At 63.6% G+C, this 112476-nt stretch carries 108 protein-coding genes; 59 read left to right on the top strand and 49 right to left on the bottom strand.

All coding sequences use genetic code 11. The features are described 5' to 3' along the window. Positions 1 to 99: 99 nt before the first annotated feature. Together LBW87_RS20510 and LBW87_RS20505 are read right to left on the bottom strand one after the other, a co-directional pair. Positions 100 to 750, bottom strand: a complete 651-nt coding sequence (locus tag LBW87_RS20510; RefSeq protein WP_225203323.1) for a 3-oxoacid CoA-transferase subunit B — start codon at positions 748 to 750, stop codon at positions 100 to 102. Positions 751 to 761: 11 nt separating this feature from the next. Further along, the gene (locus LBW87_RS20505) at positions 762 to 1463 is read right to left on the bottom strand and encodes a CoA transferase subunit A (RefSeq protein WP_225203322.1); all 702 of its coding nucleotides are present in this window, start codon (positions 1461 to 1463) and stop codon (positions 762 to 764) included. 210 nt (positions 1464 to 1673) lie between these two features. Between LBW87_RS20505 and LBW87_RS20500 the strand changes: the two genes are divergently transcribed. Next, positions 1674 to 2234 (top strand): LuxR C-terminal-related transcriptional regulator, encoded by a 561-nt coding sequence (locus LBW87_RS20500; protein WP_225203321.1) that lies wholly within the window; start codon positions 1674 to 1676, stop codon positions 2232 to 2234. Between the two features lie 7 nt (positions 2235 to 2241). Here the strand turns inward: LBW87_RS20500 and LBW87_RS20495 are convergent, their stop codons facing one another. Both LBW87_RS20495 and LBW87_RS20490 read right to left on the bottom strand, forming a co-directional pair. After that, the gene (locus LBW87_RS20495) at positions 2242 to 3141 is read right to left on the bottom strand and encodes a LysR family transcriptional regulator (protein ID WP_225203320.1); all 900 of its coding nucleotides are present in this window, start codon (positions 3139 to 3141) and stop codon (positions 2242 to 2244) included. A 57-nt stretch (positions 3142 to 3198) separates the two neighbouring features. Further along, on the bottom strand, positions 3199 to 4437 hold the full coding sequence (locus tag LBW87_RS20490; RefSeq protein WP_225203319.1) for an MFS transporter: 1239 nt from the start codon (positions 4435 to 4437) through the stop codon (positions 3199 to 3201). A gap of 112 nt (positions 4438 to 4549) precedes the next feature. Between LBW87_RS20490 and LBW87_RS20485 the strand changes: the two genes are divergently transcribed. From LBW87_RS20485 to LBW87_RS20475, 3 genes are all read left to right on the top strand, one after another. After that, complete coding sequence (locus LBW87_RS20485) at positions 4550 to 5521, top strand: GlxA family transcriptional regulator (protein ID WP_225203318.1); 972 nt, start codon at positions 4550 to 4552, stop codon at positions 5519 to 5521. Positions 5522 to 5669: 148 nt separating this feature from the next. After that, the gene (locus tag LBW87_RS20480) at positions 5670 to 6281 is read left to right on the top strand and encodes an NAD(P)-dependent oxidoreductase (RefSeq protein ID WP_225203317.1); all 612 of its coding nucleotides are present in this window, start codon (positions 5670 to 5672) and stop codon (positions 6279 to 6281) included. After that, entirely contained in the window at positions 6281 to 6931 is a 651-nt protein-coding gene (locus tag LBW87_RS20475; RefSeq protein WP_225203316.1) for a DsbA family protein, read from the top strand. Before LBW87_RS20480 ends, LBW87_RS20475 begins: the two co-directional genes overlap by 1 nt. Before the next feature lie 32 nt (positions 6932 to 6963). Here the strand turns inward: LBW87_RS20475 and LBW87_RS20470 are convergent, their stop codons facing one another. Continuing rightward, positions 6964 to 7608, bottom strand: coding sequence for an HAD family hydrolase (locus LBW87_RS20470; protein WP_225203315.1), 645 nt, complete (start codon positions 7606 to 7608; stop codon positions 6964 to 6966). 40 nt (positions 7609 to 7648) lie between these two features. Further along, entirely contained in the window at positions 7649 to 9067 is a 1419-nt protein-coding gene (locus LBW87_RS20465) for a PLP-dependent aminotransferase family protein (protein ID WP_225203314.1), read from the bottom strand. A gap of 252 nt (positions 9068 to 9319) precedes the next feature. Between LBW87_RS20465 and LBW87_RS20460 the strand changes: the two genes are divergently transcribed. The 9 genes from LBW87_RS20460 to LBW87_RS20420 all read left to right on the top strand — a co-directional run bounded on the left by LBW87_RS20460 (position 9320) and on the right by LBW87_RS20420 (position 19403). Continuing rightward, a complete protein-coding gene (locus LBW87_RS20460; RefSeq protein WP_225203313.1) occupies positions 9320 to 10642 on the top strand; it encodes an aspartate aminotransferase family protein in 1323 nt (440 codons plus the stop codon). A gap of 498 nt (positions 10643 to 11140) precedes the next feature. Then, positions 11141 to 12334, top strand: a complete 1194-nt coding sequence (locus tag LBW87_RS20455; protein ID WP_225203312.1) for an ABC transporter substrate-binding protein — start codon at positions 11141 to 11143, stop codon at positions 12332 to 12334. 65 nt (positions 12335 to 12399) lie between these two features. Continuing rightward, the gene (locus tag LBW87_RS20450; RefSeq protein ID WP_225203311.1) at positions 12400 to 13266 is read left to right on the top strand and encodes a branched-chain amino acid ABC transporter permease; all 867 of its coding nucleotides are present in this window, start codon (positions 12400 to 12402) and stop codon (positions 13264 to 13266) included. Positions 13267 to 13275: 9 nt separating this feature from the next. Then, positions 13276 to 14247, top strand: a complete 972-nt coding sequence (locus LBW87_RS20445; RefSeq protein ID WP_225203310.1) for a branched-chain amino acid ABC transporter permease — start codon at positions 13276 to 13278, stop codon at positions 14245 to 14247. Continuing rightward, positions 14244 to 15011, top strand: a complete 768-nt coding sequence (locus LBW87_RS20440; RefSeq protein ID WP_225203309.1) for an ABC transporter ATP-binding protein — start codon at positions 14244 to 14246, stop codon at positions 15009 to 15011. The genes LBW87_RS20445 and LBW87_RS20440 overlap by 4 nt, the downstream gene beginning before the upstream one ends. Then, positions 15008 to 15712 (top strand): ABC transporter ATP-binding protein, encoded by a 705-nt coding sequence (locus LBW87_RS20435; RefSeq protein WP_225203308.1) that lies wholly within the window; start codon positions 15008 to 15010, stop codon positions 15710 to 15712. Before LBW87_RS20440 ends, LBW87_RS20435 begins: the two co-directional genes overlap by 4 nt. Before the next feature lie 22 nt (positions 15713 to 15734). Continuing rightward, a complete protein-coding gene (locus LBW87_RS20430; protein ID WP_225203307.1) occupies positions 15735 to 17009 on the top strand; it encodes a Zn-dependent hydrolase in 1275 nt (424 codons plus the stop codon). Then, on the top strand, positions 17006 to 18493 hold the full coding sequence (locus LBW87_RS20425) for a M81 family metallopeptidase (RefSeq protein WP_225203306.1): 1488 nt from the start codon (positions 17006 to 17008) through the stop codon (positions 18491 to 18493). Before LBW87_RS20430 ends, LBW87_RS20425 begins: the two co-directional genes overlap by 4 nt. A gap of 10 nt (positions 18494 to 18503) precedes the next feature. Next, positions 18504 to 19403: a DMT family transporter gene (locus tag LBW87_RS20420; RefSeq protein ID WP_225203305.1), complete on the top strand. Its 900-nt coding sequence runs from the start codon at positions 18504 to 18506 to the stop codon at positions 19401 to 19403. 65 nt (positions 19404 to 19468) lie between these two features. Here LBW87_RS20420 and LBW87_RS20415 read toward each other — a convergent pair whose 3' ends face one another. The 5 genes from LBW87_RS20415 to LBW87_RS20395 all read right to left on the bottom strand — a co-directional run bounded on the left by LBW87_RS20415 (position 19469) and on the right by LBW87_RS20395 (position 23145). Further along, positions 19469 to 19993: a TlpA family protein disulfide reductase gene (locus LBW87_RS20415; RefSeq protein ID WP_225203304.1), complete on the bottom strand. Its 525-nt coding sequence runs from the start codon at positions 19991 to 19993 to the stop codon at positions 19469 to 19471. Positions 19994 to 20140: 147 nt separating this feature from the next. Continuing rightward, complete coding sequence (locus tag LBW87_RS20410) at positions 20141 to 20800, bottom strand: BON domain-containing protein (RefSeq protein WP_225203303.1); 660 nt, start codon at positions 20798 to 20800, stop codon at positions 20141 to 20143. Further along, positions 20793 to 21389 (bottom strand): phosphoheptose isomerase, encoded by a 597-nt coding sequence (locus LBW87_RS20405; protein WP_225203349.1) that lies wholly within the window; start codon positions 21387 to 21389, stop codon positions 20793 to 20795. The genes LBW87_RS20410 and LBW87_RS20405 overlap by 8 nt, the downstream gene beginning before the upstream one ends. Positions 21390 to 21489: 100 nt before the next feature. Then, positions 21490 to 21873: a YraN family protein gene (locus LBW87_RS20400; protein WP_225203302.1), complete on the bottom strand. Its 384-nt coding sequence runs from the start codon at positions 21871 to 21873 to the stop codon at positions 21490 to 21492. 3 nt (positions 21874 to 21876) lie between these two features. Then, positions 21877 to 23145 (bottom strand): penicillin-binding protein activator, encoded by a 1269-nt coding sequence (locus tag LBW87_RS20395; protein ID WP_225203301.1) that lies wholly within the window; start codon positions 23143 to 23145, stop codon positions 21877 to 21879. Between the two features lie 13 nt (positions 23146 to 23158). On the opposite strand from LBW87_RS20395, the gene rsmI reads away from it, so the two are divergent. Next, entirely contained in the window at positions 23159 to 24061 is a 903-nt protein-coding gene (gene rsmI, locus LBW87_RS20390; protein WP_225203300.1) for a 16S rRNA (cytidine(1402)-2'-O)-methyltransferase, read from the top strand. Here rsmI and LBW87_RS20385 read toward each other — a convergent pair. The 6 genes from LBW87_RS20385 to mreC all read right to left on the bottom strand — a co-directional run bounded on the left by LBW87_RS20385 (position 24058) and on the right by mreC (position 30415). Continuing rightward, entirely contained in the window at positions 24058 to 24387 is a 330-nt protein-coding gene (locus LBW87_RS20385) for an SMR family transporter (protein ID WP_225203299.1), read from the bottom strand. The genes rsmI and LBW87_RS20385 overlap by 4 nt on opposite strands. Before the next feature lie 10 nt (positions 24388 to 24397). Continuing rightward, entirely contained in the window at positions 24398 to 25549 is a 1152-nt protein-coding gene (locus LBW87_RS20380) for a septal ring lytic transglycosylase RlpA family protein (RefSeq protein WP_225203298.1), read from the bottom strand. Positions 25550 to 25670: 121 nt separating this feature from the next. Continuing rightward, a complete protein-coding gene (gene rodA / locus LBW87_RS20375; protein ID WP_225203297.1) occupies positions 25671 to 26780 on the bottom strand; it encodes a rod shape-determining protein RodA in 1110 nt (369 codons plus the stop codon). Positions 26781 to 26840: 60 nt separating this feature from the next. Then, complete coding sequence (gene mrdA / locus LBW87_RS20370; RefSeq protein WP_225203296.1) at positions 26841 to 28805, bottom strand: penicillin-binding protein 2; 1965 nt, start codon at positions 28803 to 28805, stop codon at positions 26841 to 26843. Positions 28806 to 28826: 21 nt separating this feature from the next. Then, positions 28827 to 29339, bottom strand: coding sequence for a rod shape-determining protein MreD (gene mreD, locus LBW87_RS20365; RefSeq protein WP_225203295.1), 513 nt, complete (start codon positions 29337 to 29339; stop codon positions 28827 to 28829). Beyond that, entirely contained in the window at positions 29336 to 30415 is a 1080-nt protein-coding gene (gene mreC, locus LBW87_RS20360) for a rod shape-determining protein MreC (RefSeq protein WP_225203294.1), read from the bottom strand. The genes mreD and mreC overlap by 4 nt, the downstream gene beginning before the upstream one ends. A 210-nt stretch (positions 30416 to 30625) precedes the next feature. On the opposite strand from mreC, the gene LBW87_RS20355 reads away from it, so the two are divergent. Then, the gene (locus LBW87_RS20355; RefSeq protein ID WP_225203293.1) at positions 30626 to 30979 is read left to right on the top strand and encodes a hypothetical protein; all 354 of its coding nucleotides are present in this window, start codon (positions 30626 to 30628) and stop codon (positions 30977 to 30979) included. 54 nt (positions 30980 to 31033) lie between these two features. On the opposite strand, the gene LBW87_RS20350 is transcribed toward LBW87_RS20355, so the two are convergent. Beyond that, a complete protein-coding gene (locus LBW87_RS20350; protein ID WP_008111709.1) occupies positions 31034 to 32077 on the bottom strand; it encodes a rod shape-determining protein in 1044 nt (347 codons plus the stop codon). 365 nt (positions 32078 to 32442) lie between these two features. Between LBW87_RS20350 and gatC the strand changes: the two genes are divergently transcribed. From gatC to LBW87_RS20325, 5 genes are all read left to right on the top strand, one after another. Then, positions 32443 to 32745, top strand: coding sequence for an Asp-tRNA(Asn)/Glu-tRNA(Gln) amidotransferase subunit GatC (gene gatC, locus LBW87_RS20345; protein WP_225203292.1), 303 nt, complete (start codon positions 32443 to 32445; stop codon positions 32743 to 32745). A 66-nt stretch (positions 32746 to 32811) separates the two neighbouring features. Then, positions 32812 to 34278, top strand: a complete 1467-nt coding sequence (gatA, locus tag LBW87_RS20340; protein ID WP_225203291.1) for an Asp-tRNA(Asn)/Glu-tRNA(Gln) amidotransferase subunit GatA — start codon at positions 32812 to 32814, stop codon at positions 34276 to 34278. Between the two features lie 46 nt (positions 34279 to 34324). Then, positions 34325 to 35785, top strand: coding sequence for an Asp-tRNA(Asn)/Glu-tRNA(Gln) amidotransferase subunit GatB (gene gatB, locus LBW87_RS20335; protein WP_225203290.1), 1461 nt, complete (start codon positions 34325 to 34327; stop codon positions 35783 to 35785). A 244-nt stretch (positions 35786 to 36029) separates the two neighbouring features. After that, positions 36030 to 36926, top strand: a complete 897-nt coding sequence (locus tag LBW87_RS20330) for a TauD/TfdA dioxygenase family protein (protein WP_225203289.1) — start codon at positions 36030 to 36032, stop codon at positions 36924 to 36926. A gap of 103 nt (positions 36927 to 37029) precedes the next feature. Then, the gene (locus LBW87_RS20325; protein ID WP_225203288.1) at positions 37030 to 37527 is read left to right on the top strand and encodes a LapA family protein; all 498 of its coding nucleotides are present in this window, start codon (positions 37030 to 37032) and stop codon (positions 37525 to 37527) included. 104 nt (positions 37528 to 37631) lie between these two features. Here LBW87_RS20325 and pyrE read toward each other — a convergent pair whose 3' ends face one another. Beyond that, positions 37632 to 38291, bottom strand: coding sequence for an orotate phosphoribosyltransferase (gene pyrE, locus LBW87_RS20320; protein ID WP_225203287.1), 660 nt, complete (start codon positions 38289 to 38291; stop codon positions 37632 to 37634). Between the two features lie 145 nt (positions 38292 to 38436). Between pyrE and LBW87_RS20315 the strand changes: the two genes are divergently transcribed. Beyond that, entirely contained in the window at positions 38437 to 39210 is a 774-nt protein-coding gene (locus LBW87_RS20315) for an exodeoxyribonuclease III (RefSeq protein ID WP_225203286.1), read from the top strand. Between the two features lie 177 nt (positions 39211 to 39387). On the opposite strand, the gene LBW87_RS20310 is transcribed toward LBW87_RS20315, so the two are convergent. The 3 genes from LBW87_RS20310 to dprA all read right to left on the bottom strand — a co-directional run bounded on the left by LBW87_RS20310 (position 39388) and on the right by dprA (position 44102). After that, positions 39388 to 42078 carry a DNA topoisomerase III gene (locus tag LBW87_RS20310; RefSeq protein WP_225203285.1) on the bottom strand — a complete coding sequence of 897 codons (2691 nt, stop codon included), beginning with the start codon at positions 42076 to 42078 and terminating at the stop codon, positions 39388 to 39390. A 302-nt stretch (positions 42079 to 42380) separates the two neighbouring features. Further along, positions 42381 to 42857 carry a DUF494 family protein gene (locus LBW87_RS20305; RefSeq protein ID WP_008119943.1) on the bottom strand — a complete coding sequence of 159 codons (477 nt, stop codon included), beginning with the start codon at positions 42855 to 42857 and terminating at the stop codon, positions 42381 to 42383. 87 nt (positions 42858 to 42944) lie between these two features. Continuing rightward, complete coding sequence (gene dprA / locus LBW87_RS20300) at positions 42945 to 44102, bottom strand: DNA-processing protein DprA (protein ID WP_225203284.1); 1158 nt, start codon at positions 44100 to 44102, stop codon at positions 42945 to 42947. Positions 44103 to 44349: 247 nt separating this feature from the next. On the opposite strand from dprA, the gene def reads away from it, so the two are divergent. Continuing rightward, a complete protein-coding gene (gene def, locus LBW87_RS20295; RefSeq protein WP_225203283.1) occupies positions 44350 to 44868 on the top strand; it encodes a peptide deformylase in 519 nt (172 codons plus the stop codon). Positions 44869 to 44930: 62 nt separating this feature from the next. Here the strand turns inward: def and LBW87_RS20290 are convergent, their stop codons facing one another. Then, entirely contained in the window at positions 44931 to 45995 is a 1065-nt protein-coding gene (locus tag LBW87_RS20290; protein ID WP_225203282.1) for an MBL fold metallo-hydrolase, read from the bottom strand. Between the two features lie 142 nt (positions 45996 to 46137). Between LBW87_RS20290 and LBW87_RS20285 the strand changes: the two genes are divergently transcribed. From LBW87_RS20285 to LBW87_RS20245, 9 genes are all read left to right on the top strand, one after another. Further along, complete coding sequence (locus LBW87_RS20285; RefSeq protein ID WP_225203281.1) at positions 46138 to 46536, top strand: MerR family transcriptional regulator; 399 nt, start codon at positions 46138 to 46140, stop codon at positions 46534 to 46536. Positions 46537 to 46603: 67 nt separating this feature from the next. Beyond that, positions 46604 to 47788, top strand: a complete 1185-nt coding sequence (locus tag LBW87_RS20280) for an isovaleryl-CoA dehydrogenase (protein WP_265113020.1) — start codon at positions 46604 to 46606, stop codon at positions 47786 to 47788. A gap of 32 nt (positions 47789 to 47820) precedes the next feature. Then, a complete protein-coding gene (locus tag LBW87_RS20275) occupies positions 47821 to 48423 on the top strand; it encodes a 2-hydroxychromene-2-carboxylate isomerase (RefSeq protein WP_225203280.1) in 603 nt (200 codons plus the stop codon). Further along, the gene (locus LBW87_RS20270; RefSeq protein ID WP_225203279.1) at positions 48423 to 48833 is read left to right on the top strand and encodes a YchJ family protein; all 411 of its coding nucleotides are present in this window, start codon (positions 48423 to 48425) and stop codon (positions 48831 to 48833) included. The genes LBW87_RS20275 and LBW87_RS20270 overlap by 1 nt, the downstream gene beginning before the upstream one ends. 22 nt (positions 48834 to 48855) lie before the next feature. Then, entirely contained in the window at positions 48856 to 50490 is a 1635-nt protein-coding gene (locus tag LBW87_RS20265) for a carboxyl transferase domain-containing protein (protein ID WP_225203278.1), read from the top strand. A gap of 45 nt (positions 50491 to 50535) precedes the next feature. Further along, complete coding sequence (locus LBW87_RS20260; protein WP_225203277.1) at positions 50536 to 52548, top strand: acetyl/propionyl/methylcrotonyl-CoA carboxylase subunit alpha; 2013 nt, start codon at positions 50536 to 50538, stop codon at positions 52546 to 52548. 9 nt (positions 52549 to 52557) lie between these two features. Continuing rightward, positions 52558 to 53487: an MBL fold metallo-hydrolase gene (locus tag LBW87_RS20255; protein ID WP_225203276.1), complete on the top strand. Its 930-nt coding sequence runs from the start codon at positions 52558 to 52560 to the stop codon at positions 53485 to 53487. Between the two features lie 54 nt (positions 53488 to 53541). Next, on the top strand, positions 53542 to 54039 hold the full coding sequence (locus tag LBW87_RS20250) for a YbaK/EbsC family protein (RefSeq protein ID WP_225203275.1): 498 nt from the start codon (positions 53542 to 53544) through the stop codon (positions 54037 to 54039). Between the two features lie 56 nt (positions 54040 to 54095). Continuing rightward, on the top strand, positions 54096 to 55004 hold the full coding sequence (locus tag LBW87_RS20245) for a hydroxymethylglutaryl-CoA lyase (RefSeq protein WP_225203274.1): 909 nt from the start codon (positions 54096 to 54098) through the stop codon (positions 55002 to 55004). Positions 55005 to 55015: 11 nt separating this feature from the next. Here the strand turns inward: LBW87_RS20245 and LBW87_RS20240 are convergent, their stop codons facing one another. After that, a complete protein-coding gene (locus LBW87_RS20240) occupies positions 55016 to 55168 on the bottom strand; it encodes a hypothetical protein (protein ID WP_225203273.1) in 153 nt (50 codons plus the stop codon). Between the two features lie 247 nt (positions 55169 to 55415). Between LBW87_RS20240 and LBW87_RS20235 the strand changes: the two genes are divergently transcribed. Together LBW87_RS20235 and LBW87_RS20230 are read left to right on the top strand one after the other, a co-directional pair. Further along, on the top strand, positions 55416 to 56384 hold the full coding sequence (locus tag LBW87_RS20235; RefSeq protein WP_225203272.1) for an NAD(P)H-dependent flavin oxidoreductase: 969 nt from the start codon (positions 55416 to 55418) through the stop codon (positions 56382 to 56384). A 287-nt stretch (positions 56385 to 56671) separates the two neighbouring features. Further along, entirely contained in the window at positions 56672 to 56944 is a 273-nt protein-coding gene (locus tag LBW87_RS20230) for a hypothetical protein (protein ID WP_225203271.1), read from the top strand. 128 nt (positions 56945 to 57072) lie between these two features. Here the strand turns inward: LBW87_RS20230 and LBW87_RS20225 are convergent, their stop codons facing one another. Together LBW87_RS20225 and LBW87_RS20220 are read right to left on the bottom strand one after the other, a co-directional pair. Beyond that, positions 57073 to 57768 carry an alpha/beta fold hydrolase gene (locus LBW87_RS20225; protein ID WP_225203270.1) on the bottom strand — a complete coding sequence of 232 codons (696 nt, stop codon included), beginning with the start codon at positions 57766 to 57768 and terminating at the stop codon, positions 57073 to 57075. Positions 57769 to 57851: 83 nt separating this feature from the next. Beyond that, a complete protein-coding gene (locus tag LBW87_RS20220; RefSeq protein WP_225203269.1) occupies positions 57852 to 59030 on the bottom strand; it encodes an MFS transporter in 1179 nt (392 codons plus the stop codon). Between the two features lie 117 nt (positions 59031 to 59147). Here LBW87_RS20220 and LBW87_RS20215 point away from each other — a divergent pair, with 117 nt between their 5' ends. From LBW87_RS20215 to LBW87_RS20205, 3 genes are all read left to right on the top strand, one after another. Further along, the gene (locus tag LBW87_RS20215) at positions 59148 to 59759 is read left to right on the top strand and encodes an HD-GYP domain-containing protein (RefSeq protein WP_225203268.1); all 612 of its coding nucleotides are present in this window, start codon (positions 59148 to 59150) and stop codon (positions 59757 to 59759) included. Between the two features lie 70 nt (positions 59760 to 59829). Then, positions 59830 to 61062, top strand: a complete 1233-nt coding sequence (locus tag LBW87_RS20210; RefSeq protein ID WP_225203267.1) for a YbfB/YjiJ family MFS transporter — start codon at positions 59830 to 59832, stop codon at positions 61060 to 61062. 72 nt (positions 61063 to 61134) lie between these two features. Further along, entirely contained in the window at positions 61135 to 61635 is a 501-nt protein-coding gene (locus tag LBW87_RS20205; RefSeq protein WP_225203266.1) for a cupin domain-containing protein, read from the top strand. Between the two features lie 33 nt (positions 61636 to 61668). Here LBW87_RS20205 and LBW87_RS20200 read toward each other — a convergent pair whose 3' ends face one another. Beyond that, on the bottom strand, positions 61669 to 63453 hold the full coding sequence (locus tag LBW87_RS20200; protein ID WP_225203265.1) for a methyl-accepting chemotaxis protein: 1785 nt from the start codon (positions 63451 to 63453) through the stop codon (positions 61669 to 61671). 246 nt (positions 63454 to 63699) lie between these two features. On the opposite strand from LBW87_RS20200, the gene LBW87_RS20195 reads away from it, so the two are divergent. Further along, positions 63700 to 64194, top strand: coding sequence for a hypothetical protein (locus LBW87_RS20195; protein ID WP_225203264.1), 495 nt, complete (start codon positions 63700 to 63702; stop codon positions 64192 to 64194). Positions 64195 to 64224: 30 nt separating this feature from the next. On the opposite strand, the gene LBW87_RS20190 is transcribed toward LBW87_RS20195, so the two are convergent. Continuing rightward, complete coding sequence (locus tag LBW87_RS20190; RefSeq protein WP_225203263.1) at positions 64225 to 64941, bottom strand: GntR family transcriptional regulator; 717 nt, start codon at positions 64939 to 64941, stop codon at positions 64225 to 64227. 217 nt (positions 64942 to 65158) lie between these two features. Between LBW87_RS20190 and LBW87_RS20185 the strand changes: the two genes are divergently transcribed. The 3 genes from LBW87_RS20185 to LBW87_RS24025 all read left to right on the top strand — a co-directional run bounded on the left by LBW87_RS20185 (position 65159) and on the right by LBW87_RS24025 (position 69448). After that, a complete protein-coding gene (locus tag LBW87_RS20185) occupies positions 65159 to 66484 on the top strand; it encodes an MFS transporter (RefSeq protein WP_225203262.1) in 1326 nt (441 codons plus the stop codon). 40 nt (positions 66485 to 66524) lie between these two features. Next, a complete protein-coding gene (locus LBW87_RS20180; protein ID WP_225203261.1) occupies positions 66525 to 67799 on the top strand; it encodes a glucarate dehydratase family protein in 1275 nt (424 codons plus the stop codon). A 65-nt stretch (positions 67800 to 67864) separates the two neighbouring features. Continuing rightward, a complete protein-coding gene (locus tag LBW87_RS24025; RefSeq protein ID WP_320442745.1) occupies positions 67865 to 69448 on the top strand; it encodes a methyl-accepting chemotaxis protein in 1584 nt (527 codons plus the stop codon). 25 nt (positions 69449 to 69473) lie between these two features. On the opposite strand, the gene hisC is transcribed toward LBW87_RS24025, so the two are convergent. The 16 genes from hisC to LBW87_RS20090 form a co-directional block, all read right to left on the bottom strand. Beyond that, positions 69474 to 70550, bottom strand: a complete 1077-nt coding sequence (hisC, locus tag LBW87_RS20165; protein WP_225203260.1) for a histidinol-phosphate transaminase — start codon at positions 70548 to 70550, stop codon at positions 69474 to 69476. A gap of 70 nt (positions 70551 to 70620) precedes the next feature. Next, a complete protein-coding gene (locus tag LBW87_RS20160) occupies positions 70621 to 71214 on the bottom strand; it encodes a molybdopterin-dependent oxidoreductase (protein WP_225203259.1) in 594 nt (197 codons plus the stop codon). Between the two features lie 45 nt (positions 71215 to 71259). After that, on the bottom strand, positions 71260 to 72459 hold the full coding sequence (locus tag LBW87_RS20155; protein ID WP_225203258.1) for a branched-chain amino acid ABC transporter substrate-binding protein: 1200 nt from the start codon (positions 72457 to 72459) through the stop codon (positions 71260 to 71262). Between the two features lie 260 nt (positions 72460 to 72719). Then, the gene (gene panS / locus LBW87_RS20150; protein WP_225203257.1) at positions 72720 to 73634 is read right to left on the bottom strand and encodes a ketopantoate/pantoate/pantothenate transporter PanS; all 915 of its coding nucleotides are present in this window, start codon (positions 73632 to 73634) and stop codon (positions 72720 to 72722) included. A 224-nt stretch (positions 73635 to 73858) separates the two neighbouring features. Continuing rightward, the gene (locus LBW87_RS20145; RefSeq protein WP_225203256.1) at positions 73859 to 74146 is read right to left on the bottom strand and encodes a hypothetical protein; all 288 of its coding nucleotides are present in this window, start codon (positions 74144 to 74146) and stop codon (positions 73859 to 73861) included. Positions 74147 to 74302: 156 nt separating this feature from the next. Then, complete coding sequence (gene ettA, locus LBW87_RS20140; protein WP_225203255.1) at positions 74303 to 75970, bottom strand: energy-dependent translational throttle protein EttA; 1668 nt, start codon at positions 75968 to 75970, stop codon at positions 74303 to 74305. A 45-nt stretch (positions 75971 to 76015) separates the two neighbouring features. Continuing rightward, on the bottom strand, positions 76016 to 76900 hold the full coding sequence (gene rarD / locus LBW87_RS20135) for an EamA family transporter RarD (protein WP_225203254.1): 885 nt from the start codon (positions 76898 to 76900) through the stop codon (positions 76016 to 76018). A 124-nt stretch (positions 76901 to 77024) separates the two neighbouring features. Further along, entirely contained in the window at positions 77025 to 77549 is a 525-nt protein-coding gene (locus LBW87_RS20130) for an ureidoglycolate lyase (RefSeq protein ID WP_225203253.1), read from the bottom strand. Then, positions 77536 to 78717: an amidase gene (locus tag LBW87_RS20125; protein ID WP_225203252.1), complete on the bottom strand. Its 1182-nt coding sequence runs from the start codon at positions 78715 to 78717 to the stop codon at positions 77536 to 77538. The genes LBW87_RS20130 and LBW87_RS20125 overlap by 14 nt, the downstream gene beginning before the upstream one ends. A 22-nt stretch (positions 78718 to 78739) precedes the next feature. After that, complete coding sequence (locus tag LBW87_RS20120) at positions 78740 to 79729, bottom strand: ABC transporter ATP-binding protein (protein WP_225203251.1); 990 nt, start codon at positions 79727 to 79729, stop codon at positions 78740 to 78742. Next, positions 79722 to 80819, bottom strand: coding sequence for an ABC transporter ATP-binding protein (locus tag LBW87_RS20115; RefSeq protein WP_225203250.1), 1098 nt, complete (start codon positions 80817 to 80819; stop codon positions 79722 to 79724). Before LBW87_RS20115 ends, LBW87_RS20120 begins: the two co-directional genes overlap by 8 nt. Next, positions 80816 to 81703, bottom strand: coding sequence for an ABC transporter permease (locus LBW87_RS20110; RefSeq protein WP_225203249.1), 888 nt, complete (start codon positions 81701 to 81703; stop codon positions 80816 to 80818). Before LBW87_RS20110 ends, LBW87_RS20115 begins: the two co-directional genes overlap by 4 nt. A gap of 1 nt (position 81704) precedes the next feature. After that, complete coding sequence (locus LBW87_RS20105; RefSeq protein WP_225203248.1) at positions 81705 to 82658, bottom strand: ABC transporter permease; 954 nt, start codon at positions 82656 to 82658, stop codon at positions 81705 to 81707. A gap of 70 nt (positions 82659 to 82728) precedes the next feature. Then, positions 82729 to 84381, bottom strand: a complete 1653-nt coding sequence (locus tag LBW87_RS20100) for an ABC transporter substrate-binding protein (RefSeq protein WP_225203247.1) — start codon at positions 84379 to 84381, stop codon at positions 82729 to 82731. Between the two features lie 66 nt (positions 84382 to 84447). After that, positions 84448 to 85140: a FadR/GntR family transcriptional regulator gene (locus tag LBW87_RS20095; RefSeq protein WP_413927667.1), complete on the bottom strand. Its 693-nt coding sequence runs from the start codon at positions 85138 to 85140 to the stop codon at positions 84448 to 84450. Between the two features lie 378 nt (positions 85141 to 85518). Next, positions 85519 to 86739 carry a Bcr/CflA family multidrug efflux MFS transporter gene (locus LBW87_RS20090; RefSeq protein WP_225203245.1) on the bottom strand — a complete coding sequence of 407 codons (1221 nt, stop codon included), beginning with the start codon at positions 86737 to 86739 and terminating at the stop codon, positions 85519 to 85521. Positions 86740 to 87070: 331 nt separating this feature from the next. On the opposite strand from LBW87_RS20090, the gene LBW87_RS20085 reads away from it, so the two are divergent. The 16 genes from LBW87_RS20085 to LBW87_RS20010 all read left to right on the top strand — a co-directional run bounded on the left by LBW87_RS20085 (position 87071) and on the right by LBW87_RS20010 (position 103185). Next, positions 87071 to 88444 carry an ABC transporter substrate-binding protein gene (locus LBW87_RS20085; protein ID WP_225203244.1) on the top strand — a complete coding sequence of 458 codons (1374 nt, stop codon included), beginning with the start codon at positions 87071 to 87073 and terminating at the stop codon, positions 88442 to 88444. Between the two features lie 36 nt (positions 88445 to 88480). After that, positions 88481 to 90199, top strand: a complete 1719-nt coding sequence (locus tag LBW87_RS20080; RefSeq protein WP_225203243.1) for a diguanylate cyclase — start codon at positions 88481 to 88483, stop codon at positions 90197 to 90199. A gap of 122 nt (positions 90200 to 90321) precedes the next feature. Then, positions 90322 to 91167 carry a ferritin-like domain-containing protein gene (locus LBW87_RS20075; protein WP_413927666.1) on the top strand — a complete coding sequence of 282 codons (846 nt, stop codon included), beginning with the start codon at positions 90322 to 90324 and terminating at the stop codon, positions 91165 to 91167. A gap of 384 nt (positions 91168 to 91551) precedes the next feature. Next, positions 91552 to 92805 (top strand): urea ABC transporter substrate-binding protein, encoded by a 1254-nt coding sequence (urtA, locus tag LBW87_RS20070; protein ID WP_008120030.1) that lies wholly within the window; start codon positions 91552 to 91554, stop codon positions 92803 to 92805. A gap of 166 nt (positions 92806 to 92971) precedes the next feature. Beyond that, entirely contained in the window at positions 92972 to 94588 is a 1617-nt protein-coding gene (gene urtB / locus LBW87_RS20065) for an urea ABC transporter permease subunit UrtB (protein WP_225203242.1), read from the top strand. Further along, positions 94585 to 95694 (top strand): urea ABC transporter permease subunit UrtC, encoded by a 1110-nt coding sequence (gene urtC, locus LBW87_RS20060; protein ID WP_225203241.1) that lies wholly within the window; start codon positions 94585 to 94587, stop codon positions 95692 to 95694. Before urtB ends, urtC begins: the two co-directional genes overlap by 4 nt. Next, positions 95691 to 96548, top strand: a complete 858-nt coding sequence (gene urtD, locus LBW87_RS20055) for an urea ABC transporter ATP-binding protein UrtD (RefSeq protein ID WP_225203240.1) — start codon at positions 95691 to 95693, stop codon at positions 96546 to 96548. The genes urtC and urtD overlap by 4 nt, the downstream gene beginning before the upstream one ends. 3 nt (positions 96549 to 96551) lie before the next feature. Then, positions 96552 to 97250, top strand: a complete 699-nt coding sequence (gene urtE, locus LBW87_RS20050) for an urea ABC transporter ATP-binding subunit UrtE (protein ID WP_225203239.1) — start codon at positions 96552 to 96554, stop codon at positions 97248 to 97250. 65 nt (positions 97251 to 97315) lie between these two features. Continuing rightward, a complete protein-coding gene (locus LBW87_RS20045; protein ID WP_225203238.1) occupies positions 97316 to 98200 on the top strand; it encodes an urease accessory protein UreD in 885 nt (294 codons plus the stop codon). A gap of 51 nt (positions 98201 to 98251) precedes the next feature. After that, positions 98252 to 98554: an urease subunit gamma gene (locus LBW87_RS20040; RefSeq protein WP_008120043.1), complete on the top strand. Its 303-nt coding sequence runs from the start codon at positions 98252 to 98254 to the stop codon at positions 98552 to 98554. A 15-nt stretch (positions 98555 to 98569) separates the two neighbouring features. Next, positions 98570 to 98899, top strand: coding sequence for an urease subunit beta (locus LBW87_RS20035; protein WP_225203237.1), 330 nt, complete (start codon positions 98570 to 98572; stop codon positions 98897 to 98899). A gap of 1 nt (position 98900) precedes the next feature. Then, entirely contained in the window at positions 98901 to 100601 is a 1701-nt protein-coding gene (gene ureC, locus LBW87_RS20030) for an urease subunit alpha (RefSeq protein WP_225203236.1), read from the top strand. 18 nt (positions 100602 to 100619) lie between these two features. Further along, positions 100620 to 101150, top strand: coding sequence for an urease accessory protein UreE (ureE, locus tag LBW87_RS20025; protein ID WP_225203235.1), 531 nt, complete (start codon positions 100620 to 100622; stop codon positions 101148 to 101150). A gap of 16 nt (positions 101151 to 101166) precedes the next feature. Continuing rightward, on the top strand, positions 101167 to 101847 hold the full coding sequence (locus LBW87_RS20020) for an urease accessory protein UreF (protein WP_225203234.1): 681 nt from the start codon (positions 101167 to 101169) through the stop codon (positions 101845 to 101847). Positions 101848 to 101883: 36 nt separating this feature from the next. After that, positions 101884 to 102516, top strand: coding sequence for an urease accessory protein UreG (gene ureG / locus LBW87_RS20015; protein ID WP_225203233.1), 633 nt, complete (start codon positions 101884 to 101886; stop codon positions 102514 to 102516). A 45-nt stretch (positions 102517 to 102561) separates the two neighbouring features. Beyond that, positions 102562 to 103185 (top strand): HupE/UreJ family protein, encoded by a 624-nt coding sequence (locus LBW87_RS20010; RefSeq protein WP_225203232.1) that lies wholly within the window; start codon positions 102562 to 102564, stop codon positions 103183 to 103185. A gap of 27 nt (positions 103186 to 103212) precedes the next feature. Here LBW87_RS20010 and glpD read toward each other — a convergent pair whose 3' ends face one another. The 5 genes from glpD to phnD form a co-directional block, all read right to left on the bottom strand. After that, entirely contained in the window at positions 103213 to 104748 is a 1536-nt protein-coding gene (glpD, locus tag LBW87_RS20005; RefSeq protein WP_225203231.1) for a glycerol-3-phosphate dehydrogenase, read from the bottom strand. Positions 104749 to 104791: 43 nt separating this feature from the next. After that, complete coding sequence (gene phnE / locus LBW87_RS20000) at positions 104792 to 105625, bottom strand: phosphonate ABC transporter, permease protein PhnE (RefSeq protein ID WP_225203230.1); 834 nt, start codon at positions 105623 to 105625, stop codon at positions 104792 to 104794. Further along, the gene (gene phnE, locus LBW87_RS19995; protein WP_225203229.1) at positions 105618 to 106421 is read right to left on the bottom strand and encodes a phosphonate ABC transporter, permease protein PhnE; all 804 of its coding nucleotides are present in this window, start codon (positions 106419 to 106421) and stop codon (positions 105618 to 105620) included. Before phnE (LBW87_RS19995) ends, phnE (LBW87_RS20000) begins: the two co-directional genes overlap by 8 nt. Next, positions 106418 to 107188: a phosphonate ABC transporter ATP-binding protein gene (gene phnC / locus LBW87_RS19990; protein ID WP_225203228.1), complete on the bottom strand. Its 771-nt coding sequence runs from the start codon at positions 107186 to 107188 to the stop codon at positions 106418 to 106420. Before phnC ends, phnE (LBW87_RS19995) begins: the two co-directional genes overlap by 4 nt. A 129-nt stretch (positions 107189 to 107317) precedes the next feature. Further along, positions 107318 to 108307 carry a phosphate/phosphite/phosphonate ABC transporter substrate-binding protein gene (gene phnD / locus LBW87_RS19985; RefSeq protein ID WP_225203227.1) on the bottom strand — a complete coding sequence of 330 codons (990 nt, stop codon included), beginning with the start codon at positions 108305 to 108307 and terminating at the stop codon, positions 107318 to 107320. 257 nt (positions 108308 to 108564) lie between these two features. Between phnD and LBW87_RS19980 the strand changes: the two genes are divergently transcribed. From LBW87_RS19980 to LBW87_RS19970, 3 genes are read left to right on the top strand one after another with little or no spacing between them, the layout of a single operon-like run. After that, a complete protein-coding gene (locus LBW87_RS19980) occupies positions 108565 to 109248 on the top strand; it encodes a response regulator transcription factor (protein WP_225203226.1) in 684 nt (227 codons plus the stop codon). 3 nt (positions 109249 to 109251) lie between these two features. Next, positions 109252 to 110670, top strand: a complete 1419-nt coding sequence (locus LBW87_RS19975; RefSeq protein WP_225203225.1) for a sensor histidine kinase — start codon at positions 109252 to 109254, stop codon at positions 110668 to 110670. A gap of 34 nt (positions 110671 to 110704) precedes the next feature. After that, positions 110705 to 111904: a J domain-containing protein gene (locus LBW87_RS19970; RefSeq protein WP_225203224.1), complete on the top strand. Its 1200-nt coding sequence runs from the start codon at positions 110705 to 110707 to the stop codon at positions 111902 to 111904. Positions 111905 to 112476 lie beyond the last annotated feature (572 nt).

Here is a 112476-nt window from a genome sequence, read left to right as displayed (position 1 = left end):
GCCAGGCGACAACAACGGGACGGCATCGGCGGCGCAAATGCAAAAAGGGCGTCGGTTTCCCGACGCCCTTTCGGCGGATTTCCTGCTACCGGCTAGTGCCTAGACCGCGCTGACATCCAGTGCCGCTTCGGTCTTCTCGATCACTTCTTCCTTGCTCACGCCGGTGGCCAGTTCGATCAGCTTCAAGCCGTTCGGCGTGACGTCGATTACGCCCAGGTCGGTGATGATGCGATTGACCACGCCAACGCCGGTCAGTGGCAGATTGCATTCCTTGAGGATTTTCCTGGATGTGCTGCCGTCCTTGGCCTTGGCCACGTGCTCCATCAGGACCACCACCCGGCCGACGCCGGCCACCAGGTCCATCGCACCGCCCATGCCCTTGACCATCTTGCCCGGAATCATCCAGTTGGCCAGGTCGCCGTTGCCCGATACCTGCATCGCGCCCAGGATCGCGATATTGATCTTGCCGCCGCGAATCATGCCGAACGAATCGGCCGAGCTGAAGAAGGACGAGCCCGGGATGGTGGTCACGGTCTGCTTGCCGGCGTTGATCAGGTCGGGATCGACCTGATCTTCGGTCGGAAACGGGCCGATACCCAGCAAGCCGTTCTCGGACTGCAACCACACCTCGATGTCGTTCGGTACGTGGTTCGCCACCAGGGTGGGCAAGCCGATACCGAGGTTGACGTAGAAGCCGTCCTGCAGTTCCTTGGCCGCGCGCGCGGCCATTTCATCTCTGGTCCATGCCATGTTCTTCTCCCTTATTTGGCCGCGCTGATGGTGCGTTGTTCGATGCGCTTCTCGGGCGTGGCATTGACCACGATGCGATGCACGAAGATGCCTGCGGTATGGATCTGGTCCGGATCGAGCTGACCCACTTCGACCAGCTCTTCCACCTCGACCACCGTGATCTTGCCGGCCATCGCCACGTTGGGATTGAAGTTGCGCGCCGTCTTGTTGAACACCAGGTTGCCGGCACGGTCGGCCTTCTGGGCCTTGACCAGCGAGACGTCGGCCACCAGCGCACGTTCCATCACATAGGTGGCGCCATCGAAGTCGCGCACTTCCTTGCCTTCGGCCACCAGCGTGCCCACGCCGGTCTTGGTGAAGAAGGCCGGGATGCCGGCGCCGCCGGCGCGCAGTTTCTCGGCCAGGGTGCCTTGCGGGGTAAATTCGAGTTCCAGTTCGCCGGCCAGGTATTGCCGTTCGAATTCCTTGTTCTCGCCCACGTAGGAGGCGATCATCTTCTTGATCTGGCGCGTATTGAGCAACTGGCCCAGGCCAAAGCCGTCGACGCCGGCGTTGTTGGAAATGGCGGTCAGGTTCTGCACCCCCGAATCGCGCAGGGCCGCGATCAGTGCTTCGGGAATGCCACACAGGCCAAAGCCGCCGACGGCGATGGTCTGACCGTCCTTGACGATGTCTTTCAACGCGGTGGCCGCGTCGGGATAAACTTTGTTCACGAGTCTCCTTTCGGCTCTTGCGACGCACCCCGCCGCTACAGCGGTCGACGATCGACCGTGCCGACGAAGCGTTCTCCGAGCATCATCACTAAAAAGCGCCAATCATCATAGGTCAGCGAAATAGGCCATACAATACGGTAAAACTACCTGGCGCACTGCAGCATATCGCGCCCGCCAGGCTCGAGGGACCCCAGCATCTTGCCGCCTACCATGACCACGTTACCTGCCATCGATTTCGAACAGGTCTTCATGCACGCCCCGATCGGGATGTGCATCTCCCACAATCGCATCATCCAGCAGGGTAACCTGGCGATGGCGGCGATGTTCGGCTATCCGGTCGAGTCGCTGCGCAAGAAATCCTTCCTCGAGATCTATCCGACGCCGGACGAGTTCGAACGCACCGGCCAACGCCTGGTGCCGATACTGAACGAAAAGGGCTTCTATTCGGACGAGCGCATCATGAAGCGCTCCACCGACGAGATGTTCTGGTGCCACGTCACCGGCCATTCGCTGGTGCAGGGCGACCCGCATGCGGCCGGCATCTGGACCTTCGAGGATGTCAGCGCCAAGCGCCCGATCACGCCGGGCCTGACGCCCCGCGAGCGCGAGATCGCGGCATTGCTGGTCGAAGGCAAGACCAGTAAGCTGATCGCGCGCCAGGTCGAACTGAGCCCGCGCACGGTCGAGATGCACCGGGCCCGGCTGATGCGCAAATTTGCCGCCGCCACGTCCTCGGAACTGGTGCACAAGCTGCTCAGCATCACGCCCTGATCGCCTTTCAGAAAGGCTGCTCCCGAAAACGCTCGGCCAGGAAATCCACCATCGTGCGCAGCGTCGCCGGCATGTGCTTGCGCGACGCATAGACCGCATACATCCCCAGCTGGGTCGGCTCATGCTCCGGCAGCAACGCCACCAGCTCGCCCGATGCCAATAACGGCGCCACCGAATAGGCCGGCATATGGCCCACCCCGACCCCGGCCAGCACCGCCTGCAACAACACCGTCACCTCATTGGCGCTGATGCTGCCGCCGACCGCCACCGAGCTTGCGCGCCCGCCGGCGCCACGCGGTTCGAACTGCCACAGGCTGCGGCCGACATACGAATGCGTGAGGCAATTGTGCAGCGCCAGGTCTTCCACCTGGGTCGGCGTGCCGTGCCGCGCCAGGTATTGCGGTGTGGCGCAGATGACCGAGTGGCATACCGTCAGCTTCCTGGCGATCAGGTTGGGTTCGAGCCGGGTGGTCATGCGGATGGCCAGGTCGATCCGCTCCTCGACCAGGTTCACGGTGCGGTCCAGCGCCACCAGGTCGACCGCCACCTCGGGATAGCGCCGACCGTAGTCGACCACCGCCTGCACCAGCTGGGTCTGGGTAAAGGAGGTGCTGGAGGTGATGCGCAGCAGGCCACGCGGCGTCTCGTCGGGGGTATCGACGGCATGCCGCATGTCGTCCGACAGCACCAGCATCTGCCGGCAGCGCGCCAGGATCTCGTTGCCGGCCGGCGTCAGCGACAGCCGCCGCGTGGTCCGGTGCAACAAGCGCGCGCCCACCCACTCTTCCAGTTCGGCCACGTAGCGCGACACCACCGGGCGCGACAGGTCGAGCTGCTGGGCCGCTGCCGACAGGCTGCCGCTATCGACCACGGTGACGAATACCTGCATGGCGATCAGGCGGTCCATGGCATGTCGGGGCAAATGATCATGGGAGAGCATTGTAGTCAAAAGCCAGGGCGAACGTCAGCGCCGCACCGGTGGGGGAAACAACGGCCACACGGCCAACGCCACCACGGCCAGCGACAGCCAGACCACGGTCCACCCGCAACGCTGCAACACCAGCGGCAAGGCTTGCGCCGTCAGGAAGAACACCAGGAATACACAACTGTTGCCCAGCCCGAGCGCGGTGCCGACCTGGGCCGGCCCCGCCTGCACCGCCAGTTCGGTATAGGCCACGCCGTGCCAGGCCGACACAGCCGTGCCGGCGATGGCCATGGCGATGGCCAGCGGCAGCAGCAAGGCAGGGCGGTCGCTCCACACGCTGAGCAGCGCCAACACGGCAAACAGGGCCGCACTGAGCAGGGCGCTACCGCGTAGATAGGCATGCCGGTTGCCGCGACGATCGGTCCAGCGTCCGCTGGCGATGCGGCAACCCGCCGCGCCCACCTGCAACGCCGTCATCACAGCGCTGATCAAGACTACGCCGGCATTCGACGCGTCATGCAGGAAGATGCCGCCGAAGCTGATCACCGCCACCTGCGGCGCGCACAGCAGGCCGGTGCCCAGCGCCAGCCGCCACACCAGCGGATTGCGCAACGTGGACCTGGCCGATACGGGCATCTGCGTGGCAGTAGGCGCGGCTACCTGCAGCGGCGGTTCACGCAACCATCGCAAGGTCAGTGCCACGCTGGCCAGGCAGCCGGCGATCAGTACCCCATAGACGGCGCCAAAACCTGCATGCGCGGCCAGCGACGGCAACAGCAAGGCGCCGATGCCGCCACCCAACGGCACGGCGGTCTGGCGGATGCTCATGGCCAGGCCGCGTTCGCCGTCCCTGAACCAGGCCATCACCGCACGGCCGCTGGCGCCGTTGACACTGCCGCCCAGCAGGCCGGCCAGCATCAGCCCGGCACATAGCCAGAAATAAACGGCACCACCCTGCCCCGGCAAGGCCATCACGATCAACAGCCAGAGCGCGGCCACCGTGCCGAGCAGACCGGTGAGCAATACCTTGCGATCGCCGAATCGATCGGTCAGCATGCCCCACGGCAGTTCGCCCAGCGCCACGCCCAGGCTCAGCAGGCCGAGCGCCAGTCCCAGTTGCGCATTGCTGAGCTGGTACTGGGCGCGTAACACCACCGAGGTGACGGGGATGCCGGAAAAGATTGCCGAAAAACTGGCGTTGGCGGCCACGCCGGCAGCCAGCACTTTCCAGCGGTGGCGCGCCGGGACGGAAGAAACAGGGAGGGCGACGCATTGCATGGCAGGTCCTGAGAGATGGAGTGATGCGCAGTGTGGCCTGCACGTCAACGGCTTGAATGACATAATTCCTGCACTTCAAGACATCCCTATCTTTTCCCTTGCCAGGTGCGCCATGCCCGTTCGCCCCATCGCCTTCCTGATCTTCGCCGACTGCAGCATGCTCGATTTCACCGGACCGCTGTCGACCTTCGACGCGGCCAATCGGGTCTCCGGCAAGACGCTGTATCAACTCACGCTGCTGTCGGAGCCGGGCGGCCTGATCCGCAGTTCGGCCGGCGCCTGCACGCAGACCGAAGCCATCGGCAATGCCATCTTCGACACGCTCATCGTCGCCGGTGGCGGTGCGCCGCGCGAGGGGCTGGTGTCGGACGCGCTGCGGCGCTACATCCTGTACATGCAGCAACATGCGCGCCGGATTGCCGGCGTCTGCACCGGGGCCTTCGTGCTGGCCGCGGCCGGTATTCTCGACGGCAGGCACGCGACTACCCATTGGCGCATGGCGGCCAAGTTGCAGAAGATGCATCCCAAGGTGCTGGTCGACAGCGACCGGATCTATTCGCGCGATGGCGCGGTGTGGACCTCCGCCGGTATTTCGGCCGGCATCGACCTCGCCCTGGCGCTGATCGAAGACGACCACGGCGCCGAGCTGGCCCGTGCGGTGGCGCGCGAGCTGGTGGTATTCCATCGCCGCCCGGGCGGGCAATCGCAATTTTCGGCATTGCAGGAAATGGACGGCGGCAGCGATCGCATCCGTACTGCCCTCACCTTCGCGCGCGAGCATCTGCAGCAGGAATTGACGGTGGATATCCTGGCCGAAGTCGCCTGCCTGAGTCGCCGCCAGTTCGACCGCACCTTTGCCGCGGAAACCGGCCAGACGCCGGCCAAGGCGATCGAACAGATGCGCGCCGAGGCGGCACGCATCCGGATCGAAGCATCATCGGACTCACTGGACGCCATCGCCCGTGCCAGTGGCTTCGGCGATCCGGATCGCATGCGACGCGCTTTCATGCGCCTGTTCGGGCAGCCGCCGGCAAGCTTGCGCCGCCTGGCGCGGCAACGCCAGGTCGATGTGATGCCGGGTTGAGGTTCTATCTGAACGTTTATAGAAACAAACTATATTGCATTACGTTGTTTTTCCGAACGAAAGAAGTGGCTAATCTGGAGTCCAGCAACAACCGAGCGTCGTCGTTCGAAGACACGGCGCCGTTTTCATCTCACAAAAGGACATCAGCATGAACATCGCCATCATCGGCGCCACCGGCAACGTCGGTAGCCGCATCCTCGAAGAAGCCCTGCGCCGCGGCCACAAGGTCATCGCCATCGCCCGCGACGCCAGCAAGATCAAGCCGCAAGAGCAGGTCACCGCCCGCAGCGCCGACGTGCTCGACAGCGCCGCACTGGCAACCGCATTGGCTGGCGCCGATGTGGCAGTGTCCAGCGGTCGCTTCGTCAACTTCAAGGCCGCCGACCTGCTGCCGGCGGTGAAGCAGGCTGGCGTTAAGCGCCTGGCCGTGGTGGGCGGCGCCGGCAGCCTGGAAATCGCACCTGGCAAGGCCTTGATCGACCTCCCCGAGTTTCCCGCTGAATACAAGGCAGAAGCCTCGGCCGGTCGTGACTTCCTGGGCGACTTGCGCGCCGAGCAAGAACTGGACTGGACCTTCCTGTCGCCGTCGGCGCTGTTCATCGCCGGCGAGCGGTCCGGCAAGTTCCGCCTCGGCGCCAATGAACTGCTGACCGCCGCCGATGGCCGTAGCTGGATCTCGTATGAAGACTACGCCATCGCCCTGCTCGACGAACTCGAGCAGCCCAAGCATGTACGCACACGCTTTACCGTAGGTTACTGATGGGTACTCCGGCCGCATCGCTGCATTACATCCACGACCCGCTGTGCGGCTGGTGCTACGGCGCGTCGCCGCTGGTGACGGCGGCACGCGCCGTATTACCGGTGACAGCGCACGGCGGCGGCATGATGGCCGGGCGCAACCGGCGCCAGGTGACCGCCGATCTGCGCAACTACGTGATGCCGCACGATCACCGCATTGCGCAGTTGAGTGGGCAGGTATTCGGTGAACGCTATTTCAATGGCCTGCTCACCGACACCACCGCCGTCTTCGACTCGGGCCCGCCGATTGCCGCCGTGCTGGCGATGCAATCGCTCAAGGGCAATGACGCCGGGCTGGACCTGCTGGCGGCAATCCAGCGCGCGCATTATCAGGATGGACGCCGCATTTCGGACGAATCGGTGCTGGTTGCGCTGGCCGAACAGTTGGGCGCCGATGGCCAGGCCTTTGCCGCAGCCATGCAGCAACAACCGCTCGAAGCGCATTTCCAGGCGACGCGCGATTTGCTCGACCAGGTGGGCGGCCGTGGCTTCCCCACCTTCGTGCTGCAACGGGGTGAGGCGATGGAAGTAATCGAGGTGGGTCCGTGGCTGGGCCGGCCGGTCGAATGGGCTGTTTATCTTCGGGAAGCGATTGAAGACGCTGGGTCCTGACATTCGTCAGGACCCAGCATTGGCCCCGATCCTCAGACCACAATGCCCAGCGCATTCAGCTCGGCCCGAGTGTGCGCGGCATCGACATGCAGGATGCCATGCCAGCCCAGCGCTTGCGCAGCGTCCACATTGATCTTCAGGTCGTCGATGAACACCAGTTCATCCGGCTTCAGGTCAGGCAGGTGCGCGCCATAGCGCGCCAATGCGATTTCATAGATACGCGGATCGGGCTTGATGCACTTCTCGTCACCTGACACCACGATGTCCTGGAACACGTCCAGGAAATCATAGTTATCGCGCGCATACGGAAACGTCTCAGCGGACCAGTTGGTCAGGCCGAACAACGGCATGCGGCTTGCATGCAGGTCCTTCAGCAGCGTCACGCCATCGTCCAGCGGGCCGCGCAACATCTCCGTCCAGCGATCATAGAAAGCGCGAATCAATGACGCGTGCTGCGGATGCTCGGCCACCAGCAACTCGGTGCCTTCGGCGAGCGTGCGACCGGCATCCTGTTGCACATTCCACAGCGGCGAGCAGACGTCGCGCAAGAACCGGCGCCGCTCTTCGTCGTCGGCGATCAGCTGTTGATAGACATGCAGCGGGCTCCAGTCGAACAGCACGCCGCCAAAATCGAAGACGACGGCGCGAATGCCGGGGGTAGTAAGCGTCGGGTTCATGCTTGGCAATCCATGAAGAAAGGGTTGACCATTCTACTGCTCACAACGTGCGGAAGAACTCGAACAATTCCGGCACATCGGCAAAACCGACGTTGAACCGAAAACTGGCCTGCTCCGGTGTATTGAGCCGGAAGAAATCGCCCGGCGCCAGCCAGATGCCCTTCTGCCGCGCACGGTCGGCGATCTCGCGCGCCGACAGCTTGCTGTCGGCCAGCGTGGCCCAGGTGAACATGCCGCCGCGTGGCGCGGTAAAGGGAATCAGGCCGACCTCGGCCAGCCGTGCATTGAGCGTGGACTGGGCATTGAGCAGCGTCGCGTTGAGCGTTTGCACATGGCGCCGGTGATGCCCTTCGGTGAGCACGTTGTGGACCAGGCGTTCGTTGATCTCGGAATTGGTCAGCGTCAGGATCATCTTGGTGTGCACGATCTGGCGCGCCAGCTCCGGCTGGCAGGCGACGAATCCGACCCGCAGCGAGGGTGCGATGGTCTTGGAGAAACTGCCCACGTAGATCACCCGCTGCAACCCATCGAGCGCGGCCAGCATGGGGTCGGTGGGCTGGCCCAGTTCGCGGAAGATATCGTCCTCCACCACCCAGAAACCATGCCGCTCGGCCGCCTGCAACACGCGCATGGCGCAGGCCGGCGTGTAGGAAGTGCCGGTCGGATTCTGCAACACGCTGGTGGTGAAGAACAGCTTGGGACGATGCTGGCGCGCCAGCACGTCGAGCGCTTCGGCGTCGACCCCGCCCGGAATGCGCGGCACCCCGATCACGTTCAGGCCGGCCAGGCGCAGCATGGCGATCAGGTTGCAGTATCCGGGGTCGTCGATCATGACCGTGTCGCCCGGCTGCGTCATGGTGCGCACCACCAGGTCCAGCGCCTGGGTCGCACCGTGGGTGGTGAGCACCTGGTCGATCGACAGCTCCAGCGCCCAGTGGCCCAAAAACTGGGCAATCTGCTGGCGCAACGGCGCGTACCCGAAGGGATGACCATAGGCCACCTGCTGCAGGCCGGGAGAACGGATGATGCGCCGCTCGGCCTGGTGCAGGCCTTCATCGTTGAGCCACTTGCCCGGCAGCCAGCCGGCGCCGGCCTTGATCGGCACCCGGTCATCGGCAAACATCTGCGACAGCAGCCAGGCCGAGTCGATGGCCGGCTCATGGGGCGTAAAGACCGCTCGCGCACCGGCCTGGGTGGCGCGCGCGGCGACAAAGAAGCCGGCCCCGCGGCGAGCCTGCAACAGGCCGCGCGCCACCAGTTGTTCGTAGGCCTCGACCACGGTCGAGGCGCCGATGTCGTGGCTCTGCGCCAATTGCCGAACCGACGGCAGGCGTTCGCCGGAACGCAACTGGCCAGCCTCGATCAGGCGCGCCAGTTCGGCCGCCACCTGCTCGACCAGGCGGGTCGCGGTATTCCTGTGCAATTGCAGGTGCAGCTCTTCGCGCACTGACTTGGCCATGCATTCTCCGATACAGATCCGTAAAGTGTATTGCTCACCGCGACCACGCATGCCACCCGGAAAAGGCCTATAGACGGGATCCGGCCTGAAAATCCGGGATGCATGGACAGCGTCTTTCCCATCCTGCGAGTCAATACAGTTCACTGAACTTTGCAATACAGTTTCGTATGATTTTCAAAAGTGTGTCTAACAATACTGCCAGTGTCTGGCAATAATCAAGCTGTTCTCAACTTCCGCCCGCTGGTGCGCCCCATGTCTACTTCCGAACAGAAACCCGGCCTGTCTGCCTACTGGATGCCGTACACCGCCAACCGCAACTTCAAGGCCAGCCCGCGCATGCTGGTGTCGGCCGAAGGCATGCATTATCGCGACGACGCGGGCAACGCCATCCTCGACGGCACCGCCGGCCTGTGGTGCGTGCCGCTGGGTCATGGCAACCAGCGCATCGTATCGGCCGTGCAGCAGTCGGTGGCTACCCTCGACTACGCGCCGTCGTTCCAGCTGGGCCACCCGTCGGCCTTCGAATTGGCCGAGCGCCTGAAGGCCTATACCGGCAATCGCTTCGGCCATGTGTTCTATACCGGCTCGGGCTCGGAGTCGGTCGATACCGCGCTCAAGATCGCGCTGGCCTATCACCGCGTGCGCGGCAACGCCACCCGCACCCGCCTGATCGGTCGCGAACGCGGCTATCACGGCGTCGGTTTCGGCGGCATGTCGGTGGGCGGCATCGGTGGCAACCGCAAGACCTTCAGCACGGCATTGATCGCCGGCGTGGATCACCTGCCGCATACCCACAACCTTGAAAAGAATGCCTTCACCAAGGGCGAACCTGAAGTCGGCGCCAACCTGGCCGACGAACTGGAACGCCTGGTCGCGCTGCACGACGCCTCCAACATCGCCGCCGTGATCGTCGAACCGGTAGCCGGATCGACCGGTGTGCTGGTACCGCCCAAGGGTTACTTGAAGCGCCTGCGCGAGCTGTGCACCAAGCATGGCATCCTGCTGATCTTCGACGAAGTCATCACCGGTTTCGGCCGCCTGACGACACCGTTCGCGTTCGACTATTTCGACGTCGAACCCGACATCGTCACCACCGCCAAGGGTCTCACCAACGGCGTGGTGCCGATGGGCGCGGTGTTCGTCAAGAAGGAAATCCACGATGCCTTCATGGAGGGGCCGGCCGGCATCGAACTGTTCCACGGCTACACCTATTCGGGCCATCCGCTGGCCTGTGCTGCGGGCCTGGCGTCGCTCGACAGCTTCGAACAGGACGGCGTGCTCGACAATGCCAAGGCCGTGGCCGACTACTTCCAGGAAGCGGCCCATTCGCTGCGCGGCCTGCCGCACGTGATCGACATCCGCACCATCGGCTTGATCGCCGGCATCGAACTGTCGTCCATCGAAGGCAAGATCGGCGCGCGCGCCTATGATGCTTTCGTGCGCGCTTTCAACGATGGCATCCTGATTCGCGTCACCGGCGACATCATCGCGCTGTCGCCACCGCTGATCATCAACCGCCAGCAGATTGATGAACTGTTCGGCAAGCTGGGCGCGATCCTCAAGACGCTGGCCTGATGACATCGAAAACGGCATGAGTGACTCATGCCGTTTTCGTTAGTGCAGGATGTTGGTGCAGGGACCGTAGCAGTTGGTGCAATGCCGCTGTCGATCGAGATGAAAATGCACCTTGATATCGACGCAAATTTTTCAGCCCGCCAGGAGATGATAAGACCCACACTCGGGTACAGAAAATAGTTAGAAAAAACCTGCCTGCAGACTGGTGGATACACACCGGCGCACGATCAACAGGTCAGAAAATAATAGTGGAGACAAGCCCATTTGAGCATGCCCTTCCCGCACGCCTTCCTGCGCCCTGCGCAGCACGCGTCGCGTCCTCGTTGCAGCCATTTTTTCCGCGCTTTCCTGCGGAGGATTGCAGGCGTCCGTATACTCCGTTCACCTCGTATTTTGCGTCGATTTCCATGGCTGTTAGGCATGGAACTTGCGTTGATTTGCCGTTGATGTTTTCGTAGATGACACCTTTCGATTCTTAATTTTTCTGGAGATGTGAACATGACCAGCCGTCGCGATTTTCTGAAGCTTTCTGCACTGGCCGCACCGGGCGCACTGTCCTTCACCGATGTGTTCGCGCAGGCCGACGCCATTTCGTTCGGTTGCCCGGTGCCGATGTCGGGCCCCTTCGCCGCCAACGGAAAATTCGCCGACATGGGCATGAAGCTGGCGCTGCAGAAATACGGCAAGGTGCTGGGCAAGAGCACCAGCTACGTGACGCTGGATACCGAAGGCAAACCTGCCACGGCGGTACGCAAGATGCAGGAGAGCATCGAGAAGGGCACCCGCTTCTTCGCCGGCGGCATCCTCTCGGGCGAGGCGCTGGCCATGGGCAAGGAAGCCGACAAGGCAGGCGGCATCTTCATCACCACCGCCGGCGCCGACGAGATCACCGGCACCGATTGCAATCGCTCCACCTTCCGCTGGTCGGTGCCGACCTTCGGTGCGGTCGAGCAGACCGTGCGCCCGCTGCTCGAAAAGCTGCCTAACGCCAAGCGCTGGTACACCATCACGCCGCAATACGTGTTTGGCGAAGGCCTGCTGTCGGCGGCCAAGGCGATCTTCAAGGAAAAGGGCATCGAGCACGTCGGCAACAGCTATCACTCGCTGACCGAAAAGGAATTCTCGGGCTACCTGACCAACGCCATGGCGGCCAAGCCCGATGTGCTGCTGTTGCTCAACTTCGGTTCGCAATCGTCGGACACGCTGCGCCAGGCGGTCAGCTTCGGCATGAAGAACAACTGTACGATCCTGATGGCCTGGGCCTCGGGCCTGGAACAGTTCGAGACGCTGGGCGCCGACATCTGCGACGGCGTGTACTTCGGCGCGCAGTACTGGCACGCCATCGATTCGCCCTTCAACAAGGAATTCACCAAGCTGGTCAATGACACGCTGAAGATCGAACCGAACTACAGCCTGGCGGGTTCCTACATCTGTACCAAGATCATGCTCGACGCCATCATCAAGGCCAACAGCACCGATCCCAAGGCGGTCATCGCGGCCATGGAAGGCATGAAGTACGAAGGCCTGACCGGCACCGAAGAGATCCGCAAGAGCGATCACCAGGTCATCAAGAACTACTACCTGCTCAAGGGCAAGGCGAAGTCGAAGATGACCAACAAGAACGACTATGCCGACATCATCTCGTTCGGCAAATCGTTCCTGGCGCCCGAAAAGACGCAGTGCAAGCTCTAAAGGCCTGGCGGCGGCGACCCTCGGTCGTCGCCGGTGTCGCCCATTGATTTCCGTCACGAGGTTTCATGAATATCTATCTGCTGCAGATCGCCAATGGCATCGGTATCGGCATGCTTTACTTCCTGCTGGCGGTCGGCCTGTCGATCGTGTTCGGGCTGCTGCGCTTCGTCAATTTCTCGCACGGGGCATTCTTCCTGCTGGGGGCTTACCTGTGCTTCCAGATGAGCGACTGGGGCCTCGATTTCTGGTGGTCGCTGCTGGTGGCGCCACTGGTGGTGGGCGCCTTCGCCTATGTGGTCGAGCGCTTCGTGCTGCGCCATGTGTATGCGCTGCCGCACCACTTCCATATTCTCTTCACCGTCGGCCTGGCGCTGGTGCTGCAGGAGGCAGTGATCTCGATCTGGGGCCCGCTGGGCAACAATGTGTCGCCGCCCGACCTGCTGCAGGGCGTGGTGATGGCGGGCGGATTCGTCTATCCCAAGTACCGCTTGTTCGTGATCGGCTTCACCGCCGTGCTGGCGGTGGTGCTGTGGTGGGTGCTGGAAGGCACGCGGCTGGGCGCCATCGTGCGCGCCGGTAGCGAGTCGACCGAGATGGTGTCGCTGCTGGGCCTGAACATCAACCGCATCTTCAGCCTGGTGTTTGCGCTGGGCGCGGCCACCGCCGGCCTGGCCGGGGCACTGGCCGCGCCGATCCGCGGCGCCGATCCGTTCATGGGCGTGGAAGCGCTGGGGATTGCGTTCGTGGTGGTGGTCATCGGCGGGCTCGGCAGTTTTTCGGGAGCGCTGATCGGCGGCATCCTGGTGGGTATCGTGCAAAGCGTGATGAGCACCGTCTGGTCCGAGGGCGCGCACCTGATGATCTACATCGCCATGGCGGCGGTCATGCTGTTGCGGCCCAATGGCTTGCTCGGCCGGCCCGGCGCGGCGTAAGGGGATCCCATGAAACATTTCGTTCATTTTCGTTATACCTTGCTGGCCGCGGCGGTGGCGCTGCTGCTGCCGCTGACGGTCGGCTCCGGCACCCTGGCCACCGAAGTGCTGGTGTTTGCGCTGGCCGCGCTGGGCTGCAACCTGCTGTTGGGCTACACCGGCCTGATGTCGTTCGGCCAGGGCATCTTCTTCGGCGTGGGCAGTTATACCGCCGGGGTCGTGCTGCTCAAGCTGAAGGCGCCGTTGCTGGTGACACTGGCGCTGTCGGCCGGTGGCGGTGCGGTGGTGGCGTTGCTGGTGGGCTGGTTCTCGATTCGCCAGCGCGGCACTTACTTCGTGATGCTGACACTGGCCTTCGCGCAGATGTTCTACTTCCTGGCCTATACGATGAAGGATGTCACCGGCGGCGACAACGGCCTGCTCGACATCGCGCGCCCGCCGCTGACGCTGTTCGGCCAGACGCTGCTGCCGACCACGTCCTCGTGGCAGTACTACACGGTGGTGGCCATCATCTTCGTGCTGGTGTTCTGGCTGTTGCAGCGGATCGTCGATTCGGTGCTGGGCCGTACCCTGCTGGCGGTGCGCGACAACGAGGCGCGCGCCTCGGCGGTGGGCTATGACGTGCGGCTGCTGAAGCTGGCCGCGTTCATCATCTCGGGCGCCGTCACCGGCCTGGCCGGTGGCCTGCATGCCATGATGACCGGCGTGGCGCCGCTGTCGAACATCGAATATCACACCAGCGAATCGATCCTGGTGATGACCGTCATCGGCGGCACCGGCAACCTGTTCGCGTCAGTGCTGGGGGCAGCATTCTACGTGCTGGCCGGCAACTGGCTGTCGAGCCTGTGGCCGCGCTGGCTGATGCTGCTGGGCTTCCTGCTGATCGCGGTAAGCCTGTACATGCACAAGGGCTTGTTCGGGCTGGCCGTGAAGTTGATCAACATGGTTCGTCCCGCGCGCACCGAGGAGAAACATTCATGAGTACCCCCATCCTCCAGGCGCACAAGGTCACCAAGCGCTACGGCAAATTCACGGCGGTCAACGGCGTCACGCTCGACATCATGCCCGGCACCGTGCATTCGGTGATCGGCCCCAACGGCGCCGGCAAGACCACCTTGTTCCATACCCTCACCGGCACCACTCCGATCACCGAGGGCAGCATCAAGGTCGAAGGCGAGGAAGTATCGCACCTGCCGGGGCATCGCCGGGTACGCCGTGGCCTGGCGCGCTCGTTCCAGGTCACCAGCCTCTTTCCCAACCTGAGCGTGTGGGAAAACCTGCGACTGGCGGCGCAGGGATGCCGTCCCTTCGCCGCGCTGAATCCGTGGAAGCGCGCCGAGCAGATGCACGCCGCCTGCGAGCTGGCCGATCGCCTGGTCGAGCGGCTGTCGCTGCAGGCGGTGGCGCAACGGCTGTCGTCGGAGCTGTCGCATGGCCAGCAGCGTCGCCTTGAAGTCGGCATGGCGATGGCCGGACAACCCAAGGTAATCTTCCTGGACGAGCCGACCTCGGGCATGGGGATCGACGACATCGGCGACATGAAGCGCCTGATCCACGGGCTGCGCGACGACTATACGGTGGTGCTGATCGAACACAACATGGATATCGTGATGGACATCTCCGACCGCATCACCGTGATGCAACTGGGCCAGATACTGGCGCAGGGCAAACCCGACGAGATCCGCAGCGACGAGCGGGTGCGCCGGGCCTACCTGGGCAGCATGATCACCGGAGGCCGCGCATGATCCTGCAAGTCGAGGAAGTCCATGGCTACTACGGCAAGAGCCACATCCTGCAGGGCGTGTCGCTGCAGGTCGATGCGGGCGAGGTGATTACCCTGCTGGGCCGCAATGGCGCCGGCAAGACCACCACCCTCAAGAGCATCGTGGGCGTGGTGCCGCCGGCCCCCGGACGGGTCGTGTTCGACGGCCAGGAGGTGGGCAGCCTGCCGCCGCACAAGATCGCCGCGCGCGGCGTGTGCCTGGTGCCGGAGCATCGCGGCATCTTCAAGCTGCTCACGGTGGAAGAAAACCTGACCATGGCAGCCCGCCGCGAATCGGCCTGGGGCCTGGAAGACGTGTACAAGATCTTTCCCCGCCTGAGGGAGCGCCGCAAGAATGGCGGTGGCCAGTTGTCAGGTGGCGAGCAGCAGATGCTGGCCATCGCCCGCGCGCTGATGACCAATCCGCGCCTGTTGATGCTCGACGAACCGGTGGAAGGACTGGCGCCGGTGATCGTCGACGAGATCGTGGCGCAGATCAAGCTGATCAAGGCGACCGGCATCCCGATCATCCTGGTCGAGCAGAACCTGGAAGTCTGTACCCAACTGGCCGACCGGCATTACATCATCGAGCAGGGCCGCGTGGTCTACACCGGCACCAATACTGAATTCCTGGCCGACGACGGCGTCAAGGACCGCTACCTGGGCGTGAACCTGGCCGCGTAGACCATCATTTAATGGAGTCATCATGAACACAACTAGCACCCCGACCCAAGCCGCCTTGCGCATCGATGGCAAGCGCCTCTGGGATTCGCTGATGGAACTGGGCCAGATCGGCGGCACCGCCAAGGGCGGCGTCTGCCGGCTGGCGCTGACCGACCTCGATCGCCAGGGCCGCGACCTGGTGACGTCATGGGCCCGCGCCGAGGGCATGAGCGTGGTGGTCGACCAGATCGGCAACATCTTCATGCGACGTGACGGGCGCAACAATGCGCTGCCGCCGGTGATGACCGGCTCCCACATCGACACCCAGCCTACCGGCGGCAAGTTCGATGGCAACTATGGCGTGCTGGCCGGCATCGAGGTGATCCGTACGCTCAACCAGCACAACATCCAGACCGAGGCGCCCATCGAGGTGGCGGTGTGGACCAACGAAGAAGGTTCGCGCTTCGTGCCGGTGATGATGGGCTCGGGCGTGTTCTGCGGCGCCTTCACGCTGGAGCACGCCTACAACGCCACCGATGTCGACGGCAAGAAGGTGCGCGACGAACTGGAACGCATCGGTTACATCGGCGAACAGACATGCGGCGACCATCCCATCGGCGCCTACTACGAGGCGCATATCGAGCAGGGTCCGGTGCTGGAAAACGCCGACACCGTCATCGGCGTGGTGCCGGCGGTGCTGGGCCTGTCGTGGTACGACTGCACGGTGACCGGTTTCGAGTCGCATGCAGGCCCGACGCCGATGGAAATCCGCAAGGACGCGCTGCAGGTCTCCACTTACATCATGCAGGAGGTGGTGGCCATCGCCAATCGCTATCCGCCCTACGGTCGCGGCACGGTCGGCCAGGTGCAGGTGATGCCCAACAGCCGCAACGTGATTCCGGGCCAGGTGAAGTTCTCGGTCGATCTGCGCAACGTCAATGACGAAACGCTCAACCGCATGCACGAAGACCTGCTCGCCACTATCGAGGCGACACGCCAGAAGACGGGCCTGAAGATCGAACTGGAACGGGTGTCGTACTTCCCGCCCTGCCCGTTCCACCCGGACTGCGTGGACAACGTGCGCGACGCCGCCGAGGCGCTCGGCTACAAGACCATGGACGTGGTCTCGGGCGCCGGCCACGATGCGATCTATGCCGCGCGCCTGGCGCCGGCCGGCATGATCTTCGTGCCCTGCAAGGATGGCGTGAGCCATAACGAAATCGAAGATGCCCAGCCCGACCATCTGGAAGCCGGCTGCAACGTGCTGCTGCAGGCGATGCTGGCCAGCGCCGGCGTGGTCGATGGAGGCCGCGCATGAAGATCGTCATCGCCCGCATGAACCACGAAACCAATACCTTCTCGCCGATTCCGACGCCGCTGGCGGCGTTCGACCCGCAATGGGACGAAGCCGCCCGCAGCAACCAGAAAGGCGCACTGACTGCGATGGGCGCCTTCCTCGATATCGCCGAGGGGATCGCCGCCGAGATCGTCACGCCGCTGGCGGCCTGGGCCAATCCCAGTGCGGCGGTGGCGGCTGACGCCTATACGTTGATGTGCGACGCCATCGTGCGCGCAGTCGGCCAGGGCTGCGACGCCATCATGCTCGACCTGCACGGCGCGATGGTGGCCGAGAATGCCGACGACGGCGAAGGCGCGCTGCTGGAGCGCATCCGCCAGGTGGCGCCCGATACGCCGATGACGGTGGCGCTGGACCTGCACGGCAACGTCACGCAGAAGATGGTCGCGCACGCCGACATCATCGTCAGCTTCAAGACCTACCCGCACATCGACATGTACGAGACCGGCGAACATGCCGGCCGTCTGTTGCTGGATCTGCTGGCGCGGCGCGCACATCCGGTGATCGGCTGGCGGCAAATACCGCTGCTGTCGGCCACGCTCACCAGCAACACCTCGGCCTCGGCCATGCAGCGCGCGGTGCAGGCGGCGCAACAGGCCGAGCAGGAACCGGGCATATTGGCAGTGTCGGTGCTGGCCGGTTTTCCGCTGTCCGATTTTCGCGATGCCGGCATGTCGGTGGTGGTGGTCGCCGATGGCGACGCCGCGCTGGCCGATACGGTCGCCGAGCGCATTGCGCGCCGCATGTGGGAAGAGCGCGTCGACTTCGTCTACGACAGCCTGCCGCTGGCGCAATCGCTGGCCCAGGCGCGCGAACGCAGCCGGGGACCAGGCACCGGTCCGGTGCTGCTGCTGGACCATAGCGACAATGTGATGTCGGGCGGCACCTGCAACACCATGGACGTGCTGGAGGCCGCACTGGCGGCCGGCCTGGAAGGCATTGCCGTGGGCCCCATCAGCGACCCCGAAGCGGTGGCGCAGATGATCGCCGCGGGGCTCGATGCCCAGGTGACGCTGGCAGTGGGCAACAAGGTGCCGCTGACGCAGCAAGGCATCACCAAGGTGCCGCCGGTGCTGACCGGGCGCGTGGCCGCCATCAGCGATGGCCGCTTTACCGTGACCGGCCCGATCTATACCGGTTCGACCATACAGATGGGCCGCAGCGTGCTGTTCGATATCGGCGCGGCCCGCATCGTGGTGACCGAGGAGCGGGTCGAGCCCTATGACACCGGCGTATTCACCAGCCTGGGGCTGGACCCGGCGCAGCAGTCGTTTCTGATCCTGAAGTCGCGCATGTATTGCCGGCCGGTGTTCGTGCCGATCAGTCGCGGCCTGGTCGAATGCGATTCCGACAGTGGCGGCCCCACCAGCGCCAACCTGAAGCTGTTCCCGATTGCCAAGGTGCGACGTCCGATCTATCCGCTCGATGCGGACATGGATTGGTAAGGATGCGACCATGAGCGCCAGGCCCGCTGCGGCCAGGGTGATGCTGGTATTGCTGGGCCTGCTGTGGGGCCTGAACTGGCCGGCGGTCAAGATCTCGCTGTCGGGCGTATCGCCCTGGGCCTTGCGCAGCACCGGGCTGGGCGTGGCCGCCTGCACGGTGTTCGCGCTTGGCCTGCTGCGGCGACGACCGATGAGACTGCCGCGTGGTCGCGAGCGACTACACGTGGTGGTCGCCGGTCTGCTCAACGTGGCCCTGTTCAATATCCTGCTGACGTTTGCGCAGTTGGGCGCGGCCACCTCGCGGGTGGCCATCATTACCTATTCGATGCCCCTGTGGGCCACGCTGGCGGCGCGCCTGGTGCTGGGCGAACGACTCGACGCGATGCGCGTCGGCGGCCTGACGCTGGGGGCGGTGGGCCTGGCGGTGCTGTTGTGGCCGCTGATGGCCAGCGGTCTGCCACCCGGCATCCTGCTGGCCTTGGGCGCGGCCATCTCGTGGGCCGCCGGCACGGTCTACATGAAATGGGCCAGGCTGAGTGCCGAACCGCTGGCGCTGGCGGGTTGGCAACTGCTGATTGGGGCGGTGGTAGCGTTGACGGGACTGTTGTCGTTCGAGCACGGCCGGCATTTTCCGCCCTGGAGCGAGATCGATGCCCGGCTGCTGCTGGCGCTGGGCTATCACATCCTGTTCGGCATGGCCGCAGCGCACGTGCTGTGGTTCTCGATCGTGGCGCGCATGCCTGCCGGCGTGGCCGCACTGGGCACGCTGCTGGTGCCGGTGGTGGGCGTGACGGGGGCGGTGCTGCTGCTGGGCGAGCGCCCGGCGCTCACCGACCTGGCGGGATTTGCGTTGATCTTCTGCGCCGCGCTTTGCGTGTTGTTGCCGGGGCGGCGGCGCATGCCCCGATAAATCAAAAAGCCGTTCGGTCGCAGGACTGAACGGCTTTTTCTTTGCACCATGCGATACCTGGAAGATCAGGCCGCTGCCAGCGCTTTCTCCAGCAACTGGTGCAATTCGGCAAACTGCGGCGCGCCGACATAGCGCTTGATGATGTTGCCGTTCTTGTCGATCACGAAGGTGGTCGGGGTCAGCTTGACGTCGCCGAAGGCGTTGGACAGCTTGTCCTGGGTGTCCAGCGCTACCTGGAACGGCAACTTGCGGGTCTCGGTGTAATTCAGCACGTAGTTCGGCGGATCGTAGCTCATGGCGATGGCGACGAAGTCGAGCCCGCTTTCCTTGTACTTGTTATAAGTCTCGATCATCTGCGGCATCTCACCCACGCAGGTGGTGCAGCTGGTGGCCCAGAAGTTGACCATCACGACCTTGCCGCGCAGGTCCTTCAAGGCCACTTGCTTGCCATCGAGACGGGTAAAGGTGACGTCCGGCGCGGCGTGGCCGGTATTGATCTTGAAATAGGCGAAGGCGGCGGCGGCCGCGATCACCGCCACGGCGACCAGCTTGATCCAGAGACCGCGTGACGAAGTTGCCTGTGCTTGCATGTTGTTGCTCCCATGGCGCAGATGCGCGAGTAGCGCCATTATAGTCGCGCGCACCGATTCGTGCGGAGCACCCCACAGACGTGCAAACCGCCGGACAGGCCGGCGGTTTGATCTGCATCATGCAAACGATTCAGTCACGCAACAACGTCAGCTGGTCGACTTATTTTCGCTGGCAGGCTTGCGCTGGTAGTTCTGCAGTTCGTCTTCAGAGATGTACTCGAACAGCGTGATGACCTTTTGCACGCTCGATACGCCGCTGGCGATCTGGGCGGCGCGCTGGCCTTCACGTTGTGTCACGCGTCCCATCATGTAGACGATGCCGCGTTCGGTAGTGATCTTGAAGGCGCTGGAATACAGCGTCTTGTCGTCCACCAGGCTGGCCAGCACCTTGCTGGTGATGAGCGCATCGCTGGAGCGATCCGAGAAACCAGACGACGGGCCCACTGCCAATTCGTTGAATACGCCTTCGACATTGCCCAGGGCGCGTGCTTCGCGTTCGGCAGCCGCCTTGGAGTTTTCGTCCGGCACTTCGCCCGACAGCAACACCTTGCGATTGAACGCGGTGACGTTGACATGCGAACCGGCAGCCACCACCTCGGGGATACGGGTTTCACCCTTGACCACGATTGACTTGTCTTCGGTCTGCGCGCCCAGCGTGCGACGGTCGGTCGCCGCGAAAGTGGTCGCCAGGGCGCCGCCGGCAAATACCGCGAAGCATCCCTGCAGGCTCAGGGCCAGCATGCCGCCCAATGCCACCGCCGCCAGCGGGCGACGGGTCTTGACCCAAAACGATCGTGCTTCATTCATGCGCATCATCTCCAAATAGCGCGACGTCGATACCGTCGCAAATGCAGTGCAAGGTCACCAGATGCACTTCCTGAATGCGCGCGGTACGTTCATGCGGCACGCAGATGTGTACATCGGCATCAGTCAAGATCTTGCCGATGGCGCCGCCCGTCTTGCCGGTCAGGGCCACCACGCGCATGTCGCGCTCGTGTGCCACTTCGATCGCCGCCAGGACGTTGCCCGAATTGCCCGAGGTGGAAAACGCCAGCAAGACGTCACCCGCCTGGCCAAAGGCCTGGACCTGTTTCGAGAAGATTTCCCGGTAGCTGTAATCGTTGCCGACTGCGGTGAGGATGGAGGTGTCGGTAGTGAGGGCAATCGCAGGCAGTGGCAACCGCTCGCGTTCGAACCGTCCCACCAGTTCGGCCGCGAAGTGCTGGCTGTCTGCAGCCGAACCACCGTTGCCGCAAGCAAGAATCTTGTTGCCATTCGACAGCGCCGTGAACATAAGTTCAATCGCCTGTTCGATCGGTTGCGCCAGTACCTGGGCAGCCTTCAGCTTCAGGTCGGCGCTTTCCTGAAAGTGGGCGATGATGCGAGGATTTGTCATAGTGCGTGGATTATAGTTGAGTCGACCGGCTTCGATCCGCTCGAATCGTAAAGAATGGATGGCGGGCGAGCGCCCATGATACTCCTGAGCGCGCCGGGATTCACGCTTCGATGGCGTGCCGCAGCCATTCCAGGCGGCCTGCTTCGATGGCAATGACGTCGAAGCGACAGGCCGGGATCTGGCCGTAGCGCTGCAGGAAATGCTGGGCCGCAACAATCAGCCGCCGCTGCTTGGCCGGCGTAATGCTGGCCAGCGCGCCGCCGTGTGAAACGCCGGCCCGGGCGCGTACCTCGACGAACACCAGCGAGTCACCGTCCTGCATGACCAGGTCGATCTCGCCTCCCTTGCAGCGAAAATTGCGTTCCAGCAGGCGCAGGCCATGCTGTTGCAGATGCGCCAGCGCCTGGTCTTCGGCATGGTCGCCGATGCGCTGGCGGGCAGTACGGCGGTCGAGCGCATCACGCCAGCGCTGCAGCAGCGCCACCGATCAGTACTGGTCGGCGGTGGGAACCGGCCAGCCATCCCGATAGACGGCCTGGGTTTCCTGGCGCTGGAAGTAGGTCGTGCCGCCCCCCACCAGGTTGACATTGAGCCGGCCGGTGACGCCATCGAGGTCGAAGCCGGAACGCTGCAGGGAAATCTCATAGGCAATGCGGTAGGCATCGATGCCCAGCGCATATAGCCGCGCCAGGTCGGCATTGGGACGCTCGCCGTCGGCCATGGCCGGACGCGGGTAGCGCGCCACCGCACTCTGGTCGGGTTGCAATTGCCAGGGGATGTCGATCAGGCGCACGCCGTCCAGTTCGGGCATCTTGTCATTCGGGTTGTCGCGATTGAGCGTATACGGGTTGATCTGCGAGGTGCCGTAGATCGGCAGTTCGGTGCCGATGGCGCTGCGCAGCTGCAACGTCTGTGCGGCATCCAGCGCGGCGAAGATCAGCGCCGGCTTCTCTTGCTCGATACGACGTGCCAGCTGGGCCAGACCGGGTGCGCTCAAGACGTTGCCGGGGGTGCTCAGCTCCAGCACCTCGGCTTGCATGCCGAGCTGGCGGGCGGTGACCTGGAAGGCCCGCACCGCGCGCTTTTGCCACGCCACCGAAGTGGATACGGCAAAGATCTTGCCGGGGGTCTTTTCCTTTTCGACCCAGTTGGCGACCTGGCGCGCCTCGTCGTCGATTGACAAGCCGATGGTCAGCATCAGCGGCGGCAGGCGTTGCTCGCTGTCGGGTGGCAGATCGGGCTGGGCCAGCGCCACGGTAGGCTTGCTGACACGACCGCTCTGGATGATCGAGGTGACCGCGCTGCGCGACAGCGGCCCGACCAGGATATCGAACTTGGCCGAGGCGTCGTCATAGGCGCGCTGCATGTCGGCGGCACTGTCGCCGGTCTCGATGATGGAGAGCTGGATGTTTTCCTTCTGGCGCGAATAGGCGGTCAGGAAACCGGTGCGCACGGCATCGGCGGCAGCGCCGAACATGCCGCCCCGGTTGGGCAGCAGCAGCGCCATGCGGGTCGGTGTGATCGCCGACAGGGTCGGCGCGACTGGCGCGGCGACGCCGGAGGGGGCCGGGCTCGACACGTTCGGCGCCGCCACCGCTGGTCCGGCCTGGGCCAGCAGGGGTACACTGTGGGCTGTATCGCCTGCGGCCAGCGCCGGAGCCGCCTGCATTGCCAGAACCAGCAAGGTCGCCAGCGCCGCCGTTCTCGCCGTTGCACGCGCCGCTGCGCACGCCGCCATTTTCAATCCAGTGAACATCACGCCTCTCCCAATGAACCAGAATTCGAGCGCAGCCGCTTCCCTCCTGCCAGATCCCGCACAGCAAACCTATCCGGTGTCGGCATTATATGTGCTGGCCACGCCCATCGGAAATGTCTGCGACATCACGCTGCGCGCGTTGCACCTGCTGTCGATGGCCGACGCCGTGGCCTGCGAGGATACGCGCAATACCAGCCAGCTGCTGCAGCGCTACGGCATGAACCGACCGCTGCTCGCCGCGCACCAGCATAACGAACGCGAAGTGGCCGCCAAGATCGTCGAGCGGTTGCAGGCCGGACAACGCATTGCGCTGGTGTCGGATGCCGGCACGCCCGCCGTATCGGACCCCGGCGCGCGCATCGTCGACGCGGTACGCGCCGCCGGTTTGCGGGTGATCCCGCTGCCGGGTCCGTCGGCGGCGGTGACGGCCTTGTCGGCTTCGGGCTTGCTGGACGAGCAGTTCCAGTTCGTCGGCTTCCTGCCATCCAAGGCGCGCCAGCGCGAAAGCGCACTGCAGGCGCTGGTGAGTGTCCAGGCAACCCTGGTGTTCTACGAAGCGCCGCACCGCATCGTCGAGACCACCGACGCCATGCTGCAAGTATTCGGACCGCAACGTCGGGTAGTGCTGGCGCGCGAACTGACCAAGCTGTTCGAAGACATCCATCGCTGCGAACTGGGCCAGGCGCCGGCCTGGCTGCAGGAAGACGCCAACCGCCAGCGCGGTGAATTCGTGGTGCTGTTAGAAGGTGCGCCGGCGGGCGATAGCGACCTCGAGCAGGTCGAGGCCGAACGGGTGCTGCGCATCCTGCTGGAAGAGTTGCCGCTGAAACAGGCCGCCTCGCTGGCCGCGCAGATCACCGGCCAGAAGAAGAACGCGCTCTACGACCGCGCATTGCAACTCAAGGATGAAGCCTAGTGCACCGAGCTTTTTGACAGGTTCAGCACCAGCACGCCGGCAATGATCAGGCCCATGCCGATGATGGCGGTCAGGTCCAGCTTCTGGCCGAACAGTACCCACGCCACCGCCGAGATCAGCACGATGCCCAGGCCCGACCAGATCGCATAGGTGATCCCCACGGGAATGGTACGCAGCGTGACCGACAAAAAGTAAAACGCCAGGCCATAACCCACCACCACCGCCACCGATGGCCACAGGCGTGAGAAACCGTCCGAGGCGCGCAAGGCCGAGGTGGCGATGACTTCGGAAACAATGGCGATACCGAGTGCCAGATAGGGATGCATCAGCTGGGTCCTAGCGTTCGACGATGAAGGGCGTGCCGGCGCTGCGCTGACGCACCAGCATGGCCGCATTCTGTGCTTCCGGGCGGGTCGGGTATGGGCCCGCATACAGACGATAGAGGCCGTTGACCTGCACCGCCTGCAGGCTGTCGATCACGCCCGACAGACCCGGCAACAACTTGTCGCGGGCCACCAGCGCGTTGGCTTCTTGCGAATAGGCGCCGAACTGCAGGTAATAGCCGGCCGACAGAGGCACCGCCTGTGGCATCGCAGGCGATGGCGCCGAGCCGCTGGCCACCGCATTGATGATGCCGCCGCCACCGGTCAGTCCGGCGCCGTTGGCGCTGCTGCTGGTGGTCGCATTGATGGGCTGCACGGCTGCAACGGTGGGCTGCGGGGCCATGTTCTGGGCCGTGACCGAATTAATGCTGACCGGTTCGGTGCTGACGCCGGCGACGCTGGTGACGCTGCCGTTGCGACGCGCCTCCGACATGCGCTGCGCCTCTTCAGGCAAGATCCGTTCGACTTCCAGTTCACTGCTGCCGGTACCGAGATAACCCAGCTTCAGCGCCGCCGTATACGACAGGTCGATGATGCGGCTGGAATGGAAGGGGCCGCGGTCGTTCACCCGCACGATCACCTGCTTGCCGGTCTTGAGATTGGTCACTCGGGCATACGAGGGAATCGGCAGTGTCGGGTGGGCGGCGGTCATCTTGTACATGTCGTACAGCTCGCCCGAGGACGTCTTCTGGCCATGGAATTTCTTGCCGTACCAGCTGCCGATGCCACGCTGGATGAAAGGCTGGGTATCGGTGATGGGCACATAGGTCTTGCCAAAGACGGCATAGGGCCGGCTGGCCGCGCGCGAGACCGGCTCGACCTGCGGCTCGGCGTCGGCCACATCGAGCAAGCCGTCCGGCACATGGTCGCCCGGACCATCATCCTTGTAATAACCACCACGCCCGGAACCTGCCGCCGGCAAGGCCGGCGCATTGGAAGGCCGGCTGGCGCCAGCGGTCTTGGCCGGTGTCGGTGTGGCCACCGGCGCCGCCTGCTGGGGCGGGGCGCTGCTGCAGGCCACCAGCAACACCGGCACGGCCAACGCCAGCAGGCGCAGCAAGGCTTGGCCGCTGGTCGAATATTGTCCGATTGATATTGATCGCATTGCTATCCTTGTGCGGGCAGGCCAATGTGTCCGGCCAGAATTTTTTTCGCCACGATACCAGAACGCGTTACCCAACGGCTGACAACTCGTCAGTAGCCAAGTTCAAGCCGCCCGGTAGTCCTCAGGTCTGGACTAACTTGCGGTGCCGTTGAATGCTCATCAATATGCCCGCCCCCAGCCCCAGCGTCACCAGGGCCGTGCCGCCATAGCTCATGAACGGCAGCGGCACGCCCACCACCGGCAGGATGCCGCTGACCATGCCCATGTTCACAAAGGCGTAGGTGAAGAACATCATCGTGATGGCGCCCGCCAGCAGCCGCGTAAACAGCGTTGGCGCGTTGGCCGCGATCATCAGGCCGCGCCCGATCAGCAGCAGGTACAGCAACAGCAGCACCAGGTTGCCGATCAGGCCGAATTCTTCCGAGTAGACCGAGAAGATGAAGTCGGTGGTGCGTTCGGGGATGAATTCGAGGTGGGTCTGGGTGCCCATCAGCCAGCCCTTGCCGGCCACCCCGCCGGAACCGATGGCGATGGTCGACTGGATGATGTGGAAGCCCTTGCCCAGCGGGTCCGAGGTGGGGTCGATCAGCATCATCACGCGCTGGCGCTGGTAGTCGTGCAGGAATGACCACACCACCGGCAGGCTGGCCGCGCCGGCCACGAACAGCGCCACCAGGATCTTCCAGGACAGGCCTGCAAAGAAGATCACATAGAACCCGGCGGCCAGCACCAGCAGGCCGGTACCGAGGTCAGGCTGGCGAATGATCAGGAAGGCCGGCACCAGCAGCAGCAACGCCGCCACCACAAAGGCGTGCCAGCGCAACATGCCTTCGCGCTTCTGGAAATACCAGGCCAGCATCAGCGGCATGGCGATCTTCATGATCTCGGACGGCTGCACCACCATGCCGACGTTGAGCCAGCGGCGCGAGCCCTTCTTGATGATGCCAAACAGCGCCACCGCGATAAGCAGGGTCACGCCCACCGTATAGACCGGCACCGCCAGCCGCAACAGCAGCTGCGGCGAGACGTTGGCGGCGACCCACATGACGATGAAGGCGATCAGGATGTTGCGCAGCTGGTCCTCGACCCGGCCCGGGAAGTTCATGCCGGCCGAGTAGAGCGTCACGATGCCCACCGACAGGATCAGGAACACGATCAGCGACAGCGCACCGTCAAACACGATCAGGTGCGGCTTGATGACTTGCCACAGCGGGGGTCGTTGCAGGCTCATGCCGGCTCCCTTGCTTGGTCCGCAGCGCACAGCGCCAGGCGGTAATGGTGTTGATGCATGTCAGTCCTGCGGTACGTCCGGCGGGACTGTCGGGGTGATGCTGCTGTCTTCGGCGGCCTCGGTGGGGGCTTCGGTCACCGGCTCGGCGGGCGCCACCGACTTGATCGGTTCATTGGGGCGCTTGCCCAGCATGAAGTAATCCATCGCCTTGCGCACCAGCGGCGCGGCCACGCCAGCGCCCCATCCACCGTTCTCGACCACGGCTGCGATCGCGATGCGCGGCGCATCGGCGGGTGCGAAGCCGATGTACAGGCCATTGTCGTGATAGATGCGCGAGAGCTTCTTGGAATCGTACTTCTGGTTCTTGGCGATGTTGACCACCTGCGCGGTGCCGGTCTTGCCGCCCGAGTCATAGGGCGCCCCACGGAAGGCGTTCACGCCGGTGCCTTCCTTAACCACGCCGACCATCGCCCGCTTGATGAAGTCGATGTTCTCCTGCTTGAGCGGAATGCGGTAGCTTTCCTTGGGCACGGTCTCGGTGCGCTCATGGGTGACGCCATCCTCGATGATCTTGACCAGGTGCGGCTTCATCACCACGCCATTATTGGCCAGGATCGACATCGCCTGCGCCAGCTGCAGCGGGGTAAAGCTGTTATAGCCCTGGCCAATGCCCAGCGACACCGTGTCGCCGGCGACCCAACGCTTCTGCTCGGGCTTCTTGTAGGCGTTGCGTTTCCATTCAGTGGACGGCAGGATGCCGCGCCGTTCATGCTCCAGGTCGATGCCGGTGATCTGGCCGAAGCCGAACGGCTTCATGAAGTCATGGATGGCGTTGACCCCCATGTCGTTAGCCAGCATGTAGTAATAGGTGTCGCACGAGATGGCGATGGAGCGGTACATGTCGACCACGCCGTGGCCGCCTTCCTTGTCGTCCCGGAAGCGGTGGTTGCCCAGCACGAAGAAGCCCGGATCGCGGATCGCATCCTGCGGGCGACGCTTGCCCAGTTCCAGCGCCGCCAGCGCCATGAAGGGCTTGTAGGTCGAGCCCGGCGCATAGACGCCCGACAGCGGACGGTTCAGCAGCGGGCGGTCGATTGACTTGTTGAGCTCGTCCCAGCTTTGCTGGTCGATGCCTTCGACGAACAGGTTGGGGTCGTAGGACGGTTGCGAGACGTAGGCCAGGATGTCGCCGGTGGCCGGATTGATCGCCACCAGGGCGCCCTTCTGGTCGCCGAAGGCTTCTTCCACCACCTTCTGCAGTTCGATGTCGATCGACAGGATCAGGTTCTTGCCGGGCGTGGCGGGCGTGCGCGATAGCGAACGCACGGCACGGCCGCTGGCCGAGATCTCGACTTCTTCGTAGCCGGTGGTGCCGTGCAGGTGGGCTTCGTAGCTCTTCTCCACCCCTTCCTTGCCGATGTAGTCGGTGCCGTTGTAGTTGGCCTCGTCGTCCGAGTCGGCGATCCGCTCGGCGTCACGCTGGCTGATGCGGCCGATATAGCCGATCACGTGCGCGGCGGTCTTGCCATAGGGATACTGGCGGAACAGGCGGGCCTGCACCTCGACCCCGGGGAAACGATAGCGTTGCGCCGTGAACTTGGCCACCTCTTCGTCGGTGAGGCGGGTGCGGATCGGGATGCTCTCGAAGTTCTTGGACTCGTCCTGCAGGCGCCGAAAGCGGCGCCGGTCGCGCGGCTGGATCTCGACCAGGGTGCCCAGTTCGTCGATCAGCTCATCCAGGTTGGCCTTGATCTTGGAGGGCGTGATCTCGAGCGTATAGGCCGAATAGTTGCGCGCCAGCACCACGCCGTTGCGGTCCAGGATCAAGCCGCGATTGGGCACGATCGGCACCACCGAGATGCGGTTCTCTTCGGCCTGGGCGGCGTAGGCGTCGTGCCGCACCACCTGCAGCCACAGGAAACGGGCTACTAGCAGGCTGAAGCAAAACAGCACCAGCATGCTCACCGCGAGCAGGCGCAGCCTGAACAGCTTGAGCTCGTGTGCGGTGTTCTTGAATTCGGTCATGCGAAGCCGCTGGTTATCTGCTTAGATGGGACGATTCTCGTCACGATTGATGGCGCGCCGCTGGGGGGCCAGCAACAGCCAGCTCACCACCGGCCAGAGCAGCGCCGACACGAAGCTTTCGCTGAAATAGAACCAGTGCGGAAACTTGCCGGTCACCAGCAACTGCACCACCAGTTGCACCGCCTGCGCCAGCAGCAGCAGCGGCAGCACATGCATCGCCTGGGTGCGCAGCGGGAACCACGCCACACGGCGATGGATCATGATGGCGAAGTACGACAGCAAGGTGTAGGCCAGGGCGTTTTCGCCCAGCAGCGTGGCTTCGTTGACATCCATCAGCAAGCCCATCATGAAGGCGATGCTGATGCCGACCTTGCGCGGCTGGTGGATGTTCCAGAACACCAGCACCAGCGCCACGAAATCGGGCACGCCGACCATCTGCCCCCAGGGCATCAGGTTGAGCAGGAAAGCCACCACCAGCGTGAACCCGATGAACAACGGGTTGGCCGGCAACAGGATGTAGTGCGGATCGTTCATCGGGTACTTTCCTTGACGGCCGGCTTGGCGGTGCTGGCTGGGGCCGGAGCCGGCGTCGCAGCGGCAGGGGCTGCAGGCGCGGCGGCAGCGGCGGGATTGGCCACGCCCTTGCGCTCCTGGCTTACGTTGTCCTTCGGTGTCGCGTTGGCGTCGTCGGCGCTGGAGTCGCGCGTGCTGTCGCGCAGGCGCCGCTTGAACAGCTTGGCGCTCTTGGCGTCGACCGTTTCAGGCTCGGGCCGTGGCGCCGACTCTTGCCCGACCAGCAGGATCAGCAATTGGCGGTGACGGTCGATGCCCGCCAGCGGCTGGCAGACGATGCGGGCGAAGGAATCGGCGGAACGGGTCTCGACCAGCGCCACGGTGGCCACCCGCAGTCCGGGCGGATAGATGCCGTCGATGCCGGAGGTGACCAGCATGTCGCCCTTCTGGATATCGGCATTGGCCGGCATGAAGCGCAAATCGAGCACGCCGGTCTGGCCGCGCCCGTAGGCGACGCTGCGCAAGCCGTTGCGCACCACCTGAACCGGAATCGCCTGGTCCTTGTCGGTCAGCAGGGTGACTTCGGAGGTGAACGGAAAGACCCGGGTCACCTGGCCGACGATGCCGATGTCGTCGATCACGGGCTGCCCTGCGACCACGCCCTGCTGCGAACCACGATTGAGAATGACCTTGCGGGTGAACGGGTCGCGCGCGTCATACAGGATCTCGCCCACCACCGACTGCACCGGCACCCGCTGCTGCATGTCGAGCAGCTTGCGCAACTGGACATTTTCGGCCGCCAGCAGCCGCTCGTGCTGCATCAGCTGGGCATTGACGATCTGTTGCTGGCGCAGGGACTGGTTTTCCTGCTGCAGCATGGTCAGTGAAGTGAAGTAGTCAGCGGCCTTGCCTGCCGCGTCGCGCGGGACCATGGCCACCGTCTGGAAAGGATAGAGTACAGCGCCGACGGCCTGGCGCACCCGGCCCAGCACCTGCATGCGGGCGTCGACGACCAGCATGATCACCGATAACAGCGCGAAGACCAGCACGCGGGCCCGGGCGGAAGCGCCCTGCTTGAAAAGTGGAGGGATTTCCATATGCGTCAGGCCGGCCCCGTCCATCCTGCTACTGAGGATTGACGCGGGACATCCGAACCCTTCATTTCCGTTGCCTCAAACAAATTCTACCCACAAGCGAAATATTCGCGAAAGTGGCCGCTTGCAGGAACAATCGACCTGTCCTTCCTCCTAACCGCTGCGCCAAAACAACTTAATTTGGCACATTTTGACAACATTTAGGAGAAGTTCTTGAAAAAAGCAGCAATTCTTTTGGTCATCGGACTGACCATAATCACCACCCTGGGCGCATGCTCCTATTACGAGGGCTACACCACGATGAAGGATGGCGACAAACTGCATGCGCGACTGGGTGACACGCCCAGCAAAAGCCATACGCTGACCAAGATGGGGGCACCCGAAACACGTGTGCAGCTGCCCGACCAGGGTGAATGCCTTCAATACCAGGTAACGCTGGGCCAGCAACAGCCCTTCGCACTTGGCTTCGACAAGAACGGAAACTTCCTGGAAATGGATGCCGATACCTGCGCTGGCGCCATCAGCCGTAACGTCTTTTCCAAAGCCGCCGCCAAAGCCGGCAAATAAATCCATGCATGACCTGGCTGCCGGTGGCAATGCCACCGGCAGCCAACCCGTGTCTTACTCAGCCGAGAAGATCGAGCCCAGCTTGTCCATGCGATCCAGCGCCATGCCCGAGCCACGCACCACGCAGGTCAGCGGATCTTCGGCCACGATCACCGGCAGGCCGGTTTCTTCCATCAGCAGACGGTCCAGGTCGCGCAGCAGCGCGCCGCCGCCAGTCAGCATCATGCCCTTTTCGGCGATATCTGCGCCCAGCTCCGGAGGCGTCTGCTCGAGCGCGTTCTTGACTGCCGACACGATGTTGTTCAGCGGATCGGTCAGCGCTTCCAGGATTTCATTGCTGGAGATGGTGAACGAGCGCGGGATGCCTTCGGACAGGTTGCGGCCCTTGACTTCCATTTCCTTGACTTCGGAGCCTGGGAAGGCGGAACCGATCTGCTTCTTGATCGCTTCGGCCGTCTGCTCGCCGATCAGCATGCCGTAGTTGCGGCGGATGTAGTTGACGATGGCTTCGTCGAACTTGTCGCCGCCCACCCGCACCGAACCCTTGTAGACCATGCCGCCCAGCGAGATGATGCCCACTTCGGTCGTGCCGCCGCCGATGTCGACCACCATCGAGCCGGTAGCGTCAGACACCGGCAGGCCGGAACCGATGGCCGCGGCCATTGGTTCTTCGATCAGGTAGACCTGCGATGCGCCGGCGCCCAGGGCGGATTCGCGAATGGCGCGGCGCTCGACCTGGGTCGAACCGCACGGCACGCAGATGATGATGCGTGGCGAAGGACGGAACAGCTTGGAGTCGTGCACCATGCGGATGAACTGCTTCAGCATCTGCTCGGTGACGGTGAAGTCGGCAATCACGCCATCCTTCATCGGGCGAATCGCCTCGATGTTGCCCGGCACCTTGCCCAGCATCTGCTTGGCTTCCTTGCCGACGGCCTGGATGGTTTTCTTGCCGTTGGGACCGCCCTGCTGACGAATCGCCACCACCGAAGGCTCGTCCAGCACGATGCCCTGGCCACGCACATAGATCAGCGTGTTGGCCGTACCCAGGTCGATCGCCAGATCGTTAGAAAAATAACTACGCAAAAATCCAAACATGAATTGTCCTGATGCGCCCACACAGGGCGCCTAGCTTTTTAATAGGGGGGGATGTTCTTTCATGACTGCGGCGACACGAAAAACCGGCGCCCGCAAGGCATTAACCCAACATTCTACCTTATAATCTCGAGGATACCAGCAGCCGGAACTGCCAAAAATCGCCGCCTTTCGAGGCCATCTGGCGCGGCTTTGCAGTCTTTTCGACTGTAAAGTCGCAGGACCTGGAAGATATGGTCGAATTCCCTGAATCCAGATCCTTCGGAACCCGCCCGGCCATGCCGCTGGAGCGCCACTGTACAGGCGGCTCCGGGCCTGCGGCGGCGCCCCTCTCAACACCCTGCAGCGCCCAAGAGCGCCATTTGATCATGTCACTAGCCCTTTCCGACGTTAAACGCATTGCCAACCTGGCCCGTCTCGAATTGACCGAAGCCGAGGCTGGCCAGACACTGGACAAGCTCAACGGCATCTTTTCGCTGGTGGAACAGTTGAAGGCTGTCGACACCACCGGTGTCGAGCCGCTGTCGCATCCGATTGCCGCCATTGAACCGGCACTGGCCCTGCGCCTGCGCGAAGACAAGGTGACCGAGCCGAATCGCCGCGACGACTACCAGCAACCGGCGCCGGCCACCCAGGACGGCCTGTACCTGGTGCCCAAGGTGATCGAATAATCGACTGGCCGGCGCCCACCGGGGCGCCGCCACCGCTCTCCTCTTACGCAGCGATACTTTCATTCCATGCACAAGCTCACCCTCAAAGAATTGTCCGCGCAACTGCAGGCGCGCAAGATTTCGGCCACCGAGTTGGCCACGCTGTTCCTGGACCGCATCGGCCAGAGCGACCTGAATGCCTTCCTGCACGTCGACCGCGACCTGACGCTGGCGCAGGCACGCGCCGCCGACGCCCGACTGGCGGGCAATGACGCCGGCCCCCTTACCGGCATCCCGATTGCCCACAAGGACATCTTCGTGACCCGCAACTGGCGCACCACCGCCGGCTCGAAGATGCTCGAAAACTACGTGAGCCCGTTCGATGCGACCGTCGTGGATCAGTTCAACGCGGCCGGCACGGTCACGCTGGGCAAGTTGAACTGCGACGAGTTCGCCATGGGCTCGGGTAACGAGAACTCCTACTTCGGTCCGGTCAAGAATCCGTGGGACAAGCTGGCCGTGCCCGGCGGCTCTTCGGGCGGCTCGGCCGCCGCAGTCGCCGCACGCCTGGCGCCGGCGGCCACCGCCACCGACACCGGCGGTTCGATTCGCCAGCCGGCGTCCCTGTGCGGCGTCACCGGCATCAAGCCGACCTACGGCAGCGTGTCGCGCTTCGGCATGATCGCCTTCGCCTCGTCGCTCGACCAGGGCGGCCCGATCGCCAAGACGGCCGAAGACTGCGGCCTGCTGCTCAACGCCATGACCGGCTTCGACCAGCGCGACTCGACCAGCCTTGAACGCCCGAAGGAAGACTTCACCCGCTCCCTCAACGACGACCTGAAGGGCCTGCGCATCGGCGTGCCGCGCGAATTCTTCGGCGCCGGCCTGGCCGCCGACGTCGAGCAGGCGGTGCGGGCGGCACTGGCCGAGTACGAAAAGCTGGGCGCGACCCTGGTCGATATCTCGCTGCCCAAGACCGAGCTGTCGATCCCGGTCTATTACGTGATCGCCCCGGCCGAGGCTTCGTCGAACCTGTCGCGTTTCGACGGCGTGCGCTATGGCCACCGCGCCGCCAGCTATGGCGACCTGGCCGACATGTACAAGAAATCGCGCGCCGAAGGTTTCGGCGACGAGGTCAAGCGCCGCATCCTGGTCGGCGCCTATGTGCTGTCGCACGGCTATTACGACGCCTACTACCTGCAGGCGCAAAAGATCCGCCGCCTGATCGCGCAAGACTTCCAGGATGCGCTGGCCGGTCCCAACCGCCAGTGCGACGTCATCATGGGCCCGGTCTCGCCCACGGTGGCCTGGGACCTGGGCGACAAGGCCGACGATCCGGTGGCCAACTACCTGGCCGACATCTTCACGCTGTCGACCAGCCTGGCCGGCTTGCCCGGCATGTCGATCCCCTGCGGCTTCGGCCAGGGCGACAAGAACGGGCGCCGTCCGGTCGGGTTGCAGATCATCGGCAATTACTTCGACGAGGCGCGCCTGCTCAATGTGGCGCACCGCTTCCAGCAGGCGACCGACTGGCACCTGAAGGAACCGGTCTAATCCCGCTCGCCCATCGGACTAACAGATTATTCGCAAGGACAACATCATGCAGTGGGAAGTCGTCATCGGCCTCGAAACGCACACGCAGCTTTCGACCCAATCCAAGATCTTCAGCGGCGCCTCGACCCAGTTCGGCGCCGAACCCAACACCCAGGCCAGCCCGGTCGACCTGGCCCTGCCGGGCGTGTTGCCGGTACTGAACCGGGGCGCGGTCGAACGCGCCATCGAGTTCGGCCTGGCCATCGGCGCGACCATCTCGCCGCGCTCGGTGTTCGCGCGCAAGAATTACTTTTATCCTGACCTGCCCAAGGGCTACCAGATCAGCCAGTTCGAGATTCCGGTGGTCCAGGGCGGCACGCTCACCTTCGCCGTCGAGAAGGATGGCAAGACCGAATTCAAGACCATCAACCTGACCCGCGCCCACCTCGAGGAAGACGCAGGCAAGTCGCTGCACGAGGACTACCAGGGCATGACCGGCATCGACCTGAACCGCGCCGGCACGCCGCTGCTGGAGATCGTCACCGAGCCCGAGATGCGCAGCGCCGCCGAAGCGGTCGGCTACGCCAAGGCCTTGCACTCGCTGGTGGTCTGGCTGGGCATCTGCGACGGCAACATGCAGGAAGGCTCGTTCCGTTGCGACGCCAACGTCTCGGTGCGCCCGGTGGGCCAGGCCGAGTTCGGCACCCGCTGCGAAATCAAGAACCTCAACTCGTTCCGCTTCATGGAAGAGGCGATCAACTTCGAAGTGCGACGCCAGATCGAGCTGATCGAGGACGGTGGCACGGTGGTGCAGGAGACCCGCCTGTACGATCCGGACCGCAAGGAAACCCGCTCGATGCGCAGCAAGGAAGACGCGCAGGACTACCGCTACTTCCCCGATCCCGACCTGCCGCCGCTGGTGATCGCCCAGGACTGGATTGACCGCGTCAAGGCCACCTTGCCCGAGTTGCCGGCGGCCATGCGCGAGCGCTTCGCGCAAGACTATGCGCTGCCCGAATACGATGCCATGGTGCTGACGCAGTCCAAGGGCGTGTCCGCCTATTTCGAGGCAGTGGTGAGCGCAGCCGGTCGCGAACAGGCCAAGCCTGCCGCGAACTGGCTGATGGGCGACTTTGCCTCGACCCTCAACCGCGAAGACACCGACATCGCCGATGCCCCGGTGTCGGCCACCCAGTTTGCGCTGCTGTTGAAGCGCATCGCCGATGGCACGATCTCCAACAAGATCGCCAAGGAAGTCTTCGCCGGCATGTGGGAAGCGAAGTCCGACAAGGAATCGCTGGCCGATGACATCATCGAAGCCAAGGGCCTGAAGCAGATTTCCGACAGCGGCGCCCTGGAAGCGATTGTCGACCAGGTATTGGCGGCCAACGAAAAGTCGGTGGCCGAGTTCCGCGCCGGCAAGGAGCAAGCCATCAATGCCCTGATCGGCCAGGCCATGAAGGCCAGCCGCGGCAAGGCCAACCCGGCCCAGCTGACCGAGTTGCTGCGCAAGAAACTGGCGGGTTGAACGAGGCCCGTCCGGCATGACAGAAACCGCTTCTCCGGAAGCGGTTTTTTTATGCGTGTTGTCCTGCATCAAGGCGCGCCACCCGGGGTTGCCGGATGATCATGATCCGTGCCCGACCAACAACACTGCGTGCATAAGAATATGCGTTCTTGTTCGTTGTCCCGCCGATGGCCCGGGTGTGTAATAAGTGTTTTTAGCTGCCGGGCACATGCCGACAGCTCAGCCTTTGCACACAGGAGCACGCATGTCGGTCGATACACTGGAACGCACCCGGGCGCCGGGTTCACGCCAATCCTTCGAAATCCGTCCATTGGGGGGCCCGTTGGGCGCCGAAGTGATCGGCCTCGACCTGGATCTGCCGGTGGCCGACGACCAGCTGGCCGACCTGCGCGCGGCGCTGGTGGCGCATGGCGTGGTGGTGTTTCGCGACCAGCGCATCACGCCGCAGCAGCATGTGGACTTCAGCCGCCGCTTCGGCCCGCTGCAGGTGCACGTGCTGAATCGCTTCCACCTCCAGAATTATCCCGAGATCCTGATCGTGTCCAACGTGGTCGAGAACGGCAAGCCGATCGGCCTGGTCGACGCCGGTGCCGACTGGCATTCGGACCTGTCGTACATGCCCAAGCCCAGCCTGGGCGCGCTGCTGCATTCGCAGGAGCTGCCCACCGAGCGCGGCGACACGCTGTACGCCAATACGGCCAATGCCTACGACACGCTGCCGCTCGAGATCAAGAAATTACTGGAAGGCAAAACTGCCGTCCACTCTTACGTGTATCGCTATGAGCGCCTGCGCAAGCTGTCGCCGTGGCGGCCCGAGTTGACGCAGAAACAGATCGACGAAGTGCCGCCGGTGGAGCATCCGGTGATCACCACCCACCCCGAGAGCGGCCGCAAGATCCTGTTCGTCAGCGAGGGCTTCACCTCGCATATCGTCGGCATTGCGCGCGATGAAAGCGACGAACTGCTCAAGCAGCTGCATGCCCACATCACTCGCCCCGAGAACGTCTATACCCATAAGTGGCAGGCGCACGACATGGTGTTCTGGGATAACCGCAGCACCCAGCACTACGCCGCCATCACGCCGCAACACCTGCGCCGCACCCTCTATCGCACCACCGTCGAAGGCGATGTGCCACGCTGATATCAACCTGATAATTTAGTTGTCAGAGTGACTATCAGGAACATCGTCTCTCGGCGGCAGTCCAATCGGTTCATGCACATAAACCGAACAAGAGAGGCTGCAAATGCGATTTCGAACCATTTTCCTGGTGGTGCTGCTGGCACTGGTGGCCATTTTCGCGGCGGTCAACTGGACCGCCTTCATCGCCCCGACCACGCTGTCGCTGATCTATACCGACTTCCAGGCGCCTTTGGGCGTGGTGATGCTGGGGGTGATCGTGGTGCTGACGGCGTTCTTTTTGCTCTACATCCTGGCGTTGCAGACCAGCGTGCTACTCGAAAGCCGACGCCTGACCAAGCAATTGCAAACCCAGCGCGACCTGGCCGACCAGGCCGAGCAGTCGCGCTTTACCGACCTGCGCGGCTATCTCAAGAGTGAGATGGAGCAACTCAACCGGCGCCAGGTCGAGCAGCAGACGCTGATCGCGCAACGACTCGATGCGCTGCAGAAGGACATCAGCCTGCGCGTCGAGCAGACCGAGAATGCGGTGGCGGCCCAGGTGGGCGAACTCGATGACCGCCTGCAACGACGCGACACCGAAGGAGTGATCCGGCCGCTGTAACCGTAACCATCGGCAACGACGGGTCTCGGTATCCAGCTTCAGGCATCGAAAAAAAATGGCTGCATCGTCAGGATGCAGCCATTTTTCATGTGTCGACGTTCTGCTCAAACGCCGTAACGGGTGCGGTAAGCGGCTACCGCATCCTTGTGCTGCAGGATCTGGGCGTCGGCGCCGGTCGAGATGTAATCGAACAGGTCGTTGAGGTTGCCGATCGAGATCACGGGCATACCGTACTCGCGCGCGACTTCCTGCACGGCCGACAGCTCGGAGAGCGCGCCGTCCTTGCCGGAGCGTTCCATGCGATCCAGCGCGATCAGGACCGCGCAGGGCGTGGCGCCGGCGGCACGGATCATGTCCACCGATTCGCGCACCGAGGTGCCGGCCGAGATCACGTCGTCGATGATGACGACCTTGCCCTGCAGCTTGGCGCCGACGATGGTGCCGCCTTCGCCATGGTCCTTGGCTTCCTTGCGGTTGAAGGCGAATGGCACGTTGCGGCCCATGCCGGCCAACGCCACGGCGGTGGCCGAGGCCAGGGTGATGCCCTTGTAGGCGGGGCCGAACAGCATGTCGTAGTCGACGCCGGCCTCGGCCAGCGTCTGCGCATAGAAGCGCGCCACCTGGGCCAGGGTCGCGCCCTCGCTGAACAGGCCGGCATTGAAGAAGTAAGGCGAGGTACGACCGGCCTTGGTGACGAACTCACCAAAGCGCAGCACGCCCGCCGACACGGCGAATTCGATGAATTCCTGTCTCAAGTTGCTCAAAATGCATTCCCGGGGAAAAGTGAAATCGACAAGCCGTCGCGCGATGGCTTGCCTTGCAGCAAAACCGGCGCGACGTGATCAGGGCGATATTTTAAATGAATCGCCCTATCGGTTATGCTACCGGCCTCACTTTGCAGGATAGAACATGCCAAAAATTGTTTCCGCCAATCTCAACGGCATCCGCTCCGCCGCCAAAAAAGGTTTCTTCGAATGGCTGCAGAAAGAGTCGCCCGACTTCGTCTGCGTGCAGGAACTCAAGGCGCAAGCGGCCGACATGACCGAGCAGTTCCTCACGCCCGAGGGCTACGTCGGTCACTTCCACTATGCCGAAAAGAAGGGCTATTCGGGCGTGGGCGTGTACAGCAAGCGCGAACCGGATGCCATCCGCATCGGTTTCGGCAACACCGAATTCGACGCCGAGGGCCGCTATGTCGAATGCGACTTCGGCGACCTCACGGTGATCTCGCTGTACGCCCCGTCGGGCTCATCGAGCGACGAGCGCCAGCTGGCCAAGTTCCGTTTCATGGAAGTGTTCCTGCCGCACCTGATGGAACTGAAGCAAAGCGGGCGCGAGATCGTCATCTGCGGCGACTGGAACATCGCCCACAAGGAAATCGATCTGAAGAACTGGAAGAGCAACCAGAAGAACTCCGGCTTCCTGCCCGAAGAACGCGCCTGGATGACGCACATCTTCGAGAAGCTGGGACTAGTTGACGTCTATCGCCTGTTGCACCCCGAGACCACGGGCGACGCCTACACCTGGTGGAGCAACCGGGGTCAGGCCTGGGCCAACAACGTGGGATGGCGCATCGACTATCACGTGGCAACCCCCGGCATTGCCGCCACCGCCCGTGCGGCGTCGATCTACAAGGAACAGCGCTTCTCGGATCACTCGCCGCTGACGATCATCTACGGTTGAGTCGCTGGGCCCGCTGCAAGACGCAGGATTCCTGCCTGCGCAAGAACGACGGTTAAACCTGGCCGGTCGTCCCGGCGCAGGCCGGGACCCAGCGACTTGGCCAGTACATCTATGTCAGTCGAAAAAAAAACCTCGCCAACAATGGCGAGGTTTTTTCGTTTTGCAGCAGCATCAACATCAGGTGCTGGCAGCCTTCTTCGGCGTCGCCTTCTTCAATGCTGGCTTCTTGGCTGCCGCCGGTTTCTTGACGGCGCTCTTGGCAGCCGTCTTGGCGGCGGGTTTCTTGGCCGCGGCCTTCTTGGCGGCCGGCTTGGCCGTCGCCTCATCGGCGCCATCATCATCGGCAGCTGCTGCGGCCTTGCCCTTGGGCACCTTGGCCTTGCGTTCCTCGAACTCGAAGCTGACCTTGCCATCCTTGCCACGCACCAGAAACGCCTTGAACGGGCGTCGCGTGCGTTGCGAGATAAAGCCCGGCAGCAGGTCGGTCTTGCCGCCTTCGCCCAGCAACTTGGTCATCTGCTCGGGCAGGATCTCTTGCTGCAGGATGATGCGGCTGCTGCGGAAATCACACGCCTTGGGCTTGGCGACGGTCTTCTCGCAGACATAGGCCAGGCCCATTTCGTAGACGCCGCTGGCGCACTTGGGGCACGGACCCAGCGGGGTCTGCTCGCTGAAATCGACCGGCTCGCCGCCCTCGCCTTCGGCCTGGTCCTGGCCAAAGTCGAACTCGAGCTTGTAGTTCTTGATCTCTTCATCACGCGAAATCTTGAGGATGGCGGCGAACGGCCGGCCCATCTTCGAACGGAAGCCCTGCAACGGACCGATGGTGCGGTTCTTCAGCAGCTCTTCGACCTCGGCGATCTCGAACTGGCGTCCACCAGGTACCTTGGTCATCGAGAATTCGCACTTGGTACACGCGAAACGACGGTAGTTCTCTTTCACCACGCCTGCGCAATTCGGGCACGGCGTCTGCAACGTGGCGTAGTCGCCGGGAATGGTGTCGTTGTCGTATTCCTTGGCGCGCTTGACGATGATCTGGGTCATCTGCGCGATCTCGCGCATGAACTCTTCACGGCTGATCTTGCCACGCTCCATCTGCGCCAGCTTGTGTTCCCATTCGCCGGTCAGTTCGGGTTCGGTCAGTTCGTCCACGCCCAGGCCGTGCAGCAGCGTCATCAACTGGAACGCCTTGGCCGTGGGCATCATCTCGCGGCCTTCGCGCAGCAGGTATTTTTCGTTCAGCAAGCCTTCGATGATGGCCGCGCGCGTGGCTGGCGTGCCCAGGCCCTTGCCGGCCATCGCTTCGCGCAGTTCGTCGGAATCGACCAGCTTGCCGGCGCCTTCCATGGCCGACAGCAACGTCGCTTCGCTGTAGCGGGCAGGCGGCTTGGTGACCATCGCATTGGCCACCACCTTGTCGGTCTGCACCTTCTCGCCGGGGGCCACTGCCACCAGGTTGCCATTGCCTTCCTTGCCCTCTTCCTTGCTGTCTTCCTTCTCGACATCCTTGCCGTAGATGGCCAGCCAGCCGGCGTTGATCATCACCTTGCCCTCGCTCTTGAACTGATGTCCGGAGACTTCGGTATAGCGCGTAGTGACCTGGAACTCGGCCGCCGGGAAGAACACCGACATGAACCGGCGCGTCACCAGGTCATACAGCTTCTGCTCGGGCTCGGACAGGTTTTTGGGCACCTGCGGGGTCGGGATGATGGCGAAGTGATCGCTGATCTTGGTGTTGTCGAAAATGCGCTTGTTGGGCTTGACCCAGCCTTGCTTGAGGATCTGCTTGGAGAACTGGTGGTAGTTATTGTTCTCCGACAGCGCCTCCATCGTGTCCTTGACGGTGCTGATGTAGTCCTCGGGCAGGTGGCGCGAGTCGGTACGCGGATACGTCAGCACCTTGTGCTTTTCGTACAGCGCCTGGGCCAGGCCCAGCGTGTTCTTGGCCGAGAAGCCGAAGCGCGAGTTGGCTTCGCGCTGCAGGCTGGTCAGGTCGAACAGCGCCGGCGCCATCTGCGTGGTCGGCTTGGACTCTTCGGTGACGGTGCCCTGCCTGCCACGGCATGCCGCCACCACCGAGTCGGCAGCGGCCTGGCTCCAGAGGCGCTCGGGACGCTTCTCGGCGTCGCCTTCATCCTTCTTGTGGGCGCGGTCCAGCCAGCGGCCCTTGTAGATGCCGGCGGCGCACACGAATTCGCCGTGCACTTCCCAGTAGTCGCGCGAGACGAACTTCTTGATCTTCTCTTCGCGCTCGACCACGATCGACAGCGTCGGCGTCTGCACCCGACCCACGGTGGTCAGGTAGAACCCGCCTTCCTTCGAATTGAAGGCCGTCATGGCGCGGGTGCCGTTGATGCCGATCAGCCAGTCGGCCTCGCTGCGGCAACGGGCGGCATTGGCCAGCGGCATCATTTCTTCGTCGTCGCGCAGGCGCGCGAAACCATCACGAATCGCGCCCGGCGTCATCGACTGCAGCCACAGCCGTTTCACCGGCTGCTTGGCCTTGGTGTACTGGGCAATCAGACGGAAGATCAACTCCCCTTCGCGGCCCGCGTCACAGGCGTTGATCAGGGTCGTGACGTCCTTGCGCTTGATCAGCCGGGCCAGCACCTTCAGGCGCGACTCGGTCTTGGCGATCGGGTTGAGCGCGAAATGCGGCGGGATCATCGGCAGGTGGGTAAAGCTCCACTTGCCGCGCTTGACGTCATATTCTTCTGGGACTGCGATCTCGAGCAGGTGGCCGACGGCCGACGACAGGATGAATTCGTCTGATTCGAAATACTCATCGTGCTTGGTAAAGCCACCGAGCGTCTTCGCGATATCGTTCGCGACAGAAGGCTTCTCGGCAATGATGAGGGTCTTGCTCATAGGTATGGGTCTCTAGGGACAGGTCGGTTGCTGAAGTGTCTACGCGGATGACGACGGTCATCTGGGGCCGCTCTTGCGCGAAACAACTCCATGTCGTCCAGGCCGACGCGAACGGCGCCTTCATTGCCTGTGGACAACGGAATCTTATATCGTAGCCAATTACCGGCCAATGCGGGGGAATGATAAGCGTGTTGCAAATGAAACGGCAAGCGCGAAAAACCTCCAGCAGAGGTTATCCGGCATTGAAGTTGGTTTTACAGCAAGATAAGAGCGCGTGGGGGCGGCCCGGAGAGAGGGTGATCTCAATGTAACAGGCGCGGCTCGTTGTCGTCTTCGTCGAGGAACAGCTCTTCGAACATCAGGCCGTCCGGTTCCTTGCCCTGGCTCCACAACACCATGAGCACGATCACCTTCAGCTTTTCGAGTGTGATCGGCACTTCGCCGGCGGCCAGGGCGCGCTCGATGACGATCTCGCGCTGCATGCCGTCGAGCATCTTGGCCGATTCGAGAAACTGGATGAAGCCCACTGCGTCGACGCCGAGCACGTCGGTTTCCTGGCGCACGTAGACACGGGTGCCAAAGGAAAACGCGGTTTGCTTGGGGTAACGGTCGGCGAAATCGTGGTTGGCGACCTCGAGATCGGTCAGCCATCCAAGCGCCTGCGAGATTTCGTCTTCTTCGAAACCGATCGCGGACAACTTCTTGACCAGGGCCTCCGGTTCGGGGCAGGCATCCGGGCGATAGTAGGTTTCGTACAGGTAAACGAGGACATCAAACATGGCTCTACTCTATCGCGAAGGGTATGAATGCACAAGTCAGTTGGTCCAGTATGGCAGGAATTTGGTCGTCACGGGGCGCAATTTTGGTCACCCCAGGCGACGATAATGCGCTCCTGGCAACATCTCGATGCGTCCCTCCAGTTCCAGCGTCAACAGCGCCTCGGCCAGGCGCGACGAACCCAATGCGCAACGTGCCGCCAGCGTATCGCCATCGACCGGATCATGACCGATTGCCTGCATGACAAGTTCGGCATCGACACCGAGGACGACCTCACCGACGGCAACATTGTCAGACTGGCAATCAACTGATTCCCGCGCCGCCGCGACGAGCAGGTGCGGCGGCAATTCGTCGATGATGTCGCGCGTGGTTTCAACCAGCTTGGCGCCCTCGCGAATCAACTGGTGGCAGCCCTTGGCCAGCGGCGAATGGATCGACCCCGGCAAGGCAAACACGTCGCGTCCCTGCTCGGCGGCCAGTCGCGCGGTGATCAGTGAGCCTGACTGCGCCGCCGCCTCGATCACCAGCACTGCCCGGGCCAGGCCCGAGATCAGCCGGTTGCGCTGCGGGAAGTGGTGCGCCAGCGGCGGCGTGCCGAGCGCATACTCGCTGACGATGCAGCCTGCGCTGGCAATCCGCCCGGCCAGCGCCCGGTTGGCTGCGGGATAGTCAATATCGATACCGGTGCCGATCACCGCCACGGTCGAACCGCGCTCGCCCAGCGCCCCGGCATGCGCCGCCGCATCGATGCCCAGCGCCAGCCCGGACACCACCGTCACCCCGGCCCGCCCCAGCTCGGCCGAGAAGCGCGTCGCGTGTTCGACGCCCTGACGCGTGGCGTTGCGGCTGCCGACCACCGCCACCGCAGTAGCCTGCAACAGGCCGACGCGACCACGCACATAGAGCAGCAGCGGTGGGTCAGGGATGCTCAACAGCAACGGCGGGTAAGCCGCATCGGCCAGCGTCAGGATGGTATGGCCGGGCTGCGCCGCCCACGCCAGGGCAGCGTTGATGCGCGCCCGCAGCGCCGGCCCCGGTTGCGCACACAGAAGTTGGACCAGGCGCGGCGGCACCAGCTCGCGCAGCGCAGCCTTAGGTGCACGCAAGACCTGCCCCGGCAGACCGAAGCGGCCCAGCAGGCGGCGACAGGCGGCATTGCCCAGGTCATCGATCAGTACCAGGCGCAACCAGGCGGCCAGCGCAGCGGGGTCTTCGTCGCCAGCGCAGTGGCTGATTTGCAACGTCATGGTTTGCTCCTGGAGAGGTCATCGGACGGATCGCCGCGGTGGCGCTGTGCTACACTTTTCGCACCTGGCGCCAGCATTGACGCTTGCCAGCGGCGAAAACCGATTTTGTCGCTGTCGCGCTTGAAGCGGGCGATGAAGCCCCAATTTTGAAAATCATCCAGAAAAGAATTCGCCCGGCGCTCGCTATCGCGCGAGCCCGGAGAGCCTTATTACTGATACCCCAAGTCTGAACACTATTGCACCGCGTATGGCCCTGCTCCCTATCCTCCGTTATCCCGATCCCCGGCTGCACAAGATTGCCAAGCCGGTTACCGTCTTCGACGAACGCATCAAGACCCTGGTGGCCGACATGGCCGCGACCATGTACGACGCGCCGGGCGTAGGCCTGGCCGCCACGCAGATCGATGTGCACGAGCGGGTGATCGTCATCGACGTCTCCGACGAAGGTCGCGAATTGCGCGTGTTCATCAATCCCGAAGTGGTGTGGGCCAGTGATGAAAAGCGCGTCTATGACGAAGGCTGCCTGTCGGTGCCCGGCATCTACGATGGCGTCGAGCGCCCGGCGCGCGTCAAGGTGCGCGCCCAGGACGCCGACGGCCAGAGCTTCGAGGTCGAGGCCGACGATCTGCTGGCGGTATGCATCCAGCACGAGATGGATCACCTCGAGGGCAAGGTGTTTGTCGAATACCTGTCGCCGCTCAAGCGCAACCGCATCAAGACCAAGCTGCAGAAGGAAGAACGCGAATTGAAGAAGAAGGCTGGCTGAACGTCAGCGTCTTACGAAAAGCCCTGCCGGCATTACTGCGGCAGGGCTTTTTTTATCGCTGTTCACACCGCCACAAACCGATACACCCCATCCGCATCCAGCGAGCGCCGCAACTTGCCCTGGTACCAGAGCATATGCAGGTGCGCCACCGATTCGCCCAGCGCAAAACTGAGCTGATGCGTATCGAGTGCGCGCTTGAACAGCACCGGCAGGATATCGACGCCGGTCTTGGGCGTGGCGCATGCCTCCAGCACTTCGCCCAGACGCAGGCGATGGTGTTCTTCCAGTTGGGCAATGCGCGTATGCAGTCCGCGAAATGGCTTGCCGTGCGAACCCAGCACCAGGATATCGGCGGCCACATGCGCGTACTTGCGCAACGACTCCAGATACAGGCGCACCGGATCGGCTTCGGGCTCGATGGCAAATACCGAGACATTGGTCGAGATGCGCGGCAACACCATGTCGCCCGAGATCAGCACGCCCAATGATCGCGCATGCAGCGAGACGTGTTCGGGCGAATGGCCGAAGCCGGTGATGATTTCCCAATCGTGGCCGCCGATACGTATCGAGTCTCCATCCTGCAGGCGCACATAGGCTACCGGCACCGCCGGCACCAACTCCTGGTAATAACTGTTGCGCCCCTGCAGGGTAGCCACGACCTCCGGGTCGACCAGGCCATGCCGTCGGAAATGCGGCGTCGCCGCCGTCCCCTCGGCGCCGGGCAGCGCCGCCGACATCACGCGAGCGAAGGCGTATTCACCGGTACTCATCAGCAACGGCGCCTGCCAGCGGCGGCACAGCCAGTCGGCCAGGCCGACGTGATCAGGATGGCAATGCGTAACCAGCACCCGCAGGATCGGCAAACCGTCGAGTTCATTGGCAAACACCGTCTCCCACGCCTGGCGGGTGGCCTCGGTGGCAATGCCGCAGTCGATCACGGTCCAGCCTTCACGCAGGCCCTGCGGGGTGTCCACCTGATCCCTGAGCAACCACAGATTGATGTGGTTCAGCGCAAAGGGCAGGACCATGCGTAACCAGCGCACGCCGGGCGCGACCTCGATGACGGCGCCGGGCTCGGGCAGTTGTTCACCAAAAACGTAATCAAGCTGGGATTCAAGAGCGTTCATGCACATCCTGGACAGAGAATCGAAGAGGCGCCCCGCATTTTTCACTGGACGCAGAAGGGCAATATACTTTACGTTAACGTAAAGTGCCAGCACCGCCTTGACGCTACCCGTGTCCGTTGCCCGCTGTCCATAGCCGAAGCTCATGCCTACCTACACCATCACCGAACTGGCCGAAGAATTCGACATCACGCCGCGCGCGATCCGGTTCTATGAAGACCACGGCATCCTGAACCCCAAGCGCGAGGGCGCCGGCGGACGCAACCGGGTCTACCCGGCGCGCCAGCGCACGCGCCTGAAGCTGACGCTGCGCGGCAAGCGACTCGGCTTCACGCTGGCCGAGATCAAGGACCTGATCGACATGTACGAGTCGCCCAAGGACACCGTGACGCAGTTGCAAAGCTTCCTGGGCGTATTGCAGCAGCACCGCGACAAGCTCGAACGCCAGCGCGAAGACCTGGAAGTGACGCTGGCCGAGATCAGCGCCCACGAGGACGAATGCCACGCGCTGCTGGAGGCTGCCACCGGCAAAACGAAAGCCTGATGTCGACAACCTGACCTGAAAAACCCGTATTCGCATCGCCCATAAAAACCGAGACGAGGAGACAAACATGATCGACCTGCCAGGACTGAATTTCAACCACGGCGAAGACATCGACGCCCTGCGCGCGGCAGTAGCCGACTTCGCCCAGGCCGAGATCGCGCCGCGTGCCGCCGAGATCGACCGCAGCGACCAGTTCCCGATGGACCTCTGGCCCAAGCTCGGCCAGCTCGGCGTACTGGGCATCACCGCCAGCGAAGAATACGGCGGCGCCAACATGGGCTACCTGGCGCACATCGTGGCGATGGAAGAAATCTCGCGCGCCTCGGCCTCGGTCGGTTTGTCCTATGGCGCGCACTCCAACCTGTGCGTGAACCAGATCAAGCGCAATGGCGACGAAGCCCAGCGGCGCCGCTATCTGCCGGGTCTGATCTCGGGTGAATCGATCGGCGCGCTGGCCATGTCCGAACCCAATGCCGGCTCCGACGTGGTCAGCATGAAGCTGCGCGCCGACCGCCGGGGCGACCGCTACATCCTCAACGGCAGCAAGATGTGGATCACCAACGGCCCCGACGCCGACGTGCTGGTGGTCTATGCCAAGACCGACCTTGATGCGGGCGCGCGCGGCATGACCGCCTTTCTGGTCGAGAAGGGCTACAAGGGCTTTTCGGTGGCGCAAAAGCTGGACAAGCTGGGCATGCGCGGCTCGCACACCGGCGAACTGGTGTTCCAGGATTGCGAGGTGCCCGCCGAGAACGTACTGGGCGGCGTCGGTCGCGGCGTCAACGTGCTGATGTCCGGCCTCGATTTCGAACGCACGGTATTGTCCGGCGGACCGCTGGGCATCATGCAGGCCTGTATGGACGTGGTGGTGCCCTATGTCCACGAACGCCGTCAGTTCGGCCAGGCCATCGGCGAATTCCAGCTGATGCAAGGCAAGCTGGCCGACATGTATTCGACCATGATGGCCTGTCGCGCCTATGTCTATGCGGTGGGCCAGGCCTGCGACCGCGCGCAGGGCCCCGAGCAGATCCGGGCGCTGCGCAAGGACGCCGCCGGCGCCATTCTGTATTCGGCCGAGAAGGCCACCTGGATGGCCGGCGAAGCGATCCAGGCGCTGGGCGGCAATGGCTACATCAACGACTACCCCACCGGACGCCTGTGGCGCGACGCCAAGTTGTACGAGATCGGCGCCGGCACCAGCGAGATCCGCCGCATGCTGATCGGCCGCGAACTGTTCGCCGATACCCTTTGACCCGCCTTGACCTGTTGATAAAGACCAGACCCATGAGCTCACCCATCGATTTCTACTTCGACTTCGCCTCACCCTACGCCTACTTCGGCTCGCTCGAGATCGAGGCCCTGGCGCGCCGCCATGATCGCCAGGTGGCATGGCATCCTGTCCTGCTGGGAGCGGTCTTCAAGACGCTCGGCACCAGCCCCCTGACGGCCATCCCCAAGAAGGGCGACTATTCGCTGCATGACATGCAGCGCACTGCGCGTTTTCACAACATGCTGTTCACCCCGCCCAGCCGGTTTCCCATCGCCACCCAGGCCGCCGCGCGCGCGATGCTGTGGTTGCAGCAGCAGGACCCGGTGCATGCATTGCCGTTCGCGCAGGCCATCTTCAGCGCCTACTTCACCGAAGACATCGATATCAGCGAGCCCGACAATGTACTGCGCATCGCCGCCGATCTCGGCATCGACCGTGCGGCCCTGACCGCCGCGCTGGCCGACCAGGCGGTCAAGGATCGCCTGCGGCAGGCGACCGAAGAAGCGATGGAACGTGGCGTGTTCGGCGCACCGTTCGTGATCGTCGATGGCGAATCGTTCTGGGGCTTCGACCGATTTACCCAGCTGGAAAGCTTCTTGAAAAACGGAAAGATCTGATGAGCAACAAGAATGTCCCCTGCCCCTGCGGCCAACCTTCATTTGCCAAGTGCTGCGGGCGGTTCATCTCGGGCGCCGAGATCCCGGCCACGGCCGAATTGCTGATGCGTTCGCGCTACAGCGCCTATGCCCTGCGCGACGAAGCCTATCTCCGTGCCACCTGGTTTGCCGACACGCTGCCCGAAGAAGAGTTGACCGGCGAGACCGACGTCAAATGGATTGCGCTCGACATCAAGAAACACATCCACGCCAAGGACAGCGACCAAGCCACGGTCGAATTCGTCGCTCGCTTCAAGGTCGCCGGGCGTGCGCACCGCCTGCACGAGATCAGCAACTTCGTGCGCCAACCCGACGACCAGGGACAGGCACGCTGGTATTACGTTGACGGCAGCTTCCCAGAAGACCGTTAGAAAAAACACCGGAGGAGACCCCATGCCGCACATCGAAAGCAAGCTCAACTTGCGCAGTGAGGAATTCGAAAACAACCGCGCCGCGATGCAGGCCATCGTCGACGACCTGCAGCAGAAGATTGCCCAGGTCGCCGAAGGCGGCGGCCAGGCCGCACGCGACAAGCACCTGTCACGCGGCAAGCTGCTGCCGCGCGACCGGGTGCAGATGCTGCTCGACCCGGGCACGCCGTTTCTCGAATTCTCGCCACTGGCCGCCTATGGCATGTATCGCGAAACGGATCGCGAGGGCAACCAGAAAGATGCCGCACCGTCGGCCGGCATCATCACCGGCATCGGCCGCGTCGCCGGCCAGGAATGCGTGATCGTCTGCAACGATGCCACCGTCAAGGGCGGCACCTATTACCCGATGACCGCCAAGAAGCACCTGCGGGCGCAAGAGATCGCAGAATTCAATCACCTGCCCTGCATCTACCTGGTCGACAGCGGCGGCGCCAACCTGCCCAGCCAGGATGAGGTCTTTCCGGATCGCGACCACTTCGGCCGCATCTTCTTCAACCAGGCCAACATGTCGGCCAAGGGCATCGCCCAGATTGCGGTGGTGATGGGTTCGTGCACGGCCGGCGGCGCCTATGTGCCGGCCATGAGCGACGAGTCGATCATCGTGCGCGACCAGGGCACCATCTTCCTGGCCGGGCCACCATTGGTGAAGGCGGCCACCGGTGAAGTGGTCAGCACCGAAGAGCTCGGCGGCGGCGACGTGCACACCCGCCTGTCGGGGGTGGTCGACCACCTGGCGCAGAACGATCTGCATGCCCTGGCCATCGCGCGCGACGTGGTCGCCAGTCTCAACCGTAGCAAGCCGCAGCAACTGGCACTGCGCGCGGTAGAAGAACCGCGCTATCCGGCCCACGAGTTATACGGCGTGATCCCCACCGACAGCCGCAAACCCTTCGATGTGCGCGAGGTGATCGCCCGCATCGTCGATGGCAGCGAGTTCGCCGAATTCAAGGCGCGCTACGGCACCACGCTGGTGTGCGGTTTCGCCCACCTGCACGGCATGCCGGTCGGCATCGTGGCCAACAACGGCATCCTGTTCTCGGAGTCGGCCCAGAAGGGCGCCCACTTCATCGAACTGTGTTGCCAGCGCAAGATACCGCTGGTGTTCCTGCAGAACATCACCGGCTTCATGGTCGGCAAGAAATACGAGAACGAAGGCATCGCCCGCCATGGCGCCAAGATGGTCACGGCCGTGGCCACCGCCGCCGTGCCCAAGTTGACGGTGATCATCGGCGGCAGCTTCGGCGCCGGCAACTACGGCATGTGCGGTCGCGCCTTCTCGCCGCGCTTCCTGTGGATGTGGCCCAATGCCCGCATCTCGGTGATGGGCGGCGAGCAGGCGGCGAGCGTGCTGGCTACCGTCAAGCGCGATGGCATCGAAGCCCGTGGCGGCAGCTGGAGCGCCGAGGAAGAAGCCGCCTTCAAGGATCCGATCCGCGCCCAGTACGAAACCCAGGGCCATCCTTATTACGCCTCGGCGCGACTGTGGGACGACGGCGTGATCGATCCGGCCGACACCCGCCGGGTATTGGCGCTGGGCTTGTCGGCGGCGTTGAATGCACCGATTGCAGAGACCCGCTTCGGCGTGTTCCGTATCTGATTTTTCACCCGACGCGAGTCCAACATCGCTGATGGAGGAGACACCATGTTCAGCAAGATCCTGATCGCCAACCGCGGCGAGATCGCCTGCCGCGTCGCGGCCACCGCGCGCCGCCTGGGCATCGCCACGGTCGCCGTCTATTCCGACGCCGACGCGCTTGCCGCCCACGTGCAGGCCTGCGACCAGAGCGTACGCCTGGGCCCGGCGCCGGCCCGCGACAGTTACCTGCGTGGCGAACTGATCATCGCCGCCGCCCTGGCCACGGGTGCGCAGGCGATCCATCCCGGCTACGGCTTCCTGTCCGAGAATGCGGACTTCGCCGAGGCCTGCGCGGCGGCCGGGCTGGTCTTCATCGGGCCGCCTGCTGCTGCAATCCGTGCGATGGGCTCGAAGTCGGCCGCCAAGACGCTGATGCAAGACGCTGCCGTGCCACTGGTGCCGGGCTATCACGGCGACCGGCAAGAAGCCGATTTCCTGCGCGAGCAGGCCGGGCGCATCGGCTATCCGGTGTTGCTCAAGGCCAGTTCGGGTGGCGGCGGCAAGGGCATGCGCATCGTCGATGACAGCGCCGACTTCGATGCTGCGCTGAGTTCATGCCAGCGTGAAGCCCTGGCCAGTTTCGGCGATGACCACGTGCTGGTCGAGAAGTACCTGACGCGTCCCCGTCATATCGAGATCCAGGTGTTTGCCGATAGCCTCGGCCACTGCATCTATCTGTTCGAACGTGATTGCTCGGTCCAGCGACGCCACCAGAAAGTGCTGGAAGAAGCCCCGGCGCCCGGGATGAGTCCCGAACGACGGGCCGCCATGGGGGCTGCTGCGGTCGCCGCAGCGCAGGCGGTGGGCTATGTCGGCGCGGGCACGGTGGAATTCATCGCCAACCAGGATGGCAGCTTCTACTTCATGGAGATGAACACCCGGCTGCAGGTCGAACATCCGGTCACCGAGATGATCACCGGCCAGGACCTGGTCGAGTGGCAACTGCGGGTGGCCGCCGGCGAACCGCTGCCGGTGCAGCAGCATCAGCTGAGCATCAACGGCCACGCCATCGAGGCCCGCATCTACGCCGAGAATCCGGAGAAGGGATTCCTGCCCTCGATCGGCACCGTCACCCACCTGCGTACCGCTAACGCCGTCTCGTTCCAGGTCCAGGGCACCGCATCGGCACAGCCGGCGCCGATACGGATCGACGCCGGCGTGCGCGAGGGCGATGCCATCTCGCCCTTCTACGATCCGATGATTGCCAAGCTGATCGCCTGGGGTCCCGACCGTGCCAGCGCATTGCGCAACATGGCGCGCGCGCTGGCGCAATACCAGGTGGTCGGACTGGCGACCAACATCGCCTTCCTGCAACGACTGGTCAGCGGCGAGGCATTCTCTAATGCCGATCTCGATACCGGGCTGATCGAGCGCCATCGCGACACCCTGCTGCCGGCGCCGACGGCGCCCGCGCTGGAGACCCTGGCCGCCGCCGCGGCCAACGTGTTGCAATGCGAAGCGCGGGCCAGTGCAGCCGATCCCTGGTCAGCCACCGATGGCTGGCGCGCCCATGGACGGCTGCGGCGAACGCTAAGTTTTACAGGCGACGCCGGTAGCCACCCGATCGATGTCGCCTACGCCGATGCCGACCAACCCCAAACCCTGTGGCATGACGGCCAGTCGCATGTGCTGCAGTTCGAGAGCACGCACGATTCGGATCTGCGACTGCGCCTGGATGGCCGCGTGTTGCAGGCCACCGCCGTGCACGATGGCGAACTGCTGCATGTCTTCGACAGCCACGGACACACCCGCCTGCGCCTGCTCGATCCGCTGGCGCATGCCGCCGACGGCGAAACCGGCGACGATCGCCTGACCGCGCCGATGCCGGGCAAGATCGTGGCGATCCTGGCGGCCCGGGGGCAGCACGTCGAACGCGGCGCGCCGTTGCTGATCATGGAGGCGATGAAGATGGAGCACACCATCGCCGCTCCAGCTGCCGGCGTCATCGACGAGCTGCTCTATGCGGTCGGCGACCAGGTCAGCGAAGGGGCGCGGCTACTTGATTTCCGGCCCGACTGATCACGTGTCATGAACGCACCTGCGCTGCGTCTTCCACCCTCGATGCACGTGCTCGAACGCGGCTGGCTGTCGGCCAACAACGTGCTCTTCTTCGGTCGCGACCAGGTGGCCATGGTCGACAGCGGCTACGTGACCCACATTGAACAGACGCTGACGCTGGTGGAGCATGTGCTGCACCAGCGTCAGCGGTCCGGGCTCGACCTGTTGCTCAACACCCACCTGCACTCGGATCACTGCGGCGGCAATGCGGCGCTGCAGGCGCGCTACGCTTGTCGCACGCTGATTCCGGCGGGCGAGGCCGACGCGGTGCGGCGCTGGGATGAAGCCGCGCTCAGCTATCGCGCCACCGGCCAGCAATGCCCCCGCTTCGGTTTCGATGGCGTGGTCGGCCACCACACCTCGCTGCGCCTGGGCGAACTCGACTGGCAGGTACTGGCCGCGCCGGGCCACGATCCACACTCGGTGATGCTGTATTGCGCCAGCGAAGGCATCCTGATCTCGGCCGATGCGCTCTGGCGCAATGGCTTCGGCATCGTCTTTCCGGAGCTCGATGGCGAGGCCGGTTTCGATGAAGTGCGCGCTACCCTGGAGTTGATCGGCACCCTGGATGTGCGCCTGGTGATCCCCGGCCATGGCGCGCCATTCGACGATGTCGGGCAAGCTCTCGCGCGCGCCTTTTCGCGACTCGATTACCTGCAGGCAGACCCGTTGCGCAACGCGCAGAATGGCATCAAGGTCTTGCTCAAGTTCCTGCTGCTGGAACGCCAGCGCATCGCCCTGAGCGAGCTGCCGGCGATGATGCGCGACATTCCCCTGCTGCGCATCGCCAATGCCCGCTTCATGCAGATGAGCGACCAGGCGCTGGCGACATGGGCCGCCGCCCAACTTGAACGGGCGGGCGCGGCGCGCAGCGAGGGCGGCTACCTGCTCGATGCGTAAGGCCTGGCGCTGCTATCATCATGGGCTGTCCTTCTTCCATTTCATCAATCGCCCATGAGCCAGACCTTACCTACTTCCGCACAACGCGTGGCCGACCTGCTGGTCAGCCTGGGACATGACAAGCCGGTGGTCATGTTGCCGTCCAGCGGCCGCACCTCGGCTGAAGCCGCTGCAGCGGTCGGCTGCGACGTGGCCGAGATCGCCAAGTCGATCATCTTCCGCCGCCTGTCCGACGACGCGCCGGTGCTGGTGATCGCCAGCGGTGGCAACCGGGTCGACGAAGCCAAGGTCACCGAACTGGTGGGGCCACTGGGTCGCGCCGACGCCAAGTTTGTGCGCGACAACACCGGTTACGCCATCGGCGGCGTGTGCCCGGTGGGGCATGTGGTCAAGCCGGTGATGCTGATCGACCGCGACCTGTTCGGTTTTTCCAGCGTATGGGCGGCCGCCGGCCATCCGCATGCGGTCTTCAACCTCACCGCTGCACAACTTGAGAAACTGACCGGCGGCATGGTCGCCGACGTGCGTCTGGATACGCCGCCACCGGCCTGAAGCGGACGGCGCTGGTATCATCGAAATCAACTAACAAACAATACTGGAGACACGAGATGACCCTGCCCCGCAACGTGAAGATTGTCGAAGTCGGACCGCGCGATGGCCTGCAGAACGAACAGCAGATCATTGGCGCGCCGATCAAGATCGAGCTGGTCGAGCGGCTGGCGGCGGCGGGCTTTCCCAATGTCGAGGCAGCCGCCTTCGTGTCGCCCAAGTGGGTGCCGCAGATGGCGACCTCCAGCGAGGTGATGCGCGACATCAAGCGCCGTCCGGGCGTGGTGTATTCAGCGCTGGTGCCGAACCTGAAGGGATTCGAGGCAGCGCTGGAAGGCGGCGTCGATGAGGTGGTGATCTTCGGCGCCGCCTCCGAGGCGTTCTCGCAAAAGAACATCAACTGTTCCATCGCCGAATCGATCGAACGCTTTCGCGAAGTGGCCGAGGCCGCCAAGCGCCATCACAAACGCCTGCGGGCAGCCGTCAGCTGCGCCTTCGGTTGTCCTTACCAGGGCGATGTGCCGCTGTCGGCGGTGGCCGATGTGGTGCGCCGGCTACGCGAACTGGGCTGCGACGAGATCGACATTGCAGACACCATTGGCGTGGCCACCCCCGACAAGGTGCGCCCGGTGATGGAAACGGCCATGCGTGAATTCCACATCGAGGGCTTGTCGGGTCACTTCCACGACACCTACGGCCAGGCGCTGGCCAACATCTACGCCAGCCTCGAAGCGGGCATCACGATCTTCCACTCATCGGTGGCCGGCCTGGGCGGCTGCCCTTATGCCAAGGGCGCCACCGGCAACGTGGCTTCCGAGGACGTGCTGTACATGATGCGAGGGCTCGGCATCGAGACCGGCATCGATCTCGATGCGGTGGTCGACGCCGGCCAGTTCATCTCGGCCCAGCTGGGACGCAAGTCGGTCAGCCGCGCCGGCAATGCCATCGCGGCGCGACGCGCCAGTTGACTGGAAGTTGGTTAGTGACGGTAGCGGCGCAGGCCGCGCACGTGACGCTTGTCGCCGGTGTCCACCGCTTTCTTCAGTGAGCGGTGGTGCCACACTGCCGCGGCCACCAGCACGATGCCCAGTGCGGCCACGATGATGATGCTGGCCAGATCGAAGTTTCCCATGATTTCCCCACAACGTCGGATATTGCTTTGAACACGACTGGAGCCGCTCCCGGCAGGCTCCACCCAAGGCAAGACAGTGCGTTTGTAAAAAATAACACGCGCGCAAAATCCCGCAATAATTTTTAAGACTAATCAGGTGGTTTTACCGTTCCCGCAACAAAAAGCACGGTCGTAATATTTTCACCTATAATCGACAGCAGATTGAGGCCCCCAGGCCATTACACAACGACAACCAAGAGAGACGACCATGCCCAGGACCCTGCCCCAGGCCTTGCAAGATCTGCGCCTGCCCATCATTTGTTCGCCGATGTTCATTGCCAGCGGCCCGGCCCTGGTGGCCGCCCAATGCAAGGCCGGGCTGGTCGGGGCGTTTCCTGCGCTCAACGCCCGGCCGGCCGAGCAACTCGACGTCTGGCTGACCCAGCTGGATCGCGAATTGAAAGAGTGGCAAGAACAGCACCCGCAGCAGCGCGTCGGCCCGATCGCCGTCAACCAGATCGTGCACCAGTCCAATGATCGCCTGGCGCATGACGTGGAGGTTTGCGTGCGGCACCAGGTGCCGATCATCATCTCCAGCCTGCGCGCGCCGCCCAAGGAAATGCTGGACGCCGTCCACAGCTATGGCGGCATCGTGCTGCACGATGTCATTTCGCTGCGTCATGCCGAGAAGGCGCTGGAAGCCGGGGTCGACGGCCTGATCCTGGTGGCCGCCGGCGCCGGCGGTCATGCCGGGCCGTTGTCGCCGTTTGCCCTGGTGGGCGAGGTGCGGCGCATGTTCGACGGCCCGCTGGTGCTGTCGGGTTCCATCGCCACCGGCGACGCCGTACTGGCGGCCCAGGCCATGGGGGCCGACCTGGCTTATATCGGTTCGCGCTGGCTGGCAACCGTCGAGTCCAATGTCGACCAGGCCTATCGCCAGGCCATCGTCGACGCCAGTGCCGCCGACGTGATCTATACCAACCTGTTTACCGGGGTGCACGGCAACTACCTGCGGCAGTCGATCATCAACGCCGGACTCGACCCGGACAACCTGCCCGAGGCCGACAAGAGCGCGATGAACTTCGGTTCCGGCGGCGCCAGCAAGGCCAAGGCCTGGCGTGACATCTGGGGTGTCGGCCAGGGCGTGGGCCTGATGGATGACATCCCCACCGTGGCCACGATGACCGATCGACTTGAAGAGCAATACCGCGCCGCGCGCGCACGCCTGGCGCTGTGAAATGACAGGGGAACCGGCCGTGCGCGGCCGGGCTCCAAATAGTTAGTCTTTCCTCTCTCGCGCGCCGTTCCGGTGCATCTCCTCTTTTCTGACGCACCATGTGCGAATCATCTGTCGGACAAACACGGCAGTTTTCAGCTTATTTGTAACTGTTGGCACTTCTTTGTCAGCATCGTGTCGTATTTTCGCCCCACGTTTTAACCGGGTCGTACGACGGCAGCGTAACCGCCACGCCTGCTGTCGATCCGGAGGTGGAGTCAACCAATAACACTTGATGCGAGGACACCATGACCAGCTTTCTCAGGACCAGAAAAGATCGTCATCCAAGAAACGACAAACCGAAGCTGCCTCATGAGCAGGATCAGAGCTTCGACCGCAACGATGCCGCCCGCGGTGGGCACAAGGTAGAACGCCAGGAAATTCGCCAGGCCTACGACGACATCAGCCAGGGCCAGGTCGATACCGACCTGCGCGGCACCGGCGGCCAGGATGAGGCCAACAAGGAGCCGGGGGAACGTGCCAGCAGCGCGCCGCCCAAGCAGAACGAGCACCAGCGATGAGCCAGACTCGATCCAGCTAATCGCAGCGCAGAGAAGTCAGGAACGTAAGGAAGTGAAGCGAGAGAAGAGGCAGCCGAGGCTGCCTTTTGTTTTTATCTGCGATGTTTAATCTGTCATGCCGGACGCGCTTACAAGCCGCTACCGGCAACCCAGTCGCTGATGAGGGCAAACAGCTGATCCGGCTTTTCCATCGGCGTCATGTGCCCGCAATCGGCGACGATCTCGAAACGCGCGCCAGCGATCTGGCGCGCCATCTCGGCAGATTCCTCGACCGTGCGCAGCCGGTCATGGTCGCTCGCCACCACCAGCGTCGGGCAACGCAGCAAACCCAGCTGCTCGGCATTGCTGTCGCGCAGGGTCTGCAACTGGCGCAGGAACACCTCCTTGCCATTGGCCAGCGCCATCGCCTGCAGGCGATCCAGCAAAGTGCGGTCGGTACTGCGCTGCGGATGCAGCGACGACGCCAGTGCGCGCGAGGTCAGGCCCTTGAAGGGCGTACGCTGGGCGATATCGACCTGGGCCTTGGTGGCGGCCGACTCTTGCGCCGTCTGCGGTCGCGAAGAGGTATTGAGCAGCGCCAGCCCGCGTACCCGCTCGGGGGCCTTCAGCGCCACCGCCTGGGCCACGAAGCCGCCCATCGAAAAACCGAACAGTACGAATTCCGGCGGTGCCTGGCGCAGCACGGCATCGGCCATGGCGTCGATGCCGATGTCCTGCCCCAGGTCGCCGAAGGTGAGCGAACCCAGGCTGGCCAGGTCGTCGTGCATGTCGTCCCACAGGTGCTGGTTAAGCATGAAGCCTGGCAGCAGTACCAGGTTGCGCATGATGATTCCTTTTCGATGCGCCAGCGCCGGGGCGACTGGCAAAACAGTTATTTTATTGGGTTTCGGCCGACCGCCCTGCCCGGCTATTCCAGCCAGCGCGCACGACTGCTGCAGATCGCAATGGCCACGCACAGCACTCCGATCAGCGCCAGCGACGCCGGCAAGCCCCAGCCATGCGCCAGGAAGCCCACTGCAGGCGGCCCGATCAGGCTACCGCTGTAGCCCAGCGTGGCCACTGCCGCCAGCGCGGTCGAGCCATGCCGCCCGGCGGCGCTGAAGACAAATGGAAACACCGCGGCCACCCCGGCGCCGGCAATCGCGAAGCCGAGGATGGCCGGCGCCATCGATTCGGCGGCGACCGCGATGGCCATCCCGCATGCCGCGCCCAGGGTCCCTACCGTCACCACGCGACGGGCATTGAAGCGCTGCTTGAGGCGGTCGCCCACCATGCGCATGACCAGCATCATGCCGGCGAAGGCGGCATAGGCCAGTGGCGTGCCGCCATCGCTGGCGCCGATATGGTCCTTCATGTAGATGCCGCTCCAGTCGGCAATCGATCCTTCCACGATGGCGCCGCAGAACCCGATGATGCCCAGCACCACCAGATGCCCATGCGGCACCGCGAATATCTTGCGATGCGGATCGTGCTCGGGCCGGTCGTCGGGCAGCGCCGAATAGGCGATGCGCAGCGGCGGCAGGAACAGCGCCGACACCAGCAGGAAGTGCCAGATCGGCGGCACGCCCAGCGCGGCGATGGCGCTGGCCGCCAGCGCGCCGGAAAACGTCCCGACGCAGAACCAGCCGTGCAGCATCGACATGATCGGCCGCCCCGCTTCGTGCTCGGCCTGCGCGCCCAGGGCATTGATGGCGACGTCGAAACAGCTCGACGCCGCCCCATACAGCAGGCTGGCCGCCATCAACAGCCACAGGTTGGGCGCCAGCGCCAGCAGCGGCAGCGACACCAGCAGCACCAGGCCCGAATAGAGCGTGCCATGGCGCGCGCCGTAATGGCCGGTAATCCAGGCCGCCAGCGGGAACGACGCCACCGCGCCGACGCCGCCGCAGAGCAGGACGATGGACAACGTGGCCGCATCAAGCTGCAAGTGGTCGCGAATGGCCGGGATCCGCGCGGCCCAGGTGGCGAACACCACGCCCAGCAGCATGAAGAACAGCGGAATGGCGATGCGGCGCCAGACCAGGCGTGCCTGCTGGACCGGCGGCGCGGGAGGCGCGGCTGGGGGAGTGGAAAGCTTGGTTGTCATCGGTGCGTGTGAAAGGTAAACTGCCTCGGCATTGCAGCCGCTATTATCCGACATTCGGGGCGGTGATCTGCAGGCCATGGCAACGACCTGGCAGATGCGGCAAGTTCAGGGACAGGAATGCCAGGATCAGACTCAAATTCAAACCGGATCTACCATGAAATCGTCGAAGCGCTGGTCGCCATGCACCGGCTCACCGACGGTTACACGCCCGGTCACGAAGACCGCACCGCCGAACTGTGTGTAGAAATCGCCCGACAAATGGGCCTGGCGCCGGCGCGCATCGAACTGCTGCACATGGCCGCGCAGGTGCATGACATCGGCAAGGCCAAGATTTCGCAGGCGCTGCTCAACAAGCCCGGCCGCATCACCGACGACGAGTACGCCACCCTCAAGACCCACGTGCAGATCGGCTACGACGTCCTCAAGAACATCAGCTTCCCGTCGAACCTGGCCGAGATCGTCTGGTGCCATCACGAATACCTGGACGGCAGCGGTTACCCGCGCGGCATCACGGCCGAATCGATTCCGCTCGAGGCCCGCATCCTGACGGTGGCCGATATCGTCGAATCGATGTCGGCCGACCGCCCCTACCGCAAGGCGATGGGCATGCAGGCCGCGCTGGAAGAGATTCGCCGTCTGCGCGGCACGCGTCTCGACCCCGAGGTGGTGGATGCCTGCATCGAAGCGGTGGGACGACATTTCGGCGACGCCGACGCCTCGGCCGCCTGATTTCGCCAGCTCGGCTACACTGACGACGCACATAACAACAACGCCAGGCCTCCGTGCCGGAGACACGCTCATGTCCACCACTACATTCCCGGATGCGGATGCGCACGCACCGCATCCGTTCGTGCTGCAGCACCCGATCCTGACCGCCCTCGCGCTGTCGCTGGGCACCGCCGTCGCGCTGGGCGTGGCCCGATTTTCGTATGCCTTGCTGCTGGCGCCGATGCGGCATGACCTTGGCTGGTCCTACCTGGTGGCAGGCGGCATGAACACCGGCAATGCGCTGGGCTACCTGCTGGGCGCATTGGTCACGCCGCCGCTGATGCGCCGCTATGCCGCGCACCACGTCCTGATCGCCGGCGCCTTCGGCACTGCGCTGCTGACGGTATTGCCCGGCCTGTTCATCGATACATCGACGCAACTTGCGCTGCGCGTGGCCACCGGCGTCACCAGCGCCTTCATCTTCGTCTCGGGCGGCTTGCTGGTCAGCCGGCTGGCGGCATTGCATGGTCAACGCGCGGGCCTGTTATTAGGCTTGTACTACGGCGGCACCGGCATCGGCATCGCGATCGCCGCGCCCACGGTACCTGCCATCATCGCCATGGCCGCCACCCATGGTGCGGCCCATCCCTGGCAATGGGCGTGGCTGATGCTGGCGGCCATGGCGCTGGTGGCCAGCATCGTGATGGCGTTGCCGGCGCGCTTCATCCCGGCGCCCGCCACGCAGACTGCAACCCAAGGCGGCTGGAAGGCGCGCAGCCTGTTGTTCGGCTTGCTGGGCTACCTGATGTTCGGATTGGGCTATATCGGCTACATGACCTTCGTCATTGCGCTGCTCAAGGAACAAGGCATGGCGCCCGCGCGCATCACCTTGTTCTTTACCCTGCTGGGCCTGGCCACGTTCGCCTCGTCGCGACTGTGGGCACGCATGCTGGACCGGTTTCACGGCGGCCAGTCGCTGGCCATTCTCAATGCCCTGTTATGCGTAGCCACCCTGATACCGGCATTGACGGCGCAACCGCTGGCCGTGTTCGCCTCGGGCATCCTGTTTGGTGGATGCTTCCTGTCGGCGGTGGCGTCGACCACCGCCATGGTGCGTCACAACCTGCCGCAATCGGCTTGGGCCTCGGGCATCAGCGCCTTCACCATCATCTTTGCGGCAGGGCAGATCGTGGGCCCCACGTTCGTCGGCTGGATCGCCGATAGTGCCGGCGGATTGCAGCGGGGACTGGTGTTTTCGGCGGCGGCGCTGTTGCTGGGGGCAGTGCTGGCATGGCGGCAACGGGCCGTGCCCAGGGATGTCTGACCTGCGACGCATCATCGCCGTAATCTCGACTAAACTTAAACGACAATTCTTGAGGCCAACGCCAGGTATCCGATGCAAGACAAACCATCCGACCCGACCGAACTGATCACGCGTCTTGCGCTTTTGCCCCATCCCGAAGGTGGCCACTTCAGGGAAACCTTCCGCAGCCAGCAGACAGTGGCGCGTTCAGGCGATGGCGCCAACCGCTCTGCATCTACCGCCATTTATTATTTACTGCGCAGTGGCGAGCGGTCGACCTGGCACCGGATCAAGTCCGACGAAGTGTGGCACTTCTACGATGGATCGCCGTTGCATGTGCATGTCCTGCAGCAGAACGGCGAACTCGGCGTCCTGCGTCTGGGCAATCCGCTGCTGCACGAGGGGGCGACGTTTCAGGCGGTGGTGCCGGCCGGCGCCTGGTTTGCCGCAGAGTGCGCCGATCCGCACACCCATAGCCTGGTCGGCTGCACGGTCGCGCCGGGCTTCGAGTTTGCCGAGTTCGAGATTGCCGACCGCCATATTCTTTTGCAGACCTGGCCACAGCATGCAGCAATCATCGAACGCCTGGCGTAGACGCTACCGCGTCCACTTACCAACTATTAACTACTAACGCTTGGCGACAGCACCCGCGCCACTCAACTTGAACAGGGCGATGATTTCGGTCAGCCGATCGGCCTGCTCCAGCAGCGATTGCGCACCGGCCGCCGCCTCTTCGACCAGCGCCGCATTCTGCTGCGTGACCTGGTCGATGTGACCCACTGCTTCGTTGGTCTGGTTGATGCCGGAACTCTGCTCGCGGCTGGATTCGGCAATCTCGGCCACCACGTCCTTGACCTTGCTGCAGCTTTCCACGACCTCGCGGATGGTAGCGCCGGCAGCACTCACCAACTCTTCACCAAGGCGCACCTGTTCCACCGAGTCGGTGATGAGTTGCTTGATCTCCTTGGCGGCCGATGAAGAGCGTTGCGCCAGCGAGCGCACTTCGGAAGCCACCACGGCAAACCCACGTCCCTGCTCACCGGCGCGCGCAGCTTCCACGGCAGCGTTGAGCGCAAGAATATTGGTCTGGAAGGCAATGCCGTCAATCACGCCGATGATGTCGACGATCTTCTGCGACGACGCATTGATGGCGCTCATGGTGGTGACCACGTGATCGACCTTGGCGCCACCGGCGCCGGCGATGTCGGACGCGCTCTGCGACAGCTGGTTGGCCTGCAAGGCGTTCTCGGCATTGTTCTTGACGCTGGCGGTGAGCTGCTCCATGGCTGCGGCAGTCTGTTCGAGCGAACTGGCCTGGTCTTCGGTGCGCGACGACAGATCGAGATTGCCCTGCGCGATATCGCGCGAGGCGGCGCGGATGGAATGGCTGGTCTCGCGAATGTCTAACAAAACGCCTTCGATCTTGTCCACGAAACGGTTGAACGCATCGCTGATGCGGGCGACTTCGTCATGGCCACTGATCTGCAGGCGACGCGTCAGGTCGCCGTCGCCGCTGGCGATTTCCTGCAGCGCGCCTTCGACCGCCTGCAGGCGTCCCAGCGAACGCGTGATCAGGAACGCCAGGATCAGCGAAGCGCACAGCACCACCAGCGCTGCGATCAGGATCGACACCTTCAACATCGCATTCAGGGGCGCCAGCGCATCGTTGCGGTCCAGCGCAATGGACAGCACCCAGTCGGTGCCCGGCACGCCAACACAGAACAGCATCACATGCTGGCCGTTGATGGTGAGGTCCTTGTGCAGTCCGGATTTCTGAAGCTGCTTGAGGTCGTCGACGGTCAGTTGCGGGTCCAGGTCCGAGATCGGCTTGAGCCGGAACTTGTCGTCGGGATGGCTGATGATCTTGCCGGCAGCATCGGCCAGGAAGGCATAACTGTTGGCGGTAGGGTGGATCCGGGTCACGTTGTTGACCACCGTGTCGAGCAACACATCGGCGGCGGCGACGCCGATCACGTTGTCGCCATCGCGAATGGCTTCGGCAAAGGTCACCAGCAGTTTGCCGGTGCTGGCGCTGGTGTAGGGCGAGGTTACGATCGGCGTACGGTTCTTGGCGGCCGTCAGGTACCAGGGGCGCTGGGTGGCGTCATAGTCGGCGGCACGCTTTCGCTCCTGCGAAAAGGTCACGCGCTTGTCGGACCGGGCCACGTAGGCCAGGTCGAAGCCCCCCGCCACCTCGGCCGCGCGCACCGCCGACAAGGGTTCGGGTTGGGCGATGGCGTCCTTGAGCGAAGTGACCACCAGCCTGCGGGCGTTTACCCATTCGCCAATCGTGGCGGCCTGGCTCTGCAGCAGCTGCGTGGTCTGCGAGTCAAGGGTGTCGAGCGTGCGGGAGCGGGTTGAAAGGTAGTTGGCCAACCCCACCGAAAACATGGCGATGACGGTGATGCCCATGCAAATGGCAACTACCTTGGTGCGTAGCGAAGAGGAAATCATGGGATGGAGAGGGCAGAGAAGTGAACAGGCAAAAGCAGCATGCCAGAAATGCCGAGATTCTCACATCAAGTTATGACAGGAGAATTTCCTGTTGATGGCTGGACATCCCTTTCAACGCCCAGGGGCGCTCACAGCCTGCGAAGGAATCGGCCTTTCCGGCTATAACTCACTGATCCTCAACGAGAAATTTCAACCCGGCATCGTGTGGAAAAACAACGCATCGAGCGGATGCAGGGAAAATGCCAATGGCTAACTCTTTGCGATACCGGCAATAACTTATTTCTTCGTCATTACTGCTCGTCAACAGTCTCTGAAGCTCTTTCCGTCTGGATATTGGATAGACGCTATAATATTTCCAAAGGGGAATTATTTATGATTATCGTTTGGCAAGGTTTAGGTTTTCTGGGACTGTTGATCCCGTTTCTGATGTCATTGGCGGCACAGATGGCCTCGGATTCGATGTTCGAAAAAGGCTACTATTCTGCCCACCCGCTGATGCCGGCAGCGGTGCTGCTCATTGCGTCTGGCATTGTGTGGTTTCTCGGTGAAAGACTGAATGGCGGACCCAGCCAGTTGCTGGTCGATCCCAAGACCGGCCAGCAATACGAGTTCAAGAAGAAGCACACGCTGTTCTGGATTCCGCTGCAATGGTCGTCGGCAGTGATTGCCGCGATCGCGCTTTACGTCGCGTTCAAGTAGACCGGCGACATCGACACCGCACTGCGCGGGTCAATCCTTCAGGTAGTGCGGGAAACGCTGGCGAATATCGTCCAACTGGGACAGCGTTCCCGACAAATGCTCCCGCAATGCCGCCTGCGCTGCGTCGCCGTCACCGGCGGCGATGGCGTCGACCAGCGCGACATGGTCGGCAATCACCCGGCCAGCCTTGCCCGGGATGGGCAGGTGCAAATTGCGCAGGCGGTCCAGGTTGCCGCTTTGGCGGCGCACCATCGCCCATAGTTCGGGCACCTGCGCGGCTTCATACATCTGGCGATGGAAAGCCTGGTCGGCCAGGACGAAATCGGCATAGTTTTCTCGCTCGGCCAGCAGCCTCTGCAGTTCGACGCTGTCACGCAACCGCGTCACCAACGCCGCATCCGGGGCCTGCGCCAGGGTGCGGACAATTTCCAGTTCCAACGACCGTCGCAGAAAATGCGCCTGGCGCGCCAACGTCACGTTGACTGCGCTGACGACCGTCGCATGCTGCGGAAAGATATCCACCATGCCCTCTTCGCCGAGCTTGATCAATGCGTCTCGTATCGGCGTCTGGCTCAAGCCATAGCGGGCGGCAAGGTCGGCCCGCTGCAATACGGTGCCGGGAGCGATCCGCATGGCCACGATCAGTTCGCGCAGGTGCTCGAAGACCTGCGGCGCGGCATGTCGCGAACGATCCAGTGGCCGCATGTCGAATTCGGGCATGTCGGCGAAAGCGGCGGCGGAGGTCATGCGAGCAATCCAGAAAGCATTAACGAAGATTCAATAATTGGGCGAAGTTGCCGTCAGGAGCACGAATGATAACCCGCCTTGCCGTCATTGACACACTAATATATTAGTGTTTTAATCAATTCACGGCGCGCTTCCAGCGATGGCGCCGGGTGCCAACGATAGCCTGCGCGATGCGCGCACCGGGCAAACGCACCCCACAAGAAACCAGGAGACATGCGTGGATATAGCCAAACCAGGTGCAACGGCCGGGCATCCGACCGGACCGGCCTCAACCGTGCTGGCCGAGGCGGTGGGCAAGATCAAGCGGCGCGTGCTGCCCTTGTTCGTGATCATGTTCATCGTCAACTACATTGATCGCGTCAACATCGGCTTCGTGCGCACCCACCTCGCCACCGATGTAGGCATCAGCACCGCCGCCTATGGCTTGGGGGCCGGCCTGTTCTTCATCGGCTATGCCATCTTCGAGGTGCCGTCCAACCTGCTTCTGCAGCGCTTTGGCGCCAAGGCATGGCTGACGCGCATCATGGCGACCTGGGGCCTGGCAGCCACCGCGATGGCCTTTGTCAACAGCGAGACCACCTTCTACCTGCTGCGATTCCTGCTGGGCGCGGCCGAGGCCGGATTTTTCCCCGGCGTCATCTATTACTTCACGCAGTGGCTGCCCGCCAGCGAACGTGGACGCGCGATGGCGATCTTCCTGAGCGGGTCGGCGCTGGCGTCGATCCTGTCGGGTCCGATCTCGGGTGGGTTGTTGCAGCTTGACGGCGCCGGACTGCACGGCTGGCAGTGGATGTTCATCATCGAAGGCATGGCCTCGGTGGTGCTGTGCGGCTTCGTCTGGTTCTGGCTCGATTCGATGCCGGCTGATGCCAAGTGGCTGAGCCAGGCCGAGCGCGCGGCCATCACCGACACCATCGTCGCCGAGCAGGTCGAGCGCGCCAGAGACAAACCGGCCCACGTATCGGCATGGCAACTGCTGCGCGACACCCAGATCCTGATCTTCTGTTTCATCTACTTCTCGATCTCGCTCACCATCTACGGCGCTACCTTCTGGCTACCCAGCATCATTCGCAAGATGGGGAGTTTCAGCGACTTCCAGGTCGGCCTGTTCAATTCGATCCCGTGGCTGATCTCGATCGTGGCGATGTATATCTTCGCGGCGCTGGCGGCGCGCTTCAAGCATCAGCAGGCCTGGGCCGCGACGGCGCTGGTCATCGCCGCCTTCGGCATGTACATCTCGACTTTGGGCAATGCGTCGTTCGCCTTCGTCTCGATCTGTTTTGCCGCCGTCGGATTCAAGGCCGCGTCATCACTGTTCTGGCCCTTGCCGCAGAGCTATCTGGACGCCCGCATCGCCGCCGGCGTGATCGCATTGATCAACTCCATCGGCAACCTGGGCGGCTTCGTCGCGCCTACCGCGTTCGGCTTTCTGGAGCAGCGCACCGGCTCCATCGAGGGCGGCCTGCTGGGCTTGTCCATTACCTCGCTGGTGGCCGCCGGCGTGGTGTTTCTGGCTCGCTCCACCAGCAAGAAGGCCTATTGAATAGCGCCCCATTCACTGAACAGACCTTCAAGAGATCAACATGAAAATCACGCGCGTCACCGTCACCCCGATTGCATTCAAGGATGCGCCATTGTTGAATGCTTCGGGCATCCATGAACCCTATGCCCTGCGTTCGATCATCCAGCTCGAGACCGACAACGGTTACCTGGGACTGGGCGAAAGCTACGGCGATGCACCGGCACTGGCGATCCTGGACAAGCTCAAGGGCGAATTGATCGGGCTTGATCCGTTCAACCTGAACGGCTTGCGCGCCCTCGTGCGGCGCGTGGTGGCGCGCATGGCCCCGGCCAGCTCGGCCGGCGCCGAACTGGCGCCCGGCTCGCACGCCAGCAAGGCGGTCTCGAATGCGTACTCGGCGTTCGAAGTCGCGTGCCTGGATCTGCAGGCACGCTATCTCAAGGTGCCGCTGGTGGATTTGCTGGGCGGCGCGGTGCGCACGAAAATCCCGTTCAGCGCCTACCTGTTCTTCAAGTACGCGCAGCACATCGACAGCCCCTATGGGCCGGATCGCTGGGGCGAAGCCCTGTCGCAAGAGCAGATCGTGGCCCAGGCGCGCCGGATGATCGAGGAGAACGGTTTCGAGAGCATCAAGCTCAAGGCCGGCGCGCTGGAACCGGAACATGAGGTGGCTTGCATCAAGGCGCTCAAGAAGGCTTTTCCCAACGCGCCGTTGCGCATCGACCCCAACGGCAACTGGTCATTGGAGACGGCGATCCGGATGGCCGAACTGCTGGGCGACGACCTGCAATACTACGAAGACCCGACGCCCGGCCTGGAAGGCATGGCCGAACTGCACCGACGCACCGGCCTGCCGCTGGCGACCAACATGGTAGTCACCGATTTCGACGAGCTGCGCCGCAGCGTGGCATTGAACAGCGTGCAGATCGTGTTGGCCGACCATCACTACTGGGGCGGACTGCGCGACACCCAGCAGCTTGCAAGGATGTGCGACGTGTTCGGACTGGGCGTGTCGATGCATTCCAATTCACATCTGGGCATCAGCTTGATGGCCATGTCGCATGTGGCCGCCGCGGTAGAAAACCTGTCCTATGCGTGCGATACGCACTACCCGTGGCAAGAGCCTGACGAAGAAGTCATCAAGGGCGGCAAGCTGCCGATTCGCGATGGTTGCGTCAGCATTACCGATGCCCACGGCCTGGGGGTGGAACTGGACTACGATCAACTGGCCAAGTTGCACCAGCTCTACCTGGAATGCGGCATCCGCGCGCGCGACGACGTCGGCCAGATGCGCAAGTATCAGCCCGACTGGAAGGCCCTGAAACCCAGGTTCTGACTTGTCCCGCGGGCCATCGAAACAACCAAGACGAAAAAACGACAGGCGGTAGGAGGGAGATGGTCATGAAATGGTTTCGCGATCTGAACATTGCCAGGAAGCTTATGCTGACGATCCTGGCGGTGATAGTGCTGGTCTTTGCGTTGGGCTCGTTGGCCATCTTCGAGTTGGCCAAGGTCAATGATGCCTCGGGCGACATCGTTGAGAACTGGCTTCCCAAGGTCCGCAGCCTGGCCGAAATAAAACTGCTGATGGCGCGCATTCGCGGTAGCGAGGCACAGAGTATCCTGCTGAGCGCGCCCGACAAGCTCGCGGCCAACAAAAAAGGCGGCGATGCACTCATCGAGTCGATGAAGAAACTCCAGCGGGCCTACGAGTCGCAAATATCGAGCGACGAGGAGCGACGCTTGTATCAGGCGATCCTGGCCAATGTCGATAAGTTCTTCGTCGTACATGAGCAGATCATTTCCCTTTCCGTGGCCGGAAAGAAGGATGAAGCCCAGTTACGCAATATCGCCTCATCCAATGATTACCAGTCGGCCCTGGCATCGATAGAAAAAGCCGTGGTCCTCAACGACGCCGGCGCACAAGGCGCCAAGGTGACCGCAGTGGCGACCTATCGGGAAGCGCGGATCGGCATCTTCTCTCTGCTGGCGGCCTGCGTGGTGCTTTCAGTCGGCCTGTCGCTCTGGATCGCCCGCTTGATCTCACGACCGTTGAACGCTGCGGTCATGGCAGCCAGGCACATCGCAGAGGGCAATCTCGACGCCCGCTTCCATCGCACCGATAAAGACGAGACCGGACAGTTGCTGGCGTCTCTTGAAGAGATGGTGCACAGCCTGCGCAACATCGTCGACCAGGTTCGCACCGGGACCGATGCCATCACCACCGCTGCAGATGAAATCGCCACCGGCAATATGGATCTGTCCGGTCGAACCGAACAGCAGGCGGGTGCGTTGGAAGAGACGGCAGCGGCCATCGAGGAGCTGACGGCGACGGTCAGGCAGAATGCAGAAAATGCGCGACAGGCAAACCAGTTCACCGCCTCTGCCTCTGAAGTCGCACGGCATGGCGGCCATGTCGTCCAGGATGTCATCGCCACCATGGCCTTGATCAGCAGCTCTTCTCAAAAGATCGTGGAGATCATCGGCGTCATCGACGGCATCGCATTTCAAACCAATATTCTGGCGCTCAACGCTGCGGTGGAGGCGGCCCGGGCCGGCGAACAAGGCCGTGGATTTGCGGTGGTCGCGTCGGAAGTACGATCGCTGGCGCAACGCTGCGCAGCGGCGGCAAAGGAAATAAAAGGCTTGATCGAGAGCTCCGTGGTGAACGTCAACAACGGCGGCAAGCTGGTCGAAGCCGCCGGCGACACGATGACCGAGATCGTGGCCAGCATCGACAGGGTCTCGCATATCGTCACCGAAATAGCCTCTTCCACCGAAGAGCAAAGCTCGGGAATTGGACAGGTCAATGAAGCGATCATCCAGATCGACCAGACCACCCAGCAGAATGCGGCCCTGGTGGAGCAGGCCGCGGCAGCGGCGGCGGCGATGCAGCAACAGGCCTTGCGTCTTTCCGATTCGGTCCGGTTCTTTCAGGTCGGCAATGGCACAGCATCACTGCCGTTGCCGCGGCTGCCCGCGTGAAAATGCCAAGCGGGCCGTGGACGCATCACCCCAGATGCCGCCGCAACGATTCCACCAGAATATCGCAGGCCTCGTCGGTGCCGATCGTAATGCGCAGGAACTGGTTGATGCGGGCACTGGTGAAGTGCCGCACGATGATGCCGTCGCCACGCAACCTGGCGGCCAGTGTCGCGGCGTCATGACCGGGATGGCGCACGAACACGAAGTTGGCCGCTGACGGCAACACGTCAAAACCCAACGCCTTGAGCGATGCGGCCAGGCGCTCGCGGCTGGCGATCACCAGGTCGCAGGTCTTGCGGAAGTAAGCCTCGTCCTCGATGGCGGCGGTGGCGCCGGCGATCGCCGGGCGATCCAGCGGATACGAGTTGAAACTGTTCTTGACGCGCTCCAGCGCATCGATGAGATCGGCATGCCCGATCGCAAACCCCACCCGCATGCCCGCCAGCGCACGCGACTTCGACAAGGTCTGCACCACCAGCAGATTGGGGTAGCGTTGCACCAGGCCGATGGCGCTGATGCCGCCGAAATCGATATAGGCCTCGTCGACTACGACCACCCGTTGCGGATTGCCCTGCAGGATGCGCTCGACCTCGGCCAGCGGCATCAGGCAACCGGTCGGTGCGTTCGGATTGGGGAAGATGATGCCGCCGATGGCGTCGCCCTGGCCCAGGTAGTCGTCGGCACGGATCGTGAAATCGTCGGCCAGCGGCACCGCCCGATACTGCACCTCGTACAGGCCGGCATAGGTCGGGTAGAAGCTGTAGGTGATATCGGGGAACAGGATAGGCTTGCCGTGCTTGAGCAAGGCATGGAAGGCATGCGCCAGGACCTCGTCGGAACCGTTGCCCACGAACACCTCGCGCGGGGTGATGCCGTCGCCGGCATGGCGTGCGGCAATCGCCAGCTTGAGCGGCTCGGCGTCCGGGTTGGGATACAGGCGCAGGTTGTCGCTGACTTCACCGGCAATCGCTGCGAGCGCGCGCGGCGACGGGCCGTAGGGACTTTCGTTGGTATTGAGCTTGACCAGCCTGGCCAGCTTGGGCTGCTCGCCAGGGGTATAGGGCGTCAGCTGGCTGACGATAGGGCTCCAGAACTTGCTCATGGGAATTCGAACCGCAACGGGTTGGTAAGGTAATGGCCAGGGAAAGCGCAGATGTTAGCAAATTTAGGCGTCAGGCGCGGCGTACGGCGATGTGATACACGCCCCAGGGGCACAGCCCGAAACGCGCCGAAACCGGCTGCGCGGCCATCTCGGGAAAGCTGTCGGCGTCATACACCGCCCACAATGGCCCCAGTCCCCCCAGCGGCAATGGCTTGCCATCGAGATGGGTGGCGATGATGAAGCGGTAACGCAGCGCATCGCCACGCGGCAGCACGATGGCATAACCGTCGATGGCGCGCAGCAGGTAGCCGTCGGCGCGGGGATCGGCCCCGGCGGCGCGCATCACGTCGACCAGCAGGGGGCCGCGCAGGGTGTGCTGCAGGTTGTCGTATTCGAGGGTGGGCTTGATCTCGACGGCCGGCAAGGCGAGCAGCGTGCCGAAGTCGAAGGTGCGCGCACGATCGAAGTCGACCTTCTGCTTGTGCATCATCTGGTCCAGCGCCGGGTCGAGCCGGCCCCGGTTGGGCGACGAGATGGCGCCGGTGACGGTCAGCAGCGCCGGACCTGGCGCACGGCGCTCGCGGGCGATGGCCGCTGCCGGCAATGCCAACGTGCCGGCCACGCCTGCACTGCCAGCGGCACGCATAAAGTTGCGCCTGTTCATGATGTTTTCCTTCGAAAGGGTGCGCAGGGACGCCAGCATACCGCATCAAGGTCCGGCGGACCGCGCCGCACCCCCGCGCAGGACGTCGATGGACCGCAGCGGCACCCAGCGCTGATCGCGCACCTCGAAGATGCTCAACTGCGGATTGCGTGGATTGCCCCTGGCATCGAAGGCGATCATCCCGGTCAGCCCGCGAAAGCTGATGCGCCGCAAGACCTCGACGATGCGTCGGGCATCCAGCGAATCGGCCTGGCGCACGGCCGCCACCGCCACCTGGGCGGCATCGTAGGCAAAGGGTGTCAATCCGTGGATGTGCAGGCCGAAACGTTGGTGGTAGTCGTCCTCGAAGCGACGCCAGCCCGCCATCGCCGCGGTCGGCACGCCGCTCTCGATGGCCACCGTGCCATCGGCGGCGCTGCGGGCAGCGATCAGGAAGCTGGCCCCCACCACGCCGCTGGACGCCATCAGGAGGCGCATTCCCCCGCCCTCCTGGCGCATGGTCTGGGCCAGGTGCGCGGCCTGTGCCGCATAGCCGCCGAAAAACAGCGCCTCGGCGCCGCGCAGCCGGAGACGACGCACCAGTTGCGCCAGGTCACTGGCATAGCTGATGCGCTCGCGCACGACGACGGTGACGCCGCTGGCGCGCACCTGGTCGAAAAACGAGGCGGCGACACCGATGCCATACATGCTGCCGTTATCGATCACGGCCAGCCGCCGCAGCTTCATGCCCTGCACCACATGCTGCCCGAGATATTTCCCGGCATGGCCATCGTGGCTGATGAGGCGGAAGAAACTGGTGTATCCCTGTTCGGTCAACGCAGTAGCGCTGGCCGCCGGCGAGATCAGGGCCACGCCAGCGTCGGAATAGATCCGCGCCACTGCCGCGCTGGTGGTCGAATTGGCCGTGCCGATTACCGCCACCACGCCTGCCTGCAACATCTGCCGCGCACCCTCGATGGCCGTGGCGGGATCGCTGCGGTCGTCGTAGCGCAACAGGCGAAACGCGATGCGCTGGCCCGCGACGCGCGGATGCAGGCGATTGACTTCGGCCAGCGCCATCTCGGCAGCGTTGGCCAGGCTCTTGCCGAGCTCTTCGGACACGCCGCTCAAGGCGCCCGAAAAACCGATCAGCACAATACGCGGCCCGCGCTCGACATCGGCAGACGTTCCGTGCGCGGGATACAGGATGACGGCAAATGACAGCAGGATTCGCCGTGTGACGTCGACAGACAATAGCTTGGGCATATGCACCTCCGAAACCCGGCGCGCCGCAACGAAATCGGCGGACACGACCGGCGGCCCCTCACTGGCCTTTTCGGACTGTGCTTATGTGCTGGTCCGAAAACGGTGGAAGTTTGCCGTGCCGACTTTCAGGTGATGTGGCGGAAGGTTACATAGTGGAAATAATCGTAATTGGACGAAAATAACTACCTCAAAGACAAATCGGGCCGCGCCGGAACAATGTCCGGGGCGGCCCGATCTTTCGGACTACGGCAAACCGTTATTTAGTCGCGTGGTGGACGACCGCGCCAGTAACCGGCCAGCAGCGATCCCGACAGGTTGTGCCAGACCGAGAACAGCGCGCCCGGCAAGGCTGCCACGGGCGTGAAGTACATCTTGCCCAGGGCTGCGGCCAGACCGGAATTCTGCATGCCCACTTCGATGGCCAGCGTGCGGCACACCGCTTCGTCGAAGCCCAGCAGGCGCCCGCCCCAATAACCGCCCAGCAAGCCCAGGCCGTTATGCAGGATCACGCCGATCAGCACCACCAATCCGACCGAGGCGATGCTGGCCTGGCTGCCGCCTACAACAGCAGCGATGATCAACAGGATCGCGACCATCGACACCACCGACAGGTAGGGCTCGATGCGACGGATCAGGCCGCCGGCAAAGATATTGGCGATCAGGCCGACCACGATCGGCACCACCACGATCTGCACGATCGACATCAGCATGGCGTGCGCATCGAAATGGATCGACGCATCGACATACAGTTCGGTCAGCCAGGGCGTGGCGAACACGCTCACCAGCGCCGACAGGGTGGAGATGGTGACCGACAGGGCGACGTCGCCGCGCGACAGATAGATCATCACGTTGGAGGCGGTGCCCGAGGCCACGCTACCCACCAGCACCATGCCGGCGGTCAGGTCAGGCGGCATGCGCAGGGCCTTGGCGATGATCCAGGCGGCCAGCGGCATGACCAGGTAGTGCAGGATGATGCCGGCGGCCACTGGCGCCGGGCGCTTGATGATGCGCTTGAAGTCGTCCACCGTCAGCGTCACGCCCATGGTCAGCATGATCAGCGTGAGCAGCTGGGTCACGTATTTGCCGATGGGGGTGAAGGTGGTTGGCGAAAAATAGGCAGCTACGGAAAGCAGCAGCGCCCACAGGGGGAACAGGCGGGTAACGATGGCGAGCATGATTGAAACCGGATGAGTGAGCGGAATGAATAAGCGTCTTCCTGGCGGCATGAAGCACGCGGGACGCGGTTTTTATGCAATGGCAGCGGGTGGCGCGAATACGTTGGCGGAGCATTGACCATGCGCCCGGTGGGGCGGCGGCCGCTCTGCTCTTTATGATGACGTCTTGTGGACGCAAGGCCGAGATTCTACCTGTGGACAGCAATTCCTGCCCGGCACCCGGATCAGGCGGGCTTGTCGCACTTGAAGGTCAGCAGCGCCCTGGGCGGCAGCACCACCGGCAAGCCATCGGAGCGCTCGCTGCCCACCACCCGCATGCGGCGACCGAGATTGCGGCAATAGGCATCGGCCTGCTGCAAGCCCTTGATCGCCACCCCGTCATTGCCCTGCCAGGGCGAACTGGCAGTCAGCATGTACGTGTCGTGATCGAGCGCAGTCACGCCGCTGGACCAGCCGCAGGCGCTCAGCAGTGCGCTGGCCGTCAATAATGCTGCGCTCGATCGTGTGTTCATTGCCTGCCCCGCCGTATTGAATGGTTGAGGCGATGTTAGCGGGACGGCGCGGCAGCGTCATGCATCCCTACAACTCTTTACGTCGGCAGCGCACACGAAAAAAAACGCCGCTGATCACAGCGGCGTTCATTGCACCTGTCGACGCGTCGAGCAGACTCAGCGCGTGACCGGCTTGTAGCGGATCCGCTTGGGCTTGGCGCCTTCTTCGCCCAGGCGCTTCTTCTTGTCGGCTTCGTACTCCTGATAGTTGCCGTCGAAGAAAGTGACCTGCGAATCGCCTTCGAAGGCGATGATGTGGGTGGCGATACGATCCAGGAACCAGCGATCGTGGGAGATCACCAGCACGGTGCCGGCGAACTCGAGCAAGGCGTCTTCCAGCGCGCGCAGGGTTTCCACGTCGAGATCGTTGGACGGTTCATCCAGCAGCAGCACGTTGCCGCCCTGCAGCAGGGTCTTGGCCAGGTGCAGACGGCCACGTTCGCCGCCCGACAGGTTGCCGACGATCTTCTGCTGGTCCGAACCCTTGAAGTTGAACCGGCCCAGATAGGCGCGCGACGGCATTTCGAAACGGCCCACGGTGAGCAGGTCGGCGCCACCGGCGACATCCTCGAACACGGTCTTCTTGTTCTCCAGATCTTCGCGCGACTGGTCCACCAGCGACACCTTGACGGTGGGTCCGAGCACGACTTCGCCGCCATCGGGCTGCTCGCGTCCGGCCAGCATGCGGAACAGGGTCGACTTACCGGCGCCGTTGGGGCCGATGATGCCGACGATGGCGCCGGCCGGGATCTTGAAGTTCAGGTTATCGATCAGCAGGCGATCGCCGTAACCCTTGTTGACGTTCTTGAACTCGATGACTTCGTTACCCAGGCGCTCGGCCACCGGGATGAAGATTTCCTGGGTCTCGTTGCGCTTCTGGTATTCGTATTCGGACAGTTCGTTGAACCGGGCCAGACGCGCCTTGCTCTTGGCCTGGCGCCCCTTGGGGTTCTGCCGTACCCATTCCAGTTCCTTGGCGATGGTCTTCTGGCGCGCCGATTCGCTGGCTTCTTCCTGCTTCAGGCGGGCATCCTTCTGTTCCAGCCACGAGCTGTAGTTGCCCTTCCAGGGAATGCCATGGCCACGGTCCAGTTCCAGGATCCACTCGGCGGCGTTGTCGAGGAAATAACGATCGTGGGTGATCGCCACCACGGTGCCGGGGAAGCGTTGCAGGAACTGTTCGAGCCAGTCCACCGATTCGGCATCCAGGTGGTTGGTGGGTTCGTCGAGCAGCAGCATGTCGGGCTTGGAGAGCAGCAGCTTGCACAGCGCCACGCGACGCTTTTCACCGCCCGACAGCACGCCGACCTTGGCGTCCCACGGCGGCAGGCGCAAGGCATCGGCGGCCATCTCGAGCTGCTGGTTGAGGCTGTTGCCGTCGGAGGCCGAGATGATCGCTTCCAGGCGCGCCTGTTCGGTGGCCAGCGCGTCGAAGTCGGCGTCTTCCTCGGCATAGGCGGCATACACCGCGTCCAGCTTGGCTTGCGCCTCGAACACTTCGCCCAGCGCGCTCTCGACTTCCTGGCGCACCGTCTTTTCGGCATCGAGTTGCGGTTCCTGCGGCAGGTAGCCGATGTTCAGGTTCGGCATCGGGATCGCATCGCCTTCGATCTCGCGGTCGATGCCGGCCATGATCTTGAGCAGGGTCGACTTGCCCGAGCCGTTCAGGCCGAGCACGCCGATCTTGGCGCCGGGGAAGAAGGACAACGAGATGTCCTTCAGGATATGTCGCTTGGGTGGCACGATCTTGCCGACCCGGTTCATGGTAAATACGTATTGAGCCATTTTTTGCAGTGCCCTTGAAAGTGAAAACGGGTGATTGCGGGGCGCTCAGGCGTCCACGGAAGAGCCTTGGCCCCGCGCGCGCCAGAAGCGCCACAATCCTTCGGCGGAGTATACCGCGAGCGCCAGCCAGATCACGCTAAATCCGATGGCCCGGTTGCCGGCGAAGGCCTCGTCGTAGATCACCACGCCAGTCAGCAATTGCAGCGTCGGCGAGATGTATTGCAGCAAGCCCAAGAGCGACAGCGGGATACGACGCGCCGCCTGGGCGAACAGCAGCAACGGCACCGCCGTCACCGGCCCGGACAGCGCCAGCAGTAACTGGGCGCCGGTCGAGGCGTGGGCGAAGCTGTTGGTGTCGCGCCAGGTGTCCACGCCCAGGATCAGCAGCACCAGCGGCAGCATCATCAGGGTTTCCAGCGACAGCCCCTCCAGCGCGCCCAGCTGCGCCGTCTTGCGCAACAGCCCGTACAGGCCGAAGGTGCCGGCAATGACCAGCGCGATCCAGGGCAGGCTGCCGTTGGCCACCGTCAGCCACAGCACGGCCCCCAGCGCCAGCAGCACCGCCACCCATTGCAGCGCCCGCAGGCGTTCCTTGAGGATCAGGAAACCCAGCAGCACGCTGAACAGCGGACTCATGAAATAGCCCAGGCTGGTGTCGACGATGCGGCCCTGGTTGACCGCCCATACGTACAGCGTCCAGTTGCCCGACAGCAGCAGCGCCGAGGCCAGGAAGCCGATCAGTACCCGCGGTTGTTGCGCGGCCTGCCGCAACCAGCCCCATTGCCGACGCCAGGCCAGCACCCCGGCCAGGAACACGAACGACCAGAACAGCCGGTGGACGACGATATCGAAGGAAGGGATTTCCTTGAGCAGCTTGAAGTAAAGCGGGAATAGCCCCCACAGGAAGAAGCAGGCAACGGCGTAGAGCATGGTGGTCTCGGATTGGCGGCTGTCGTAAAGACTGATGAGAACCCGTTTCGTGGTCGCGACGGATTCAAGTGCCCTAGTGTTTCCCGCATTATTGCAGGATTCACCTTTTCCGGCTTGCCGCCCGTCAACCCTCGGCCAGCACCACGTCGATGCCTGCATGCATCGGGACCACCTCGCAGTCTTCGGTGCCGGCCATGCGTTCGATCACCAGCACATCGGCGGCGCCCACCGTAATCAGCGGATGGTGCCAGACCCCGCGTTTGAGGGTGACGCCCTGCCCGGCCTCGACCACGAAGGCGACGATGGCGGACGCATCCGGCTGGGCGCCGCTGCCGGCCAGCACCACCAGCATGCGCGACGCGCCCATTGGCACGAAGCTCTGGCTGCCCAGCAGATGGCGTTCGAAGGCGCGCACCGGATAAGGTGCGCGATGGGTGTGGGCGTCGGTGCGGAAGATCGCTACGCCGACCCGACCGCCTTCGGCCTCGGTGTCGAGATGGGCGACATCATCGAAGCGGCGCGTGGTGCCGAAGTTGATGTCGCGCTGCTGTTGGCCGGGCGCGATCAGATGGCCGTACGGCGCGAATGCGGCATGGCTCAACGGCTGCGCCACGATCACCGTGGCACGTCCCGCGTCAGGCGCACTCATGCATCAACCTCGCGGCAAACCGGATCAGCGAACGGTCACTGCCGGGCGGGCCGATCAGCGAAAAACCGAACGGCGCCTGGTCGAGCTGCATCAGCGGCAGCGAGATCTGCGGAAAGCCCGACAACCCTGCCAGGCACAGCATGCGCACGGCCTGGTTGCGATAGTTTTCCAGCGCCGGTTCGGAATCGGTCAGCAGCGGGGCGACGTCCGGCACGGTAGGCAACAGCAGCACGCCATCGGAGCCGAGCAGTCGCGCGAAGTCATCCCGGAACGCCCAGCGCACGGCGCTGTGCTGTTCCATCTGTTCCGGCGTGATGGTGGCCGACCAGGCAAAACGGTCGGCCACGCCCGGCCCCAGATGAAAGTCGTGACGACGGATGTTGTCCCCATGGCTCTGCCAGGCCTGGAACCCCTGGATGGTGCGAAACGCCCAGAACAGGGCCTCGAACGATGGGCTGGCGGTCTTGACCGGCTGGGGCGTGCCGATGACGCCCGAGAAGCGGTCCAACGTAGCCGAAAACACCGCCTGCACGCGCGGCTCCAGCAGCGCCAGCACATCGGCGGCGACCAGGGTGCGCGGGCGTTCGGGCAGCACGCTGCTGTCCTCGCCCAGCAGCACGTCGCCGACCCGGCCGAACAGGCCGATGTCGCGCGCAAACCAGCCACACGTGTCGAACGTCGGCGACAACGGCATCACGTCGGCCAGCGAGACGCGCGCATGCGTCGGACGCAGCCCGATCAGGCCGCAATGACTGGCAGGCGTGCGCACCGAGCCACCGGTGTCGGTGCCCAGCGCAATGTCGGCCAGGCCATTCGAGACCGCCGAGGCCGAACCCGAACTGGAGCCACCCGGAATGCGATCCGGCGCGCCGCCATTGCGCGGAGTGCCGAAATGGGCGTTCTTGCCATTCATCGAGAACGCCAGTTCGTCAGTATGGACCTTGCCGACGAAGCGCGCACCGGCGTCGAGCAACGCCTGCACCGCCGGCGCCGAGCGCGCCTTGATGCCGGACATCGCCAGCATGTGCGGATTGCCGCAACCGGTCGGATAGCCGGCGACATCGAAGATGTCCTTCACGGCCAGCGTCGATCCCGCCAGCGGGCCGGTCGGGTTCGAGGCGACTGGCGCATCGGGATAGGGTACGAAGCAGTGTGCCTGGGTGGTCATGCAGTCTCCTTGAGGTGGCGCGTCATGCGACGGCCAGTTGCAATTCTTGGGCGCGCAGGCAGCGTACCGTATGGGCCGGCCCGATGCCGAGTTCCTCCGGTTGCGTGGCACGGCATCGGTCGATGGCATGCGCACAGCGCTCGGCAAAGGCGCAGCCCGGCGGCAGCCTGGCCAGGTCGGGCGGCGCGCCCGGAATGGTCTGCAGCCGCTGGCCCTTCTGCATCGCGCCATGGCTGCGACTTTGCAGCAGCGAGATGGTGTACGGATGGCGCGGCTGCGTCAGCAGCTGCGCCGCCGGTCCCTGCTCGACGATACGCCCGGCATACATCACGGCGATCCGGTCGGCCACCTCGACGGCGGCGCCGATGTCGTGGGTGACGAAGATGATCGACAGTCCCAGCTCACGCTGCAGGTCGCGCAACAGCAGCAGGATCTGGATCTGCACCGTCGCATCCAGGGCGGTGGTGGGTTCGTCGGCCAGCAGCACCTTGGGCGAGCACGACAAGGCCAGCGCGATCATCGCGCGCTGGCGCATGCCGCCCGACATCTCGTGCGCATAGGCATCGAGGCGTCGCTCGGGGCTCGGGATGCGTACCTTCTCGAACAGCGCCAGCGCGCGCTGGCGGGCCTCGGCGGCCGACACCTTCTTGTGGCGGCGGATGGTCTCGACGATCTGGCTGCCGACGGTATAGACCGGGTCCAGCGCCAGCAGCGGTTCCTGGAAGATCATCGCGACCTGGTCGCCGCGCATCGCCGACAATTCCCGCGGCGACATCGCCAGCACATCCTGCCCCGCCACTTCCAGCCCGCCTTCGATGGTAGTGGTGCGCGGCGGATGCAGGCGCATGATCGAGCGCAGCGTGACGCTCTTGCCCGAGCCCGACTCACCGATCAGCGCCACCACTTCGCCGGCGTGCACCGCCAGGTCGACGCCACTGACGGCGCGGATGATCTTGCCGGGCGCCTTGAAGGTGACGCGCAGGTCGCGCAGGTTGATCATGACCTCAGACATGGATGTTCTCCCGGTTGGCCGCCATTGCACGATCGAAGGCGGCGCTGTCGTAGCCACTGTCGGCTTCATAGCGCAGGCAGGCCACGCCGTGTCCGCTGCACGGTTCATCGAAGCGCGGGGCGCGCATGCCGCACACCGGCTGGGCAAATTCGCAGCGGGTATGGAAGCGGCAGCCGGCAGGAGGATCGATCGGATTCGGCGGATCGCCCGACAGCGGCGCGTGTTCGGTCCGATGCTGCGGGTCCATGCTGGGCATGGATTGCAGCAATGCGCGGGTGTAGGGATGCAGCGGCGCATCGAATACTTGCTCGGCGCTGCCAAGCTCGACCACCTGGCCCAGGTACATCACCAGCACCCGATCGGAAATGAAACGCACCACGTTGAGATCGTGGCTGATGAAAAGATAAGTCAGGCCGAATTCCTGCTTCAGGTCCAGCAGCAGGTTGAGCACTTGCGCCTCGACCGACTTGTCGAGCGCCGACACCGCCTCGTCAAGGATCACCAGGCGCGGCTCCAGCGCCAGGGCGCGGGCGATATTGACACGCTGGCGCTGACCGCCCGACAACTCGTGCGGATAGCGACCGGCGAAGCGCTCCGGCTGCAGGCCGACGCGCGCCAGCAGGTCGCGCGCGCGCATGATGGCGTCGCGCGCATTGAGGCCGTGCACGATGGGCGCGAAGGCAATCGAGTCTTCGATGGTCATGCGCGGATTGAGCGACGAATAACTGTCCTGGAACACCATCTGCGTCTGGCGCCGGAACTGGCGCAGGGGCATAGCGCGCGAACCGACGGTCTGGCCGTCGAAGACCAGCTCGCCGCTGTCCTGTTCGATCAACTGCATCAGCACCCGGGCGGTGGTCGACTTGCCGCAGCCGGATTCACCGACTACGCCCAGCGTCTCGCCTTTCATGATGTCGAAGCTGACACCATCAACGGCGCGCACGGCCTTCTTCGGGCCGCCGGCAAACGGCAGGCCGCGTCCCTTCAGCGGAAAGTGCTTCAACAGATCGCGCACGCCCAGCAAGGGCTGGCGCGGACCGCCGACATCCTGTGCGTGATGTGACGGTTCGACGATGTGGATCTGGCTCATTGCTTGACCTCCATGGCCGACCGCAAGCCGTCGGATAGCATGTTGAATGAAATCGAAGTGACAAAGATGAACGCCCCCGGCAGCGCGGCAATCCAGGGTTGGGTATAGATGGCGGTGCGCAGGGTGTTGAGCATCAGGCCCCATTCCGGCTCGGGCGGCTTGACGCCCAGGCCGAGGAAGGACAGGCCGGAGGCCAGGATCATCGAGACCGAGATGAGGCTGGTGGCGTACACGAAGATCGGCCCCAGCACATTGCCCAGCACATGTACCCGCACGATGGTGAAGGCGCCCGCGCCCGAGGCCCGGGCGGCATCGACATAGTCGCTGCGCCTGACCTGGGTGGTGACGCTTTCGGCGATGCGCGCGATCTGCGGCACGAAGACGATGGTCAGCGAGGTGAGCGCATTGAAGATGCCGGCCCCCAGCGCACCCGACAGGGCAATCGCCAGCAGCACCGAAGGGAAGGCATACAGGATGTCGATGCTGCGCATGACCCCGGTATTGATCAGGCCGCCGGCATAACCGGCCAGGATGCCCAGGGCGCTGCCGATGACGAACGCCAGCAGCACCGGCGTGATACCCATGAACAGCGACAGGCGACCGCCCAGGATCAGGCGCGACAGCAGGTCACGCCCCAGTTCGTCGGTGCCCAGCAGGTGACCGGCGGTGCCGATCGGCTTGAGACGTGAAAACATCGAGGTGGCAAACGGGTCGGCCGGCATCAGCCACGGCGCGGCGATGGCCATCACGATCAATGCCAGCAATACCGCGCCGGCGATCAGGGCCGCCGGGTTGCGCACCAGGCGCGCGCCGACATTGGCCCAGTGCCCGCGTGAACGACGGTAAGGGGTCGCGAGGGGAACTGCAGTGGTGGCGGTGGTCATGTCAGGCTCGCTCGATGCGTGGATCGAAAATGGTTTGCAGGATGTCGACGGCCAGGTTGAGCGCCACGAAGAACAGCGCCAGCACCAGGATGGTCCCCTGCAGCAGCGGCAGGTCGCGCTGGAAGATCGCCTGGTTCAGCAGGAACCCGGTGCCGGGCCACGAGAACACCGTCTCGATCAGGATCGAGCCACCCAGCAGGTAACCCAGCTGCAGACCCATCACCGCCAGCGCGGTCGGCGCCGAGTTCTTGACCACATGGCGAAACACCCCGAACTCCGACAGGCCGCGCGCCTTCAGGCCGACCACGAATTCCTGCGACAGGATGTCGGCCACCAGCGCCCGCACGGTGCGGGCGATGATGCCCATCGGGATGAAGGACATGGTCACCGCCGGCATGATCAGGTACTTGACGTGTTCCAGGTCCCACACCCAGGCGCCCGAGCCATCGGGACCGGCGCCGGTGGCCGGCAACCACATCAGGCGCGACGAGAAGATGATCACCAGCACCATGCCCAGCCAGTAATGCGGCACCGAGACGCCGATGACCGAAATGAAGGAGGCCGCGCGGTCGATCCACGAATTGCGGAAATAACCGGCCACGAAACCGAACAGGCTGCCGAACAGGAAACCGATGGCGGTCGCCATCGAGGCCAGCATGAAGGTATTGCCGACCGCCTTGAACACTTCGGCGGCCACCGGCCGGCCGGTGGCGATCGAGCTGCCGAGGTCGCCATGCAGGGCGCGCCAGACCCAACTGAAGAACTGTTCGGGATAGCTGCGATTGAAACCATACAGTTCCATCAGCTGCTTTTGCAGATCGACTGACGCGTCGGGCGGCAGGATCGCCACCAGCGGGTCGCCGGGCGCAATATGGACCAGCATGAAACACAGGAAGGCCACCCCCAGCATGATGGGCAGGGCGTACAGCGTGCGACGGATCAGATAGGAAATCATGGGCGTGGCTTTGGGCTAAGCGAACAGCACGGGGTCGCGCCGACGGTGCATCGGCGCGACCGGGACGACATCAATCCATGTTCATGGTGGCGATGTCGATGAACCAGCTTTGCGGCTGCACTACGCCCTTGACCTTGGCCGAGATGGCGCGTGGTCCGGTGTCGTGCGCCACCCAGACGAAGGGCGCATCGTCGACGATCTTGGCGTGCAACTGCGCCAGCAAGGCATCACGCTGCTTGGGATCGAAGGTGGTGCGCGCCTTGGCAATGAGGGCATCGACATCGGCATTGCTGTAGAAGCCCCAGTTGTTGGACGTCGGCGGCGCGGCCTTGGTATCGACGAAACGCACCATGGCAAAGAACGGGTCCATCGCCGCGAAGCTGATGTTGACCGCGTTGGCGCCGTGCGCGCTCGGATCCTTGGCGCCGATACGCCAGTTGGTATAGAGCGTGTTCCATTCGATCACGTCGAACTGGACGTCGAAGAAGCACTCCTTGAGGTTCTGCTGCATGAACTCGTTCATCGGCAGCGGTTGCATCTGGCCCGAACCGGATGCCGAGATCTGCACCTTCACCGTCAGCGGCTTGGCGGCCGAATAGCCGGCTTCGGTCATCAGCTTCTTGGCCGCGGCCGGGTCGTACTTGATCTGGAAGGTCGGGTTGCCGCGCCATGGATGACCAGGCTCCACGGTGCCGGTGGCTTCACCCATGAGCCCACCCAGCAACTGCTTCATGGCAGGACGGTTGATACACAGGTTGGCGGCATAGCGCACCTTCTTGTCGAGCCAGGGCGAACCGGGCACGAACGACAACTGCCACGGCCAGACGTGCGGCTGCGGATTGGAATAGATCTTGAAGCCACGGCCCTTGATGGCGTCCAGCGCGTCAGGCGCGGGGGCTTCGATCCAGTCGACCTGGCCCGACATCAGGGCGGCGGTGCGCGAGTTGGCTTCGGGCAGCGGCAGCATCACGACGCGGTCGATCTTGGGGCGGCGCTGCGCATCCCAGTAGCCGTCGTTCTTGACCACTTCCAGGCGTTCGCGCGGTACGAACTTGCTCATCTTGAATGGACCGGTGCCGGACGCATCAGCGGCAAAGGCGATCCAGGCCTGCTTGGAACGCTCGGCCTTGTCTGTCACCGAAGCCGGCACGGCGGCCTGCTTCTTGTCCCACTGGGCGGGCGAGGCCATGAACAGGTTGGTCAGGTTGATCGGCAGGAAGGAGTCGGGTTCGGAGGTGCTCAGTTCCACCGTCAGGTCGTCGATCTTCCGGGCCGAGCGCAGGGTCGGCATGCGCGAGGCGGTGACGCCGACCTGGCTGGGATCGAATTGGGCTGCATTCTTGTCGAGCACCTTGTTGACGTTCCACACCACGGCGTCGGCATTGAAGGCCGATCCGTCATGGAACTTGACGCCGGGGCGCAGCTTGAAGATCCATTTTGTATGATCCTTGGCGTCGACCGCCCACGACAGGGCGAGATCGGGAATCAGGTCGCTGGCCTTGTCGGCCTTGGACAGGTCCCATTGGGTCAGGCCGTCGTACATCGGAATGCCGGTGAAGCGGTTGCCCTCGAAACCCTGGTCGGGCTGGCCCAGCGTGCGGGGAATGTCGCCGGCGGTCATGCCGATGCGCAGCACTTTCTCGGCCTGGGCAGGGGCGGCCGCGAGAGCGCCGAAGGCCAGGCTGAAGGCCATGGTCAGGGCTGCGATTCTTGGAGATTTCATATCAGTGCTTTCCTGGTTGGGGTGACGGTGGAAACGACGACAGATGAAACGAACGACGGAACAGGTTCAGGGCGGATCGAAATGGATATCGGCCCGTGCGGCGGCATTGACCAGATGCTGTTGCATGCCGGCGCGGGCACCATCGATGTCGCCCGCCGAGATCGCGGCGGCGATGGCGCGATGCTCCACGGCGGGCGGCCAGATACGTTGCGGGTCGGCAAACGGCACCCGCAGGCTGTGGCTGATCGGGCTCTCGAACTGGCGCACCACCTGCAACACGCCCGGGTTGCCGGACAACTCGGCGATCAACTGATGGAATTCGAAATCGGCGTGCGCGGCGCTGACCAGGTCGAGGTTGTTGAGCGCATCTTCGAAGCGCGCCTGCACTCCCCACAGGCGCGGCGTGGCGGCGGCCGTGATATGGCGCGCTGCCAGGGCGGCGGCGGCCGGTTCCAATACATAACGAAGCTGGTAGATGGCGGCCAGCGGCAAGGCACGACCGTTGTCATCGGCCTGGCTCGACAAGGGCGGTGCGACGATGCGACCGGACTGGCGCTCGGCCACCAGCGTGCCCTTGCCCGGCACCGAGCGGATAAAGCCCAGGGCTTCCAGCATCGACAGCGCTTCGCGCAGGGACGCACGACTGATGCCCATCGACTCGGACAGCTCGCGCTGGCTGGGCAGCATCTCGCCCGGCGCATAGGTGCCGGACAGGATCTGCCGCTGTAGCGTCTGTGCTGCGATGTTGGGCATGCTCATTCGTCGATCCCCGTTATTGGCCTGACTGGTCAGACCGCAAGAGGGACTTCAGCAATTAGCGTGCCACGCCCGGGCATTCCGTCCAGCGAAATTTCAGGGAGGATGCGCGGGAGCGCAGGCAGGAAAGATGGGGGCGAGCCGGGGGAGAGCCGGGAGATGAGGCGGCGCTATCGGCGCGCTTCAGCGCCAAGAAAGTGCGGCGTGCGCCAAGTTGGGAACAGCAAGGCACTGGGTGCCGGCATGCGCCGACACGACGAGTTACTTGTGACTCGACCTCCGTCGCCCTGACGAAAGTCGGGGCCCAGTGACGTTCAGCAGCTTCTGGTGCACAACAAACGCCACTGGGTACCGGCGTTCGCCGGCACGACAGGCTAATTGTTACCCGGCCGCCGGCGTCGCCGGCGCATGCTTGGCCACCAGGTGATACAGCAGGAACGCCGCCGCGCCACAGACCGCCATCACGGTCACCAGCGGCAGCGCCGTGCCGTCATGCCAGAAGCTCATGACCACGCCCGACATCACCCCCATGCCGAACTGCAGCGTGCCCATGAGCGCGGCCGCAGTGCCGGCCTGGCGGCCCTGGTGCTTGAGGGCGATGGCGGTGGCGTTGGGGCCGGTGAAACCATAGGCGGTCAGGAAACCGAAGAAACCGACCAGCAGCAACGGCAGGCTTTCGAAGCCGGCCGCCACCGCCAATGCCACCACCAGCGACAGGCCGGCCGGCAGCCACAGGATCTTGCCCAGCACGCGCTCGGGCGAGCGCTTCACTACCAGGCGCGCATTGATCTGGGATGCGGCAATCAGGCCGATCGCGTTGGAGGCGAAGACAAACCCGAAGTACTGCGGCTTGATGCCGTGCAGCTCGATGATCACGAACGGGCCGCCGGCAATATAGGCAAACATGCCCGCCTGCACCAGTCCGCCGCACAGCACGTAGGACATGAACTGGCGATGCCGCAGCAGCCCCCAGTACTGGCGCAAGGTGCGCCCCAGGTGCAACGGCTCGGCCTGGGTGACATCGACCGTCTCGGTCAGGAATTTACGGGTGCCCACCAGGCACAGCAGGCCAAAGATGGTCAGCACCACGAAGATGCCGCGCCAGCTGGCCACCACCAGCATGATGCCGCCGATGAAAGGCGCCAGGATCGGCGCCAGCCCGAACACCAGCATCAGCATCGAGAACGCCTTGGCCGAGCCTTCGGCGCCCATCCGGTCGCGCACCATCGCGCGCGGGATCACCATGCCGGCGCTGCCGCCCAGGCCCTGGAAGAAGCGCAATACGATCAGGGTCTCGATGTTCTGGGCAAACACGCACAGCAACGAGCAGATGAAATACAGGGTGATACCGAAGAACAGCGGCGGCTTGCGCCCGAACCGGTCCGACAGCGGACCGTAGAACATCTGCCCCAGCGCCAGTCCGATCAGGAAAGTGGCCAGCGTCAGCTGGACCAGGTTGGTGCCCACGCCCAGGTCCTGGGCGATGGCCGTGAAGCTGGGCAGGTACATGTCGATGGCCAATGCGCCCATCGCGGTCAGGCCGGCCAATACGGCCAGCCATGGAGGAAATTTGCCCGTTGCGAGCGTGTTGTCTGTTTGCATGAAGAAAACCGTAGACGGCTGCCGCAGTCATCGCGCAGACAGCGCGCAAAGGGGCAACCGGAATGAAGGGTAGGCCGGCATTATAGACTGAGCAGGCGTTTCGTTCCGGTTGCCCGGCGGCATCACCGTGCACCGATTTCGACAGCAGGTGGTGCACGGCCATCCAAAAGCTGGCACACTCACCACACAGTTCCCGAGCGTCAGGAGCATGGACGCCGGGAAGCGGGAATAGCGCTGATCGACGGCGTGCCCTTGCAGCATAGGGCGCGCCGACGGATATGCAGCTCAGCAGAAGCCACAATAAAAGCATATTGCCGCAGGGGAAAAGTGCATGACTTCGCCAACCGCGAAAAAGCCAGCCATTGCCGCACGCCATGTCGCCGCAGAGAAGCGCTTCAATTGTCAGCGACGCCGCCTGCTGACCTGGGGCGCCGCCGCAGCCAGCGCCACGCTGTTGCCGGGTTGCGAACGCAGCCAGCCGGAACCGCCGGCGAGCCCGGCGCCGGCCAGCGCACCGGTGGTGCTGACCGCGCTCATCTGGGCCCCGGACTGGGCCGAAGAGATGCATCGGGTCGCCGGCGCCTTTTCGCGTGAGCATCCCGATATCCAGATTGCGCTGCAGTTCATGATCGGCAATTCGGTCGAGGAAAACCTCATGCCCAAGGCGGCCACCAACAGCCTGCCTGACATTGTCTCGGTCAATCCCAATCCGTATGCCGCGACCCTGGCCGACCAGGGATTGCTGGCCGACATCGGCCAATGCGCCGCCTGGGGCAACATGCTCGACGCGCTGCAGGCCGACTGGACGTCGCCGGCGCAACGTCGCTTCGGCATCCCCACCGGCGTCGCCACCACCCTGATCTATTACAACCGCGACATGTTCGAGCGCGCCGGCATCACGGCGACGCCCACCGATTTCGATGCCTTCATCAGCGCCGGACTGGCCTTGAAGAAAGCCGGCCTGACGCCGCTGGCGTTGTCGGGCGGTTTTCCCAACATGCTGGCCAACGGCCCCTTCAGCCATGGCTTCGCCAACGAGATCGTGGCCAACTTCCCTGACTGGCGCGCGCGCATCGCCGCCGGCACCCTGCCCCTCGACGGCGCGCACGGCATTGCCATCTTTGCCCGCTTGCGGCAACTGGCCGACCACGCGCTGCTGCAGCCGGATTTCATGCGGGCCGGCTATGACGACACCCTGCGCCTGTTTGCCGAAGGCCGGGCCGCCATGACCTTCCAGGGCACCTGGGCGGCGGGCAGCCTGATGCGTGGGCGCGGCCAGCGCGTGGGCGTATTTGCCGCGCCCTGGAACGAGCGCGGCCGGGCCGCCGTGCCGGTGATCGGCAGCGAGACCGGTTTTGCAGTGGCGCAACGCGGCAGCGAACGTTCGCGCCAGGCGGCGCGCATGTTCATCGATTATCTGTATGGCCCGGGCATGCCGATCTGGCAAGCCAAGCGCCAGAACATCCCGCCACTGCGCAAGCTCGATGAGGAGGTGGCCGGCGACCGGGCACTGTTTGCGCTGGTCGAACAGATCGAACGGCAGGGAACAGGACCCGGACTGTATTACTCTTATCTGCCGGCCAATACCATCGAACGCCTGCATGCACTGCTGCAATCCGTGCTCTTTGGCAAGATGGCGCCGATGGAGGCGGCCCGCCTGCTGCATCATTCGATTCGCGACCAGGCACGCACGGAGAGCAAATAGAACGCATTTCCTCAACAGTTCCAATCAAGGGGCGGCATGCGCAAGAGGCTGGACTTTCTTTCGATGAATTTCCTGCGGCGAATCGAAATCAGATATCGCCTGATCAATTCATTCATCCTGTTGTCGTTGCTGCCGCTGCTGGTCTCGGGCCTGATCGCCTATCGCGAAACCAGCCGCGCCACGCAGGAAAAAGTAGAGGTCTATTCGGTGCAGGTGGTGCGACAGATCTCGCAGAACCTGCTGCTGCGCATGGAGCGCATCGAAGAAGACAGCGAAGAACTGCTGCTGTCCGAGCGCATGCAGTCGCTGCTGTCGGATTACTACGGCACCGATGAGGTCGCCAGCGCGGCGGCACGCAGCGGCGTGTCCCGGATGCTGCTCGACACGTACGGTTCGATCCCCTATGTCAGCCAGAAATACGTGCTGGATCGCAACCGCCAGGTGATCGATCCGCAAATTTTCGCGTCGCTGGCCAGCAGCATCACACGCCTGGCCGAAGAAATTCCCGACCTCGGCGGGCGGCCCTGGTGGACGCTGTATAACGCCGGCCATGGCCAGAAGAGCCTGGCGATGTTGCGCGAGATCCGCCTCACCGGCAACAACCGCAGCGCCGGCCTGCTGCTGATCGGGGTGCAGCCCAGTCACTTCTTCCAGGTCTTCGGCGGGGTCGACCTGGGCTACGACTCGAACATGTTCATCGTCGATGCCAACGATGGCGAGATCGTGGTCCAGAACCGCCAGGGCGGCGCCGGCCAGGCCGATCCGGCATTGATGCAGGGCATCGCGGCCAGCCTGGCCCAGAAGCGCGACAGCGACTTCATCTCTTACACCGCGCGCGACAAGCAGGCCTACTACGCAGCCGTGGCCCGCGTGCCGCACACCTCATGGCTGGTCGTCAATGCGACGCCGAGCGACCGGCTCAATGCCGACACCCGTTCGGTGCGCAACAAGATCCTGGGCATCGGCCTGTTGTGCTTCCTGGTTTCGCTGCTGCTGTCCTACCTGATCTCGCGCAGCATTTCACTACCGCTCAAGCGCCTCATCGCGGTGATGCGAGAAACCGAAGCCGGCAACTCGCAGATGCGGGCCGAGCAGGTCGGCACCGACGAGATCGCCGTGCTGTCGCGCAAGTTCAACCAGATGGCCAGCAAGGTGCATCAGAACAAGGAGCAGCTGGAAGACCAGGTCGCCATGCGCACGCGCGAACTGGAGCGCGCCAATCGCAAGCTGGAAGCGCTGTCGGCCACCGATGGCCTCACCGGCGTGGCCAATCGGCGGCGCTTCGACGAGGCCCTGGCCAATGAATTGCGGCGCTCGGCGCGCTCGGCCAAACCGCTGGCGCTGCTGATGCTGGATGTGGATTATTTCAAGAAATACAACGACCGCTATGGCCACCAGGCCGGTGACGAATGCCTGCGCGTGATCGCCCGCGTGCTGCAGAACAGTTCAAGGCGCGCCACCGACCTGGTGGCCCGTTATGGCGGCGAGGAATTCGTCATCATCGTCGCCGAAAGCGAAGCCGGCAGCGCCATCCAGCTGGGCGAAAACATCTGCGACGCGATCCTGGCGCTGAAGATCCCGCATGCCGATTCGCCGTTCGGCTACATCACGGCCAGCGTCGGCGTGGCGGCCTTGCAGCCGGACGACCAGAGCACCCCCGACCGGGTGCTGCGCATTGCCGACCAGGCGCTGTATCACGCCAAGTACCAAGGGCGTAACCGGGTGGTGCTGGGCAGCGACTACACCGGCCTCTAGCGCAATGCTTGCAGCGGGCTGACACGCCGCTGACAAAGCACCGGCAGATGCAAAGAACGGTGTCGACTGCAGCGCTTGCCTGAACCAAAGAGATGGCCTTGCATCATAACGGGATGCCACTCATGCAAAGGACAGCCAAGATGCCGGACCGCCAGCAGAAGAAGAAGCATTGGAGCATCGATGATATCGATTTCAGCCGCATCGACCGCGAGCGCGTGCGGATAGACGAAAACCTGTTCTACATGGTGGCCTGCGCATCGTTCATCGAGAGCGGATCGGACCTCTACACCAGCAACCTGATCGAATACTACCGGGGCGACGCCGAGGTCGAACACTGGCTGCGCACCCAATGGGAGCAGGAAGAACTGCAGCACGGTCGCGCCCTGCGCGCCTATGTCCAGCATGTCTGGCCGGAGTTCGACTGGGAACGCGCCTTCCAGGGCTTCCTCGACGAGTACTCTGGTTACTGCAAGGTCGAACTGCTGGAGCCGACCCGCGCCCAGGAGCTGGCCGCGCGCTGCGTGGTCGAGACCGGCACCGCCACCTACTATCGCGCCATCGAGCGCGCCACCGACGAACCGGTGCTCAAGCAGCTGGCCGGCCTGATCGCGACCGACGAGGTCAACCACTACAAGCATTTCTATCAGTATTTCCGCCGTTATCGCAGCCAGGAGGGCATCGGCCGCACCAAGGTGCTCGGCACGCTGGGCCGGCGCACACTGGAACTCAAGAGCGAAGACGCCGACTGCGCCATCCGGCATGTCATGAAGGTGCACGCGCCGGCCCAGGCCGTCGATCCGGCGCGGGTGCGCGAGGTGGCCTCGCAACTGAGCCGGACGGTGCGCAGCAACCTGCGCCCGGAGACCACCATCAAGATGATCATGCGGCCGCTCGAATTGCCGGCGCGACTGCAGAGCATGATCGAATTTCCCATCCGGCAACTGATGCACCGGGTTTTCCTGCGCTGAAATGGCTGACGCATCGCTGACACAATGACAGCATCGCCGGCACTGTTGTCGCGCAGCATTGTCGACATTTTCCGGCGCTCCCATCAGCGTCGGCGCAACTTCGCATACCCCGCTGCCGGTGGGGCTTTGCGGCGCGCCCCAAGAACGGGCGCAAGTGATCACCAGAGTGGTGAATCACTCTTTGCCATGCATGTCATGTCGACAAAAAATCCCCCGTTTGGTGCGCAAAATTGCGTTCATTGACAACATATCCGATCACCCCGGCCCCCTTGCGCGCCCCGCTTTGATGCACGCCTGCACCGGGGCTCTGCCATTGGCACGCATTCTGCTATGAACGCTTGGCAGTCAAAAAAAATGTGTCCAACTTTTCACGAGGGAGCATCCATGTCACGTCGTAACGTACTGAAAGCAACTGCACTCGGCGCCTTCGCGCTCGCCGCTTCTTCCTGGCTGCCCTCCGCCTTCGCGGCGGACACCATCAAGGTCGGCATCCTGCACTCCCTCTCTGGCACGATGGCCATCTCCGAGACTTCGCTCAAGGACGTGGCATTGATGACAATCGAAGAAATCAACGCCGCCGGCGGCGTCAATGGCAAGAAACTGGAACCGGTGATCGTCGACCCGGCCTCCAACTGGCCGCTGTTTGCCGAGAAGGCACGCCAGCTGATCTCGCAGGACAAGGTGTCGGTGGTGTTCGGCTGCTGGACCTCGGTCTCGCGCAAGTCGGTGTTGCCGGTCTTCAAGGAATTGAACAGCCTGCTGTTCTACCCGGTGCAGTACGAAGGTGAAGAGCTGGAAAAGAACGTGTTCTATACCGGCGCCGCACCGAACCAGCAGGCCATCCCCGCCACCGAATACCTGATGTCGAAGGAAGGCGGCGGCGCCAAGCGTTTCGTGCTGCTGGGCACCGACTACGTGTATCCGCGCACCACCAACAAGATCCTGCGCGCTTTCCTGCATAGCAAGGGCGTGAAGGATTCGGACATCGACGAGGTCTATACCCCGTTCGGTCACTCCGACTACCAGACCATCGTGGCCAACATCAAGAAGTTCTCGGCCGGTGGCAAGACCGCCGTGATCTCGACCATCAATGGCGACTCCAACGTGCCGTTCTACAAGGAACTGGGCAACGCCGGCCTGAAGGCGACCGACGTGCCGGTGGTGGCGTTCTCGGTGGGTGAAGAAGAACTGCGCGGCGTCGACACCAAGCCGCTGGTGGGCCACCTGGCCGCCTGGAACTACTTCGAATCGGTGAAGAATCCGGTCAACACCGCCTTCATCAAGAAGTGGAAGGCCTATGCCAAGGCCAAGAACCTGCCTAACGCCGACACCGTCGTGACCAACGATCCGATGGAAGCCACCTACGTGGGCATCTACATGTGGAAGCAGGCCGTGGAAAAGGCCAAGACCACCGACACCGACAAGGTGATCGCCGCCATGGGTGGCCAGAAGTTCAAGGCGCCGTCCGGCTATGAACTGGAAATGGACAAGACCAACCATCACCTGCACAAACCAGTGATGATCGGCGAAATCAAGGCCGACGGTCAGTTCAACGTGGTCAACAAGACCAAGACCACCATCCGCGCGCAACCGTGGAGCCCGTACATTCCGGGTAACGAAGGCAAGCAGAAGATGTAATCGGCTTGCCGGCTGCGCGTCGATGATGCGCAGCCGGCCCCGGGCATTGCAGGGCGATGCCCGGGGTGCAGGACCCACCACGACAAAAAAGCCGCATACCGACCGCTCCGTGTTCCGGCACCCGCTTTCCGTGCCCGGCCCCTGCGCGTCGCAGCGCAACACGATAATGAAACCAGCCATCCAGTTCTTGCGCGTCCTGCTTGCGACGTGGCTCTGCGCGCATGCGCTTGCCGCCTCCGCCGCGATCGACCCCGCACTGTTGAAGCCACTGGGGGGAGACGACCCCGACGCCCGCATTGCGGCGGTCAACCAGATCGCCGCCCTGGCCACCGACGACGCCGTGCGCGTGCTCAAGGCCTTGAACAGCGAGGCACTGTACGCCACGCCGGGCGGCCAGGTGCTGATCGTCGACGACGCCGGCAATGCCTTCGATCCCGCCACCGACAAGACCGCGCCGGCGCCTGATGATGCCGAAGGCATCACCATCAACAACCGGCTGCGCGGCGCCGTCGATGGCGCACTGTCGGGCCTGAAGTTGCTGTCGGCCAACCGCGACGAGCGCATGGCCGCCGCCATCGACCTGCTCAAGAGCGCCGATCCGGCCCAGCTGCCGCTGATCCAGAAAGCGCTGGCCAAGGAAAACGACGCCCAGGTCAAGGACATCCTGCAACAGGTGCAAGCCACCGCCAACCTGCACGCGCCGGACCCGGTCACCCGCCGCGCCGCCGTCAAGACGCTGGCCGAGACCACCAATGCCGCGCTCAAGCCGGCGCTGGAACAACTGCTGGCCAAGAACCCTGACGGCAGCTACGCCGAAGCCGACGAAGGCGTGCGCATCGAGGCGGTGCGCACCCTGGCCGCGCTGGATCGCCACCTGTCCATCGTCGACTTCGCCGGCAAGCTGTTCTACGGCATATCGCTGGGCAGCGTGCTGTTGCTGGCCGCGCTGGGCCTGGCGATCACCTTCGGCCTGATGGGCATCATCAACATGGCGCACGGCGAACTGCTGATGATCGGCGCCTACACCACCTACGTGTGCCAGATGGTGTTTCGCAAGTTCTTCCCCGGTGCCATCGATGCCTACCTGGTGGTGGCGCTGCCGGCAGCCTTCATCGTCGCCGCCGCCGTCGGCATCGCGCTGGAGCGGCTGGTGATTCGCTGGCTCTACGGAAGGCCGCTGGAAACCCTGCTCTGCACCTGGGGCATCAGCCTGATGCTGATGCAAGGCGTGCGATCGATCTTCGGCGCCCAGAACGTCGAAGTGGCCAACCCCAGCTGGATGTCGGGCGGGGTCACCGTACTGGGTTCGCTGGTGCTGTCGTACAACCGCATCGTGATCGTGTTCTTTGCGCTGTTCGTGGTGCTGGCGGTCTGGCTGATCCTCAACAAGACGCGCCTGGGGCTGTTCGTGCGGGCGGTCACCCAGAACCGTCGCATGGCTTCGTGCGTGGGCGTATCGACCGGGCGCATCGACATGATGACCTTCGGCCTCGGCTGCGGCATCGCCGGCCTGGGCGGCGTGGCGCTGTCGCAGCTGGGCAATGTCGGCCCCGACCTGGGGCAGGGTTATATCGTCGACTCGTTCATGGTGGTGGTGCTGGGGGGCGTGGGCCAGCTGGCTGGCACCGTGATCGCCGCCTTCGGACTGGGCGAGGTCAATAAATTCCTGGAACCGGTGGCCGGCGCGGTGCTGGCCAAGATCGCCATCCTGGTGTTCATCATCGTTTTCATCCAGAAGCGTCCGCAAGGCCTCTTCGCACTCAAGGGCAGGAGCGTCGAATGATTATCCGACCTTCATTGTTTTCGCGGCCGGCCTGGACCGGCATCGTGGTGTGCACCGTCGTGCTGGCGCTGCTGCCGATCTGCAACCTGATCTTCCCGGCCGACAGCGCGCTGCACGTGTCGAGCTACACCATCGCCCTGACCGGCAAGTTCATGTGCTACGCCATGGCGGCGCTGGCGCTGGACCTGGTGTGGGGCTATACCGGCATCCTGTCGCTGGGCCACGGTGTGTTCTTTGCGCTGGGCGGCTATGCGCACGGCATGTACCTGATGCGCGCCATCGGCCGCGATGGCGTCTACCAGAGCAACCTGCCGGACTTCATGGTGTTTCTCAACTGGAAGGCCTATCCGTGGTACTGGTGGATGACCGAGCACTTCTGGTTCGCCATGCTGCTGGTGGTGCTGGTGCCGGGCCTGCTGGCGTTCGTGTTCGGTTATTTTGCCTTCCGCTCGCGCATCAAGGGCGTGTACTTCTCGATCATCACGCAGGCCATGACGTTTGCCTTCATGCTGCTGTTCTTCCGCAACGACACCGGCTTCGGCGGCAACAACGGCTTCACCGACTTCAAGCGCATCCTCGGTTTTACCATCACCGCGCCCGGCACCAAGGCCGCGCTCTACCTGGTCACGCTGGTGTTGCTGCTGGGCGCGCTGCTGCTGTGCCGCCTGATCGTCACCTCCAAACTGGGGCGCGTGCTGCAGGGCGTGCGCGATTCGGAATCGCGCCTGATGTTCATCGGCTACAACCCGCTGTGGTTCAAGCTCTTCGTGTGGACCCTGTCGGCCGTGATCTGCGGTATTGCCGGCGCCTTGTATGTACCGCAGGTGGGCATCATCAATCCGTCCGAGATGTCGCCGGCGAACTCCATCGAGATGGTGATCTGGGCCGCCGTCGGCGGACGCGGATCGCTGCTGGGACCGATCATCGGCGCCTTTACCGTCAATGGCCTCAAGAGCTGGTTCACGGCGGCCTTCCCCGACCTCTGGCTGTATGCGCTGGGCCTGATCTTCATCCTGGTCACGCTGTTCATGCCGCAGGGGATCGTGGGCCTGATTCAAAAACTGAAGAAGCCAGACGCAGCACCGGCGTCCAAGGAGGCCGCATGAGCGAACTGACGCCCAACAAGTTGTCGACCGGCAGCGGCGGCCAGGATAGCCCGCACGCCGACCACGGCACTTCCTACGAGCGCATCAAACCCGAAGGCGTCGATACCACCCACGGCGCCATCCTGTACCTGGAAAACATCACGGTCTCGTTCGATGGCTTCAAGGCCATCAACAACCTCAACCTCGACATCTCGGTGGGCGAGCTGCGCTGCATCATCGGCCCCAACGGCGCCGGCAAGACCACCATGATGGACGTGATCACGGGCAAGACGCGGCCGACCGCCGGCACCGCTTTCTTCGGCCAGACCATCGACCTCACGCGCATGACCGAATATGAAATCGCGCACGTGGGCATCGGTCGCAAGTTCCAGCGGCCGACGGTGTTCGAGCAGCATTCGGTGTTCGAAAACCTGGAACTGGCGATGAAGATGGACAAGCGCGTCAAGACCACGCTGTTCGCGCGCCTGAACTCGGAACAGGTCGGCAAGATCGACGAGATCCTGCGACTGATCCGCCTCAACGGCCAGGAAAATCGCATGGCCGGGCTGCTCTCGCACGGCCAGAAGCAATGGCTGGAGATCGGCATGCTGCTGATGCAGGAGCCGCAGTTGCTGTTGCTGGACGAACCGGTGGCCGGCATGTCCGACGCCGAGACCGCGCGCACCGCCGAATTGCTCAACGAGCTGCGCGGCAAGCATTCGATCATGGTGGTCGAACACGACATGGGCTTCGTCGAGGAAATCGCCCAGGGCGGCAAGGTCACCGTATTGCACGAGGGTTCGGTGCTGGCCGAGGGCAACATGCAGCAGGTGCAGTCCAACGAACGCGTCATCGAAGTCTATCTGGGGCGATAACACATGTTGCAAGTGACTCAACTCAACCAGTACTACGGCGCGGCGCATACCTTGCGCGGGGTGTCGATCTCGGTCGAAAAAGGCAAGTGCCTGTCGCTGCTGGGGCGCAATGGCGTGGGCAAGACCACGCTGCTGAAGTGCCTCATGGGCGTGTTGCCGGTGGCAGCCGGCAATGTCGTGTTCGAAGGCCAAGACATCACTAAACTGAAACCCCACCAGCGCGCCAAGCTGGGCGTGGCCTATGTGCCGCAGGGGCGCGAGATCTTCGCGCGCCTGACGGTGGAAGAAAATCTGTTGATGGGCATGGCCACCAAGTCGGGCCGCCGCGCCTCGACCATCAAGGGCGAGGTCTACGAACTGTTTCCGGTGTTGAAGGAAATGCTGCACCGGCGCGGCGGCGACCTCTCCGGCGGCCAGCAGCAGCAGTTGGCCATCGCCCGCGCCTTGCTGGCCGAACCCAAGCTGATCATCCTGGACGAACCGACCGAGGGTATCCAGCCATCGATCATCAAGGACATTGGGCGCGTCATCAGCCTGCTGCGTCAGCGGGGCGACATCGGCATCCTGCTGTGCGAGCAGTATTTCGATTTTGCACGTGAGCTGGCCGATACCTTCGTGGTGATGTCGCGCGGCGAAGTAGTGGCCTCGGGCGTGCAGGCCGAGATGGACGGCGAGCACGTCAAGAAGCATCTGGCCGTGTAAGGCATCGGGCCGGGCAGCTTGCGCTACACTCGCGGCTGCCGCCCACCATCGCATCGATAACCCGTATGAAACGAATTTCCGGCCAGGCAGAACCCGTCGTGACAGCTGCTTCCGAAGCGCGCCATGCGCCGGACCAGGCACGCCTGGCGCTCGGCTTTACCGATGACGGCGGGGTCACCCGCCTGACGCGGCGCCAGCACTTCGGCCCCTTGCGGGTACAGAAACCCCTGTACCCCGAGCACGCCTCGGTGTGTCACGCCGTGATCGTGCATCCGCCCGGCGGCATCGTCGGCGGCGACCAGCTCGACATCAGCGCCGAGGTGGGCGCCGGCGCCCATGCATTGCTGACAACGCCGGGCGCGGGCAAGTGGTATCGCGCCCATGGCCGCCAGTCGCAGCAGGCCGTGCGCCTGCAGGCGCAGGCCGGCGCCACGCTGGAATGGCTGCCGCAGGAAACCATCTTCTTCGACGCCGCCGATGTGCGCATGACGCATGAGGTCGAGCTGGCCGCCGATGCGGCCTACATCGGCGCCGAGATCCTGTGCTTTGGCCGCACCGCGTCGGGCGAGGTGTTCCAGCGCGGCAGCGTGGCCCAGCGCACCAGCATCCGCCGTGGCGGCAAGCTCGTATGGTTCGAACAAGGCCGCCTGCAGGCCGAACAGGGCGCCATGACAGGCCCCCTGGCGCTGGACGGCCAGACCATCTGCGCCACGCTGGTGGCGGTGGGCGACGGCATGGACAATGCCCTGCTGTCGCAATTGCGCCAGCACATCGATGCGCTGGGCCTGGAAGGGCGCAGCGGCGCCACGTTGATGAAGCAGGTGCTGGTGGCGCGCTACATGGGACAATCCAGCCTGGTCGCGCGCCAGTGGTTGCATGCGGCATGGCATGTGCTGCGCCCGGCGGTGCTGGCGCGACAGGCGGCTATCCCGCGTATCTGGAATACCTGAACCATCCGATTATCTTAGACTGCTATGGCCGCATGACGGCCGGGAGCCAACATGGATCTGACCCCGAGAGAAAAAGACAAGCTGCTGATCTTTACCGCCGCGTTGCTGGCCGAACGGCGTCGCGCGCGCGGCCTCAAGCTCAACTATCCCGAGGCGGTGGCGCTGATCACCGCCGCCATCATGGAAGGCGCGCGCGATGGCAAGACGGTGGCCGAACTGATGTCCGAGGGCGCCACCATCCTGACCCGCGCCGACGTGATGGAGGGCATCGCCGAGATGATCCCCGACATCCAGGTCGAGGCGACCTTCCCGGATGGCAGCAAGCTGGTCACCGTGCACAATCCGATTCCCTGATTCCAGGAGCTCTTGATGATTCCAGGCGAAATGCTGGTCGAACCCGGCGAGATCGAACTCAACGCGGGACGTCCGACGGCCACCGTGACGGTGGCCAACAGCGGCGACCGGCCGATACAGGTGGGTTCCCATTTCCATTTCTACGAGACCAACCCGGCGTTGCTGTTCGAACGCCATGTGGCTTACGGCATGCGGCTCAACATCGCGGCCGGCACTGCGGTGCGCTTCGAGCCGGGCCAGCAGCGCACGGTGGAGCTGGTGGCGCTGGCAGGGGACCGTCGCGTGTACGGCTTCAATGCGCTGGTGATGGGCCGGCTTAAGAAACAACTCGACAAGGGGCAATGAGATGAGCAGGATTTCCCGTTCGGCCTATGCCGAGATGTTCGGCCCCACCGTGGGCGACCGCGTGCGCCTGGCCGATACCGAACTGTTCCTGGAGGTGGAAAAGGACTTCACCATCTATGGCGAAGAGGTGAAGTTCGGCGGCGGCAAGGTGATCCGCGACGGCATGGGCCAGTCGCAACGTGCTTACGCCGACGTGATGGACACCGTCATCACCAATGCCCTCATCGTTGACCACTGGGGCATCGTCAAGGCCGACATCGGCATCAAGAGCGGCAAGATCGCCGGCATCGGCAAGGCCGGCAACCCCGACATCCAGCCGGGCGTGACCATGGCCATCGGCGGCGCCACCGAGATCATCGCCGGCGAAGGCATGATCGTCACCGCCGGCGGCATCGACAGCCACATCCATTTCATCTGCCCGCAGCAGATCGAAGAGGCGTTGATGAGCGGCGTCACCACCATGCTCGGCGGCGGCACCGGCCCCGCCGTGGGCACTGCCGCGACCACCTGCACGCCCGGTCCGTGGCACATCCATTCGATGCTGGCGGCAGCCGACGCCTTCCCGATGAACCTGGGCTTCCTGGGCAAGGGCAACGTCAGCCTGCCGCTGCCGCTGGAAGAACAGATCAACGCCGGCGCCATCGGCCTCAAGCTGCACGAGGACTGGGGTTCGACCCCGGCCGCCATCGACAACTGCCTGACCGTGGCCGACCGCATGGATATCCAGGTGGCGATCCATACCGACACCCTCAACGAGGGCGGTTTCCTGGAGCACACCCTGGCTGCGTTCCGCGATCGCACCATCCATACCTTCCACACCGAAGGCGCCGGCGGCGGCCACGCACCGGATATCATCGCCGCCGTCGGCCAGGGCAATGTGCTGCCGTCGTCGACCAACCCGACGCGTCCGTTCACGGTCAACACGCTCGACGAGCACCTCGACATGCTGATGGTGTGCCATCACCTCGACCCGGCCATTGCCGAGGACATCGCCTTTGCCGAGTCGCGCATCCGGCGCGAGACCATCGCCGCCGAGGATATCCTGCACGACATCGGCGCCATCTCGATGATGTCGTCGGACTCGCAGGCCATGGGGCGGGTGGGCGAAGTCATCATGCGCACCTGGCAGACCGCGCACAAGATGAAGGTGCAGCGCGGATCGCTGGCCGAGGATCCGTCGCGCAACGATAACTTCCGCATCAAGCGCTACATCGCCAAGTACACCATCAACCCGGCGATCACCCACGGCATCTCGCACGTGGTGGGTTCGCTGGAGATCGGCAAGATCGCCGACATCGTGCTGTGGAAGCCGGCCTTCTTCGGCGCCAAGCCATCGATGATCCTCAAGAGCGGCATGATCGCGGCGGCCCAGATGGGTGACCCCAATGCGTCCATCCCGACCCCGCAGCCGGTGCATTACCGGATGATGTTCGGCGCCTTCGGCGGCGGCTTGAAGACGTCGCTGACGTTCGTCTCGCAGGCCGCCTTCAATGCCGGCATCGGTGAACAGCTCAAGCTCAACAAACCCGTGGTGGCGGTCAAGAACATGCGCCACCTGCGCAAGCGCGACATGATCCACAACGGCGCCACGCCGAAGATGGAAGTCGACTCCGAGACCTATGAAGTGCGCGCCGATGGCGAGCTGCTGGTGTGCGAGCCGGCCGTCTCATTGCCGCTGGCGCAACGATACTTTTTGTTCTGATTGATTCACGACCACCTCATGCTGACACTCAATACCAAGATCGAACAGGCCGACCAGATCGACGGCGAACTGGTGCTGCCCTACGACCAGCGCGAAAAGAGCCGCCTGCGCGCCACCATGACCTCAGGCGAAGATGTCGCCGTCTTCACCCTGCGCGGCACGGTGCTGCGCCATGGCGACCTGCTGCGCGGCGACGATGGCCGCGTGGTGAAGATCACGGCGGCGGCCGAAGCCACCTACCGGGTCGATGCCAGCGATGCGCATCTATTGCTGCGCTGCGCTTTCCACCTGGGCAATCGCCACACGCAAGCCCATATCGGCCATGAGGCCGGAGTGGGGTTCCTGCGTATCCGGCGCGATCCGGTGCTCAAGGAAATGCTGGAAGGCCTGGGCGCGCAGGTGCGTGAAGAGCAGGCCGCATTCGAGCCCGAGTCGGGCGCCTATGGCGGCGGTCATCACCATCATGGCGACGACCATCACCACAACCCGCTGGCGCCGATCCCGCTGCGCCAGAAGATCCACCGCCCCGGCGACAAGCAGGACAGCTGAGGCCATGGTCGAGTCGATGCAAGCGACCGCCTTGCTGCATCTGCTGCAGTTGGCCAGCCCATCGCTGCCGATCGGCGGCTACAGCTATTCGCAAGGGCTGGAGGCGGCCATCGAAAGCGGCCGGGTCAATACCGAAGCCAGCGCCAGGAACTGGATCGTGCAGGCATTGCACGAAGTGATGGCGCGCTTCGAGGCGCCGATCTTCTGCCGCCTGGTGCGCGCCTTCGAGTTGCGCGATGCGGATCAGGTGGCGCTATGGACCGAGCGCTTCGTGGCGGCCCGGGATACCTCCGAGTTTCGCGCCGAGACGATACAGATGGGCTATTCGCTGGGCAAGCTGGCGACCGACCTGAAGCTGGGCGACGAGGCGCTGGTAGCGATACTGCAGTCGCAGCCCGAGGTGCCGTTGCCGACCGCGCTCGCGTTTGCCGCGGTGACGCTGCAGGTGCCGTGCGAGGCGGCGCTGCTGGGCATGCTGTTTTCGTGGGCCGAGAACCAGGTGCTGGCGTGCGTGAAAACGGTGCCGCTGGGCCAGGTCGCGGGCCAGCGCATCTTGTTATCCTTGCGTGCCGAACTGGAACAGGCGGCAACCCAGGCGCATGCGCTGGACGACGACGAGCTGTCGAACTGGTCGCCCGGCCTGTCGCTGCTGTCGATGCAGCATGAAGTGCAATACAGCCGGATCTACCGTTCCTGATGCAATACGTTTCAATTACCAGAGAGATTTAGAGACATGAGCAATTCCACCCCCAATCCGCTGCGCGTCGGCATCGGCGGCCCGGTCGGTTCCGGCAAGACGGCATTGTGCGAAATGCTGTGCAAGCGCATGCGCGACCACTACGACATGGCGGTCATCACCAATGACATCTATACCAAGGAAGACATGGAGATCCTGCTGCGCGCCGATGCGTTGCCAGCGGAGCGCCTGATGGGCGTGGAAACCGGTGGCTGCCCGCATACCGCCATTCGCGAGGATGCCTCGATCAACCTCGAAGCGATCGCCCGCATGAGCGCGGACTTTCCCGACCTCGACCTGATCCTGGTCGAGTCCGGCGGCGACAACCTGGCCGCCACCTTCAGCCCGGAACTGTCCGACCTGACCATCTACGTGATCGACGTCGCCGGCGGCGAGAAGATTCCGCGCAAGGGCGGCCCCGGCATCACCCGCTCGGACTTGCTGATCATCAACAAGACCGATCTGGCCCCCTACGTGGGCGCGAATCTGGATATCATGGCGGCCGATGCCAAACGCATGCGAGGTGACCGGCCCTTCGTGTTCACCAACCTGCGCAGCGGCGACGGTGTGGAGACCGTGATCGACTACATCCGCAAGCAAGGCCTGCTCGACCAGAAACCCGGCGCCTGAGCCACATCGAAGAACAACCCCGCGAAAGATTCACCAGGAGAAAACATGTCTGCCATTTCGACCAAGATGTTGACCACAAACCGCGCACGCCTGGGCGTGCTGGCCTTGACCGCGCTGGCCGCCGGCAGCGCCCTGGCGCACCCCGGCCATCCGGATTCGGTGATGAATGCCAGCGCCAGCTTCGGCGCCGGCTTCGAGCACCCGTTCTCGGGCATCGATCACCTGCTGGCGATGCTGGCAGTGGGCCTGTGGGCGGCGCAGAACAAGCAGCGCGCACTGTGGGTGCTGCCGCTGGCGTTTCCGCTGATGATGGTGGTGGGCGCCTTGCTGGCGGTGGCCGGCCTGTCGCTGCCGGGCGTGGAGACCGGGATTGCTGCCTCGGTGGCGGTACTGGGTCTGTTGATCGCGTTTGCGGTGCGCCTGCCGTTGTGGGGCAGCACCCTGGTGGTGTCGCTGTTCGCGCTGTTCCACGGCTATGCGCACGGCACCGAATTGCCGCATGGCTCGATGGCCGCCCTGTATGGCGCCGGCTTCGTGCTGGCCACGGCCATCCTGCACGCAGCAGGCTTGATCGTGGGCGTGGTGGCCGGCCGTCAGATGGCCGACCGCGTGGTGCGCATCGGCGGCGTCGGCATCGCCGCCGTGGGCGCTTACCTGCTGGCGGCCTGATCCACCAGCGGCCAGGGCCGGTGCAGATTAAATCTGCGCGGCCAGCCAGCCATCCAGCAGGGCCGCGCTGCCCGCAGGCAGATGCAGGCCGAGCTTGGAGCGGCGCCACAGGATATCGGCAGCGCAGGTAGCCCATTCGTGCTGCTGCAGATACTTCACCTCGGCGGCAAACAGCCCGTCGAGAATCTGATCTCCCATGTCTTGCAACGATGTGCAGCCGTCCAGCAGCTGATGGACCCGGCTGCCATAGGCGCGCGCATAGCGCTGCAGCAGCGCCGGCGACAGCCAGCTATAACGTGCCTGCAATTGCTGCACGAAGCCATCGAATTCACGCACCGAACGATTGTCGGGCTTGGGACCGAACAGGTCGCCGCCGGGCAGGCAGGCGTTGGCCGTCCATGGACCACGCTGGTTGCCGAGCGTGGGCGCGATCAGGTCGACCGCCTCTTCGGCCAGCTTGCGGAAGGTGGTGATCTTGCCGCCGAAGACCGATAACAGCGGGGCGCCGTCGGTATTGAGATCGAGCTGGTAGTCGCGGGTCACCGCAGAGGCATCGGCGGCGGCGTCTTCCAGCAGCGGCCGCACCCCGGAATAGGACCACACCACGTCGCCGGGACTGATGGGGCGACTGAAATAGCGGTTGGAGAGGGTGCACAGGTAGTCGATCTCTTCTTCCGAGATGACCACGTTCTCGGTCGGTCCCTGGTATTCGACGTCGGTGGTGCCGATGAGCGTGAAGTCGCGCTCATACGGAATCGCAAAGACGATGCGACCATCGGGATTCTGGAAGATATAGGCGTGGTCATGTTCGAACAGGCGGCGCACCACGATGTGGCTGCCCTTGATCAGGCGTACCGACTTGGTCGAGCGCACTTGCGCGGCTTCCCCCAGGAAGCGCGCCACCCAGGGGCCGGCCGCATTGACCGCGCCCCGTGCGCGCACGGTGCTGACGCTGCCATCGGCATGCTGCAGCTCGGCCAGCCAGGCGCCATCTTCGCGCTTGAGCGAGGTGCAGCGCGTACGGGTGAAGACGCGCGCACCCTGGTCGGCCGCGCCCAGCGCATTGAGCACCACCAGCCGGGCGTCGTCGACCCAGCCGTCGGAATACACGAAGCCACGCTTGAACTGGGGCTTGAGCGGCGCACCGGAGGCATGCCGACGCAGGTCGAGCGTGCGCGAGCCGGGCAGCAGTTCGCGCCGCGCCAGGTGGTCATACAGGAACATGCCCAGGCGGATCAGCCAGGCCGGCCGCTGGCCTTCGTCGTGCGGCATGACGAAGCGCATCGGCCACATGATGTGCGGCGCGCTGCGCAACAGCACTTCGCGTTCGATCAGCGCCTTGCGCACCAGGCCGAATTCGTAATGCTCGAGATAGCGCAGGCCGCCGTGGATCAACTTGCTCGACGACGACGAGGTATGTGCGGCCAGGTCGTGCTGTTCGCACAGCACCACCGACAGGCCGCGACCGGCGGCGTCGCGCGCGATGCCGGCGCCATTGATGCCGCCGCCCACCACCAGCAGGTCGCAGTCATGATGGTTGGATTGTTTGTGTTCTTCTTGCATGACCAGAAATGTTAGTGATGGACGACTGTTACTGCGTCAAAACTCAGAGCACGCGCTTGCGGATCTGCGTCACGGCCACTTCGGTGACGATCACGATGGCAAAGATCGACACCAGCACCGTCGCCACGCGCGGCCACTGGAACAGGTTCAGGGCGGTATCGAGCACCATGCCCACGCCACCGGCGCCGACGATGCCCAGCACGGCCGATTCACGCACGTTGATGTCCCAGCGCAGCAGCACGATGGACATGAAGGCGGGCTTCAACTGCGGCCAGTAACCATACCAGATCTCAGAAAACTTGCTGGCGCCGGACGCTTGCAGGGCTTCGATCGGGCCACGCGGCATCTGTTCGATGGTTTCGCCGGCCATTTTGCCGACAAAGCCGATCGAGCGGAAGGCGATGGCCAGCATGCCCGCCAGCGGTCCCGGTCCGAAGATAGCCAGGAACAGCAGCGCCCACACCAGCGAATTGACCGAGCGGCTGGCCACCAGCACCACCCGCGCAAACAGGTTCAGGCCGCGATGACGGGTGAGGTTGGGCGCCACCAGCAGACCGAACGGAATGGCCAGCACGATCGCCAGCAAGGTGCCCAGGGTGGCGATATGCAGGGTCTCGATCAGGCCGGCCTGGACGTCGCTGGCAAAGTAGGCCCAGTCGACCGGCCACATACGGGACAGCATGTCGCTCATCTGTTCCGGCGCGTCGTACAGGAACTCCGGGATGATCTCGATGTAGCGCATCGATTGCACGACGGCCACGGCGATGACCAGCCACACGGCAAAGCGCAGCAGGCGCTGGCCCAGCGTGTGGCGCTGCCATTCGCGCTCGGCAGGGCTCAGCGCGACGGCGGGGGTGCGCAAGGTGGTATCAGACATTGAAGACCTTCTTGACCGAATTCGCCAGCAGTTCGCCGACGACGATGATAGTGATGATGGTGAGCAGGATGGTCAGCACGAAGTCGTAGTCGAAGCGCTGGAACGCCGAGAACAACACGCCACCCACGCCACCGGCGCCGACGATGCCGACCATGGTGGAGTTACGCAGGTTGGAGTCGAGCTGGTAGGTCGAGAAGCCGACGAAGCGCGACAGCACCTGTGGCAGCACGCCGAACAGGATTACGTTCATGAACGAGGCGCCGGTGGCGCGAATCGCTTCGACCTGCTTGATCGAGATTTCTTCGATGGCTTCGGCGAACAGCTTGCCGATGAAGCCGATCGAGGCCACGATCAGCGCCAGCACCCCGGCCAGCGCACCGAAGCCGACCGCCTTGACGAACAGGATGGCGACGATCACCGGGTGCAGCGAACGGCAGACCGACACGAATGCGCGCGCCGGCCACGAGATCCAGGCGGGCATCAGGTTGCGCGCGCCCATCAGGCCGATCGGCAACGAGAACAGGATGCCGAACAGCGACGCCAGCACGGCGATCTGCAGGGTCTCCTTGATGCCGCCCCAGAGAATGTCGCCCTTGCTGACGTCAGGCGGGAACATGCGCGCCAGGAACTTGGCGCCATTGCCCAGGCCCGACGAGAAACGCTCCCACGAGAAACCGAGCTGGGTCGCGGCATAGACAGCGTAGGCCAGGATCAGCCAGATCACGATGCGGGTCGTCAGCTGCGGACGAAACGCCAGGCTGACCCGGGCAGGGGAAGAGGTGGTGGTCGCGCTCATGCCAGCCAGTCCTCGCCGCCGTAGATCTGCTTGAGGAAATCATCGCTCAGGTTCTCGGCATTGCCGTCATAGACGACGTGACCACCGGACATGCCGATGATGCGGTCGGCATAGCGCTTGGCCAGCTCGACGTCGTGGATGTTGACGATCACCGGGATCTGCTGGGCGCGCCCCTGCTCCTTGAGCAGCGAGATGATCTCGAACGAGGTCTTGGGGTCCAGCGACGACGTCGGTTCATCCGCCAGCAGCAGGCGCGGACGCTGCATCAGTGCGCGGGCGATACCGACCCGTTGGCGCTGGCCGCCCGACAAGGCGTCGGCGCGCTGGTTGGCAAAGTTGCCCAGGCCGACGGTGTCGAGCAATTCGAAGGCATGCGCGATGTCTTCCTTGGCGAAATTGCGACGCCATGCGGTCCAGGCGCCGACATAGCCGAGGCGACCGCAGAGCAGGTTTTCCATCACGGTCAGGCGCTCCACCAGGTTGTATTCCTGGAACACCATGCCGATGTGACGACGGCTTTCGCGCAGGGCGCGGCCGCGCAGCTCGGCCAGGTTGACGCGACGGCCTTCGCTTTCGAACCAGATCGCGCCGCGGCTGGGGTCGACCAGGCGATTGATGCAGCGGATCAGGGTCGACTTGCCCGTGCCCGACGGGCCGATGATGGCGACCAGGCCGGCGTCGCCGATCTTCAGGTCGATGCCTTTGAGGATGGGATGGCCAGGCTTGTATTCCTTGACCAGGCCCTGGATTTCGATGGCGTGTGACATGGGCGGAGCTTTCTATCGATGACTGCGGCCCGGCTGCGGGATGCAGACGGCCGCGACCCGGGCTTGCGCCCTGGGTCGTAGTGCGTTTTTGTTACGGATATTGCTGGCAGGTATTGCGCGGGTGGCGAATTACTTCTTGCCCGAGTTCTGCTTGTCGTAGGCAGCGCGGTTGAAGGACTCGCCGGCGGTATGGGCCACGAAGCGCACCATCTCGAAGTCCTTCTTGTAGTTGATCGGGTAGAAACGATCTGCGCCTGCAAACGCCTTCTTGAGCTCATCGGTGAAACGATAGTCGTAGAAGCACTTGAGCATCTTGTCGCGGAAGACCGGTTCCAGGTCGTGCGCGTAGGCGAAGTCCTGGGTCGGGAATTTCTCGCTGCGCCAGATGACGCGGAAGTTGTCGGCCTTGATCACGCCACGCTCGATCATGCGATCGAACACGTCCGAGGCGACGGCGGCGGCATCGTAGTCACCCGAGTTCACGCCCAGGATCGACTGGTCATGCTTGCCCGAGAAGATCGGCTTGTAATCCTTTTCAGGCGTCACGCCCAGCTTGGGGAACAGGGCCATCGGCGCCATGTGGCCGGAATTGGACGATGGCGCGGTGTGCGCGACCTTCTTGCCCTTCAGGTCGCTCATCTTCTGGATCGGGCTGTCCTTGCGCACGATCACGTTCACGGTGTAGCCCTGGTAGCCCTTTTCGTCACCGATCACGGCGAACGGCACGGCGCCGGCGATGTTCACGGCAAAGTTGGTCGGTCCTGGCGAGAAGCCACCCACGTGCAGGCGGCCGGAGCGCATCGCTTCGATTTCGGCGGCATTGGACTGCACCTGGAAGAACACGACCTTCTTGGCGGTACATTGCGCCAGGTAGTCGGTGAAAGGCTTGAAGATCTTGTCGTAGACGGCCGGATCTTCGACCGGGGTGAAGGTGAACACCAGAGTGTTGGGGGTCTTCAGCTTCTTCGGGTCGGTCGGGGTGTCGGCCGTCAGGTCTTTGTTGGCATCGCAGTACTGCTGGTCGAGATCGCCACGGTTGGTGCAGGCATCCTGCGCGAAGGCGATCGCCGGGGCAGTGAGTGCCAGGGCGAGCAGGGTCTTGATCAGACGCTGGGTCATGCTGTCTCCTAGAGGTTTGTAATAGTTGTCCGGTCCGCATCTAACTGCCAGCCTGGACGTGAGCGGGAGTTTAGGTGAGCGCCGCCTTCTTTGCCACCGTGCAGAGCCGCAAAAACCGGGGTTTTCTTGCAGCCTGCTTTCACAAGCTTTCATTCTGCTTTCAGAGGTGCAGGGCCGGCGGCGATGGCGGGGCTCGCACCACGGCGCGATTGGCGGTATAAAGGCGGCTGTTCCCTTATTGAGGCGAGGCCGCAACGATGCATATCCTGCTGGTGGAAGACGATATCGACATGTCGCGCGCGTTGCTGCGGGCGCTGGAGCGACGCGACTTCCAGGTCACGCATTGCGCCGACGGCATCAGTGCGCTCTCGCATATCAAGGATGGTATCGGCGACCTGGTGGTGCTGGACCTGAACATTCCCGGGCTGGATGGCTTGCATCTGTTGCAACGGATCCGCTCGCAGGACATCCACACTCCGGTCATCGTGCTGACCGCACGTGGCGCGGTGGGCGACCGGGTGGTGGGCCTGAACGCCGGCGCCGACGATTACCTGGCCAAGCCGTTCGACCTGGACGAGCTCGATGCCCGCATTAGGGCGCTGCTGCGCCGTCGCAGCAATGCCGAAGACAGCGGGCTGCGCTGCGCACGGCTGCGGCTGGACCGCAGCTCGGGCGCTTTCTACTGCGACGACGAGGCGCTCGAATTCACGCCGCGCGAACATACCCTGCTCAAGACGCTGATTGCCAAGCCAGGCCATGCGGTGACCAAGGAGCGCTTGTTCCGGCTGGTATTTCCGATGGAAGAAAACACCCAGATCGAAGCCATCGAGGTGGTAGTCCACCGCTTGCGCAAGAAGCTGGTCCCGACCGGGACCGAGATCATGACGCTGCGCGGGCTGGGTTATCTGCTGCGCGCGCGCCCGGACCAGGGCGAAGGCTGATCGATGCGGCTGCTGTCTCGACGTCGTTCTTCGGTGCGCAGCTATCTGCTGGCGTGGATCATCTCGCCGATTGCGCTGTTCATCGTGATCGATTCATTCTCGCTTTATCGCAATACGCTGGAGTCGGTCAACACGGCCTATGACCGGATGCTGGTGGCATCGGTGCACTCGATCGGCGACCTGCTGCGCATCGAGAACGGCGAGCTGAAGGCGTCGCTGCCGTACGCGGCGCTGGAGATCTACGAGGCCGATTATTCGAGCCGCATGATCTATCGGATCAATGATCTCGACGGCAAGTTCTTTGATGGCGATGACGATTTGCCGGCCTACCAGGGACGGCGCGACCAGGCCGCTATCTATCCCTCGCTGGCGCATATCTACGAAGATACCTATAACGGGGTGCCGGTGCGGGTGGCGGCCCTGTTCCAGCCGGTGGTGACCAATGGGCCGCATGGCGCGGCGCTGGTGCAGGTGGCCGAGACCATGGAAAACCGCAGCGCCCTGGCGCGCAAGATCTTCTGGGAAACCCTGCTGCGCCAGGCCGCGCTGCTGGTGGTGATCGTGTCGGTGACGCTGTATGTGGTGTCGCGGGCATTGCAACCGGTCGATGCGCTGCGGCGTCAGCTTGATGAACGTTCGGCCGACGACTTGTCGCCGGTCGACCCGCCGTTGGCGCCGCGCGAGCTGCAGCCCTTCATCAAGGCGCTCAATGAACTGATGGCGCGCTTGCGCCGGCTGCTGGACCATCAGCAGCGCTTCGTGGCGAATGCCTCGCATCAGTTGCGCACACCGCTGGCGGTGCTGAAGACGCAACTGCAGTCGGGCCTGCGGGGCGACGCGCCGCCGCACGTGATCCTGGGCGAGATGTCGGGCACGGTCGAGCGGGCCACGACGCTGGCCAACCAGCTGCTCTCGCTGGCCAAGGTAGAGCAGCTGCGCGGACGCGGGGTGCAGGAAGTCTGCGATCTTGCCATGCTGGCGCGCGAGACGGCGGTCGACCTGTCGCCGCTGATTGCCGAGAAGAGCCTCGATTTCGAGCTGGATGGCGACAAGGTGTTCGTCATGGGACATCCGTGGATGGTGGGCGAGCTGGTGTCGAACCTGCTCCACAATGCCATCCGCCACACGCCCGAGCGGGGGCGCCTGGGCATACGCATCCGGCAATTCGATGGCCGCGCGGAATTGCTGGTGTGGGACAGCGGCGGCGGCATATCGGATGATGCGATGGAGACGGTGTTCAAGGCATTCTCGTCCAGCGGCTCTTCGTCGGGTGGCCTGGGGCTGACCATCTGCGGCGAGATCGTCGATTCGATGGGCGCCGCGATCCGACTGCATAACCGCTACGAAGGAGGCAGCCAGTTCTGCCGGGGGCTCAATGCGAGTGTGTCCTTTGCGGCGGTCAGCGAGCCGCGTTCTGGCTGAGCGATTGGCGTCGCTGACGGCGACGCTTTCCTGATTGGCGCATCGCACCTTGGTACACTGCGAGCTGGCTTCACCATACTTATTCTTCATGACCGCGTCCGATTCCAAAGCCGTATCACTGACGGCGCTTTCTTCTTCCGGCTCGGGCCTGTCCAAGGACCAGAAGGCTTTCAACGCCTTGCTCAGGCAGATCGAGCAACGACGCGATCTGCTGGCGACCTGGGAACAGGTAAGCGCCGAATCCCAACCGGTGTATGTGCAGAAGCTGCTGCCTCTGCGCACACGCTTCACGACGCTGTCGGTCGAGCTGATCTTCAAGCTGGACGCCCAGTTCGATCATGACAAGCTGAGCTTGTCCGATCGGCAGGCAATATCGGCGCTGATTCTCCATCTGCTGGAGAGCCATGGTGATGACGTCGGCGACGAGGCGCAGCTCAAGGCACTCTATAACCGGCATTCGGGCTCGGACTTCGATCACGACATGACGCTTGAGGTAGAGGAATTGAAGGCGCATATGGAGGCGATGTTCGGCGAGTCGCTGGGTGACGATCTCGACATGAGTTCGCCAGACGAGGTCATGGCACGCGCCCGCGCCAAGATGGCGGAATACCAGGCCAGGGAAGAGGCCAAGAAGGCGGCCAGGGCGGAGCGCAAGACTGCGCGCTCAGGCTCGGCCAAGGCGGATGCGGCGGCGGCACGACGTGAGGCCGCGCAGGCTGAATTGACGCAATCGCTGCGAGATATCTATCGCAAGCTGGCCAGTGCATTGCATCCCGACCGTGAGCCTGATGAACAACTGCGAGTGCGCAAGACCGAGATGATGCAGTCGCTCAACGCGGCTTATGAAAAGCAGGACCTGCTGCATCTGCTGGAGTTGCAGATCCAGTTGCAGCAGATCGACCAGCATGCACTCAATGATCTGGGCGATGCGCGTCTTAAGCATTACAACAAGCTGCTGAAGGAGCAGGCCACTGATCTTGAACGCGAGTTATTGATGACGGAGGACAGGTTCAGGGCCATCTACGGCATTCATTCCCCGCAGCGGCTTACACCGAATTCGGCCAAACAGTTCCTGCATCTGGAGATTGTGCGCATGCAGGATTCCATTGACGGCGTGACGCATGATCTGGAGATGTTTGCTGATCTCAAGTTATTCAAGCGCTGGCTCAAGGAGATGAAGAGGGGCATCAAGGAGGCAGCGGCCTATGACCAGCGGGACGGCTTTTCGTATTGATCTGTTGATGTTTTGATTGGCGTTGAAAGATGCGAGTTCATAGAACGTGGGCTGAGATTTTTTTCTGTTTGATACGCTATCTTTTTTGAAGGGATCTCTGTTTGAGATCCCTTTTTTATTTTCAGGAAGCAGGGTTGTTGATACATGGGGGACGACGCTGGGTACTGACGTGCGTCAGTACGACGGCGCTGGAAGGTTGTTAGTGTCTGGTTGTGATGCCGACGACGTGCAAGCTGAGCACAGGAAGTGGATTGTGATGCCAGCGGTGTACTAGCTGGGCTCAGGAAGTAGGTTGTTAGTAATGGGTGGTGTGGTGGACTCGCTATGCGGGTAGCGATGAATAAGTTATCAACACCCTCGTCGTGCCGGCGAAGGCCGGTACCCGGGGTCTTTTAGTGTTTCAGCAGAGGGGATGGGGGATATGTCGAGGTAGCGGCATTGAGGGGATACAAAGCGGCCGCGCAAAAGCAAACACCCCACCCTCGTCAGAGGATGGGGTGATGCAGAATACTAGCCTGACGATGACCTACTTTCACACTGGTTGCAGCACTATCATCGGCGCGAAGTCGTTT

Origin of the sequence: Herbaspirillum sp. alder98 (assembly GCF_020179755.1) — a bacterium.
Classification (GTDB): domain Bacteria; phylum Pseudomonadota; class Gammaproteobacteria; order Burkholderiales; family Burkholderiaceae_D; genus Herbaspirillum.
Note: the sequence above shows the minus strand (reverse complement) of the source record. Positions and strands in the feature narration are given on the sequence as shown.

Excerpts from the sequence above, each read along its gene's own strand:
- LBW87_RS20510 (WP_225203323.1), bottom strand. The coding sequence starts at position 750 with ATGGCATGGACCAGAGATGAAATGGCCGCGCGCGCGGCCAAGGAACTG.
- LBW87_RS20500 (WP_225203321.1), top strand. The coding sequence starts at position 1,674 with ATGACCACGTTACCTGCCATCGATTTCGAACAGGTCTTCATGCACGCC.
- LBW87_RS20495 (WP_225203320.1), bottom strand. The coding sequence starts at position 3,141 with ATGGACCGCCTGATCGCCATGCAGGTATTCGTCACCGTGGTCGATAGC.
- LBW87_RS20490 (WP_225203319.1), bottom strand. The coding sequence starts at position 4,437 with ATGCAATGCGTCGCCCTCCCTGTTTCTTCCGTCCCGGCGCGCCACCGC.
- LBW87_RS20485 (WP_225203318.1), top strand. The coding sequence starts at position 4,550 with ATGCCCGTTCGCCCCATCGCCTTCCTGATCTTCGCCGACTGCAGCATG.
- LBW87_RS20480 (WP_225203317.1), top strand. The coding sequence starts at position 5,670 with ATGAACATCGCCATCATCGGCGCCACCGGCAACGTCGGTAGCCGCATC.
- LBW87_RS20475 (WP_225203316.1), top strand. The coding sequence starts at position 6,281 with ATGGGTACTCCGGCCGCATCGCTGCATTACATCCACGACCCGCTGTGC.
- LBW87_RS20470 (WP_225203315.1), bottom strand. The coding sequence starts at position 7,608 with ATGAACCCGACGCTTACTACCCCCGGCATTCGCGCCGTCGTCTTCGAT.
- LBW87_RS20465 (WP_225203314.1), bottom strand. The coding sequence starts at position 9,067 with ATGGCCAAGTCAGTGCGCGAAGAGCTGCACCTGCAATTGCACAGGAAT.
- LBW87_RS20460 (WP_225203313.1), top strand. The coding sequence starts at position 9,320 with ATGTCTACTTCCGAACAGAAACCCGGCCTGTCTGCCTACTGGATGCCG.
- LBW87_RS20455 (WP_225203312.1), top strand. The coding sequence starts at position 11,141 with ATGACCAGCCGTCGCGATTTTCTGAAGCTTTCTGCACTGGCCGCACCG.
- LBW87_RS20450 (WP_225203311.1), top strand. The coding sequence starts at position 12,400 with ATGAATATCTATCTGCTGCAGATCGCCAATGGCATCGGTATCGGCATG.
- LBW87_RS20445 (WP_225203310.1), top strand. The coding sequence starts at position 13,276 with ATGAAACATTTCGTTCATTTTCGTTATACCTTGCTGGCCGCGGCGGTG.
- LBW87_RS20440 (WP_225203309.1), top strand. The coding sequence starts at position 14,244 with ATGAGTACCCCCATCCTCCAGGCGCACAAGGTCACCAAGCGCTACGGC.
- LBW87_RS20435 (WP_225203308.1), top strand. The coding sequence starts at position 15,008 with ATGATCCTGCAAGTCGAGGAAGTCCATGGCTACTACGGCAAGAGCCAC.
- LBW87_RS20430 (WP_225203307.1), top strand. The coding sequence starts at position 15,735 with ATGAACACAACTAGCACCCCGACCCAAGCCGCCTTGCGCATCGATGGC.
- LBW87_RS20425 (WP_225203306.1), top strand. The coding sequence starts at position 17,006 with ATGAAGATCGTCATCGCCCGCATGAACCACGAAACCAATACCTTCTCG.
- LBW87_RS20420 (WP_225203305.1), top strand. The coding sequence starts at position 18,504 with ATGAGCGCCAGGCCCGCTGCGGCCAGGGTGATGCTGGTATTGCTGGGC.
- LBW87_RS20415 (WP_225203304.1), bottom strand. The coding sequence starts at position 19,993 with ATGCAAGCACAGGCAACTTCGTCACGCGGTCTCTGGATCAAGCTGGTC.
- LBW87_RS20410 (WP_225203303.1), bottom strand. The coding sequence starts at position 20,800 with ATGAATGAAGCACGATCGTTTTGGGTCAAGACCCGTCGCCCGCTGGCG.
- LBW87_RS20405 (WP_225203349.1), bottom strand. The coding sequence starts at position 21,389 with ATGACAAATCCTCGCATCATCGCCCACTTTCAGGAAAGCGCCGACCTG.
- LBW87_RS20395 (WP_225203301.1), bottom strand. The coding sequence starts at position 23,145 with ATGTTCACTGGATTGAAAATGGCGGCGTGCGCAGCGGCGCGTGCAACG.
- rsmI (WP_225203300.1), top strand. The coding sequence starts at position 23,159 with ATGAACCAGAATTCGAGCGCAGCCGCTTCCCTCCTGCCAGATCCCGCA.
- LBW87_RS20385 (WP_225203299.1), bottom strand. The coding sequence starts at position 24,387 with ATGCATCCCTATCTGGCACTCGGTATCGCCATTGTTTCCGAAGTCATC.
- LBW87_RS20380 (WP_225203298.1), bottom strand. The coding sequence starts at position 25,549 with ATGCGATCAATATCAATCGGACAATATTCGACCAGCGGCCAAGCCTTG.
- rodA (WP_225203297.1), bottom strand. The coding sequence starts at position 26,780 with ATGAGCCTGCAACGACCCCCGCTGTGGCAAGTCATCAAGCCGCACCTG.
- mrdA (WP_225203296.1), bottom strand. The coding sequence starts at position 28,805 with ATGACCGAATTCAAGAACACCGCACACGAGCTCAAGCTGTTCAGGCTG.
- mreD (WP_225203295.1), bottom strand. The coding sequence starts at position 29,339 with ATGAACGATCCGCACTACATCCTGTTGCCGGCCAACCCGTTGTTCATC.
- mreC (WP_225203294.1), bottom strand. The coding sequence starts at position 30,415 with ATGGAAATCCCTCCACTTTTCAAGCAGGGCGCTTCCGCCCGGGCCCGC.
- LBW87_RS20350 (WP_008111709.1), bottom strand. The coding sequence starts at position 32,077 with ATGTTTGGATTTTTGCGTAGTTATTTTTCTAACGATCTGGCGATCGAC.
- gatC (WP_225203292.1), top strand. The coding sequence starts at position 32,443 with ATGTCACTAGCCCTTTCCGACGTTAAACGCATTGCCAACCTGGCCCGT.
- gatA (WP_225203291.1), top strand. The coding sequence starts at position 32,812 with ATGCACAAGCTCACCCTCAAAGAATTGTCCGCGCAACTGCAGGCGCGC.
- gatB (WP_225203290.1), top strand. The coding sequence starts at position 34,325 with ATGCAGTGGGAAGTCGTCATCGGCCTCGAAACGCACACGCAGCTTTCG.
- LBW87_RS20330 (WP_225203289.1), top strand. The coding sequence starts at position 36,030 with ATGTCGGTCGATACACTGGAACGCACCCGGGCGCCGGGTTCACGCCAA.
- LBW87_RS20325 (WP_225203288.1), top strand. The coding sequence starts at position 37,030 with ATGCGATTTCGAACCATTTTCCTGGTGGTGCTGCTGGCACTGGTGGCC.
- LBW87_RS20315 (WP_225203286.1), top strand. The coding sequence starts at position 38,437 with ATGCCAAAAATTGTTTCCGCCAATCTCAACGGCATCCGCTCCGCCGCC.
- LBW87_RS20310 (WP_225203285.1), bottom strand. The coding sequence starts at position 42,078 with ATGAGCAAGACCCTCATCATTGCCGAGAAGCCTTCTGTCGCGAACGAT.
- LBW87_RS20305 (WP_008119943.1), bottom strand. The coding sequence starts at position 42,857 with ATGTTTGATGTCCTCGTTTACCTGTACGAAACCTACTATCGCCCGGAT.
- dprA (WP_225203284.1), bottom strand. The coding sequence starts at position 44,102 with ATGACGTTGCAAATCAGCCACTGCGCTGGCGACGAAGACCCCGCTGCG.
- def (WP_225203283.1), top strand. The coding sequence starts at position 44,350 with ATGGCCCTGCTCCCTATCCTCCGTTATCCCGATCCCCGGCTGCACAAG.
- LBW87_RS20290 (WP_225203282.1), bottom strand. The coding sequence starts at position 45,995 with ATGAACGCTCTTGAATCCCAGCTTGATTACGTTTTTGGTGAACAACTG.
- LBW87_RS20285 (WP_225203281.1), top strand. The coding sequence starts at position 46,138 with ATGCCTACCTACACCATCACCGAACTGGCCGAAGAATTCGACATCACG.
- LBW87_RS20280 (WP_265113020.1), top strand. The coding sequence starts at position 46,604 with ATGATCGACCTGCCAGGACTGAATTTCAACCACGGCGAAGACATCGAC.
- LBW87_RS20275 (WP_225203280.1), top strand. The coding sequence starts at position 47,821 with ATGAGCTCACCCATCGATTTCTACTTCGACTTCGCCTCACCCTACGCC.
- LBW87_RS20270 (WP_225203279.1), top strand. The coding sequence starts at position 48,423 with ATGAGCAACAAGAATGTCCCCTGCCCCTGCGGCCAACCTTCATTTGCC.
- LBW87_RS20265 (WP_225203278.1), top strand. The coding sequence starts at position 48,856 with ATGCCGCACATCGAAAGCAAGCTCAACTTGCGCAGTGAGGAATTCGAA.
- LBW87_RS20260 (WP_225203277.1), top strand. The coding sequence starts at position 50,536 with ATGTTCAGCAAGATCCTGATCGCCAACCGCGGCGAGATCGCCTGCCGC.
- LBW87_RS20255 (WP_225203276.1), top strand. The coding sequence starts at position 52,558 with ATGAACGCACCTGCGCTGCGTCTTCCACCCTCGATGCACGTGCTCGAA.
- LBW87_RS20250 (WP_225203275.1), top strand. The coding sequence starts at position 53,542 with ATGAGCCAGACCTTACCTACTTCCGCACAACGCGTGGCCGACCTGCTG.
- LBW87_RS20245 (WP_225203274.1), top strand. The coding sequence starts at position 54,096 with ATGACCCTGCCCCGCAACGTGAAGATTGTCGAAGTCGGACCGCGCGAT.
- LBW87_RS20240 (WP_225203273.1), bottom strand. The coding sequence starts at position 55,168 with ATGGGAAACTTCGATCTGGCCAGCATCATCATCGTGGCCGCACTGGGC.
- LBW87_RS20235 (WP_225203272.1), top strand. The coding sequence starts at position 55,416 with ATGCCCAGGACCCTGCCCCAGGCCTTGCAAGATCTGCGCCTGCCCATC.
- LBW87_RS20230 (WP_225203271.1), top strand. The coding sequence starts at position 56,672 with ATGACCAGCTTTCTCAGGACCAGAAAAGATCGTCATCCAAGAAACGAC.
- LBW87_RS20225 (WP_225203270.1), bottom strand. The coding sequence starts at position 57,768 with ATGCGCAACCTGGTACTGCTGCCAGGCTTCATGCTTAACCAGCACCTG.
- LBW87_RS20220 (WP_225203269.1), bottom strand. The coding sequence starts at position 59,030 with ATGACAACCAAGCTTTCCACTCCCCCAGCCGCGCCTCCCGCGCCGCCG.
- LBW87_RS20215 (WP_225203268.1), top strand. The coding sequence starts at position 59,148 with ATGCCAGGATCAGACTCAAATTCAAACCGGATCTACCATGAAATCGTC.
- LBW87_RS20210 (WP_225203267.1), top strand. The coding sequence starts at position 59,830 with ATGTCCACCACTACATTCCCGGATGCGGATGCGCACGCACCGCATCCG.
- LBW87_RS20205 (WP_225203266.1), top strand. The coding sequence starts at position 61,135 with ATGCAAGACAAACCATCCGACCCGACCGAACTGATCACGCGTCTTGCG.
- LBW87_RS20200 (WP_225203265.1), bottom strand. The coding sequence starts at position 63,453 with ATGGGCATCACCGTCATCGCCATGTTTTCGGTGGGGTTGGCCAACTAC.
- LBW87_RS20190 (WP_225203263.1), bottom strand. The coding sequence starts at position 64,941 with ATGACCTCCGCCGCCGCTTTCGCCGACATGCCCGAATTCGACATGCGG.
- LBW87_RS20180 (WP_225203261.1), top strand. The coding sequence starts at position 66,525 with ATGAAAATCACGCGCGTCACCGTCACCCCGATTGCATTCAAGGATGCG.
- LBW87_RS24025 (WP_320442745.1), top strand. The coding sequence starts at position 67,865 with ATGAAATGGTTTCGCGATCTGAACATTGCCAGGAAGCTTATGCTGACG.
- hisC (WP_225203260.1), bottom strand. The coding sequence starts at position 70,550 with ATGAGCAAGTTCTGGAGCCCTATCGTCAGCCAGCTGACGCCCTATACC.
- LBW87_RS20160 (WP_225203259.1), bottom strand. The coding sequence starts at position 71,214 with ATGAACAGGCGCAACTTTATGCGTGCCGCTGGCAGTGCAGGCGTGGCC.
- LBW87_RS20155 (WP_225203258.1), bottom strand. The coding sequence starts at position 72,459 with ATGCCCAAGCTATTGTCTGTCGACGTCACACGGCGAATCCTGCTGTCA.
- panS (WP_225203257.1), bottom strand. The coding sequence starts at position 73,634 with ATGCTCGCCATCGTTACCCGCCTGTTCCCCCTGTGGGCGCTGCTGCTT.
- LBW87_RS20145 (WP_225203256.1), bottom strand. The coding sequence starts at position 74,146 with ATGAACACACGATCGAGCGCAGCATTATTGACGGCCAGCGCACTGCTG.
- ettA (WP_225203255.1), bottom strand. The coding sequence starts at position 75,970 with ATGGCTCAATACGTATTTACCATGAACCGGGTCGGCAAGATCGTGCCA.
- rarD (WP_225203254.1), bottom strand. The coding sequence starts at position 76,900 with ATGCTCTACGCCGTTGCCTGCTTCTTCCTGTGGGGGCTATTCCCGCTT.
- LBW87_RS20130 (WP_225203253.1), bottom strand. The coding sequence starts at position 77,549 with ATGAGTGCGCCTGACGCGGGACGTGCCACGGTGATCGTGGCGCAGCCG.
- LBW87_RS20125 (WP_225203252.1), bottom strand. The coding sequence starts at position 78,717 with ATGACCACCCAGGCACACTGCTTCGTACCCTATCCCGATGCGCCAGTC.
- LBW87_RS20120 (WP_225203251.1), bottom strand. The coding sequence starts at position 79,729 with ATGTCTGAGGTCATGATCAACCTGCGCGACCTGCGCGTCACCTTCAAG.
- LBW87_RS20115 (WP_225203250.1), bottom strand. The coding sequence starts at position 80,819 with ATGAGCCAGATCCACATCGTCGAACCGTCACATCACGCACAGGATGTC.
- LBW87_RS20110 (WP_225203249.1), bottom strand. The coding sequence starts at position 81,703 with ATGACCACCGCCACCACTGCAGTTCCCCTCGCGACCCCTTACCGTCGT.
- LBW87_RS20105 (WP_225203248.1), bottom strand. The coding sequence starts at position 82,658 with ATGATTTCCTATCTGATCCGTCGCACGCTGTACGCCCTGCCCATCATG.
- LBW87_RS20100 (WP_225203247.1), bottom strand. The coding sequence starts at position 84,381 with ATGAAATCTCCAAGAATCGCAGCCCTGACCATGGCCTTCAGCCTGGCC.
- LBW87_RS20095 (WP_413927667.1), bottom strand. The coding sequence starts at position 85,140 with ATGAGCATGCCCAACATCGCAGCACAGACGCTACAGCGGCAGATCCTG.
- LBW87_RS20090 (WP_225203245.1), bottom strand. The coding sequence starts at position 86,739 with ATGCAAACAGACAACACGCTCGCAACGGGCAAATTTCCTCCATGGCTG.
- LBW87_RS20085 (WP_225203244.1), top strand. The coding sequence starts at position 87,071 with ATGACTTCGCCAACCGCGAAAAAGCCAGCCATTGCCGCACGCCATGTC.
- LBW87_RS20080 (WP_225203243.1), top strand. The coding sequence starts at position 88,481 with ATGCGCAAGAGGCTGGACTTTCTTTCGATGAATTTCCTGCGGCGAATC.
- LBW87_RS20075 (WP_413927666.1), top strand. The coding sequence starts at position 90,322 with ATGCAAAGGACAGCCAAGATGCCGGACCGCCAGCAGAAGAAGAAGCAT.
- urtA (WP_008120030.1), top strand. The coding sequence starts at position 91,552 with ATGTCACGTCGTAACGTACTGAAAGCAACTGCACTCGGCGCCTTCGCG.
- urtB (WP_225203242.1), top strand. The coding sequence starts at position 92,972 with ATGAAACCAGCCATCCAGTTCTTGCGCGTCCTGCTTGCGACGTGGCTC.
- urtC (WP_225203241.1), top strand. The coding sequence starts at position 94,585 with ATGATTATCCGACCTTCATTGTTTTCGCGGCCGGCCTGGACCGGCATC.
- urtD (WP_225203240.1), top strand. The coding sequence starts at position 95,691 with ATGAGCGAACTGACGCCCAACAAGTTGTCGACCGGCAGCGGCGGCCAG.
- urtE (WP_225203239.1), top strand. The coding sequence starts at position 96,552 with ATGTTGCAAGTGACTCAACTCAACCAGTACTACGGCGCGGCGCATACC.
- LBW87_RS20045 (WP_225203238.1), top strand. The coding sequence starts at position 97,316 with ATGAAACGAATTTCCGGCCAGGCAGAACCCGTCGTGACAGCTGCTTCC.
- LBW87_RS20040 (WP_008120043.1), top strand. The coding sequence starts at position 98,252 with ATGGATCTGACCCCGAGAGAAAAAGACAAGCTGCTGATCTTTACCGCC.
- LBW87_RS20035 (WP_225203237.1), top strand. The coding sequence starts at position 98,570 with ATGATTCCAGGCGAAATGCTGGTCGAACCCGGCGAGATCGAACTCAAC.
- ureC (WP_225203236.1), top strand. The coding sequence starts at position 98,901 with ATGAGCAGGATTTCCCGTTCGGCCTATGCCGAGATGTTCGGCCCCACC.
- ureE (WP_225203235.1), top strand. The coding sequence starts at position 100,620 with ATGCTGACACTCAATACCAAGATCGAACAGGCCGACCAGATCGACGGC.
- LBW87_RS20020 (WP_225203234.1), top strand. The coding sequence starts at position 101,167 with ATGCAAGCGACCGCCTTGCTGCATCTGCTGCAGTTGGCCAGCCCATCG.
- ureG (WP_225203233.1), top strand. The coding sequence starts at position 101,884 with ATGAGCAATTCCACCCCCAATCCGCTGCGCGTCGGCATCGGCGGCCCG.
- LBW87_RS20010 (WP_225203232.1), top strand. The coding sequence starts at position 102,562 with ATGTCTGCCATTTCGACCAAGATGTTGACCACAAACCGCGCACGCCTG.
- glpD (WP_225203231.1), bottom strand. The coding sequence starts at position 104,748 with ATGCAAGAAGAACACAAACAATCCAACCATCATGACTGCGACCTGCTG.
- phnE (WP_225203230.1), bottom strand. The coding sequence starts at position 105,625 with ATGTCTGATACCACCTTGCGCACCCCCGCCGTCGCGCTGAGCCCTGCC.
- phnE (WP_225203229.1), bottom strand. The coding sequence starts at position 106,421 with ATGAGCGCGACCACCACCTCTTCCCCTGCCCGGGTCAGCCTGGCGTTT.
- phnC (WP_225203228.1), bottom strand. The coding sequence starts at position 107,188 with ATGTCACACGCCATCGAAATCCAGGGCCTGGTCAAGGAATACAAGCCT.
- phnD (WP_225203227.1), bottom strand. The coding sequence starts at position 108,307 with ATGACCCAGCGTCTGATCAAGACCCTGCTCGCCCTGGCACTCACTGCC.
- LBW87_RS19980 (WP_225203226.1), top strand. The coding sequence starts at position 108,565 with ATGCATATCCTGCTGGTGGAAGACGATATCGACATGTCGCGCGCGTTG.
- LBW87_RS19975 (WP_225203225.1), top strand. The coding sequence starts at position 109,252 with ATGCGGCTGCTGTCTCGACGTCGTTCTTCGGTGCGCAGCTATCTGCTG.